106 protein-coding genes, 1 tRNA gene, 1 other RNA gene and 1 pseudogene (2 of these 109 running past the window's edge) are annotated in these 114568 nt (G+C 53.5%); 52 read left to right on the forward strand and 57 right to left on the reverse strand.

From position 1 onward, the window contains the following. On the reverse strand, positions 1-550 hold the 5' portion of the coding sequence (locus tag N5098_RS08570; RefSeq protein WP_267637364.1) for a S49 family peptidase. 494 nt of this gene lie to the left of the window's left edge; 550 of the gene's 1044 nt are visible here — the first part of the coding sequence; it begins with the start codon at positions 548-550; the stop codon falls past the left edge of the window. A gap of 122 nt (positions 551-672) precedes the next feature. On the opposite strand from N5098_RS08570, the gene N5098_RS08575 reads away from it, so the two are divergent. From N5098_RS08575 to N5098_RS08600, 6 genes are all read left to right on the forward strand, one after another. Further along, positions 673-1431: a prephenate dehydrogenase/arogenate dehydrogenase family protein gene (locus tag N5098_RS08575; protein WP_267637365.1), complete on the forward strand. Its 759-nt coding sequence runs from the start codon at positions 673-675 to the stop codon at positions 1429-1431. 11 nt (positions 1432-1442) lie between these two features. Continuing rightward, on the forward strand, positions 1443-2972 hold the full coding sequence (locus N5098_RS08580; RefSeq protein WP_267637366.1) for a DUF8157 domain-containing protein: 1530 nt from the start codon (positions 1443-1445) through the stop codon (positions 2970-2972). A 152-nt stretch (positions 2973-3124) separates the two neighbouring features. Next, on the forward strand, positions 3125-3694 hold the full coding sequence (gene hpt, locus N5098_RS08585; protein WP_267637368.1) for a hypoxanthine/guanine phosphoribosyltransferase: 570 nt from the start codon (positions 3125-3127) through the stop codon (positions 3692-3694). Then, positions 3694-3960, forward strand: a complete 267-nt coding sequence (locus tag N5098_RS08590) for a DUF8152 family protein (RefSeq protein WP_267637369.1) — start codon at positions 3694-3696, stop codon at positions 3958-3960. Before hpt ends, N5098_RS08590 begins: the two co-directional genes overlap by 1 nt. Before the next feature lie 193 nt (positions 3961-4153). Further along, positions 4154-5611 carry a DNA primase DnaG gene (gene dnaG, locus N5098_RS08595; RefSeq protein ID WP_267637370.1) on the forward strand — a complete coding sequence of 486 codons (1458 nt, stop codon included), beginning with the start codon at positions 4154-4156 and terminating at the stop codon, positions 5609-5611. A 38-nt stretch (positions 5612-5649) separates the two neighbouring features. Continuing rightward, entirely contained in the window at positions 5650-6423 is a 774-nt protein-coding gene (locus N5098_RS08600; RefSeq protein ID WP_267637371.1) for an MBL fold metallo-hydrolase, read from the forward strand. Position 6424: 1 nt separating this feature from the next. Here the strand turns inward: N5098_RS08600 and N5098_RS08605 are convergent, their stop codons facing one another. Then, positions 6425-7669 (reverse strand): sensor histidine kinase, encoded by a 1245-nt coding sequence (locus N5098_RS08605; RefSeq protein WP_267637372.1) that lies wholly within the window; start codon positions 7667-7669, stop codon positions 6425-6427. A 58-nt stretch (positions 7670-7727) separates the two neighbouring features. After that, positions 7728-8795 (reverse strand): mRNA surveillance protein pelota, encoded by a 1068-nt coding sequence (locus N5098_RS08610; RefSeq protein WP_267637373.1) that lies wholly within the window; start codon positions 8793-8795, stop codon positions 7728-7730. A 120-nt stretch (positions 8796-8915) separates the two neighbouring features. On the opposite strand from N5098_RS08610, the gene N5098_RS08615 reads away from it, so the two are divergent. Together N5098_RS08615 and N5098_RS08620 are read left to right on the forward strand one after the other, a co-directional pair. Next, positions 8916-9554, forward strand: a complete 639-nt coding sequence (locus N5098_RS08615) for a DNA-3-methyladenine glycosylase family protein (RefSeq protein WP_267637374.1) — start codon at positions 8916-8918, stop codon at positions 9552-9554. Between the two features lie 157 nt (positions 9555-9711). Next, entirely contained in the window at positions 9712-10059 is a 348-nt protein-coding gene (locus N5098_RS08620) for a hypothetical protein (protein ID WP_267637375.1), read from the forward strand. A 33-nt stretch (positions 10060-10092) separates the two neighbouring features. On the opposite strand, the gene tmk is transcribed toward N5098_RS08620, so the two are convergent. Then, positions 10093-10680, reverse strand: coding sequence for a dTMP kinase (gene tmk, locus N5098_RS08625; RefSeq protein WP_267637376.1), 588 nt, complete (start codon positions 10678-10680; stop codon positions 10093-10095). A gap of 95 nt (positions 10681-10775) precedes the next feature. Here tmk and N5098_RS08630 point away from each other — a divergent pair, with 95 nt between their 5' ends. Continuing rightward, a complete protein-coding gene (locus N5098_RS08630) occupies positions 10776-11558 on the forward strand; it encodes a VOC family protein (protein WP_267637378.1) in 783 nt (260 codons plus the stop codon). 12 nt (positions 11559-11570) lie between these two features. Here N5098_RS08630 and N5098_RS08635 read toward each other — a convergent pair whose 3' ends face one another. From N5098_RS08635 to btuC, 6 genes are all read right to left on the reverse strand, one after another. Then, positions 11571-12350 carry an ABC transporter permease gene (locus tag N5098_RS08635; protein WP_267637379.1) on the reverse strand — a complete coding sequence of 260 codons (780 nt, stop codon included), beginning with the start codon at positions 12348-12350 and terminating at the stop codon, positions 11571-11573. Next, positions 12350-13279 carry an ABC transporter ATP-binding protein gene (locus N5098_RS08640; protein ID WP_267637380.1) on the reverse strand — a complete coding sequence of 310 codons (930 nt, stop codon included), beginning with the start codon at positions 13277-13279 and terminating at the stop codon, positions 12350-12352. Before N5098_RS08640 ends, N5098_RS08635 begins: the two co-directional genes overlap by 1 nt. Positions 13280-13349: 70 nt before the next feature. Next, entirely contained in the window at positions 13350-13580 is a 231-nt protein-coding gene (locus N5098_RS08645) for a SelT/SelW/SelH family protein (RefSeq protein WP_267637381.1), read from the reverse strand. 128 nt (positions 13581-13708) lie between these two features. After that, positions 13709-15082, reverse strand: a complete 1374-nt coding sequence (locus N5098_RS08650; RefSeq protein ID WP_267637383.1) for a heme o synthase — start codon at positions 15080-15082, stop codon at positions 13709-13711. 121 nt (positions 15083-15203) lie between these two features. Continuing rightward, positions 15204-16385 (reverse strand): heme ABC transporter ATP-binding protein, encoded by a 1182-nt coding sequence (locus tag N5098_RS08655; protein ID WP_267637384.1) that lies wholly within the window; start codon positions 16383-16385, stop codon positions 15204-15206. After that, positions 16382-17476 carry a vitamin B12 ABC transporter permease BtuC gene (btuC, locus tag N5098_RS08660; RefSeq protein ID WP_267637385.1) on the reverse strand — a complete coding sequence of 365 codons (1095 nt, stop codon included), beginning with the start codon at positions 17474-17476 and terminating at the stop codon, positions 16382-16384. The genes N5098_RS08655 and btuC overlap by 4 nt, the downstream gene beginning before the upstream one ends. 59 nt (positions 17477-17535) lie before the next feature. Between btuC and N5098_RS08665 the strand changes: the two genes are divergently transcribed. The 4 genes from N5098_RS08665 to N5098_RS08680 all read left to right on the forward strand — a co-directional run bounded on the left by N5098_RS08665 (position 17536) and on the right by N5098_RS08680 (position 19731). Then, a complete protein-coding gene (locus N5098_RS08665) occupies positions 17536-18699 on the forward strand; it encodes a PGF-CTERM-anchored ABC transporter substrate-binding protein (RefSeq protein WP_267637386.1) in 1164 nt (387 codons plus the stop codon). 50 nt (positions 18700-18749) lie between these two features. After that, positions 18750-19178 (forward strand): MaoC/PaaZ C-terminal domain-containing protein, encoded by a 429-nt coding sequence (locus N5098_RS08670; RefSeq protein WP_267637387.1) that lies wholly within the window; start codon positions 18750-18752, stop codon positions 19176-19178. 99 nt (positions 19179-19277) lie between these two features. Then, positions 19278-19595: a 30S ribosomal protein S24e gene (locus N5098_RS08675; protein WP_267637389.1), complete on the forward strand. Its 318-nt coding sequence runs from the start codon at positions 19278-19280 to the stop codon at positions 19593-19595. 1 nt (position 19596) lies between these two features. Beyond that, complete coding sequence (locus tag N5098_RS08680; protein ID WP_267637390.1) at positions 19597-19731, forward strand: 30S ribosomal protein S27ae; 135 nt, start codon at positions 19597-19599, stop codon at positions 19729-19731. Positions 19732-19815: 84 nt separating this feature from the next. Here the strand turns inward: N5098_RS08680 and N5098_RS08685 are convergent, their stop codons facing one another. Continuing rightward, positions 19816-22197: an amino acid permease gene (locus N5098_RS08685; protein ID WP_267637391.1), complete on the reverse strand. Its 2382-nt coding sequence runs from the start codon at positions 22195-22197 to the stop codon at positions 19816-19818. A 164-nt stretch (positions 22198-22361) separates the two neighbouring features. Between N5098_RS08685 and N5098_RS08690 the strand changes: the two genes are divergently transcribed. Continuing rightward, positions 22362-23108: an Lrp/AsnC family transcriptional regulator gene (locus N5098_RS08690; RefSeq protein ID WP_267637392.1), complete on the forward strand. Its 747-nt coding sequence runs from the start codon at positions 22362-22364 to the stop codon at positions 23106-23108. 39 nt (positions 23109-23147) lie between these two features. Here N5098_RS08690 and N5098_RS08695 read toward each other — a convergent pair whose 3' ends face one another. The 5 genes from N5098_RS08695 to N5098_RS08715 all read right to left on the reverse strand — a co-directional run bounded on the left by N5098_RS08695 (position 23148) and on the right by N5098_RS08715 (position 29752). Continuing rightward, positions 23148-24803 carry a potassium channel family protein gene (locus N5098_RS08695; protein WP_267637393.1) on the reverse strand — a complete coding sequence of 552 codons (1656 nt, stop codon included), beginning with the start codon at positions 24801-24803 and terminating at the stop codon, positions 23148-23150. 146 nt (positions 24804-24949) lie between these two features. Beyond that, entirely contained in the window at positions 24950-26548 is a 1599-nt protein-coding gene (locus N5098_RS08700; protein WP_267637394.1) for a TrkH family potassium uptake protein, read from the reverse strand. A 107-nt stretch (positions 26549-26655) separates the two neighbouring features. Beyond that, positions 26656-27993 carry a Trk system potassium transporter TrkA gene (gene trkA, locus N5098_RS08705; protein ID WP_267637395.1) on the reverse strand — a complete coding sequence of 446 codons (1338 nt, stop codon included), beginning with the start codon at positions 27991-27993 and terminating at the stop codon, positions 26656-26658. 170 nt (positions 27994-28163) lie between these two features. Continuing rightward, positions 28164-28847 (reverse strand): DUF502 domain-containing protein, encoded by a 684-nt coding sequence (locus tag N5098_RS08710; RefSeq protein WP_267637396.1) that lies wholly within the window; start codon positions 28845-28847, stop codon positions 28164-28166. A 38-nt stretch (positions 28848-28885) separates the two neighbouring features. Further along, complete coding sequence (locus N5098_RS08715; protein WP_267637397.1) at positions 28886-29752, reverse strand: SAM-dependent methyltransferase; 867 nt, start codon at positions 29750-29752, stop codon at positions 28886-28888. Positions 29753-29859: 107 nt separating this feature from the next. Between N5098_RS08715 and N5098_RS08720 the strand changes: the two genes are divergently transcribed. Together N5098_RS08720 and N5098_RS08725 are read left to right on the forward strand one after the other, a co-directional pair. Continuing rightward, positions 29860-30219 carry a rhodanese-like domain-containing protein gene (locus N5098_RS08720; protein WP_267637398.1) on the forward strand — a complete coding sequence of 120 codons (360 nt, stop codon included), beginning with the start codon at positions 29860-29862 and terminating at the stop codon, positions 30217-30219. A 128-nt stretch (positions 30220-30347) separates the two neighbouring features. Then, entirely contained in the window at positions 30348-30842 is a 495-nt protein-coding gene (locus tag N5098_RS08725) for a hypothetical protein (RefSeq protein ID WP_267637399.1), read from the forward strand. 20 nt (positions 30843-30862) lie between these two features. Here N5098_RS08725 and N5098_RS08730 read toward each other — a convergent pair whose 3' ends face one another. Beyond that, on the reverse strand, positions 30863-31942 hold the full coding sequence (locus N5098_RS08730; RefSeq protein WP_267637400.1) for a DUF7260 family protein: 1080 nt from the start codon (positions 31940-31942) through the stop codon (positions 30863-30865). Positions 31943-32076: 134 nt separating this feature from the next. On the opposite strand from N5098_RS08730, the gene rqcH reads away from it, so the two are divergent. Then, positions 32077-34206 carry a ribosome rescue protein RqcH gene (gene rqcH / locus N5098_RS08735; protein ID WP_267637401.1) on the forward strand — a complete coding sequence of 710 codons (2130 nt, stop codon included), beginning with the start codon at positions 32077-32079 and terminating at the stop codon, positions 34204-34206. 224 nt (positions 34207-34430) lie between these two features. On the opposite strand, the gene N5098_RS08740 is transcribed toward rqcH, so the two are convergent. Further along, entirely contained in the window at positions 34431-35591 is a 1161-nt protein-coding gene (locus N5098_RS08740; RefSeq protein WP_267637403.1) for an acyl-CoA dehydrogenase family protein, read from the reverse strand. Between the two features lie 120 nt (positions 35592-35711). Here N5098_RS08740 and N5098_RS08745 point away from each other — a divergent pair, with 120 nt between their 5' ends. Next, complete coding sequence (locus N5098_RS08745; protein WP_267637404.1) at positions 35712-37679, forward strand: 3-hydroxyacyl-CoA dehydrogenase/enoyl-CoA hydratase family protein; 1968 nt, start codon at positions 35712-35714, stop codon at positions 37677-37679. A 98-nt stretch (positions 37680-37777) separates the two neighbouring features. Here the strand turns inward: N5098_RS08745 and N5098_RS08750 are convergent, their stop codons facing one another. Further along, a complete protein-coding gene (locus N5098_RS08750; RefSeq protein WP_267637406.1) occupies positions 37778-38509 on the reverse strand; it encodes an SIMPL domain-containing protein in 732 nt (243 codons plus the stop codon). Between the two features lie 376 nt (positions 38510-38885). Here N5098_RS08750 and N5098_RS08755 point away from each other — a divergent pair, with 376 nt between their 5' ends. Beyond that, a complete protein-coding gene (locus N5098_RS08755; RefSeq protein WP_267637407.1) occupies positions 38886-39962 on the forward strand; it encodes an AAA family ATPase in 1077 nt (358 codons plus the stop codon). A 93-nt stretch (positions 39963-40055) separates the two neighbouring features. Here the strand turns inward: N5098_RS08755 and N5098_RS08760 are convergent, their stop codons facing one another. The 6 genes from N5098_RS08760 to N5098_RS08785 form a co-directional block, all read right to left on the reverse strand. Next, positions 40056-40547 (reverse strand): hypothetical protein, encoded by a 492-nt coding sequence (locus N5098_RS08760; RefSeq protein WP_267637408.1) that lies wholly within the window; start codon positions 40545-40547, stop codon positions 40056-40058. A gap of 313 nt (positions 40548-40860) precedes the next feature. Next, a complete protein-coding gene (locus N5098_RS08765) occupies positions 40861-41634 on the reverse strand; it encodes a hypothetical protein (RefSeq protein ID WP_267637409.1) in 774 nt (257 codons plus the stop codon). 38 nt (positions 41635-41672) lie between these two features. Beyond that, positions 41673-41870 (reverse strand): hypothetical protein, encoded by a 198-nt coding sequence (locus N5098_RS08770; RefSeq protein WP_267637410.1) that lies wholly within the window; start codon positions 41868-41870, stop codon positions 41673-41675. After that, positions 41857-42066: a hypothetical protein gene (locus N5098_RS08775; protein ID WP_267637412.1), complete on the reverse strand. Its 210-nt coding sequence runs from the start codon at positions 42064-42066 to the stop codon at positions 41857-41859. The genes N5098_RS08770 and N5098_RS08775 overlap by 14 nt, the downstream gene beginning before the upstream one ends. A 51-nt stretch (positions 42067-42117) precedes the next feature. Then, positions 42118-42891: a hypothetical protein gene (locus N5098_RS08780; RefSeq protein WP_267637413.1), complete on the reverse strand. Its 774-nt coding sequence runs from the start codon at positions 42889-42891 to the stop codon at positions 42118-42120. A gap of 403 nt (positions 42892-43294) precedes the next feature. Next, entirely contained in the window at positions 43295-44722 is a 1428-nt protein-coding gene (locus N5098_RS08785; RefSeq protein ID WP_267637414.1) for a capsular polysaccharide export protein, LipB/KpsS family, read from the reverse strand. Positions 44723-44956: 234 nt separating this feature from the next. Between N5098_RS08785 and N5098_RS08790 the strand changes: the two are divergent. Continuing rightward, positions 44957-45484, forward strand: a pseudogene (locus N5098_RS08790) (transposase domain-containing protein). A 77-nt stretch (positions 45485-45561) separates the two neighbouring features. Beyond that, positions 45562-48717, forward strand: a complete 3156-nt coding sequence (locus tag N5098_RS08795; RefSeq protein WP_267637416.1) for a S8 family serine peptidase — start codon at positions 45562-45564, stop codon at positions 48715-48717. Between the two features lie 236 nt (positions 48718-48953). On the opposite strand, the gene N5098_RS08800 is transcribed toward N5098_RS08795, so the two are convergent. From N5098_RS08800 to N5098_RS08815, 4 genes are all read right to left on the reverse strand, one after another. Continuing rightward, positions 48954-50009 (reverse strand): zinc-dependent alcohol dehydrogenase family protein, encoded by a 1056-nt coding sequence (locus N5098_RS08800; protein ID WP_267637418.1) that lies wholly within the window; start codon positions 50007-50009, stop codon positions 48954-48956. An 80-nt stretch (positions 50010-50089) separates the two neighbouring features. Continuing rightward, entirely contained in the window at positions 50090-50782 is a 693-nt protein-coding gene (locus tag N5098_RS08805) for an endonuclease III domain-containing protein (protein ID WP_267637419.1), read from the reverse strand. A gap of 157 nt (positions 50783-50939) precedes the next feature. Further along, positions 50940-51806: a universal stress protein gene (locus tag N5098_RS08810; protein ID WP_267637420.1), complete on the reverse strand. Its 867-nt coding sequence runs from the start codon at positions 51804-51806 to the stop codon at positions 50940-50942. 86 nt (positions 51807-51892) lie between these two features. Then, positions 51893-53284, reverse strand: coding sequence for a hemolysin family protein (locus tag N5098_RS08815; protein ID WP_267637421.1), 1392 nt, complete (start codon positions 53282-53284; stop codon positions 51893-51895). Positions 53285-53839: 555 nt separating this feature from the next. Here N5098_RS08815 and N5098_RS08820 point away from each other — a divergent pair. Beyond that, positions 53840-53914: transfer RNA gene (locus N5098_RS08820), tRNA-Glu, on the forward strand. A gap of 75 nt (positions 53915-53989) precedes the next feature. Continuing rightward, positions 53990-54277, forward strand: a complete 288-nt coding sequence (locus tag N5098_RS08825) for an amphi-Trp domain-containing protein (protein WP_267637422.1) — start codon at positions 53990-53992, stop codon at positions 54275-54277. Between the two features lie 24 nt (positions 54278-54301). On the opposite strand, the gene N5098_RS08830 is transcribed toward N5098_RS08825, so the two are convergent. Beyond that, on the reverse strand, positions 54302-55354 hold the full coding sequence (locus N5098_RS08830) for a GAF domain-containing sensor histidine kinase (protein WP_267637423.1): 1053 nt from the start codon (positions 55352-55354) through the stop codon (positions 54302-54304). A 403-nt stretch (positions 55355-55757) separates the two neighbouring features. On the opposite strand from N5098_RS08830, the gene N5098_RS08835 reads away from it, so the two are divergent. Then, positions 55758-57125, forward strand: coding sequence for an MFS transporter (locus tag N5098_RS08835; protein WP_267637425.1), 1368 nt, complete (start codon positions 55758-55760; stop codon positions 57123-57125). Between the two features lie 18 nt (positions 57126-57143). Here N5098_RS08835 and N5098_RS08840 read toward each other — a convergent pair whose 3' ends face one another. Then, positions 57144-58523, reverse strand: a complete 1380-nt coding sequence (locus N5098_RS08840) for a geranylgeranyl reductase family protein (RefSeq protein WP_267637427.1) — start codon at positions 58521-58523, stop codon at positions 57144-57146. Positions 58524-58621: 98 nt separating this feature from the next. On the opposite strand from N5098_RS08840, the gene N5098_RS08845 reads away from it, so the two are divergent. Both N5098_RS08845 and N5098_RS08850 read left to right on the forward strand, forming a co-directional pair. Next, positions 58622-59680, forward strand: coding sequence for a hypothetical protein (locus tag N5098_RS08845; RefSeq protein WP_267637428.1), 1059 nt, complete (start codon positions 58622-58624; stop codon positions 59678-59680). 67 nt (positions 59681-59747) lie between these two features. Beyond that, positions 59748-61022 carry a geranylgeranylglyceryl/heptaprenylglyceryl phosphate synthase gene (locus N5098_RS08850; protein ID WP_267637429.1) on the forward strand — a complete coding sequence of 425 codons (1275 nt, stop codon included), beginning with the start codon at positions 59748-59750 and terminating at the stop codon, positions 61020-61022. Positions 61023-61088: 66 nt separating this feature from the next. Here N5098_RS08850 and crtID read toward each other — a convergent pair whose 3' ends face one another. Further along, entirely contained in the window at positions 61089-62573 is a 1485-nt protein-coding gene (gene crtID, locus N5098_RS08855; protein ID WP_267637430.1) for a bifunctional phytoene desaturase/3,4-desaturase, read from the reverse strand. A gap of 62 nt (positions 62574-62635) precedes the next feature. Then, on the reverse strand, positions 62636-63778 hold the full coding sequence (locus N5098_RS08860) for an acyl-CoA dehydrogenase (RefSeq protein ID WP_267637431.1): 1143 nt from the start codon (positions 63776-63778) through the stop codon (positions 62636-62638). Positions 63779-63983: 205 nt separating this feature from the next. Between N5098_RS08860 and N5098_RS08865 the strand changes: the two genes are divergently transcribed. Next, complete coding sequence (locus N5098_RS08865) at positions 63984-64781, forward strand: alpha/beta fold hydrolase (RefSeq protein ID WP_267637432.1); 798 nt, start codon at positions 63984-63986, stop codon at positions 64779-64781. Between the two features lie 29 nt (positions 64782-64810). On the opposite strand, the gene N5098_RS08870 is transcribed toward N5098_RS08865, so the two are convergent. Beyond that, positions 64811-65713, reverse strand: coding sequence for a M48 family metalloprotease (locus N5098_RS08870; protein WP_267637434.1), 903 nt, complete (start codon positions 65711-65713; stop codon positions 64811-64813). A 253-nt stretch (positions 65714-65966) separates the two neighbouring features. On the opposite strand from N5098_RS08870, the gene N5098_RS08875 reads away from it, so the two are divergent. Beyond that, positions 65967-68702 (forward strand): ATP-dependent helicase, encoded by a 2736-nt coding sequence (locus tag N5098_RS08875; RefSeq protein WP_382230848.1) that lies wholly within the window; start codon positions 65967-65969, stop codon positions 68700-68702. Between the two features lie 63 nt (positions 68703-68765). Continuing rightward, a complete protein-coding gene (locus tag N5098_RS08880; protein WP_267637437.1) occupies positions 68766-70883 on the forward strand; it encodes a thioredoxin domain-containing protein in 2118 nt (705 codons plus the stop codon). Between the two features lie 13 nt (positions 70884-70896). Here N5098_RS08880 and N5098_RS08885 read toward each other — a convergent pair whose 3' ends face one another. Beyond that, entirely contained in the window at positions 70897-71274 is a 378-nt protein-coding gene (locus N5098_RS08885; RefSeq protein ID WP_267637438.1) for a thioredoxin domain-containing protein, read from the reverse strand. Positions 71275-71357: 83 nt separating this feature from the next. Here N5098_RS08885 and N5098_RS08890 point away from each other — a divergent pair, with 83 nt between their 5' ends. Further along, positions 71358-72272: a PLP-dependent cysteine synthase family protein gene (locus tag N5098_RS08890; protein ID WP_267637440.1), complete on the forward strand. Its 915-nt coding sequence runs from the start codon at positions 71358-71360 to the stop codon at positions 72270-72272. Positions 72273-72459: 187 nt separating this feature from the next. Further along, a complete protein-coding gene (locus N5098_RS08895) occupies positions 72460-73281 on the forward strand; it encodes a DUF7839 domain-containing protein (RefSeq protein ID WP_267637441.1) in 822 nt (273 codons plus the stop codon). A gap of 24 nt (positions 73282-73305) precedes the next feature. Here the strand turns inward: N5098_RS08895 and N5098_RS08900 are convergent, their stop codons facing one another. After that, complete coding sequence (locus tag N5098_RS08900; protein ID WP_267637442.1) at positions 73306-73719, reverse strand: Lrp/AsnC family transcriptional regulator; 414 nt, start codon at positions 73717-73719, stop codon at positions 73306-73308. A gap of 102 nt (positions 73720-73821) precedes the next feature. Between N5098_RS08900 and carA the strand changes: the two genes are divergently transcribed. Further along, a complete protein-coding gene (carA, locus tag N5098_RS08905) occupies positions 73822-74868 on the forward strand; it encodes a glutamine-hydrolyzing carbamoyl-phosphate synthase small subunit (protein ID WP_267637444.1) in 1047 nt (348 codons plus the stop codon). A 300-nt stretch (positions 74869-75168) separates the two neighbouring features. Here carA and N5098_RS08910 read toward each other — a convergent pair whose 3' ends face one another. Further along, entirely contained in the window at positions 75169-75315 is a 147-nt protein-coding gene (locus N5098_RS08910) for a DUF8555 family protein (RefSeq protein WP_267637445.1), read from the reverse strand. Between the two features lie 109 nt (positions 75316-75424). Between N5098_RS08910 and N5098_RS08915 the strand changes: the two genes are divergently transcribed. Further along, on the forward strand, positions 75425-75880 hold the full coding sequence (locus N5098_RS08915; RefSeq protein ID WP_267637447.1) for a universal stress protein: 456 nt from the start codon (positions 75425-75427) through the stop codon (positions 75878-75880). Positions 75881-75980: 100 nt separating this feature from the next. After that, positions 75981-77180, forward strand: a complete 1200-nt coding sequence (locus N5098_RS08920) for an MFS transporter (RefSeq protein ID WP_267637448.1) — start codon at positions 75981-75983, stop codon at positions 77178-77180. Positions 77181-77195: 15 nt separating this feature from the next. On the opposite strand, the gene N5098_RS08925 is transcribed toward N5098_RS08920, so the two are convergent. After that, on the reverse strand, positions 77196-78296 hold the full coding sequence (locus N5098_RS08925) for an aminopeptidase (RefSeq protein WP_267637449.1): 1101 nt from the start codon (positions 78294-78296) through the stop codon (positions 77196-77198). Between the two features lie 57 nt (positions 78297-78353). Further along, positions 78354-78623: a hypothetical protein gene (locus tag N5098_RS08930; RefSeq protein WP_267637451.1), complete on the reverse strand. Its 270-nt coding sequence runs from the start codon at positions 78621-78623 to the stop codon at positions 78354-78356. 108 nt (positions 78624-78731) lie between these two features. Here N5098_RS08930 and hemL point away from each other — a divergent pair, with 108 nt between their 5' ends. From hemL to N5098_RS08945, 3 genes are all read left to right on the forward strand, one after another. After that, positions 78732-80069 (forward strand): glutamate-1-semialdehyde 2,1-aminomutase, encoded by a 1338-nt coding sequence (gene hemL, locus N5098_RS08935; RefSeq protein WP_267637452.1) that lies wholly within the window; start codon positions 78732-78734, stop codon positions 80067-80069. Further along, positions 80069-80959, forward strand: coding sequence for an HVO_0234 family beta-propeller protein (locus N5098_RS08940; RefSeq protein ID WP_267637453.1), 891 nt, complete (start codon positions 80069-80071; stop codon positions 80957-80959). Before hemL ends, N5098_RS08940 begins: the two co-directional genes overlap by 1 nt. A 121-nt stretch (positions 80960-81080) precedes the next feature. Beyond that, positions 81081-81923, forward strand: coding sequence for a ribose-phosphate diphosphokinase (locus N5098_RS08945; RefSeq protein WP_267637536.1), 843 nt, complete (start codon positions 81081-81083; stop codon positions 81921-81923). 73 nt (positions 81924-81996) lie between these two features. Here N5098_RS08945 and N5098_RS08950 read toward each other — a convergent pair whose 3' ends face one another. Further along, positions 81997-82722: a nucleoside phosphorylase gene (locus N5098_RS08950; protein WP_267637455.1), complete on the reverse strand. Its 726-nt coding sequence runs from the start codon at positions 82720-82722 to the stop codon at positions 81997-81999. Positions 82723-82849: 127 nt separating this feature from the next. On the opposite strand from N5098_RS08950, the gene N5098_RS08955 reads away from it, so the two are divergent. Next, on the forward strand, positions 82850-83473 hold the full coding sequence (locus N5098_RS08955) for a CheF family chemotaxis protein (protein WP_267637457.1): 624 nt from the start codon (positions 82850-82852) through the stop codon (positions 83471-83473). A 17-nt stretch (positions 83474-83490) separates the two neighbouring features. On the opposite strand, the gene N5098_RS08960 is transcribed toward N5098_RS08955, so the two are convergent. Further along, positions 83491-84345, reverse strand: a complete 855-nt coding sequence (locus tag N5098_RS08960; RefSeq protein WP_267637458.1) for a DUF63 family protein — start codon at positions 84343-84345, stop codon at positions 83491-83493. 80 nt (positions 84346-84425) lie between these two features. On the opposite strand from N5098_RS08960, the gene deoC reads away from it, so the two are divergent. Beyond that, positions 84426-85067 carry a deoxyribose-phosphate aldolase gene (deoC, locus tag N5098_RS08965; protein ID WP_267637459.1) on the forward strand — a complete coding sequence of 214 codons (642 nt, stop codon included), beginning with the start codon at positions 84426-84428 and terminating at the stop codon, positions 85065-85067. Positions 85068-85082: 15 nt separating this feature from the next. Here the strand turns inward: deoC and N5098_RS08970 are convergent, their stop codons facing one another. Beyond that, a complete protein-coding gene (locus N5098_RS08970) occupies positions 85083-86024 on the reverse strand; it encodes a hypothetical protein (protein ID WP_267637460.1) in 942 nt (313 codons plus the stop codon). A gap of 130 nt (positions 86025-86154) precedes the next feature. Here N5098_RS08970 and N5098_RS08975 point away from each other — a divergent pair, with 130 nt between their 5' ends. Further along, entirely contained in the window at positions 86155-87411 is a 1257-nt protein-coding gene (locus N5098_RS08975) for a tRNA (N(6)-L-threonylcarbamoyladenosine(37)-C(2))-methylthiotransferase (protein WP_267637461.1), read from the forward strand. Here N5098_RS08975 and N5098_RS08980 read toward each other — a convergent pair. Together N5098_RS08980 and N5098_RS08985 are read right to left on the reverse strand one after the other, a co-directional pair. Then, the gene (locus N5098_RS08980) at positions 87387-89138 is read right to left on the reverse strand and encodes a sensor histidine kinase (RefSeq protein ID WP_267637462.1); all 1752 of its coding nucleotides are present in this window, start codon (positions 89136-89138) and stop codon (positions 87387-87389) included. The two genes, N5098_RS08975 and N5098_RS08980, sit on opposite strands and share 25 nt — an antisense overlap. A gap of 66 nt (positions 89139-89204) precedes the next feature. Further along, positions 89205-90116: a cation diffusion facilitator family transporter gene (locus tag N5098_RS08985; RefSeq protein WP_267637464.1), complete on the reverse strand. Its 912-nt coding sequence runs from the start codon at positions 90114-90116 to the stop codon at positions 89205-89207. Between the two features lie 167 nt (positions 90117-90283). On the opposite strand from N5098_RS08985, the gene N5098_RS08990 reads away from it, so the two are divergent. Next, positions 90284-91339, forward strand: coding sequence for a S66 family peptidase (locus tag N5098_RS08990; protein ID WP_267637465.1), 1056 nt, complete (start codon positions 90284-90286; stop codon positions 91337-91339). A 9-nt stretch (positions 91340-91348) separates the two neighbouring features. Here N5098_RS08990 and N5098_RS08995 read toward each other — a convergent pair whose 3' ends face one another. Next, positions 91349-92554, reverse strand: coding sequence for a trans-sulfuration enzyme family protein (locus tag N5098_RS08995; RefSeq protein WP_267637466.1), 1206 nt, complete (start codon positions 92552-92554; stop codon positions 91349-91351). A gap of 487 nt (positions 92555-93041) precedes the next feature. Between N5098_RS08995 and N5098_RS09000 the strand changes: the two genes are divergently transcribed. The 3 genes from N5098_RS09000 (at position 93042) to radB (ending at position 94948) form a co-directional block, all read left to right on the forward strand. Then, complete coding sequence (locus tag N5098_RS09000; RefSeq protein WP_267637468.1) at positions 93042-93575, forward strand: GNAT family N-acetyltransferase; 534 nt, start codon at positions 93042-93044, stop codon at positions 93573-93575. 214 nt (positions 93576-93789) lie between these two features. Continuing rightward, positions 93790-94162: RNase P RNA component (rnpB, locus tag N5098_RS09005), an RNA gene on the forward strand. Between the two features lie 99 nt (positions 94163-94261). Next, positions 94262-94948 carry a DNA repair and recombination protein RadB gene (gene radB / locus N5098_RS09010; RefSeq protein WP_267637469.1) on the forward strand — a complete coding sequence of 229 codons (687 nt, stop codon included), beginning with the start codon at positions 94262-94264 and terminating at the stop codon, positions 94946-94948. Positions 94949-94967: 19 nt separating this feature from the next. Here the strand turns inward: radB and phoU are convergent, their stop codons facing one another. The 7 genes from phoU to N5098_RS09045 form a co-directional block, all read right to left on the reverse strand. Next, positions 94968-95642, reverse strand: coding sequence for a phosphate signaling complex protein PhoU (gene phoU, locus N5098_RS09015; protein WP_267637470.1), 675 nt, complete (start codon positions 95640-95642; stop codon positions 94968-94970). 83 nt (positions 95643-95725) lie between these two features. Beyond that, positions 95726-96208, reverse strand: coding sequence for an SRPBCC family protein (locus N5098_RS09020; protein WP_267637471.1), 483 nt, complete (start codon positions 96206-96208; stop codon positions 95726-95728). Between the two features lie 72 nt (positions 96209-96280). Further along, complete coding sequence (locus N5098_RS09025; RefSeq protein WP_267637472.1) at positions 96281-97537, reverse strand: Glu/Leu/Phe/Val family dehydrogenase; 1257 nt, start codon at positions 97535-97537, stop codon at positions 96281-96283. A gap of 92 nt (positions 97538-97629) precedes the next feature. Continuing rightward, entirely contained in the window at positions 97630-98487 is an 858-nt protein-coding gene (locus tag N5098_RS09030; protein ID WP_267637473.1) for an HpcH/HpaI aldolase/citrate lyase family protein, read from the reverse strand. A gap of 71 nt (positions 98488-98558) precedes the next feature. Continuing rightward, a complete protein-coding gene (gene mce / locus N5098_RS09035; protein ID WP_267637537.1) occupies positions 98559-98945 on the reverse strand; it encodes a methylmalonyl-CoA epimerase in 387 nt (128 codons plus the stop codon). 17 nt (positions 98946-98962) lie between these two features. After that, a complete protein-coding gene (locus tag N5098_RS09040; protein WP_267637474.1) occupies positions 98963-100645 on the reverse strand; it encodes an acyl-CoA mutase large subunit family protein in 1683 nt (560 codons plus the stop codon). A gap of 102 nt (positions 100646-100747) precedes the next feature. Beyond that, positions 100748-101329, reverse strand: coding sequence for a GNAT family N-acetyltransferase (locus N5098_RS09045; protein WP_267637475.1), 582 nt, complete (start codon positions 101327-101329; stop codon positions 100748-100750). A 113-nt stretch (positions 101330-101442) separates the two neighbouring features. On the opposite strand from N5098_RS09045, the gene N5098_RS09050 reads away from it, so the two are divergent. Continuing rightward, positions 101443-103491, forward strand: coding sequence for an AMP-binding protein (locus tag N5098_RS09050; protein ID WP_267637476.1), 2049 nt, complete (start codon positions 101443-101445; stop codon positions 103489-103491). A 6-nt stretch (positions 103492-103497) separates the two neighbouring features. Here the strand turns inward: N5098_RS09050 and N5098_RS09055 are convergent, their stop codons facing one another. Together N5098_RS09055 and N5098_RS09060 are read right to left on the reverse strand one after the other, a co-directional pair. After that, positions 103498-104724 carry an HD domain-containing protein gene (locus N5098_RS09055; protein ID WP_267637477.1) on the reverse strand — a complete coding sequence of 409 codons (1227 nt, stop codon included), beginning with the start codon at positions 104722-104724 and terminating at the stop codon, positions 103498-103500. 72 nt (positions 104725-104796) lie between these two features. After that, on the reverse strand, positions 104797-105357 hold the full coding sequence (locus N5098_RS09060; RefSeq protein ID WP_267637478.1) for a protein-tyrosine phosphatase family protein: 561 nt from the start codon (positions 105355-105357) through the stop codon (positions 104797-104799). Between the two features lie 190 nt (positions 105358-105547). On the opposite strand from N5098_RS09060, the gene cofD reads away from it, so the two are divergent. The 4 genes from cofD to N5098_RS09080 are packed head-to-tail and all read left to right on the forward strand — an operon-like array spanning position 105548 to position 108882. After that, positions 105548-106540 carry a 2-phospho-L-lactate transferase gene (gene cofD / locus N5098_RS09065; protein ID WP_267637480.1) on the forward strand — a complete coding sequence of 331 codons (993 nt, stop codon included), beginning with the start codon at positions 105548-105550 and terminating at the stop codon, positions 106538-106540. Further along, the gene (locus tag N5098_RS09070) at positions 106537-107382 is read left to right on the forward strand and encodes a tRNA-dihydrouridine synthase (RefSeq protein WP_267637482.1); all 846 of its coding nucleotides are present in this window, start codon (positions 106537-106539) and stop codon (positions 107380-107382) included. The genes cofD and N5098_RS09070 overlap by 4 nt, the downstream gene beginning before the upstream one ends. A gap of 31 nt (positions 107383-107413) precedes the next feature. Beyond that, the gene (locus N5098_RS09075; RefSeq protein ID WP_267637483.1) at positions 107414-108265 is read left to right on the forward strand and encodes a triphosphoribosyl-dephospho-CoA synthase; all 852 of its coding nucleotides are present in this window, start codon (positions 107414-107416) and stop codon (positions 108263-108265) included. Continuing rightward, a complete protein-coding gene (locus N5098_RS09080) occupies positions 108265-108882 on the forward strand; it encodes a DUF447 domain-containing protein (protein ID WP_267637485.1) in 618 nt (205 codons plus the stop codon). Before N5098_RS09075 ends, N5098_RS09080 begins: the two co-directional genes overlap by 1 nt. On the opposite strand, the gene N5098_RS09085 is transcribed toward N5098_RS09080, so the two are convergent. The 3 genes from N5098_RS09085 to pyrB are packed head-to-tail and all read right to left on the reverse strand — an operon-like array spanning position 108879 to position 111121. Further along, positions 108879-109691 carry an aldo/keto reductase gene (locus N5098_RS09085; protein ID WP_267637486.1) on the reverse strand — a complete coding sequence of 271 codons (813 nt, stop codon included), beginning with the start codon at positions 109689-109691 and terminating at the stop codon, positions 108879-108881. The two genes, N5098_RS09080 and N5098_RS09085, sit on opposite strands and share 4 nt — an antisense overlap. A gap of 60 nt (positions 109692-109751) precedes the next feature. Next, positions 109752-110210, reverse strand: a complete 459-nt coding sequence (pyrI, locus tag N5098_RS09090) for an aspartate carbamoyltransferase regulatory subunit (RefSeq protein WP_267637487.1) — start codon at positions 110208-110210, stop codon at positions 109752-109754. Next, on the reverse strand, positions 110207-111121 hold the full coding sequence (pyrB, locus tag N5098_RS09095) for an aspartate carbamoyltransferase (RefSeq protein ID WP_267637488.1): 915 nt from the start codon (positions 111119-111121) through the stop codon (positions 110207-110209). The genes pyrI and pyrB overlap by 4 nt, the downstream gene beginning before the upstream one ends. A 146-nt stretch (positions 111122-111267) precedes the next feature. Here pyrB and N5098_RS09100 point away from each other — a divergent pair, with 146 nt between their 5' ends. The 3 genes from N5098_RS09100 to N5098_RS09110 all read left to right on the forward strand — a co-directional run. Then, on the forward strand, positions 111268-111954 hold the full coding sequence (locus tag N5098_RS09100) for a MinD/ParA family ATP-binding protein (protein WP_267637489.1): 687 nt from the start codon (positions 111268-111270) through the stop codon (positions 111952-111954). A 68-nt stretch (positions 111955-112022) separates the two neighbouring features. Further along, a complete protein-coding gene (locus tag N5098_RS09105; protein ID WP_267637490.1) occupies positions 112023-112652 on the forward strand; it encodes an RAD55 family ATPase in 630 nt (209 codons plus the stop codon). A 180-nt stretch (positions 112653-112832) separates the two neighbouring features. Further along, positions 112833-114568, forward strand: the 5' portion of a protein-coding gene (locus N5098_RS09110; protein WP_267637491.1) for a PAS domain S-box protein. Its footprint extends 397 nt past the window's final position; the window shows 1736 of its 2133 coding nt (coding positions 1-1736); its start codon is at positions 112833-112835; its stop codon lies beyond the right edge, outside the window.

Raw genomic sequence — 114568 nt, forward strand, 5'->3', positions numbered from 1 at the left:
GAACAGGTGGGGTTGGTTGTGGGGCACTCGCGGCAAGGCCAACACTCCCAATCTGGGATGACGGGAGCGCATAGATGTCCTCGGCAGGCGTCATCATGTAGTACCCTGCGGAGGCACTCAGTCCCTGAACGCTCGCAAGAACAGGCATCTGCTTATTTGTTCGCTGTATCGAGAGATACATTCGTTCCGTGGGCGCAGGGGCACCACCGGGTGTGTTCATTTTCAGAACAACGGCGTCAATAGATTCGTTACCGCGAATCTCACGGAGTTCATCTTCCAAGTTTTCACCAATTGGTTCCATTATTGGGCCCTCTATCGAGACAACAGCGACCGTCCCGTCTGCATCAGAAGCCGCTGAGCTACCAGCAACACCAAACGCCAGCGATACAACGGCGACACCAGCAACGACCGCTGCGACCGCAGCCAGCAAGATTATCGCGTACCGCTGGCCGCTGGTAGTCTCGGAGGGAGTTCTCTGCCCAGTACTCGAAGAGCCGTTTACGCCTTCGCTACTCTCCGTAGCTGGACTGTCGGTTTCTTCGGAGCTCATTACATCGGTTGGTTTGACTGTACCGTATATATATGTTGATGGAGCGACTTTTTAGCTATTATTTATCGATCGTCTTGGGGGAGTCGAACCGTTTTTCAGTCGAACACCCTCACCTGAGGAGTATGGAGGTACTCGTCGTCGGAGCCGGTTCAATGGGTCGATGGCTCGGACAGGTGTTTGTGGCGGATGTTGGTCCCTCATTGCCAGCCACAGCACGCGACGAGTGCACTGTCACCTATTACGACCGCAGTAACGCAGCCGCAACGCAAGCCGCAAAAGCAACCGGCGGTCATACTGTAACATCGGTGACACAGGAGTATGATGTGGTTGCAATAGCAGTACCAATATCAGCAGCCCCTACGGCTATCGCGTCCCACGCAGGAAACGCAACCTGTGCAGTTGTCGACGTGACAGGGACAATGAAAAAGCCGGTCGAAGCGCTCAGGTCGAACGCCTCAGCGGTTGAACGGTGTAGTCTGCACCCACTCTTTGCCCCACCAAACGAGCCGGGGAACGTGCCTGTTGTCACCGACAAAGATGGACCAGTGACGACATTCATCCAGGAAACACTCGAAGCACGTGGTAACAACGTCTTCGAGACGACACCTGAAGAACACGATAGCGCGATGAAGACAGTACAGGCAAGCGCTCACGCAGCGATTATGGCGTACAGTCTTGCCGGTGAAAGCGTCCCTGACAGGTTCCAGACAGCCGTTTCAAAAGAGTTGTCAGCACTTGTCGAACAGGTCGGAGGCAACGAACCAAGCGTGTATGGCGAGATTCAGGCAGCCTTTGAGGGTGCAGAAGACGTAGCGGCAGCCGCAAACAAGCTCGCGGTGGCGAGTGAATCGGAGTTTGAGCAATTGTACGACAAAATCTAAGAGACAGACCAATGAACGAAACACAGCGCCAACAAGTGCGCGAGAACGCGAAGTATCTACGCGAGGTCCGGCCCATAGAGCCCGAAGAGATTAACGAATATATCGAAGGAACACCACATCCCGCCGCGGTAAGACAGGTGTTACAAGAGCAAGCCCCGGAGCTTGGAGTAATCGAACGAGAAGATGGGGCGTTTGAGCCGGTTGATGAAAGTCCAGTTTCCGTACGGTTTGACGGCGTCGACGAACTTCCGGAACAACTCAGCCGGAAAGTTGAGAATCTGGTTATCGACCGGTTTGGGCCCGGCTGGCCGGATGGCGAGTCTGGTGAGCAACTCCGGCGGCTTATCCGAGATTTTAAAGAGCGGTATCTCGCCGGTGCAACAGTTACCTACGATGAAGAGACGGCAGTTGGGTACATGCTGTATCATCTGTCGGCCTACTTCGCAGCAACGCAGTACGTTCTTGCTGACCTCCTCGAAGATAATCTCATTCCCGGACATCTTCGTGTCCTCGATGTGGGCGCGGGTGTTGGCGGGCCAGCCCTCGGGCTGGATGCGCTCTTACCGGGTGATGTCCTCGTCGAATACCACGCCGTGGAGCCAAGTGATGCGACGAGTGTTCTGACTGGCCTCCTCGAAACAACAGGCCGGAACTTCCATCCCACTGTTCACGCTACTGAGATTGAAGCGTTTGACCCTGATGGTGCGGTCAAATCACCAGCCGACGAGAGCGGCGTGTTTGACCTTGTGCTGTTTGGGAACGTGCTCTCTGAACTAGATGACCCGGCGTCAGTCGTCAAGGAGAGTCTCGGGTGGCTCACGTCGGATGGAACAGCAATGGTTCTCGCCCCAGCAGACAAGAATACAGCGGGACAACTTCGAGAGGTTGAACGAACGGTCGAGCGCGAAGTTGGAGCGAGCGTCTACGCACCAGGGGTTCGTCTCTGGCAAGACGAACAGCCCGAGAGTGAATCGTGGTCGTTCCGTCGCGATAATGACTTGATTACACCGAGTTTCCAACGCCAGTTGGATGATGGCAAACGCACAGTCGCCGAGCGGGAAGCTGTGACAAAAGGCTCCAGTAGCGAACAATCCAAAGCCACTGACCAGCACACAACGACTGACGGGAGAATCCAGCCGGCTGGCTCCGGAGAGTTCGTCAATGTGGATGTCCAGTACGCGTACTCTCTGTTGCGGCGAGACGGGCAAACGGCTGTCGATATTCGAGCGGACCGTTCCCGGGTAGCAAAACTCAAAGAAACAGAACGGCACGTCACTGACCGTGTGGACTGTCTCGTCCTCAAGTTGAGCCATGACCTGACGGAAGCAGGGAATCCGCTGTATCTCGTCGGCGATGGGAGTCAAAAGGTCGACCACTTCGCCGTCCTGACCAATGAGACGACCCTCAACAACGACATCGTGAGCGCGTCGTACGGCTCCCCACTCCTGATGGAGAATGTCCTTGTTCTCTGGAACGATGACGAACAGGCCTACAATCTGGTTATCGACGAAGAGACCATTATCGACCGGATACCTGAGTGAACCGTTCTCTGTAAGGAATCACTGTCACTGAGACGCAGCGTCCGAAACAGAACAGAGAACCGTCGACACACTACAGTTCATCGGTTGTACAACTCGGTGCAATACAATTGCTTAACAGCAGGTTTTTTGCACTCAGTTGGCCTACCCGTGACATGGACAAACTCAGCGAATCGTTGCTTGATGCGCCAATTATTGAGAAAGACGGCTACCACTATTTTGTACATCCGGTTAGCGACGGGGTGCCGATGCTCGAACCTGCACTCATGCGTGAGATTGTCGTCCGCATTGTTCGCAAAGCAGACCTCACGGACGTAGACAAGATTATCGCCCCTGAAGCAATGGGAATCCATATTTCGACGGCCGTCTCGCTTGCAACAGATATTCCCCTGGTCGTCGTTCGGAAACGCGAATACGGGCTTGAAGGTGAGGTCCCAATTTCGCAGGTGACGGGATACTCCGAAAACGAGATGTATATCAACCGTGTGTCAGACGGAGATCGCGTGCTGGTGTTAGACGACGTACTGTCGACAGGTGGAACGCTCTCGGCACTGCTCACCGCGCTTGAAGGACTGGGTGCTGAAGTTGCTGATACTGTTGCGGTCATCAAGAAAGTTGGGGGAGAGAACAAAGTCGAAGAGACCAGCTTCGACGTGAAGACACTGGTCAACGTTGATGTCATCGATGGTGAGGTCGTAATTGAGGATACGGAAGGGGATGGCTAATGGACGAAATCGAGCACTTGCTGTCATCACTACAGGACCATCTAGATGCCGCCGAGGCCAAATCACTCTCAGACGACGCCGAGTCCGACGTTGAAAAAGCACAGTCTATCGCCTCAGATATCACAGCCGACGGTGTTGACCACGAGAAAATAGACACACTGCTTGAGATCCTCGAAGAAATTAAAACGACAGGAACCGGGAACAGCGAGGCTGATAGTCATATTGATGCAGCCAAACGAGCTGGCGAGCGCGTTCTCAAACGATAGTCTTCTAGGCTTGGCTCTTGGGGTCAGTCAGTGAGTTGCTTGCTGTAAACGGCCATTCTCAGTGCTGGTCTGGCGAGAAATAACACGAGCCACCCATCAGGTATTTGCATGCTACGCGACTACATAGATGCATCCATGAGCACACTCATGGTTTCACATTCACCATTATCATCCTTCACAGGAGGATTTACCAATGCAAACTTCAGCGAAATACCTCATTCACGCTACGGTCAGAACGAGCGGGGTGGTCGAACGGAGTGATGTCGTCGGCGCTATCTTTGGCCAGACCGAAGGACTGCTCGGCGACGAACTTGATCTCCGGGAGTTACAAGACTCCTCGAAGCTCGGCCGCATCGATGTCAGTATCGAATCGGAAGCTGGTCGCTCAGTCGGCTCCATTACGATAGGGAGTTGCCTCGAACGGGCTGAAACAGCTGTCCTTGGAGCCGCACTCGAAACTATCGACCGGGTCGGTCCCTGTCGAGCCGACTGTACTGTCACAGATATCGAAGACGCAAGGGCTGCAAAGCGCAGAGAACTGGTCGAGCGCGCGACCGAACTGCTCAACGAGCTCGAATCGGATACTGTGACAAGCGAAGAAATCACCGACGAGGTTCGCAGACAAGCTCGTGTCGAAGAGATAACCGAGTACAAGGGACTCCCTGCAGGACCTCGCGTTGAGGCGACTGACGCTGTTATTGTCGTCGAGGGGAGAGCAGATGTTCGGCGACTGCTCAAGTTTGGCGTCAGAAATGCAATCGCTGTCGAAGGGACAGACGTGCCACCGGAGATTGCAGAGCTAACCTTCGAGCGCAATGCGACAGCATATCTTGACGGGGACCGCGGCGGTGACCTCATACTTCGTGAGCTACAACAGGTTGCTGACATCGATTACGTCGCCTTTGCACCGACTGACCAGTCAGTAGAAGACCTTGACAGAGCAGCAATCCTCTCGGGACTTCGGCGGAAAGTTCCGGCAGAGCAAGTAACTGACGGAGAGACTCCCAGAGAGGCGTTCAGCCCGGCAGAGACTATCGAAGCAGACGACAAAGCAGAGACAGACGAAAAGCCCGCAGAGGGCAGTGGTGACAACGCCAAACGACAGGTAACAGAGCAAGTACACGCGAGTCAGTCTGTTTCTCCGCCAGATAGCACAAGCGGCGACAGAGGCCCGAACCAATCAGCAGAGCAAGCTGACACCGGCACGGAGTCGACTCCCGGTTCGGTTGAGTCGACTGCCACAGAAGATGATGTCGAAAAAACACCAGAGAGTGACACCGCGGCTGCCACGCTACAAGAACACGCCTCAGATGACGGGAATAGCGAACCCGAACAACCGAAGGAACCACCACAGACGCTGGCAAGCCATACAGAGGCAATCATCGGTAGCAGTCAGAAGACAGCCCGGTTTCTCGATTCGGAGTTCAACACGATAGCGGAAGCTGGTGCTGGCGAGGCCTTCGAGACGCTCAACCAACTCGACTCAGTCCCTTCGTCGATAGTTCTCGATGACACGCTCACACAGCGGTTACTTGACCTAGGGGCACAGCTTGGGGTCAGACAGATAATTGCGACAGAGACAGACGAGTTTGTCAAACAGCCGACCGATATCAGAGTGAGGACAGCAAGAGACCTCGAAGCCACCGCGTAGTCCCGGAAGATAAGTACGAGCCAGCCGCCACTGTTTGTATGAAGCTCACCTTTCTTGGCACTGGAAGTGCGATGCCAACTGGCAACCGACTCCAGACTGGTCTGTTACTGGAGGCTGAGGACAAGTCGCTCCTTGTCGACTGTGGCAGCGGCGTTGTCCACGGGCTTGCAGCGACTGAGCACGGATACGAAGATATCGACACTGTCCTGCTCACACACCATCACCTCGACCACCTTTCAGACTTGCTCGTGTTGATTAAAGCTCAATGGCTCGCAGGGAAGGAGTCTCTAGAGATTGTCGGGCCGCCAGAGACTGAGGAAGTTGTCTCCGGACTGCTTGCTGTCCATGACTATATGCAAGGGCGGCTGGACCTGACAGTACGTGAGATAGAACCCGAAGAAACTCCGATAACAGTTGAGGGATTCGAGATTCAGGCGATGTTGACCAGGCATTCGATGGAGTGTCTCGCCTATCGCTTCGAGCAAGATGCCGAGCCGGCGTTTGTATTTAGTGGTGATAGCGAGGCGTTCGAAGAGCTGGTTGAGTTTGCTGACGGTGCAGCATTGCTCGTCCACGACTGTTCGTTCCCCGACGAGGTTGATGTCTCAAATCATCCAACCCCATCACAGCTCGGGACAGTACTGGCAGATGCTGCTGCAGATATCGGTCGAGTCTACCTGACACACCTGTATCCACACACCGAAGGGAACTATGAACAGATGCTAGAGTCGCTTGGAGACCATTACGACGGTGAGGTCCGGTTTGCACAGGATGGGATGACTGTCAACGTAAACGAACCCGAAAAACGCTGAGCTATGCCCGGTCGAGAGTGATATGGAACTCTGCCCCACCAAACTCGCTTTCGCCAACATCGATGTATCCACCGTATGATTCGACGAGGGACTTGGCCAACCCCAAACCGAACCCAGTTCCGTCACTGTCTGGCCCTTTTTTGCCCATCTCAAACAGGTCTTCAACTACCTCGTCGGCGATTCCAGTACCGTTGTCTGCCATAGAAATAACGATGGTCTCCTGTGTCGGTTTAACTGAGAGTCGTACAGTGACTGGTTTATCGTTGTGTACGGCTGCGTTGGAGAGAATATTTGCGAAGACGGACTCGATAAGTTCACCCATATACGCCCGGTATTCGAACTCAGCTGGGTCGTAATCGACAGTCAGCGAATCGTATTTTGTTTCGACGTTATCTATGGCTTCGGTGAGCACTGGCCGCAACTGCAGTGGCTTCGCCTTGCTTTGTTCCTGGATTGTCTTGACAGTATCCCCAACACTATCGATGAGCTCTGCCGCGCTTTTCGATGTCTCAAAAATCTTGTCGGTATACTCTTGGGCCTGTGGGGGAACGTTTTCTTCCTCAAGCAGGCGCCGAAGCGAGTCAGAAAAGCCGGTGATGACCTGTAAATCGTTGCCGAGATCATGCCGTAACAGTCGCTCGTAGACTTCTACCATCTCTTTTCGCTTTGCGAGATCGTTTCGCGCCCGCTCAAGCCGTTCGCGGGAGCGGATATTGACGATGGCTGTGGCGACATGCTCAGCGAGAAAGTCAATCGGTCTAAGATGATGCTTTTTGACTGTCTCGAGCGAGTCCCAGTGGACGACCAACACTGCACCAAAGTTACCACCTTTGTCGGTGTACACGCTCGGTGCAGCCAGTGTGACACCGCCACTGTGACTTGGAAATGCATCCGACTGCACTCGCGTGATATCGTCGCTCACGTATTCGATAGTCAGTTCGTCGTCAGCACAGAGTAAAATTTGATTGTCGTTGTACGCCCGGTCGACTAAGTCACTGGGCTCCTGACCGACAGCCTCGCCAGGTACTAAACTCTCGATTGTCCGAAGGGTATCGGGTCGAATTTCGATAACTGCCGGGTTTGGATGTCCATCGACGATATGTGGAACAGATTCCGCGGTGATCATCGCAACTTCCTCAACTGATTCGAGGTGATACATCTCTCGGCTGTACTTAACAATCTGACCAGCGGTCTTGATTGTTTGTTCCTCGGAGTCGGCCGTACTGCTTGGATCTCGCCTTGGCATTATTTTGTTGAGACGGCCACTATATCTATGTCAAACCCCAATCGGTAAACCATTTTGCCTATTCAACTCGGTAGCGGAGGAGAGCCGCGATGCCTCCGAGATTCGAAAGTTGCTGCCCAGGATCGAACTCATTCGAAAAGACGGTGACGTCACCCCCCTTTTGCTCGGTTGTCTCGATGACAGTGTTTACGTCGATATCCCAGTCGCCGTCACTCGTCCGTTCACGTCGTACGTCCGAGTCCAGAACAAGTAACTGGTCGATTGCCCCAAATTCTGCCGCCTCTGCCACGTTTTGTGGTCCGTATGAGACCTTTGCACCGTCCGAGATTCGTCCCATCAGTTCATCTATCAGCTCTGATTCTTCGGCAATCCGTGTCTGTTCTTGTACTTCCTCGACTGCGCCACGTTTGAGAACCTCGTGAACACCTCTGTCACCAACACTGCTTGTATCAACTGTCTGTATTTTCTCTGCGACATCGGGAGCGTTTTGTTCAATGTTGTCAAGTGCGTCGTTCTTTGTGAACCCCGGCCCAGCAAGGATTATCGCCTCGACATCCATCCGATGCAGAATAGCAGTCAGCTCTTCGAACAGTTCCGAACGCGACCGAGCGTACTCTCCCTTGCCGGTCGGGCCGGTAATGGAAGCACGCTCTTCTGTCCCGAACTGTTCGACACTGTGGACAAAGGCTGTCCCTTCGCTTACTGTGGCAATTGCGACATCTGGGTTATCAGTTGCCTCGACAGCCTCCTCTATTCGCTCGCGCTGGTCAGACTTCCATCGCTTTTCGATTTCAATTTCGTCGTGTTCCTCTACGTTTACCGTATGATGGAGGCCAAGCTGGTCTTCCCGCGAACACTCCTCGATGACGCCACCTACACGGAGCCGGTTTGCAAAGCGGGCAAACTCTACATCATCGACAGAGAGTCCAACCCAGAGGTGTTCTCGCTCGCCGCCTTTATCTCGAAGCTGATCGTCGTTGCGCTGGATGCGCCGTGTCGTATCTCCGGCTACCCGGTCTTCCGGTTCAATGACGTGAGAAATGTGCCAGAGGTCGTCGACGTTCTCGGGAACAAGCGTATACCGCTCTTTCCCGCCGTCAACCTGCTGCCTGTCGGCGATTCGCATACGCGACAGTCCGTGCCTCTCCGGTAAGTGAGTGCTGATATCGACTTTGATGGTCACAATTGTGGGAGTGCTGACCGCTAGCCGAACCCCTGAAGAGTCCAGCTACCGTGGCGTTAATCAATGGACGATGACCGCTCCACCGCACAGACCACCGCCAACGGAGCATCAACGACCGCTCAACAAGCAGCCGCATCTCTTCGGGAAGACGGTGCGCTCGAACCCCATATCGATCAGCACGGGACGCTACCGCTAAAGCCAGCCGACGACAGCTATCAGCGCCTTGTCGTCTCGCTCCTCCGCCAGCAGGTGTCTATCGCGTCCGCAGAAGCCGTCAGAGAACGGTTGTTCACACAGTTCGACGTTACTCCCGAGACAATGTTAGCTGCCGACCCGGACCGTCTCGCGTCGGTCGGTCTTTCTGCGGCAAAAGTCGAGTACATCAAATCGACCGCACGAGCATTTCAGGAGAACGGCTACTCCAGGGAGTCTTTCGGAGCGCTGGACGACGAGGCTGTTCGCGAGGAACTAACCGAAATCCGGGGCGTCGGTCCTTGGACCGCAAAGATGTTTCTCATCTACGCACTGGGGCGTCCAGACGTGTTCGCGGTCGAGGACCTCGGCATCCGTCGAGGCATAGAACTAGTCTGTGATAGAGAGATGACCAGAGGTGAGATGGTTGACCGAGCCAAAAAGTGGCGACCGTATCGCTCGTATGCTTCGCTGTACCTCTGGCGAGCGTACGAAGGTGACACACTGTGAACCGTTTCTTGGCCTCGTAACTTGAGACTCAGCAGTTCTCGTTATCACAGGAATCTTCGGTTGCCGAACAACCCCGGGAGGTTCGCCTTGCGTATTTGCAAGGACACAGACTCGGACAAACGTTGATACGAGGTCCGCACAAAGTAATGACTAGGTGATGGCCCGGTACGAGACGGTTGTCGAAGATAATACAATCTACGTCGGCTCACCCGACGGGCTAGTCAAAGTGGGGAGTCTTCCCATCGCGCTCGATGTGGTCGGTGGGCCATCTTGGGAGATTACGTACACCGAAGACCTCAAAGAGCGTCATCCGGAACTGGATACCTCCGATGAAGGGCTGATTGTAGACGTTGTAGACATCATGAATACAATGACACACTCAAAACGGTTTGTCAAAACACTCGCGGCACAGCCAGCCGAGCCAACGGATGAAGATAGGGTCTCGCCGCGTCTTGGGTTATTCGTCGGCAAGTTACTCGAAAATCTCGAAAGTGGTGTCTCCTAACGCGTTGACGCTACGTCTTCGAGTGAAAGTGGGCTACAATACTGTCTCGACAGCATCGAGAACCGCATCACGGACGTGTTCCTCAGACTGGGTGGCATCGATACGGATGAACCGTTCGGGCTCGGCTTCGATAAGTCGCTCATAGTTCGACTGGACGCGCTCTAGATACTCTGCTCGCTCGAATTTGTTTGTTGCACCGCTTCGCTTTGCTGCTGTCTCCGGATCAATATCGAGATACAGCGTTGCTTCCGGTGGTCGTGTCCATGGCTCGTGAATCTCCTTGACAAAGTTGACAGCGTCGTCGAACCGGTCGGAGAGTGTAACACCCTGATACGCGTACCGAGAGTCAGAGTATCGATCAGAGATAATAGGTGTTCCCGTCTCGATGGCTGGCTCGATTGTATTTGCGACGTGGTCTGCGTGGTCGGCAGTGTATAGAAACAACTCGGCAAGCGAGTCGGCGTCGTCGTCCTGTATCGACCGGCGTACGGCTTCACCATACCAGGAGGTTGTGGGCTCGCGTGTAAACACTGTCTCCGGGGGGACTGCGTCGGCAGACTGAAGTGCGTCCATGCAGGTTGTCTTGCCGCTTCCATCCAATCCTTCGAGCGTCACCAGCATACTCGGAGATAGAGGGGGGCACATGTAAACGCGCCGGATAGCGGTCGAACTCACAAGGCAAAGAGTTCATTTCTTGTCGGGCCGCACAAACTGACATGAGTGGAGTTCTCGACCACACGATGATGCGTGTCAGCGACCTCGAACAGTCCGTTGACTGGTACGCAACGAACCTCGAATACGAGCAAAAAGACCGGTACGACGGTGACGGATTCAGCATCGTCTATATGGGTCCCGAGGATATGCACGATGACGGTGCGATGCTTGAACTAACGGAGAATGAAGATGAGTCTGGCCTCGAACTGGGTGACGGGTGGGGCCACATTGCGGTTCGCGTTGAAGATGTCCACGACGCCTACTACGAACTAATCGAAAACGGTGTCGACGACTACCGACGGCCCGAAGATAATCCGGGATACGCGTTCGTCAAAGATCCCGACGGACACGAAATCGAGATTGTCGAACGTGACTTCGGCGCGCGCTGGAGTCTCGACCACACGATGATACGTGTCGAAGATGCCGACGAGGCACTTGGCTACTGGACCCGGAAATTTGGGTACGAAACGACCGGTCGCTGGGAGTCTGACACCTTCGCTAATTACTTCATGCGACCGGCTGGTGTGGCCCAGGAGGCAATGGCACTAGAGCTTACATATAACTACGACGGTCGGAGCTACACACTGGGTGATGCCTGGGGACACCTCTGTGTTAGAGCTGACGACCTAGCAGCGGACTGGGCACAACTCCAGACAAGAGAAGCCCCCGATTACCGCGACCCGGCGTCCTGTGACGACATGTACGCGTTCACCAAAGACCCTGATGGGCACGAAGTCGAACTCGTTGAGCGAGACCCCGAAGCCGACTCTCTTTTCCCCTTCTAATCACCGGCGCAGTCAATCTGTTTGTGGAAGCGATTTTGCCGCGACAACGAACACAACAGTGGTGAACAGACAGAGAATTAGCAGGTCAAGATACGGGCCAGGATTCCCGTAGATGACGTCGCTCTCGATACTACCCTCGTACGTGACTGCACGAATCCCACGTGTCAGGTACGTCATCGGCGAGAGTTCTAGTGGAAGCCAGCCGGGAAGCATCTCACTAGAGACAAACGCCTCCGAGAGGAACAACAACGGAACAGCCACACCGTTGCTCGCAGCAATGACGCCGTCCTGAGAACTGGTGAAGCTACCGAGCATCGCACCGATTGAACAGAACAGGGCAGTGCCAATGGCAACAAACGGGACGACAAGGGCCAATTCGGTCGTTACCGAGAGTGTCGCACCTGTTCCGAACACGAGCAAGGCAAGCAACAGTAGTGATGCAACACCGATTACCGATGTATTGACGAGCGTCTGAGCGAGCAGCCATTCCCACCGTCGAAGCGGTGTCGTCGCCAACTTTTCGAACTGGCTTGTATCTCGATGGCGGCTGACTTCACTGCCGACACGCGAAAGCGGCGTAAAGAGGACGACGACTCCGAGATAGCCAGCAATGTACCAGCCCGGCTCCTCGGCGAACAAGCCGCCGCCACTGGACTGTGTCTGGACAAGCACACCAAAGATGACGACGATTATCGCAGGGAAGAAAAATGTAAAGAACACCGCTGTCCGCCGCCGGAGAAAACTGTGTCTCCCGGCTGTTGCCGTTGCAAGAATTCGTGTGAGACGACCCATTACTCTTCACCCCCAGCAACAGCGATTCTGCCGTCTGCTGTCCGCTGTGTGACTGATTGTTCAGTCAATTCGAGATAAACATCTTCGAGGTCTGGGTCAGTCCATGTCAATGAGTCGACCGTCATCTCGCTTGCTTCAAGTGTCGTCACAACCGAACCGATTTCGTTTGGCGGGACATTTCTGAGTGTGAGTTGTCCATTGCCAAGCGACCCTTCGTAATCGAACAGTTCGGCTACAGATTCCTCAAGCTCTCCACCGACGTATAGCAAGCTGTCTCCACCGTAGCTTTCGATGAGGGTTTCGGGACTGTCGAGTGCCACAATTGCACCGTCAGCAAGCAATCCAACTCGGTCAGACAACTCCTCTGCTTCTTCCATATAGTGTGTCGTGATGAAGATTGTCGTTCCCTCAGCAGCCAGTCCCTCTAAAAGTTGCCAGAGTTGTCGTCGGCCAGCCGGGTCAATTCCAGTTGTCGGTTCGTCAAGGACGAGCATATCTGGGTCGTTGACCAGTGCACTCGCCACGCATGTACGCCGTTTTTGTCCACCTGAGAGGTTCTCGTAGTAGGTTTCGGCGTCGTCGTCCATTCCGACAGCTTCCAGCAAATCGTCGGTCGGCTCGGGGTCCTCGTAAAGACCACTGTAGTAATCCAGTATCTCTCTCGCAGTCAGGCGCTCTGGTGGGTCAAAGTTCTGGGGCAGCAATCCAATTCGTTCACCCTCCACGGATTGTGGTGGTTCGCCAAACAACTCGACCGAGCCAGTTACCTCAGTCGTCCCAGTCAGTGCTCTGACAAGCGTTGTTTTGCCCGCGCCGTTTGGGCCGACAAGTGCAAAAATTTCTCCGCTCTCAACCGAGAGCGAAACATCATCAAGCGCCACGGTGTCACCGTACTGTCTGGAGACCTCGTCTGCGACGAGAACAGCCATACGTGAACCGACGGAACGACTAAAGAAAGGTAGTTCGATTGTCTGCCGCTATCGACCGAGCGAGCAGGCGTTACAGTGCCCCGCGAACCGCTCGAGTAATCTCGTCAACATCAAACTCGTCTTCTTCTTTGTCGAAAACCGTCGTGCCGTCGACACTGACTGTGAATACGCCGTGGTCACCCATTACCAGCGATAGCTCGGTCAGTTCCGCTTCTACACCGTTAAGAATAGCTGCCTGTACGTCCAGTGCTCGGTCTTTGAATCCACAGGGAACGCAGTACTCGATTTCTACGTTTGACATACATTGAGTCGGTACAGTCCCATAGTGCAACAATGTTGTGCCCACACACTCGCCAACGAGTGTCCCGGAAGACACAGCAAAAAGAACAACGAGAAGCGTTGTTCGAAGACAGCACAGTCAGTACGTTCCTACAGCGCCATTGCGTCAATCACAATCGCAACGAGGAATAGCCCAAGGTAGGCGTTTGAGGCGTGAAACGCACGGAATGCAGCTGATTCAGTCTGTTCTCGGTGGAGGACGACAACCGCAGCCAGAAAGATAGCACCAAGTGAGACTGTCACACCAGCAGTCAACCAGCCGAGGTCAGTAACCCAGATAAGCCCGCTTCCACACGCTAGTGTAGCACCCAACCAGAAGAGGATGTGTTTACGCGTTGTTGTCTCACCACGGACCACCGGCATCATCGGGAACCCACCGCGCTCATAATCGTCCTGGTATGCCAGGGCAAGGTTATAGAAGTGTGCAGGCGTCCAAACAAAAATGAACGCGGCAAGTAACAATGCTGCAACGTCAATACGACCCGTCACAGCGGTCCAGCCGATGAGTGCGGGAAGCGAGCCGGCAGCGCCACCAAGAACCGTATTTTGGACCGTGTTTGGCTTGAGCACCAGCGTGTAGATGATGCTATAGAATAGAATCGCGACGACTCCTAGTGCTGCAGCCACGAGAGTTGTCTGTAAGAAGAGCAGAACAGATAGCCCAGTCAGGGCGAATCCGAAGACGAGTGCGTTCCGTTTTGGCACCTCGTGGGTTGCAAGCGGGCGGTCGTTCGTCCGGGACATCCGCTTATCTCTGTCGCGTTCGAGAACGTGATTGAACGTACCACTCGCACCGATAGAGAGCACCCCGCCGCCAAGTGTGTAGAGAATCGTGCCAACGTCAACGGCCCAGCCGTTAGCTGCTGCAAGTGCCATCGCTGCCGCCGCAACTAGACTGAGCAGCCACATCAGGCGTGGCTTCATTAGACGAAAGTAAGCAAAGCCTCGTGCACGGATACGGACACCAAGTGGTTGGTCTGCAAGCGGTGTTGGACTGTCGTCCGCTGTCGAGTTGTTCTCTACTTCATCGAGCGGGGCTGGCTCGAGTTCGTTGGTTGGCGTTCTGGTATCCTGTCCGCCAGTTTCAAATTCGAGATGCCATGCGAGCGAGAGCAACAGGACGCCAAAGAGACTCACGCCAGCCAGAAGATGGATTCCGGGAACGGCCGTGATACCGGTTGCCATAAACGCGCCTATCGCAATTTGTACGGGATACAAGAACAGCGCCAGAACGATAGCAAACTTTGCGCGTTGTGCAGTTCCAGATTTAAGCAGACTAATCCCTGCAACCAGTACCACAAGACCAACAGCGCCGGCGAGCAGCCGGTGACCAATGGCGACGACGACTGCAGGGTTCGTTAGGTCTCCCGTACACGCCGGCCAGCTCGAACAGGCCTCGGCTGCTTCGGTGAGAGAGGCTGTCGCACCCACGACGACAAGAACATAGACACCGATGACAGCCATCGACAGCCACCCGGTCGGCGTTGGTCGGGAGAGCCGCGATGAAAACCCACTAAACATATCTATATTCTTGGAGAGGAGCTATTTATGTAGCACGCTTCTTTCCAGTTTCCGAGATCGGGTGTCAGACGTCAACAACCGTCGAAACCCGCTTAATGAGGGCGGCTTCAGTTCGGACAGCAGTGGTGTTTCCACCGTCGACGCGAGCGACTTCCGTGCCGGCGCTGCCAAGGTTCGTTTCAACAGTTTTTGTGGTCTCAACCGCCCCAGCAACCAGTTTACTTCCCGGCCCTTCAGTTATGACCACTGCATCCGCCTCGCGTGCGGTGTCGATTGCAGCCCGTCTTGTCGTTTCGTCAGGCTTTGAGAACGCCGGTGCCGTTACCGTTTTAATGTCGAGTTCTCGAGCCAGATCTGTCACAACATCACCGTTGGGTGCAGGTCCAACCGTAACATCATATCCGTCCTGCCAGAGCGACCGGACCGCCACAGCTGCTCCTTCGCCGCCACCAGCAATGTGAACGTGCTTGCTTCGGTCATCACGACCGGTGACTGCTGCCACTGTCGGCGTTCCAGTGACCGGATTCTGTGTGACAGCTGTCTCTGTTTCGAACGCCGCGGCGAGCATTGGGTCACGGAGGACCGACTCGGGCGTGCCACGGGCAGCGATGCTTCCGTTATGGAGCAAAAAAAGCCGGTCACAGTACCGAGCCGCCAAGTCGAGATCATGAATGGCTGCGAGTGCCGCCCTGCCTTCTTTGACTAACTCCTCGACGAGGCTCAACACGCGCACTTGGTGGTTGATATCGAGACTTGCGGTCGGCTCGTCGAGCAGCAATGCTTTAGGCTCCTGTGCAAGCGCACGAGCAAGGAGTATCCGCTGTCGTTCCCCGCCACTAAGATCATCGACGTTACGCTCACGGAGATGTGTCGTCTCAGTTCGCTCAAGCGCTTCAGTCACGGGATCGCCATCATCAGACCAGTCAAGCCGTGAGCGATGTGGCGTACGTCCCATCTCGACAACATCCTCAGCACAGAACGAAAAGCCGATGTGCGTATCCTGTGGGACTGTCGCAAGTTTTCGACTCACCTCCTTTGAACCGGTGTCTCGAATCCGTTTTGTGTCCAACAGAACTTCGCCCCGATCTGGCTTGAGAATCCCGTTTATCGTTCGAAGAAGCGTAGTTTTGCCAGCTCCATTTGGGCCGACAATAGCAACGAGCTCACCGGGCTCGATTTGCATATTGATTCCATTAAGTACCTGTACGTCACCGTATGCAAGTTCGACACCGTCAACTCGAATCATAGTGAGTGTACCTCCCGTTTTCGGAGTAACAACAGGAAGAATGGCGCACCGACGGCTGACGTAACAATACCGACAGGCACCTCAGCAGGACCTGCCCGGGCGAGCGTGTCAGCGAGGACGAGAAACGTTGCGCCAGAAAGCGCGCTTGTCGGTATCAGTATGCGGTGGTCTGGCCCAACGACCAGCCGCATCATGTGCGGGACAATAAGGCCGACAAACCCGATTACGCCTGCTACTGCGACGCCAGCAGCGGTAATAACGGCTGAGCCGCCAAGAAGCAACCGTTTGGTTCGTTCGACATTGATACCTAATGATTGTGCGTCTTCCTCTCCAAGAAGCATGACGTTCAGATCACGAGCGTAGGCAAGTAGCGCAATAAACAGGATGATAGCGAATGGGAGCGTAATTTCGACCTCACTCCAGCGGCTGTTTGAGAGGTGTCCCATCATCCAGTACACGGCCTGCTCTAGACTCTCGCCAGACTGAAGCAGCATATACGAAATGATAGATCCAAGGAACGTCTGGACTGCAACCCCCGAAAGCAAGAGAGTTGCAACCGGTGTGCGTCCGTTGTTCGTCGCGATAATATACACAGCAAACGCGGTCACAAGTGAACTGATGAACGCAGCAACCTGTAGTGGTATCGTCAACGAAAACGCGATAACAGCCACTGCACCAACCGCAGCTCCCGAAGATACCCCGATAATCGACGGGTCAGCCATCGGGTTTCGAAAGAACCCTTGCATGACTGTCCCTGCCGTCGCAAGAACAAAGCCGACGATAGCCCCAAGTAGAATCCGTGGGAGGCGGATATCGCTCACGATTATCTGTGCAGTGGTCGGCACATCAAACGTGAAAAATCCCGTATAGGCAATATCAAGCGTCGGGAACGGGATGTCAACCCCTGCCGTTGTGGCCGTATCGAACCCGACGGAGATTCCAGAGGGTACCGCCAGTGTATTGAGTGTTGCTCGAGCGACTGTAAGTATATCAATTCTAACCGGCCCCAACGCTGCACTCACAAGGACTGTCGCACACAAGAGAACAAAGAGTCCACCCGACCAGAGCAGCGTTCGGGTCGCTGTACGCATTAATCTCAACTCGATTTGCTTTAGGTAAATATTTGTTGCATAAGCTCCGAGCGGGTGGTATGAAGCGAACAGTTATTGTTATGTTGGTAGTTGCTCTCCTCGGTAGTGTTGTAGCTGGGGGCGTAGCTGCTACTGAAAGTGGAACAGCGACGACACAAGCATCATGTGAGTTCCCCGTTGAACTCGAAGACAACAGCGGACAGGCAATAACCCTCGAAGAGGAACCGCAAGAAGTTGTGGTCCTCGCACCGAATAACGCACAGCACATGTGGGAGATTGGTGCACAAGAGAAAGTCATCGGGATGCCGGTGAATCCGTATACGTCGTATCTCGACGGCAGTGAGGAGCGGACACACGTTGTCGACCAGCAGGGCATTCCAGTTCAAGAAGAAGTCGTCTCACTGGAGCCGGACCTCGTTATTGCAGCCAGCATTACGCCTGAAGACTCCATCCAACAGCTGCGTGATGCAGGTCTGACGGTCTACCAGACACCGCTGATGGGCTCGGTCGATGACATGCTGACCGAAGTCGAACGTATGGGACAGCTCGTCGGTGCCTGTGAGGGCGCGACCGAGACGGTCGAAGAGACGCGGCAGCGAATAACTGAAATCGAGCAGGCCGTCTCTGACGAAGAGAATCCGTCTGTGTACTACGACCTCGGATTCCCATTCACCGTTGGTGAGGGGACACTCGAAAACGAGCTCATCACAATGGCAGGCGGAGACAACATCGCACTGGAAGCTGACAAACCGAGTTACTTCCAGATCAGTGAGGAAGTTATCATCAATAACGACCCAGAATGGCTCATTCTCTCCGAAGGAGCTTCAATTCCTGATGTGACCGCGATTCAGGAGTCGACTGCAGTCAAAGAAGACCAGATTATCAGAGTTAACCCGAACTACATCAGTCAGCACGGCCCACGGAACGTTATCGCACTAGAGACAATGGCCGAAGCGCTCCACCCGGACGCAATGGCTGAACTCGACGCTACACCGACACCGACACCATCACCGACACCGACAGCAACGTCGACCTCAGACGGGACGGCAACAGCGACGCCGACCTCAACAGAGACACCGATGGACGAGACCACCCCCGCACCGACCGAAACGATGACTCCGGAGGGTGAAGATAGCTCGGACGACGACGGAGCAGGCTTTGCAGTTGGCGCAGCCGTCGCCGCACTTGCCGTGTTTGGGCTTGTCGGGCGCTACCGGCGGTAACTCCTTTCCGGAGCGGTGTCTACTTGTCTTTTGCTCCCGGAGCTACTGCTATGCATACCTTCGAGGACGTGACGCCGGGTGAGACTCGTGAGTTTGGCACCTATCAAATGAGTCGTGACGAGATACTTGAATTCGCCACGCAGTACGACCCACAGCCATTCCATCTAGGCGACGACCATCACGCGCCATACGAGACGGTCATCGCCAGTGGCTGGCACACTGCGGCTGTGACAATGCGAATGCTCGTTAAGGAGTACCTACAGGACGCCGAGACGCTTGGCTCACCGGGTCTCAACGGGCTCCGGTGGGAAACACCAGTAACGCCGGGAGATACACTCTCGGTCCGTCTTACGTTTGGCGAGACAGAGCCATGGGACGAGCACAGAGGAATCGTCACTCAGGAGATAGAGACACAGAACGGAGACGATGAAACTGTGATGTGGATGGAAGCCGAAGTTCTGTACAGTCGAGACTCGTAAAATCGGCTGCTCATCTGGATAACCGGGGAGACTCGCCGACATCGGGCCCGGCGCTTCGAAATCCTTTTAGGGTAAATAGTGCGAACGTAAGGTAAGACTATGGACATCACGATACTCGACGAAGACGAGAATCCGATGTTGCACAGGAAAGACGTGAGCTTCGAGATGACCCACGAAGAGGCGACACCCGAGCGGTTGTCCGTCCGAGACTCCCTCGCAGCAAAGCTAAACAAGGACTCGAAAGAAGTTGTGGTCCGTGAGCTAAACACGAAGTTCGGAATGCGCAAGACCATGGGTCAGGCGAAAGTCTATGAAGCACCGGAAATCGCCCGAGACGTCGAGCAGGACCACATGCTCAACCGGAATAAGATTGACCTTGAGGAAGGAGCAGAAGCCGAAGAAGCGGAGGAAGCATAAGATGGCACACTACGAGCTATACGACGACAATGGGTCGACAGAAAACGAACAGTGTCAGCGATGCGGTGACTCGTTCCTTGCAGACCACGGCGACCGACTCCACTGTGGCAAGTGCGGTTATATGGAGTGGGCATAAACCGCGTACAACCACATATTCTCTCAGTTACAGACGCTAATCGAGAGCTGTTTCTAAACCAGGCAGAGTAACTTTGCCTCTGTGTTAGTCGTCGGTCGTCGATTCTTCGGAATTCATTTCCACGGACATGTCTGTTCGGTTATCTGAGCGACGCCCCAAGAGACGCTCCCGAAGCGAGCGGTTGGTGGGTCGCTCTGAAAGCATCACCGAACACTCAACATCATCAACAACATCAAAGACCAGTGAGTTACTGACGAGACGGGTAAGCAATCCTCGACTCGTTGCCCCAATCAAGACCATGCTGTGGTCGCTTGCGTGTCGTTCGATAGCGGCTTCGGTCTCTCCGTCGGTCTCGACTAACAGATTCGCGTCGTCAAGTCCGTGGTCCGTGGCCCAGTCGCCGATGAAGTCAGTTGCCTTGTCACGTTCGGCTTCCGCTCCGACAACATGGAGAATAGACACCGTTGAATCGTGGGTTTCACGCATCGCTTTCGCCACTTCTGCACTTAGTCCGGAGTCCGGGCCACCGGCGGTCGGTAACAGAATGTTCGCTGGGTCGAACCCACGGTCTTTGAACACGAGGAAATCACAGGGAAGGTCCATCGTGAGTTCTTCCAGTCCGCCACCAGTCCGTCCGCTTGTCCAAGGTCTGTTCGGCGACCAGCCAAGAACGACGGTACTTGCATCAAGGCGTTTTGCCGACGAGAAAATCTCGTCAAACGGGCGGTGTGAGAACACAGTATGTGTCTCGACCGAAGCATCGTAGCTTTCAGCAGTCTGTCTGGCGTTTTCAAGTAACTCCTCGGATTCGTCGCCAAGTTCTTGCAACCGGTCAGATGCGTAATCGAGCGCCGTCTGGTCTGGTACATCAACAACATGGACTGCGTGGACGACGCCGTCGTTTTGGTTTGCCAGTGTACAGGCAATGGCTAGGAGCTCATCTTCTGTCTCAGGGTTTGAAACCGGGACCATGATGTTGTCTGTAGCGGCCGACTGCGGTGACACTGCTTTGGCGGCCGAGACAGCCAAATCCGGCATCTCATCGGAACGGTCCCGGATATACTGTCCGGCAACACCTTCGACTTCTGTTTTCCCGCGTGCATAGAGGAAATACCACGCAACGGCACCGGCAACGAACAGCCCACTCAACAGTTGGGCTTCCCACTGGATAAAGTAGATTAGCCCAAACGAGAACAGCGCCCCAAGAATCGGTGTCACAGGGTACAGTGGAACCCGGAAATCGGGGTCGTAATCTGAGACGTTCCCCTCGCGAAACGCGATGAGAGCGAGATTCATCAACGTGTAGACGATAAGGTGAAGCACGCTTGCCGCTGTCGAGAGTACCTTGAGGTCACTGCCAAGGAAGATAATAAACACCAGTATCATCACACCCGTTACCAGAATTGAGCGGTACGGCGTGGCAAAGTTTGGATGTATCCTGTTGAGCCAGTTTGGCACAATCTCGTCTCGCCCCATTGCGAAGTTAATCCGTGCAGAAGAGAGAATCGACGCATTTGCCGACGACGCAGTCGCAAGCATCGCTGCGAATGTCATGAGAGTAACACCGACGACAGACAACACAGGCCACCCTTCGAACGTTACTTCTGCAACCTGAGAGACAGGAACTGTCTGGTCCAGTGTATCCCAAGGAACAACACCAATCATAATACCGACCAGAATCGCGTATATCGCAGTAACAATACCGACGCTACCGACGACAGCAATGGGTAAATTCCGACCGGGATTTTTCAACTCTTCAGCAACTGTCGCTATTTTTGCATACCCGAGAAACGAGACAAACACGACGCCCGTTGCCGGAAGGACTGCACCGTAACCCCCTGCCTCGTCGGGAGCCAGCCCATCCTGCGTGAGAGTTCCCCAGTCAAAGGAAAACCATCCCGTGATAGCGAAGACTGTGAGTATCGAAAGCAACGTGAGAACAATGACTGTCTGAATCCCCCCAGTCTCTTTTGCCCCGAGATAGTTGACACCGACGAAAATAACACCTGCTATCACCGCCCCAACTTGTGTCTGTGAAATTTCAAGGAAAACAAGGTCAAATGTCGGAATCAGGTACACCGACCCAACTGCAGGAAGAGAGAATGTTATATCACCGAGAAGGTCCGCGAGATACCCGCCAAAACCGATGCAATAAAACGCCGATGCAAAAGCGAGCCCCATCCAGTCACCCATCCCAGAAATCGATCCAAACAGTGGGCCGAGACCACGGTTGACGTAGTAGTAGCCACCACCGGCTTTTGGCATCGCAGTACCGAGTTCGGATACGGAAAGTGCATTAATCATCGCAATTACGCCGCCGATAACAAAAGAGAGAATAACCATCGGGCCAGCTTCCTGCGAAGCAACGCCTGGCAGGACGAAGATACCAGCGCCGATCATCGTCCCGATTCCGATCATCATCGCCGATAGTAGCCCAAGGTCTTTGGCTAACTCCTCTTCGCTCATGTTCCTCAATATCCGTGGATTAATGAAAATACTTCCGGATAGATTTCCGATTCAACAATAGAGAGTGGTTTAATTTTTGTTTAGGGAATCGCATTGCAGTATACTCAATGAAAGCGAGATATCTATAACGATTGTATAATGTAGTAGTTATAAGAAATACCGGTATGGCTCACCATCTAGATGACATCGACAAACACATTCTCTACACGCTCATGACAGATGCTCGGAGTCCATCTGCTCCCGCAATTGCAGAGGAGATGAATGTCTCGCCCGCGACAATCCGGAATCGGATTGCTCAGCTAGAGGAACAAGGTATCATTCGAGGGTACACAGCACAAATTGATTTTGAGCAGGCAAATGGACGCCTGACTAACCTATATATCTGTACGGTCCCTGTCGATGAACGAGAGACATTGGCCCACGAAACACGTGCCATACCCGGCGTCGTGAACGTGCGGGAGCTAATGACTGGTCGGCGAAATCTTCACGTGTTGGCGGTCGGCAACGACACAGACGACCTACGGAGAATCTCTGGAACTGTTTCGAAACTCGGTATTGATATCGAAGACGAACATCTAGTCCAGAACGAATCAGACAGTCCGTACGCGCCGTTTGGCCCCGACGACCAGCAGGTAACCAGAGATGCGACGAACTTTATCAGTCTGACTGGCAACGCCAATGTAATCGAGATTACTGTAAGAAATGAAGCCCCAGTAAACGGACGCACCATCGAAGAACTTGCTCGGGTGGACGTTTTGCCGAGTGAGGCCCTTGTCATTGCTATCGAACGCGACGACCAGGTACTCACACCACACGGTGAGACAACAATCGAAACCGACGATATCGTGACGGTCCTTTCACGTGGTGGCGAAGTTGACAGAGTCCTTGAAGCATTCGCGGGAAAATCCTAGCGTGTCGAGCAGTAAGGCGTATTACAAAACCCCACGCGATCAGGTATACTGCTCGATAAATACGTTCGTCCCCTCGTCTGTCCCGGCAATGACCAGCGTATCACTCGATTCAAACTGGAATTGTGGCTCCAGTTCTGTTATTACTGTCTCACTCCGTTCCACGGCGACGACAGTACAGCCGGTTTGTTCGCGAACATCTGCAGTAGCCAGTGTCTCACCCGAGAGTACGGGTGCCGTTGTTTTGAGTATCTGTACAGCCTGCCCTTGAGAAAGAGTTTCACTCCCTTCGAGAAGTACCGAGGCGATAGCACGTCCACTCACAGTTGAAAGCGAGAGCACGTAGTCTGCACCAGCGCGATACGTCTTTCTGACCGCTTCGGTGCTGTTTGACCGAGCGGCAACCTCGGCGGCCTCGTTTAGGTCCCGTGCGACAAGTGTGGCGAACTCAGTCGTCGTATCATCGGGCAGTGTCAGTACAACTGACTGTGCATTTGGTACACCTGCTTCTATCATTACGTCGGGGTCAGTCGCATCACCGACGATATCGACAGCGTTGCCTGGCTCTTGGTCAACTACAGTATAGGGAACGTTTGTCCTGTCAAGTGCATTCGTGACAGTCTTACCTACTTCGCCGTGTCCGATCACCACAACGTCGCTCCGAGAGTGGCTTCGGACGGGTGCGTGCAGCTCCCGTTCAAGCGTTTCAATCTGGGTTTGGTTGCCAGAAACCAACAGTACCGTCCCGCCGTCCAGTGTACGGCTGGGTGGTGGTGGCGACTCGAACGTACCACGAAACCAGGCACCGATAACGGAGACACCAAATCGCTCCCGGATATTACTTTCTGCAAGCGTTGTGCCCGCAAGGGGACTGCCATGATGAATTGGGACCTCCATAACGTCGAAATCGTCGCCGATTTCGAGGCTGTCACCGAGGTCTGTATCCAGCGCAGTAGTGAGTTTGCCAGCGAGCCCTTCTCCGAGGAGTTTGCGGGGCATGACAACCTCGTCGGCACCAGCGAGGGAGTGATAACTCTCGTGACCCGGTTCGTCGACGACACTGAGCACGGTACAGCTTTCAGCAGCCTCCTTTGTTGCCAGAACGATGCTAGCATCGATACGGTCTGACACATCTGCAACGAGCGCGCGAGCACTGCCGATGTTTGCGCGCCTCAAATCTGAGACGGATTGTGGTTCAGCGTGAACGACCGTGTGGCCCTGCTCCTGTAACTCGAGTGCGCGCTGGTCGTCAGGTTCGACGAGGACATACGGGACTTCATTAGACTGGAGTTCTTCGACCAAGACTTCTGCACGAGCGGTGTACGTACAGATAACGATATGGTCTGAGAGTCCATCATCGACAGCAGTCGGAGCGGAAGGCGAGAGTGTATTCTGGAACAGTGGGACCAAAATCGCCGGTAGCGCGAGGAAAAATAACGCGACGCCTGTGAGGTCCAAAAGAACGATCAGGATATTCATCTCAGTACTGATCCATGGCGAGTCAGAGCCATATCCTGTTGCAGTGAACGTCTCAACGACAACTTGCATTGAATGGGCAAGTGACCACTCGACACCGGCAGGCGGGTACGGGCCGGGCTCAAACGTTTTCATTCCGACATCGTACACAACAGAGACAACAAGTATTAAGATAGATACAGAAAACAGGTAGTAGGCTGCTCTCCGCCGAAGCTTCTTCATGCAGCTATACTGTTGGGAGAGCCACTTTACTTTCTCGGTACTTCCTTCTTTGTCGCATCACATCCGACTTTGGGGGCCGGGTGTAGGCACCTGTCCGGACCCCATTGCTAAGCCCAACTGTCGAAAAAAGAACAGTAAAAGAGTAATCAACTGGAGTCTGAGACTCCAACCACAAACAGCGAAAGCACAGGGACGATTTCGAGTCGTCCAAACCACATGAGCCCGACCATCAGTAGTTTTGATGCGTCCGAGAAGAAGAGATAGTTCCCGAATGGGCCAAGCTTGCCAAAGCCCGGCCCGATGTTCCCAATTGTAGCGAGTGAAGCACTGACTGACTCAAGCACAGTTAAATTGACGCCGATGCGGGCGGAGTCGAGCATAATGAATACGGCTGCAAAAAGAAACAAAGCGAGATAGAGGAGTGTGAACACCAGAATGCCCCGTATTGCATCTTCGTCGACGACATCGCCTCCAAGCCGAACGGGCTGGACAACATCAGGTCGGGCACTCGTGTACAGCTCGCGACGGATAGCTTTCATCACGACGAGCCAGCGGATAACCTTGACACCGCCACCTGTCGACCCTGCTGAACCACCGACGAACATCGCAAACAACAGGACAAACTGGGCTTCAGTCCCACCCTCAGCCCACTCTGCGAAGTCGGCAGTCGCGTATCCGGTCGAGTTCATCAACGACCCAATCTGGAACGCTGCCTGCCGGAGTGCGTTCTCGGTGGCCCCATTTGTTACACCACCGGGGTCAGTCTTCGGAACGGCACCGCCAAAGAGCAAGAATGCAAGCACTGCAAACAACGCAGCAAGAAGTCCCGCGTACGTTCGGAACTCACTGTTTTTGTACAGCAACTCGGCCTCACCCCGGATAACGTGCCAGAAGAGCGCAAAGTTTACCCCGGCAATAACCATGAATGGGATGATTACCCACTGCACAATTGCCGAGAAGGCTGCAATGCTGTCAGCCTTTGGTGAGAAACCACCAGTTGGGAGCGTCGTAAAGGCGTGTGCAACTGCATTGTAGAGGTTCATATTGGGGGCTAACTCTATGCCCAACGCCAAACCTGCTACGTGAAGTCCATAGAGAATGACAACAAGCAACACAGTAAATCCAAAGTAGATAATCCACAGCGCTCGGGCGGTCTCAGCAATTTTCGGCGTCAACTTCTGTAGCTCCGGGCCGGGCGCTTCCGAACGCATCAACTCGGCACCGTTGACAGCCACTTCAGGAAGAATCGCAATCATCAACACGATAATTCCCATCCCGCCCAGCCACTGAGTGAGCTGTCGCCACATTAACACCGCATGCGAGTGTTGTTCGAGACTAATATCGCCAAGAACTGTGGCCCCTGTCGTCGTGAACCCACTCGTCGATTCGAACAATGCGTTGACAACCGATGTAGTCAAAGCGTTGAACGACCCTGTCTGCAATCCAATCGTCGAATCCGTCCCGATGCCTGCAAGCAAAAATGGAATTGTTCCCACAATTGGAGCAGCTATCCAAGCGAGAGAGACCAACAATAGTGCTTCCTGTGGCCCGAGGTCTGGATCAGGGTCAAGACGTTTGAGTCCGAGACCAATGAACACGGTAATGATAATAGAGAGAATAAAAACCCAGATATCTTCCATATATACGACCGAAACCATCAGCGGAACCAGCATCGTCAAGGCGAGATATGTGAGAATCGTCCCAAGCACGCCAAAGCTCGCTCGCCAATCAATTCGCCATGTCATAATCGTCGGTAACTGTAGGAATTGACCAATGGGAAGGGCTTGAGTATTACGATAGACGAGTTCTTCGCTAAGCCGGCGTCTTGTTCGGATAACCCAGACTGTGCCAGTCAGGCCAAGCAGGTGAGATCGCTCACGTACTCTGTCTCGACGAAAACGACAATGTGGTCGCCTTCACGAAGTTTTGTCTCACCTCGGGGCGGAATGAGCCTGTTGTTACGCGTGACAGCGCCAATGACAAAAGGGAAAGAAATCTCGGCATCCAACTCCCGAATCGGAGTCTCGTCTAGTTCGCTGTCGGCGTCTAGTTCAAATTCGAGGACCTCTGCCTGGTCGTGTTCGAGAACCGAAAGATTCTCAGCGACGCTTTCGAAACTAAATCGGATTATCTCTTCGGCTGTCACCTCGCGTGGATTGATAGCGACATCGATGCCGATTTCTTCGAAAAGGTCGACGTACTGCAAGTTGTCCACCGTCGCGACGACGCGGTCAACGCCAAGACGTTTGGCAAGAACCGCAACGAGCAGGTCACGCTCGTCGGCATCGATTGCTGCGAGTAATACGTCGGCCTCGTCGATGTGCTCTCGCATCAGGAACTCCGTATCTGCCGGGTCGTGTTGCATCACGAGTGTCTCAGGTAACTCCTCGGCAAGATGACGAGCGCGGTCTTTATCCTCTTCGATGAGTGTCGGTTCGAGCCCACGTTCTTCAAGCAATCTAGCGGCGTGATAGCCGATGTCGCTTCCCCCGACGATAACAATCTCGTCTGCACTGCCTGGAGTCTTGTCTGATGCAAGGTCCATGGCAAACGACTGGACACTCTCAGGGCTTCCAATGACGACGGCTCTGTCGCCCGCCTTGATACGCGTCTCCCCGCTGGGAATCAAGATATTGTCACCGCGAAATAGGCCAGCAAAGGTGAGCGATTCGAACCGGTCTGCTTTTGCAATAGTTTGGCCGGTGATTGGGCTTTCCTCACAGATTTCGAACTCCGCCATCTGGACGATTCCTCCTGCGAACGGATCGATGTCAATGGCTTCGGGTAACCCGATAACCCGGACAATATCCTCGGCGGTGAGCACGTCTGAACACACCATGAAATCGACGCCAAAGGCAGACCGGTTCTGTTCCCATGTCTTGAGATACTCGTTGCTTTTTGTCCGGGCTATCGTGAACGGGCTTCCGAGTGTCTTCGCGGTGCCACACGCGATAAGATTTGCTCTGTCGTCGTCAGTACAGGCAATAAAGAGATCTGCGTCTTCGGTTTCTGCGGTCTGTAATGTTTGCATTGACGTTCCATCGCCGCTCATCGTCAGCACATCGAGTTGGTATTTCAGGTCTTCAGCTCGGTCGGGGTCCTTGTCGACAATAGTAACATCATGGCTGGGAGCTAAATCCTCGGCTATCGCGGTTCCGACTTCCCCAGCGCCAATAATGACGATATCCATTGCTCAGAACGTATCGGTGAGCAAACTAAGTGGTTTCCCATTAGAATACTACGACGGGGAACAGTTACGGGCCTCTATGCCTCACAAGCACGAAACCAACGCATTGAACTCAGACAGCAGGCAAGTGGGTTGGTGCTGCTCAACCGACACTTGGGTGACTAGATTATCAGTTACGTATCAGAGAGGTCTGTACCGCCTACGTCACGGTACAATCCGGAAACGGGTGGCTCAGACAACTCGTCTCCACCTGCGCCGACAGTTGCTAAGATTGTTAGGGCGTCGGGAACCGACATAGTTGTTTCAGTGACCTGTCCCTGCCGTACTGCGAGCAAGTGCCCACCAATGGTGGGATTCGGTGCGAGTGGAACAAACACCGTCACACGTTCATCGTCATCTGTCCAGTTAGCTCCGCTTTGTCGACCAACGACGAACGCGAGAACATCGACACCATCTGTGAGTTCAATCGAGACTACGTCCCGAAATCCACTACCGTCTTCGAGCACGACTCGCCGTGACCGCCGGAGACTATTGTAGATTGGTCCGACTCCGGGAGCGCGAGTAATGAGCCTATCCACGGTGTCACCGAGTTGTCCCCCGTATCTGTGCCGTAATCCTGCCCCACAGACGACAAAGACGAGTGGTACCACGACGAGAGAGAGACCGATAGCAATGCTAGAGTGAACAGGGCCTTCGACACCTGCAATGTTCAAAAGCCCATACAGCTGTGAGCCAACGCCACGCAACAGTCCCGCAAGCCCATAGAGAACTACCGTGAGCAACAGAAGTGGCAAGAAAAATGCGAGTCCGGCTAGCATGTCCTGACTGATACGACCCCAGAACGACTGTGCTGTCATACCAACTGGTATCAGGGGTTGTTTGTTAGCGTTCCGTCTCAGTCGGATGCCTCGGCAGTAATGAGGTAGTAGCCGATAACTCCGTTTTTGACAAAGTTGTGTATGTTTGAGTGTGCCTCGAACGCTTCGACCTGCACCGGTGACTCTTTTCCAAGTGTGTCAAGAACGCGCCCGACTGGGCTTGCTACCTTCGAAAAGCGACTGCGGCGCTTTGTCGACTGTAGAACTCCCCCAGACATATTCCTGATTTCGATGTTTCCATACCCAGTCGTTTCTAGCGCTTTCTCAAACAGTGTAATCGGCCCAACTCTGATACCTAGTGCGTCGTTTATCTGTTTTAGCTGACTTTTTTGTTCATCCGAGAGAGGGCCTGCGTTTGGGCGCAAGAAGATATCGGTAAACGCCACACGCCCGTCATCAACGAGTACCCGCTGTGCTTGCGCCAGTGCTTTCTGTCGGTCGGACGAGTGTGAAAGCGCTTCTAACCCCCAGACGACATCTATCGAAGTATCTGCAATTGTCTCAAGTTTATGGAAGTCATCGTAGCGAAACTCTGTTTCCTCCTCGACGCCGTGGTTGCTTGCGTGCTCACGGGCCAACTCAAGTTGTGCCTCGGAGATATTGATACCAACAACAGTCGCATCATGGGCACGGGCGTTCCAGACGGAGTCCTCACCAGCACCACAACCGATGTTGAGAACCCGGTCCCCGTTGGAGATGTCCGCAGCGTCAGAGAGGATTCGCATCGTGTTCATCGCTGCTGGACCGGGCTCGTCGTGGTCGTCGTCGTAGTAGCCGAGATGGAGACTGCGATGACCCTGATACTCCCACTGCTTTTCGTAGGTTTTCAGCAACTCGTCGTAAATCGCGGCAACTTCATCGGTATCGAGCGCGTTGTCACCCATTCATCACGGCGTAGTACTGTCACGAGAATAAGCGTTTGCACTGGACAAACAGTGGGACAAACACCTAAAACGTCAGTTGTTTACTAGCACAAAAATAAAGGATAGCCATGGTTGACGAGATACGCCCGTCGGAACTCGAACCCCTGCTAGAAACAGATGAGGAACCGGTCATCGTCGATATTCGAAACCAAATGTCGTTTAGACAGCATCACATCCCCGGAAGCCAGAACATCCCCTTTCAGCAGTTACCCCAAGAAGTCGAGGCAGTTCGGGGCGAAGACCACGTTGTCACAGTCTGTCCCCACGGGAAAGCGAGTATCAAGGCAGCACGCCTCATCGCGTCGTTCGAGGGGTTCGATGGAGATGTTGAGAGTCTCGAAACTGGTATCACCGGTTGGGACGGGCCACTGGCGAGTGATAGTGGGCAAACCGATGAACCTGACGAGTCCTCAGCTGCACCGTTTTAACCCATATCGGCTCTGATGAATCACCATACATTGAGGGTGTCATAGAAGAGTCCCACACCGTGATTACGCTGTGACCAGAGTTCGCTGAGCCCCTTATTTTACCATAATTGAATAACATAATTGTCAATGTGGAACGAGAGATCCCTGAAAAGTGGGTTGGTAACCCTGGCCCCCCATCGGGAGCACTGATCCAGAACCAGATTCTCAAACCACCCTATGGCTACGTAATTGGTATTATAATCTGGCCAATCTTTCTATCGATCATATCAGTGTCAATTGCGATGTCTTTGCAGATCGGCTTTTTCTTAATCACCAGTCTTATTGTAGTTGTAGGTGGGCCATTGACGATCATAAGTTCGGCATGTGTACTGAGCATCACTGCTTGGAACACACCGGACAAGCAAATTCAGCAGTATGTCGCCGTCTTAACTGCGCTATTTTTTCTGTCAGTACCGCTGTTCTATTTGTGGGCTACTACCGGAACGGTTTTCCTACAGGATAGAGGGTTGAGTGCCTTTGCAGCACACGAATTAATAAGGATTGTATTTCTCGGTCCGGCGATTGGTTTCGTGTTTGTGGTTTTTTCGCTGATGATTTTCGCTTCCCGGTATCGACGCAACTGAATGTCCAGTCAAACGGTATCTCAACCCCGCTGAGAGAGTGTTCGTGCGAGGAGTGTCCGACGTTCATCGAGTTGTTCGATATGCGTAATTCCAGTACAAAGCGCCGGGAACGTAAACGGAGCATCCTTGTAGAGATACTCCTGTAAAAACCCTTCCTGACAGCTAAACCGATTGTTTGCAGCATGAATATCCTGCTGTCGTGTTTCGAGTACGGATTCACACTGCTCCTGTGCGTCTCGAAGTGTACTCTCTGTCTCAACGAGGGTATCGAAAGAGTACGCACGGAGGTCGGCCTTGCTGTGTGACCTGAGACAAGACCGTGTTGAGTCAAGTTTCGAGCGACTTCTTCGAAGTGAACGCTGTTCGGACCGAACTGAGTCGATGAGATTCTGGCGTTGTTTGGCTGACTGTCTCGCTTGCTCGACGAGCAACTGCTTGACTGGGTCACTGAACTGATGTCCGCTTATGATAACGCTCGCCACGTCAGACCCGAATTCGGCAGAGATGTGCTCGAAGAGCGTCTCGTCGTACTCCCTCTGAAAATCGGGCAAAGCCAGAATCGTGTTGTGATATGTCTCTTTGACCTGTTCAAGCTGTTGCCGACCCTGACGTGTTTTCGAGACCCTGGCTGTTGTCGTCCCGTAGGTCGGTTGGTTCGCAGTAGACATCGACGCGACGGCGTCAGCAAACTCAATGAATGCGTCACGTTCGGCAGCCAGACTAGTCTGTTCTTCGTTGAGTTCGTCTTCTGCTGTCGATAGATAGCCACCAGCGACCGCTAGCCCCGCAAGCACGTCCGTATCGACTTTCAACCCAACCGCGTACGAGGCGAGACTCGTCGCGATGCTATGTAATGTAATCAATGGCAACAACATCGGGACCAACAGCAAAACGAAGAGTGCGCCGCCAGTAGACACAGCTACGACCCGTCGTTCAGCGGCGAGATAGGTGATTAGCTGACCGGCCCATCCCGAGTAAGACATTCGTTTGGCAGCATTATCTCGGTCAACTGGGCAAAAAGAGCGAACGGTCGTTAGTTTCTCATTATCTGCTGTGTTACCCTGACTCTTGTTCACAAATGCCCCGACAAGTAAACTCATACCGCAAAGACTAGAACGCGTTGACATTAATCCTTTCGTATGAACCAACAGGTTCAGCCATAATCAGTAGTTGATGGCACTGTCAATCAGGGGTCGAGTGACACCTTTATCAGTCCCGTCGCGGAAAAACGGTTATGGAAGCTAAGCGGGAAATGACGAGCGTCGACATTGCGGCGTTCGTCGGGGAGTTCGCCGCCTACGAGGGCGCACGCCTCGACAAGGCGTACCTCTATGAGGATGGCATGGTTCGGTTGAAGCTCCGCCACTACGACCGCGGGCGAGTGGAGTTGCTTATCGATATCGGTGAGACAAAACACGTCCGCGTGGCAGACCCCGACCGTGTGCCACCGGCCCCGGAGCGACCACCGAACTTTGCGATGATGCTCCGGAACCGACTGCAAGGTGCCGAACTCGTCGGGATTAATCAGTTTGAGTTCGACCGTATCATCGAGATAGAGTTCGACCGCGAAGATGGTCGGACCACAATCGTTGCGGAGTTATTCGGTGATGGAAACATCGCTGTCCTCGACGAAACGAGAACAGTAGTCGACTGTCTCGATACGGTCAGGCTGAAATCACGGACTGTTGCGCCGGGTTCACAGTACGATTTTCCCGACGCCAGATTCAACCCACTTGCTATCGAGGAAGATGGGTTTATCACGCGGATGGACCAGTCAGACACTGATGTCGTTCGGACTCTCGCGACACAGTTGAATTTTGGTGGGCTGTGGGCAGAAGAAATCTGCACCCGAGCCGGCGTCGAGAAGACACTCGATATCAAAGAAGCCACCACAGATGACTACGGTCAATTGTACGACACTGTCCAGCATTTGAGTGCCCGTCTCAGCCGTGGTGACCTCGATGCCAGAATCTACTTCGACGGTGAGAGCGAAGATGACGACGAAGACACAGATTGCGTCGATGTGACACCAGTCTCACTGAAAGAACACCAAGCGCTGAAACGAGAACAGTACGATCAGTTCACCGAAGCACTCGATTCGTACTTCACGACGCTGGACGAGGAAGACGAGACACCGTCGAAAAGCACTCCGGACAGACCGGATTTTGAGGGAGAAATCGAGAAAAACGAACGGATTATCGAACAGCAGAAAGGCGCTATCGACAACTTCGACAGACAGGCAGAAACAGAACGAGAGAAAGCCGAAGCGCTGTACGCAGAGTATGACCTCGTAGATGCGATTCTGACGACGGTCCGAGAGGCGCGTGCCGAGAGTACCCCTTGGGACGATATCGAAGCACGGTTCGACGAAGGCAAAGAACGCGATATTGAGGAGGCCAAAGCAGTCAACTCTCTTGACGGAAGTGAGGGAACAGTAACCATCTCAGTTGGCGACCACAACGTAACGCTCCGAGTCCGAGACGGCGTGGAGAAAAATGCTGACCGGCTATACAAAGAGGCGAAACGAATCGAAGGGAAAAAGGAGGGTGCACAGGAGGCAATTGCGAATACACGAGAGGAGCTAGAAGCGGTCAAAAAACGACGGGAGGAGTGGGAAGTCGATGACCACGAATCAACATCTGAACCGGACGAAGAGTCCGAAAATGTCGATTGGCTCACGCGCGACTCGATTCCAATCAGGTCTTCCGAGAAGTGGTACGAGGCGTACCGGTGGTTCCATACCAGCGACGGGTACCTCGTCATTGGGGGACGAAACGCCGACCAGAACGAAGAGCTTGTCAAGAAATATCTCGACCGTGGGGACCTGTTTTTCCACACGCAAGCACACGGAGGTCCAGCGACGATACTGAAAGCGACAGGACCGAGCGAATCCTACGACGAGAGTATCGAAGTGTCCGACCAGGCAAAACAGGAAGCCGCGGAGTTTGCGGTATCGTACTCCTCTATCTGGAAAGGCGGAAAGTTTGCAGCCGATGTCTACATGGTCAACCACGACCAAGTCTCGAAAACGCCCGAAAGTGGTGAGTACCTAGAGAAAGGCGGATTTGCGATACGTGGAGACCGAACGTATTTCGAGGATACTGCTGTTGGGGTAGCAGTCGGATTGACTTGTGAACCTGAGACGCGAGTCATCGGTGGACCACCCGCTGTAATCACCGAGAGAGCAGAGGCAGCCATCGAAGTTGAGCCCGGAAAATACGCCCAAAACGACATTGCAAAGCGCCTCTACAGAGAGTTCAAGCAGAAATTTGTCGATAACTCCTTTGTCAGGAAGATAGCGAGTCCGGACCTCATTCAGGAGTTTCTCCCACCGGGGCAGAGTTCGATGACACACACCGACTGAGTTTAGAAGAACACATAAAAGGTGACACCAGTCTGGACCGCTGGTGGCACGGCGGACAAGTCGGAGCCCGCAGCTAGCCGGGCATGTGTAAGCAGGGAACTACCCGGCAACCTAATATAGCAAGCCTAGGCGAATGAACGATTCCCCGGACGTCTGTGGCCACTTAAAAAGAGAGGAGCGACTGAGTAGCTACCGGTGTGGATAAAAAAAAAGAGAGAGCCGAGTTAGACCATACCTTTGCCCTGCAGTTCGCGGGCGATGATGTTTTTCTGGATTTCTGTCGTCCCTTCGTAAATCTGGGTGATTTTCGCGTCGCGATAGAGTCGTTCGATATCGAAGTCATCGACAAAGCCAGCGCCGCCGTGAATCTGGAGTGCTTCGTCGACAACGTCAACAGCAATACGGGAACCGTACTCTTTTGCCATCGACGCAAGCATCGTTAGGTTCTCGTCGTTATCGTGTTCTTGCCCCCAGGCTGCCTTATGCGTGAGCGTCCGGGCAGCCTCAATTTTCGTGAACATGTCGGCAATTTTGTGCTGGATTGCCTGAAACTCGCCGATAGAGCGACCAAATTGCTCGCGCTCCTCAGCATAATCGAGGGCGCGCTCTGCTGCCCCTCGCGCAATGCCAACACCCTGTGCCGCCACAGCGGTCCGGGTCTCGTCGAAAAACTGCATCTGTTGCAGGAAGCCTGCACCGCGGGTGCCCACAAGATTTTCCTCGGGAACACGGACATCGTCTAAGATGAGTTCTGCGGTGTCGGAAGCTCTAATACCTAGCTTTCCAGTGATTTTCTCCGCTGAAAAGCCATCACGATCCGTCTCAATAATAAGCTGTGAGAAGCCGTTGTAACGACCCTCTGCGTCGGGGTCTGTCTCACAGAGGGCAACAACGTAATCTGCGACTGTGCCGTTGGTAATCCACATCTTGTTCCCATTGATGACCCACTCGTCACCATCTTTCTCTGCGCGCGTCGAGATCGAAGAGACATCAGACCCAGCGTGTGGCTCACTGATTGCAGCGCCAGTGATTGCCTCCCCTTTTGCGACTGGTGGGAGATACTCTTCTTTTTGCTCTTCAGTGCCGAACTCGATGATATTCTCCATCCCGAATGATGTTGAGATAATACAGAGGGCAATCCCCGGGTCCGCGGCGAACAACTCTTCTGTTACAAGCATCGTTTCGAGCGGTGAGTAGCCCGCACCGCCGTACTCCAATGGGATGTTCGACCCTGTCAATCCCATGTCAGCCGCCTTGTCGACGACCTCGTGTGGGTATTTCTCTTCGCGGTCGTACTCGCCGGCAACCGGAATAACCTCGTTTTCGGCAAACTCTCGGACCGTCTTCTGTACTTGCTGTTGTTCTTGTGTCAGACCAAAGTCCATGTAACACAGTTACAAACACTGAGCATTAACTATTTGCATACTTAAATAAACTTCATAAAAGTTTCTTACTTGGCAAACGGAAACGTTGATGACCTGTGCGTGTGAGTAACTAGGTGAACTATGCAACTGGAGGATATCGAGATCATAACGGTTCTGGGCGCAGGAACGATGGGTCATGGCATCGCCGAGGTTGCCGCACTTGCAGGGTATGAAGTCCGGCTTCGTGATATAAACGAGGAGCTGGTTGAAGACGGATACGAACAGATTGCGTGGAGTCTGGACAAGCTAGCAGAGAAAGACCGCATTAGCGAAGAGACGCGTGACGAGGCAAAAGAGAGTGTCACACCCGTTGTCGATGTAGAATCGGCAGTCGATGAGGCTGATATCGTTATCGAAGCAATTGTCGAGAATATGGATATCAAACAGGACGTGTACGAAGAGGTATCCGAGCATGCTCCTGAGCAGACAATTTTCGCTTCAAATACGTCGAGCCTCTCAATCTCTGATCTGTCGGAGGCAACCGACCGCCCAGAGCAGTTCTGTGGCATGCACTTTTTCAACCCGCCTGTTCGGATGGATCTCATTGAAGTTATTCGAGGCGACCACACATCTGACGAGACGATGGATGTAATCGAGGCGCTTGCGGAGGACTTCGACAAGTCACCCGTTCGCGTTCGCAAGGACGTTCCAGGGTTCATCGTCAACCGGATTCTTGTCCCGCTGATGAACGAAGCGTGCTGGATTGTCGAAAACGGTGACGCGACAGTCGCCGAAGTCGACTCGACGACAAAGTACGACCTCGGACTCCCGATGGGTGCATTCGAACTTGGCGATCAAGTTGGTATCGACGTTACCTACCACGTTCTCGAATATATGCATGAGGTGCTCGGTGAACCGTACGAGCCGTGCCCGCTACTTGAAGAGAAAGTTGACAACGAGAACCTAGGCCAGAAAACTGGGAAAGGGTTCTATGATTACGAGGATGACGGTGCAAATGTCCCCGCAGATGCGGGTCGTGACGACGTTCAGGACCGCCTCAACGCCGTCTTGGCCAACGAAACCGGAAAGCTTCTCGGTGGCGACGTTGCCCCAATCGAAGATATCGACGAAGCGGTCAAGCTCGGCGGCCGCTGGCCCGACGGCCCCGGTAAGCTCTGTGACGACGCTGGTCTTGGTACGCTCGTCGAAACGCTCGAAGCACACAACGAGAAAACCGGACACGGTCGCTACGAGGTCTCCGATGGACTGCGTGCTGCTGCCGAGGATGGCGGGTTCTACGGTGAAGACGACGAGGATGAGGGTGTCGACTTCGAGAACATTCGAATCGAGTACCCCGGAGAGATGGTCGGCCATATCGTTCTTGACCGTCCCCATCAGCTGAACACAGTCAGCCTAGAGATGATCGAAGAGTTCAGTACGGCAGTAGACCTGCTGGAAGATGACGAGGATATCCGTGCTATTCTTGTAACCGGTGCAGGCGACCGTGCGTTCAGTGCCGGTGCTGATGCGATGGGCATGGCAAGTAAGGCCAACCCGATCGACGCAGTAGATCTCTCTCGCGCGGGGCAGGAAGCGTGGGGGAAACTTGAGTCTTGCTCGATGCCGACAGTCGCAGCAATTGACGGATTCTGTCTCGGTGGTGGCATGGAGCTTGCGACGTGTGCAGACATGCGAGTGGCAACCGAACGGTCGACCTTCGGCCAGCCCGAATTTAATCTCGGACTTCTGCCCGGCTGGGGCGGGACCCAACGGCTGAAACATCTTATTGGTGAAAGCCGTGCGAAAGAGATTATTTTCACAGCAGACCACTACGACGCCGAGACGTTGCAGGACTGGGGATTCGTCAACCGGCTTGTTGACAACGACGAACTGGAGGAAGCGGCGCTTGATCTTGCCTCGGACCTCGCTGCCGGGCCGCCTCTGGCAATGGAGTACGCAAAGAAAGCGATGCTCGCTGGTCGCGATGATACAGAGTCCGGACTCGAAACCGAAGCGTTCGCCTTCGGTCACCTCATTGCGACTGAAGACGTAATGGAAGGCGTCTCGAAGATTCAAAGCGACGAGGATCCGGAGTTCAAAGGGAAGTAAGCGATTCCCAGCCCGGAGAAGTTTTTTACCCAACAGAAACGCGTCGAAACGCAGGTATGTGCTAATTTGCTTGCGATTCAGTGATTCGTTGAGTCTGGTCAGGATGTGGCGTCAAAGGTAACCTGAACGCTGTATGATACAGAGACCTCGCCGGTCTGAATGCTCGTTTTCGAAGTACCTGCACCGTCCTCTCCAACAGGTGCCGAAGAGAAGCTGACGGGCTGATAATGACGCTGAGCGGCATCAACATTGGTGACGCCAGTAATAACGAGGTCGCTAGTGCTTGCGATGGTATCCGCTTGGTCGCGTGCGTCATCCATCGCTGTCTCGATAGCTTCATCGCGGAGATCTTGGCGCGTCTCTTCGGAAAGAGTCATTCTAAGATTGGTTACTTCTGCTCCGGCACCGGTTGCGACACTGACAATATTCTCGACCTCATCCGGGTTGTCGACCGTAATTTCGAAGCCGTGCACTCCGACAAGCTCGGGTCCGTCGGACTTCTCTCTGTATGGCTTGCGAATCTCATAGCTTGTCGTCTTGTACTCCGCATTCGTTTCGTCCAAAGCGTCTTCGAGTTCAGCACTCTGTCCAGCAATCTTATCACGGATTGCTGCAGCCTCTTCACCCTCAGCTCGCAGGGCAATGTTGATTATCGCTTTGTCAGGTTGTGCCTGAGAGTCTCCAACTGCATCGACCGATATCTGCTGGTTTTCGTTTGATTCCTGTACCGAGTCGGCACCCACAGCACCCGAAACAGCCATCGCTCCGGTGAGCGCGACTGCAAGCACTGTCAGACCGACGAGCAGGGCAGCAAGGTAGTTCTGTTTCATACACTGTCTGCTTGAACAGGCAGGGGGTTATAAACACGGCAGGCACAAACAGCCATTTGAACGAACCTACTACAACTCAACCGTCTCGAGGTCACTGGTTTTACAGAGTTTGTCTCTCGTCATCACAGAAATCAGAGCTTTCGGTACGCCTGCGAGACTCGCCAGTAGACGGGTGTTCTACCCGACTAACTTGGTAGCCGTGTTATCGCCGTTCACTCTATACCCACAACCCACCCAGTCGAACTGCTTGTCGTCGCGGTTGTTCTCGTATCTAAATTCACAGCGAATCGACCGTGAATTCGCCGGACTATTTGTTAACATTTCAAGGAATCTGTTGTGGAAAAATAATTAAGCAGTACTGCATAACGTACACGAGATGGACGGGGACAAGAACGGGATGAAATCCACTAACGTCGACGGGTTTCAGGGGAAAGACAAGAACGGGGGTTCTAAGACCGACGAACGACCGAACCGGTTCGTCGAGATGATGGCGGGCGACTACGAGAAAGAGGGTGTCTTCAGCAGCCGGTTCGCTGAAATTAAACCAATTCTGTTATCATTCGGTCGTGCTCTCGGTGGCCAACCAGAACATCTCGACGACCTGCCGTTCACCGAGGAATCGGGGACTGAAAAAATGCCAGAGCCGTTGTACGTCCGTCACGACGAAGAGATGCTGACACAGCTGACGAGTTGGCTCTTGCAGGGACAACATATCGGGCTTGTCAGTCCGTATGGAACGGGCAAGACCGCACTCCGAGAAATTGCAGCTCGTGACCTCGGTGACCGAGACGATTTTGTCGTCGCAAACGTGAAAAACCCAAACGCGACGACTGAACGTGGTCTCTACGAGGGCGTTATCAAGGCTGCCCGCGACGCCGGCTACAAAATCGACCCAGAGAATTACTGGCAGGTTCGCAACGGGATTCCATGGGCAACTGCTGAGACACGGGATGCAGTCCGAGAGACCAGTCAAAAGGCAAGAAAAGACGACACGACAGTGCTTCTTATCGTCGACGAAATCGAAGACCTTCCTACAAAACTACTCTCTCCGCTCCAGACAACGGGTGACCTCGGCGTGCGGCTTTTTCTCTCTGGCACGCCGGAAGGCAAAGAGCGACTACATGAGTTCCGTGAGACACTTGATTCACGGGTCCGCTACTATGAAGAAATCAATCCATTCTCGCCAGCAGACATTGCCGAGTACATCGCACGGTCGTTTGCATACTTCTGTGATGAATCGTACGATGGACAGCAGCCACCGCTATTCACTGCTGAAGCCATCAAGTGGATTCACGACCAAACAGATGGGAATCCTCGGGAGGTGCGGCTAGAGTGTATGGACCTCTTTGCGCGTGCTGCTTTCGTCTGGCATCGTTCCGGTCATGATATCGGACGCATCAATATTACACCGGCGCTGCGTCATAGAAATATCTCGATGGCCCCGCCGGACTGAAATATAAAATCGCTATTAAATAGCCGCCCTGACTCCAGCGTCAGGTACGTATCAATTTCTACTGGCTAGGTGTGGTTACCGCTTAGAATATTGCTATACTTTCTCAAGGAACGGAAACATCGCACCGAGGACGAGTCCATACAACGCGTGCCACCCAACCAGTGATGTCGTCACATATGGCATCGATTCAATTGTCGAAACGCCGACAAAATCGACCCAAACAGGCATAATAAACCCTGTAGCAACCAGCGAGAGTACCAGACCGTAGACAACACCAGCAAGTGCCGTCTTCCAGAGTGAGTTTGTTACTTTAGCCAGACTTGGGTCTGTGAGTACGAGCGCAAATATAGCCCCGAATACTGTTCCGTGGACTAAGTGTGTGGCCAGACCAATTGCCAGCGCGTTCTGAAACCCGTACATCCCAGCGATTGTATCACTCAACATTGAGATATCGACTGCCACAATTGCGATGCTTGTTAGCAACGTGGCTATGAATCCAGCTACTGTCCCTCCACGAACTGCTGGGCCATCTTCAAACGGCGATATCTCGTCAGGCTCTGCTCCGTAGTAGTCTGAGATTGCCATGTTAAATAATAACACCCACAGCACAAAATAGCTATCTCTACTTCATATCAGTTCGACAATTCTGCACAAAGCCAACTGAAACTGTGTGAGTGTCTATATCGGCCAACTTCGTTACGTCTCTTTTTTCGGTCGGGGTAGTCAGACACAGTCTGACGCGCAGCAAAATTGTACGAGATTTTGTGACGGCGTGGAACGTTTTTTCGCGGACTCACTAAACTAGGAGTAGGTCACTCCGAAGGAACGTCCTGGAAGTAGGAAATCTCTGCCTCAAGAAACAATCGGGTCTCGTCGCGGGTGAGTAGATAGAAGAAGTCTACGTGAGCGTATCAATTAGATCAGGATGATCTGCCGACTGCTGGTCACCAGATTGAATTGTCTCTCTGGTCTGTTGCCATTCTGTGTGCCGAACTGCAACTCGCACCGGAATTTTATCGAGGTTCAATACCTTTGCAATTGCCAGTCTGTTTTGACCAACCCGTCGCCAAAGCAGTTGCCCATCCCGACCAATGTCCACATTTACTTCGTGTATGTTTGGATGAAGTCCATCATTATTTTTTGCGTGGGCACGGCTTCGATTTTGCCGATATACCTCTCTGTTGGTCAAATAGCCATCAGTTGCTATCGAATTATATAAATTTTCAATTTCTTCACATCTCTTTTCGAAGTCGCTCATAGACTTATATCCCCATGCGTCTCCCCTCGTATTCAGTTCCTGTTGAAATACGCTATACAATGGCGTCTCACGCCAAGGTACGCTGTTTTCAAAATGCAGCTTGATAGATTGTGCGACAGGGTTTTCTTCGATGAATTTTTTTGTCGATTGGTCCCAATCCCCTGACCGAACTTCACCGCTATGTCCAAAGTCGAGTCCCGAGATATTCTCAATCTTGTCCGGGTTAACCTGGATTATTTTGAAAGGATCTGCATCGGTATGTGTCCCCCATATTTTCAAGCGATACTTGGTATAGATGTTCGTACCTTCTCGAAAGAGGTAGAAAATAATATCATTGAATATGGGCTTTTGATTAATTCGTTTTCCTACGATGCTGAAAAATAGCAGGTGCCGAATTGCTCGCCAAAAGATCATCTGTTTGTCTCGTTAGGGGTTTTCAGCCATATGAATATTCACAAATTTTTCTCTTCTCTGAGTTGCAATAGAGCGTCTTCGGTGGCATCTGCGAACTCTTGAAACTCTTTTTCGGAACACTCAATGCGAAGAGGGCCAGCATGGATATGAATTATATCGCCTTCGTTATACTCGACCGTATACTCGGTACCATCAGAAAGTTCAAATTCCGACAGAGCCGATTCAACAATTCCCATTGTTTAATTCCTCCGATGCTTTTATAATTTCAGTCGCAAACAGTTCATAATCGTCAACAGTCATTTCGAGGCGTAGGTTTCGCCAGTGGATATGAATCGACTCCCCGATGTTATCTTCTATAGCCAGCTTGGTGCTTGCCAAATCCGGCTCAGAGTCAATCTGTGTCTGTTTGAGATCCCGGACAAATACATTCATTAGCGGCATTAGCATTCCAAGAGTAGATTAGTGTTTTGATCGTCAGAATGGCTAGTAACCAGAAAACGAAATCAGCGCTGGTTTGATTTGATTGTATCGACTATCTTCAATATGGCTGAGGACAGTATCATCGGCTTCGAAGAACAGGAGAGAGAGTAGTTGCGTAAACGCTTGGTGCGACTCCGGGTTCGAGAGTACATCTTGCTTCAACTTGTCGCACTGATTGATATAATAATCCGGAAACTTTCCTTCGTATTTGAACACTCCGCGACAAACGAGATGTGCTAATTCATCTGGCGGAGCAGGGATTGGAACACCTTCGACGTATTCCGATCGTTTGTACAACAGATCCTCAACAAGAGGGTTAACGCGGACTTTTCTACCATTCTTTGGTGATTTGTATGCAAGATGGTTCATAAAGTGGAATATAACATTGCCCTGCTCTCGTTTTTTTTCGGAGTATTCGGCTGCAAGTTCATCGAAATCGTCTCTATCGGGAAGCAGTGCATCCTTAATAGATGAATAAACAATTGTTGGGTCTGAGCGGATTAATCGAATAGTTTCTTGTGGGTACTCCAGTACCCTTCGTGCAAGCCCTTTTATACGACTGACTGCCGTCGATCGCCGCTCGAACCCATATCTCTCGGAAATCTCTACTGCAGCGCCCAAGTCGTCAGGCCGGATTACAATATCAATATCACCGCCATCAACGCGTTCTGGAAGTTGTTGATAATTGCGTGGAATAACAAAATCAACACCAGCGTCTTTGAAATCTGAAAAGATAGATCGAATTATCTGCTGTTCGGTCTCAGAATACTCAACCATTTATATAATACTATCGTGTCCAACATTCATATAAACATTTGTTTTTATACGCATCAACCCGGATATCGGCAGGCCCTTCGCAGATTGATTGGTTCGAGTCCTGACCGAGTTCCTGATTTGAACTTATTTTGAGATGAAATATCACTCTAAGTGCCAATTTTAGCTGTCGCCAGCAGTCCCCTGTTAGGTTGAACGTCGCTGCTCCTGTTGTGAGCTACTAGTGCCTATTTGAGTCTTTGCCGCCATAGAAACGTCGCATGAATATTCTGTGCGGTGATTTATCTGATGACGAGTTTATTGAATATGAAGAAGATCATTCTACCAGTTAAGTGTGTGAAGAATCGAAATTTGTCATAAGAGACTGATATTTTCACAGTCGATGTTCTGGGGAATATAGAAGCGGTTAACGGAAGAGTTCCTGCTCAAGTACCGAGCACTGCTTTTGTATCGCGTCTTGTAATCTTTCGCCTGATTTATTATTCAGACTTGGATAACTCTCATGGAAGATTGCAGTGAGATACTTGATTAGTTCAGACTCGTACTCATCGGTATGTCTGTGCTCTGAAAGGGCGTCATAGAGTACAGCAGGTAAGCCTTTGGGATCACCTGCTTCATATACCTGTGGAAGTTTGCTATAATTTGGTTCCCCGAAAGTGAGAACAGGCTTCTTATAAAACACACCTTCTAGACCAGCCGTTCCTGTGACAGTAGTGACTGCATCAGAACTTTTGATTAGCTCATGAGAGTCAACATGTGGGTGAATCAGGACAGTGTTTGGGAGTTTATCAATCTCTTTGTAGTACCTTGGCCGTCGGATTTTGTATTTATACAACGCAGGATGTTCTTTCACGTACAGGTTGTAATCGACAGGCAAGCTCTTAGATAGATCTCGAATCACGTCTGGCAACTCAACATACATCGGTGCTTTAACCATTGTAGACGCCTCCGGTTGCAAATGAAGCGGGAAATAAACGTAGTTGCTGTTGTAGTTTGGCCGTTGGAACAGATCACGGTAGTCGACGTATTTTCTCCATAAGAGCTGTTTGACTGACTCTTTGATTCGACGCTGTGTGCTGTCGTGATAGAAATCGTCATTATAGTATCCCAACTTCTTCTGATACCAGTAGTTTACCAGCTCATAGAGTTTAGATGGATCTCCTGTTTGCGAGGAGTCACTGTCCGTATATTCTGGAGTGACACCTTCTTTACGGAATTTTCTCAGAAAGGTCGTCGCTTCCTGATAAGATTCAGAATACACGGTTTCGACATCAGATCCCATCTTCTCGTATCGGTCCCAGATTGTGTTGAACCGACCAGCCACTGTTTTTTGCAGCACTTCCCTATCAAGTACTCTCGTGTGCGCTCTTTGTACGGCAGTTCCGTACTCTTCATTCACAATCCGGAATGGTATCCAGGTATAGGCTGAATCTACCGCAGAAGTTAGATATATATCCGGATTGAAACTATCGAACAGTTCAATGAAAAAGTCAAACCATCCTTGAACTAGCCGTTTTTGTTTCTCCGGTGTATACTCAATGTACTTCCGATCTGCCCAGAGTGCGGGCCATAAGTTGGGAGCCCCATATCGGTTCTCAAGCTCGCTAATTCTTTCTGGGTCGTATTGGTTTTCAACGATATTCTGATGAACGTCTTGTACACAGTACAGTGGATCGTAATTGATATTGTTTTGTTCTTTGAGGAATTTGTAGGGTTTCCGTCCGACAACAGTGGCTCCAATAGTATCTATACTGGTCTGTTTAAGTAACTCACAGGTTACACGATGGTAGATTTCTGTTGAATTCCAATTGTAGTTTAAAAAGAGATCGGTCATGATTTATCGATTTTTGGGCACGAATATTTTCTGTTGAGTTGATTGGTGGGTGCGCCGTCGGTTTTTGTGAACAGATGTGCCGTCATATCAATGAAGAGCAGCTGTACACCTATTAGCTAGTATCAAAAGACTATACATAATTGTCACGGTTTGAGCAGTCTACATTTTATACAGGGTGCCATAGATTCCTTCTCAAACTGTGGCGGAGAATATTTCTTGGAGTCTATATCATAAATTGCCCGCGTCGGTAGAGATAGCCACGGGGTTGGTTTGGATGTTGTGAAGCACCAGCGGACACCCAAGCAGGTAATGAAGCTTGGTGTTTGGATCCACATAGCTGGCCTATCTTTCTCAAAGACCATCTCTATCCTTGAGAAGTTGGATGCCTAGTGATGTCGGAATGCTGTCCACGCTTGGGGCTGATTTACAACCGACCAGCGGCAAGACTGTGAATAGATTACGGTTGACGAAACTGTGATTCGAGTCGACGACTAGTAGTACTGCCTGTACGCCGCTGCTGATCTGGAATCGACCAAATTACGTCATTTCCGGCTGTTTTCCACGACAACAACCGCTCTCACAGATTACTTTCTTAAAGAACTCCGGAATGCTGTCGAGCATATCTCTAGAGAAGTAAAACACCGACTCTCTTCGTTCTTAAACTGTTTTGGTCACGTTGAACGGGCGACCGCTGAAGATTACCCGCAGAGAATGCTTTTTCGATACAATATGACAAGAATAAAAACTACAACGAAGCCGTAAAACGAGATAACTGGCTCAGTTCCATCTGTGATAATGACTGACAGAGGTTTATATAATTCAAATACTGTGTCTTGTTCGTGGACCGACATACACATTCGCCGAACCGGCGGGAGTTCATCGCCGGCACGGTTGGGGTCGGTGTAGCAGGATGGGGGATTGAGTCTGGTGTTGGCACGGCATTTGCTGAGTATCCAGAAACCGAAGACACAGCCGGCACAGCCCAAGTTGTCGTCCGGTTTGAACCGGCAGAAGGTGCCGGAAAGGCGATGCTACAACGTCACGCACGCACAACTCAGCGTCCTTTCAAACAGTTCGTCGCTGAACAGTCAGGTGTCAGTATCGAGCGAACATTCTGGGCGGCAAACGCCGCACTGGTGTCTGTCAACCCCAAGAGGGTCAGCCGGAACGCAATCCTAGCAATCGAGCACGTCACCACAGTACACACGAACGCTGCTGTCGGGGTACACGGCACCGCCAACGGGACAGACACGGCGGCGACTGGCCTGGGCCCCAGCCAGAGCGAGGAGAGCGGCGTTGCATACCACTTGGAAGAAATGGACGTACCACAGGCGTGGGATGTATACGGAACCCAAGGTGAGGGCGTAGATGTTGCAGTTATCGACACTGGGATTGATACCACCGGGCACGAGGAACTGGCAGCCTCCCTGGAGCGTGGCGGATGGGCGGAGTTCGACGAGAGTGGTAACCGGATTGACTCAGAGCCAAATGCCAAAACAGAGTTCCCACAGGCTGGCCACGGAACGGCCGTCAGCGGAGCCATCGCGGGCGGTGCCACTGATGATGGAACCAAGTACGGCGTCGCACCCGGGGTAAATCTCTACAAGGCCCAGATGGTCAGCCAACCACCCGAGGGAATTCGGACCCTCGCGGTGTTCGCGGGCATCGAATGGGCTATCGAACAGGATGTCGATATCATCTCGATGAGTCTCGGACTTCCAATTTACAATCAGGCAATCGTGGAGCCAATCCGAAACGCCATCGAGAGCGGACTTCTTGTCGTCAGCGCCGTCGGGAACTCCGGACAATACACGGGTTTTTCGCCAGCGAATATTCCGGGCGTGCTCTCGGTCGGTGGTATCGACGACAATCGGGAACTGTATGAAAATACTAGCGGTGAACGTATCGACACCGACCGGTACTGGGGAGACACTACGGCCGACTGGTGGCCGGAGGAGTTCACCGTTCCTGACGTGACTGCTCCCGCCGTCGATACGCTGGGGCCGGTACTCGACGGCCAGTTCGACCGTAATTCTGGCACAAGTTTTGCAGCACCCTGTGTCGCCGGCGTCGCTGCGCTCGCCATGGCTGTGACCGACGCCGACAACGACGCTATTAAAAATGCGATTACCGAAACAGCTCGCCATCCAGCCGCCGAGGACGCGTTCGACATCGACCCCGGGCACGACGACAGATACGGGCAAGGCATCGTCTCAGCACTTTCGGCTATCAGTCAACTCGAAGCCAGTGAGACTGTTTCTGGAACGGTCACAGATGCGTCCGGTCGCCCACTCGACAGTGTGACAGTCGCTTCGGAAGTTGGACTCACAACCGAGACAGACACTCAGGGCAGGTACGAACTCACAGTCCCACCGGGGACGCAGCCAATCGGCGCTATTGGTCCCGGTTTCGACACGACAGCGACGCGTATCGACCCAGCGGATACTGACACCCAAGCGTTCCAGCTCAATCAGACAGATGACCTCGATGTCAAGATGGCTGACCGGATGTCGACACGGATAGACACAGGAGAAGAGGTGACGGCGACGTTCGACGTTGCGAACGCCCAAACGGTTGTCATCGAGATGAGAGCCGATGGGCCGTTCGATCCCAAAGAGTTAGAACTCAGCGTCGCCGGTACTGCGGCGGCGCTTGGAGAACCGGTCAGTATCGACCCGGACCAGACACAGCTTACGGTTGGCATCAACGTCGCTGAATCAGTCTTGGTCGCACAGTTCCAACTCTCTTATGAGTTCACGGGCGGCGGTAAGTCAGTCAGCGGCAAGGGTCATCTGGTGTACGCACACCCTGACCCATTTGTCATCTCTCCGGGTGACCCACCGACACTGCAGGTCCCAATCGACTTGGTTGCGCCTCGAACGACAATTGAACTCATGGACGGACAAGGGGACGCAGTCGCCACGTCAGATGACGGTGCCGGAATTGTTATTGATAAACCACTGACCTTGACAGCCACAGACGGAGCCACACCCGAGGTTCAGTTCTCTAACGAGGGAGCCCAGAAGCCTGCAGCCGTGTTGGTCAACGCTAACGACGTGACTATCTCGGGGCTTGTCGTCGACGGGACAGGTGCCAGAACGGGTGTTCAGGTAGCCCGTACGGGGGCCATCGCGAAGGGGTTACCACAGCCGTCCGGTGTGACGGTCCACGACCTTGCCGTAGCCGGAGCAGACACAGCCGTCCGTGCGGGCCAAGCCCCGGCACTCCGAATCGTGGACAACGAGTTGACCGCGAACACAACAGCCGTCGGCGTCGGTCGCCAGGTGGATTTCCAGAACACGACTACCGTCACCAGCCGGGCAAAGACGACGGTCCGAGGGAATGCAATCACCGACGTTGAGACGGGTATCGACGTAGCCGGTCAGGTGGGGGCTATCGAAGGAAATTCGCTCTCGAACATCGACACTGTGGGAATCCATCTCGGGACACCGCGGTTCCTGAGTCGCCACTGGGGGCAGGATGTTGGCCCTATCCGCTCAAACACGATTACGGGTGCGAACCGCGGGATTGTGGTCTCGGGGAGTATGACTCGCCCGGTCGAGTCGAACACGCTATCTGACATCACGGAAACAGCATTCGTCGTCGACGGGGCCATTCTCGCCCCGATTCGGGCCAACAGTGTTGATGGCGCACAGAGGGGGCTCGACATTGCTAACGATGCAGAGGTTGCGAAGGTGACCGACAACGAGTTTGTGAACATTCAGCAACCGGGCGACGAGGAAGGTTCGGAGGATGCAGACGAAGCCGAAACGAGTGAGCAAGACAACACAGACGAGGAGACAATGTCTGGAGACGACACCGAATCGACGGCTGACCCGGAAGACGACATGGCAACCAAGACAGACGAAGCCGGCGAATCAGAGTCAGATGCTTCTGGTCCCGGGTTTGGCATCGGCAGCGCGCTTGTCAGCCTCGGTGGCGTAGGCTACCTACTGCAACGGCGATTGTCAGATGAAGACACAGAATCAGGGTAGCACACCTACGCGGAGTCTTTTCGCGGTAGTGACGAAAACCAGTGGCACTAACCGAATTTCTCATACGGGTTACAATAACACCAGCATGTCAACTACCTCGGGGTCAAGCCCCGTAGCATCCGCCTTGATTCTTCTGTGAATATTGTTTTTAGATGACTATTTTATAAAATACGCAAGGGATTGCAGAGAGACCGAAAATAGCACCATAGACAACTGGTCCTCTCACCCTGTGGGCCTCACTCAGAGTGGTCGTCGATTCGAACGAGCACCTTGATTTCCTCGCGTTCGTCCATCGCCCGGTACCCCTCAGACACACCGTCGAGGTCTACTGTCTTTGTGAATATCGGCGACGGGTCAAGTGTGCCGTCGAGGACATCTGCGAGCAAGTCATCAGCGTACGCCCGCACTGGTGCGACCCCACCACAGAGAGAGATATTATCACTAAACAGGGAGAATACGTCGAGCCCTGCCTCCTCTACGCCATGAGGAACGCCAACATATCCGACAGTTCCGCCGGGTCGACAGATGTCGATTGCCGTCTCCATGGCTGAGGCTGCACCGACACATTCGAGGACATGGTCAGTGCCTCCTCCGGTCAGTTCACGTGCCCGTTTGACGCCTGCCTCACCGCGTTCGGCCACCGTTTCTGTCGCGCCGAACTCGGCGGCAAGTGAGAGTCGGTCCTCGTGGTGGCCCATCGCGACAATTTGCTTTGCGCCGAGACGGCGGGCCGCGAGTACACCACAGAGCCCGACAGCCCCATCACCGACGACGACACAGGTGTCGCCCTCTCCGACACCGGCATTGACTGCCGCGTGGTGCCCGGTACCCATCACGTCGGTCAGCGGAAGTATTGACTTCAATGTCTCCTCGTCGTTAGCGTACCTATCGGGCACACGCACAAGTGTCCCGTCTGCTTCGGGTACTCGGACGTACTCGCCCTGTCCGCCACCGTTTTCGCCGCCCCAAGAGCCGCCATTCGTACAGGATGTGTGCAGGCCGCGCCGGCAGAACTCACACCGGCCACAGCTGATGACAAACGGCGCGAACACGCGGTCGCCGGGCTTGAGGCTGGTAACATCTGTCCCGGTTTCTTCGACGATTCCCATCGGCTCGTGTCCGACCGCCGAACCCGTCTCGCGGTCACTCTCGCCGCGGTAGAACCACAGGTCGGAGCCACAGATAGCAGTATGTGTGACCCGAATCAGCGCACCGCGAGGGGAGTCAAGCGCCGGCTTTGGTACCTCCTCAACTGCAATCTCGCCCGGGCCGTTGTACATTGCTGCGCGCATACCGGTCAATTGGGTTCGGTACTCAAAACGGTTCTCGCCTAGAGACACAGATTACGACTGTGGCGACCATACAGGAGGGGTCAACAGCCTGAACACGTACAGTACGCGTCACAGACAGGGTTGTCACAGTCTGGGTTCCGGGCTGTACAATAGGTGCGACCGTGACGGATTAGTAGTACGTGCAGCGGGTAGGTCAGTTCGTCCGGAACAAGATTTCCGAGTTGGTCGTGTGCATGCTCGTTTGTGGCGGAGTCCGAGACAAGTCCAAACCGCTTAGAGACGCGCTCGACGTGCGTATCGACAGCCATGGTTGGCTTACCGAAATGGAAGTTCAACACCACACTCGCCGTCTTTGGCCCGACGCCTTTGATATCTGTCAGCCAGCCTTTTGCGTCGTCTGTCGACATAGCGTCGAGAAATGCTAGCGAATATGCGCCACCGGTCTCGTCGCGGATAGCCGCGAGTGCCCGCTGAATTCGCGCCGACTTCTGTGTGGGCAGGCCAGCGACCCGAATCGTCTCTTCGAGTTCCGCTTGTTCGGCGGCTTCGATGTCAGCAAAGGTGTCGTACCGCTCAAACAGGCTGTCTGCAGCCCGCCGGGTGTTCTGGTCGGCGACGTTCTGTGAAAGGATTGTGGTCAACAACTGCCGAACCCCAGCGCCAGGGTTCGCATCTGGATCAGCGCCGTGTGCTTCCTCGCGGTCGACCGGTTCGTACAGTGTGACGAGATCATCGTGTAGGTCTCGAACGCGTGATTGTGTCCACTCAGTCATGCCCGAGTCTTTGACTCGACGGATATGAATGCGGTGACAGCTTCGTCTCCATGGCGTCGCCGGCCAACAGCAACCACCCGTCAGCGGTTACGGCAACAAACTCACACAGTTCCTGCCAGACCGTGTTGCGGTCACTGTTTGAGCGAGTTCTGTATTACTATGGCTCCCCAATAGTCACGACAGGAACTGGCGCCGAGCGCACAGTTTTTTCAGCAACACTACCAAACAGAATCCGGTCCGTTCCCTGTCTCCCTGTCGTTCCCATCCCGACTGCATGGATATCGTTCGATTCGATACAGTCAAGCAGTGTCTCGATTGGTGTCCCGTGTTCGACGTGACGGGTGATATCGGTAATCCCACGCGCGTTTGCCTCCGAGGCAATAGCTTCGACAGCTTCGGTCGCGGCCTGTTCGCTTTCGTTGCTGTCAACTGTCGACCGGACATCTAACCCGAGTGCAGCATCGTCGACAACAGAGAGGATATGCACAGTTGCATCACTCGACGCCGCAAGTGAGAGCGTGTGTTTGGCAGCGCGTGTCGCTGCGTCACTTCCATCAGTCGGGATGAGGATATGTTCATACGGGAACTGAAGCGTCTCATCTGGCTGCATGCGGACCGTCAGAACAGGGACCGAGGAGAGACGGACGACCTTCTCGGAGACACTTCCGAGAAGGTGGCGTGGAAGTCCTGTACGCCCATGCGTTGGCATTACGACCAAGTCTTGGTCGTATCGTTCAGCGTAATCGACGATTGTCGGTGCTGGATTCCCTTGAACGACATCGGTTTCGTATGAAAGGCCAACTGTATCCAGCGTTTTTGCAGCTTCCTCAACGATGTCGTAGCCCTTCTCAACAAGCACGTCGATAGTGTCATTCTCGACAACAGTGACACTGTCACGCGCTGTATCAGCAACGTACAGCACATGAATGGTCGCGTCAGACCAATGAGCGACCTCGCTTGCGTGGTGGAGGATTTCTGTTGAACCATCGCTACCGTCGAAGGGGAGAAGGATATTCTCGTACATGGCTGGATAGGCAGTCCTAGAACTGTCGAGACCCTAATAACCCTGCCACGTTCTCAAAGTACGACAGCCGACTGTGATACTGTCCGTTAGTTTGTTTCACCGTCGCCAGTTGAAGATGTCTCGGGATCAGAACCAACAGTCTCAGCGTCGATGGTAACTCTGACCTTTTGTATGCGAGTATCATCTACTTGTTCGGCTCGCAACGTCATATTCTCGTAGTCGAACTCCTCACCCTGCTTGACGAGGCGGCCAGCGCGGTTGAAAATGAAGCCTGCAATAGTCTCGAACTCTTCACCTTCAGGGAGATAGATATCGAGTACTTCATTGACCTCATCAATGTTCACGTCGCCACGAACGAGCATTTCAGTGTCGTCGATGTACTCGATTGGATGGGCTTCGTCATCCATCAGTATCTCGCCAACAATCTCTTCGACAATATCTTCAATCGTAATAAGCCCCTCAGTTGCGCCGAATTCGTCGACAACAATGACCATATGTAGTCGGTTTTCGCGCATCTCCACGAGCAAATCATCGACATTCTTTGATTCGGGTATCTGGCGTGTCGGAGTGACCACGTCACCCACAGCCCGGTCTGCAGTGGTATCGTAATCTGCGTCCCGATCTAGGTCACGGATATCAAAGACACCGACGATGTTGTCAAGCGAACCCTCGTAGACAGGGAGACGAGCATGTCCCGACTGCATACATTCCTCAATGCCTTCTTCGACTGTCGTCTCCTTGGAGATGCCCTTAACATCGAGACGTGGCGTCATTGCTTCTTTGGCAACAGTATTCCTGAATCGCAGGGTGCGATGAATCATCTGACGCTCCTCTTCGTCAAGAATACCTTCGCGCTCGCCCGTCTTGATCATGTTTCGAATTTCGTCACGGCTGACGTACGATGATTCCATAGCAGAGTTCCCAGGAGTGACTTTGTTGACGAGTCTCGTCAAGTAATAAAAGAGTGTGATAAGTGGCCAGAGCAGTTTTCCAACGACTTTCAGGAGGGGTGCAACGGTTCGTGCCCACGTGTCGGTGTTGTCGACAGCGTAGGATTTAGGCGCGCTCTCACCGAATAACAGGACCATCGACGTGATACCAAACGACGAGACGAGCACTGCCGTGCCTGCATCGAGGTAGAACCCGACAATGGTCGTCGAAATAGATGACATCGTAATATTGACCAGGTTGTTTCCGACCAGAATCGTTACGAGCAATCGATGTGGGTCCGATTTAAGCGACTTAATCGCCCGCGCACCGCGTTTCCCCTCCTCAACCATCGCGTCAATCTGGTGGGGCGACAGTGAAAACATCGCGATTTCCGACGAGGAAAAGAACCCAGACCCCATGATGAGTAGCAGAATCATCACAACACCGGTTGCGGTGATAGCCGTCTGCCCTAGTTCAAAACCGATAACCGAGAAAGTGGACAGGGTTGTACTGACCTCAGCTACTGCTGTGAGCACGGAGAACATCATCAACACCTCTGATTATGAGGGTGGCACAGTAACCCTTGGGGAACCGAGAGTGAGTGCATGTTGGGTCAACAGTCTCTGTATTAGCTGAGACATGATACGTTTGTTTCTGTGACTGTGTTCTTTGTCTTCGTGTCTGTTCTGGACGTATAGTCAAAACCCGCAGGACAGAGCGTTTCAACGATATCCCGCGACGAAAAGCGACCGTACGCTCAACAAGACCAGCACACGCAGCATTCACACGAAGACTTCAGTCCGTGGCTGGTCTTGATGTGCGTGTTTGTCGATTGACGACTCGTCTTTGAGTACGACAGTCAAAATCAAGCAAACACACAAAAAACTCACCGATATATCGACCACGTCGCCAGCACATCTTGCGTGGTAGCTACTGCATTATGCGACAAAAACAGTTCAAAACTCAAAACAAAGCTACAGTATTTTGCTCGTCGAATGAGTCGTGAGATCGAGTATCACGCTATAGTATGGCGAATTTGGACCAAAACATCGATCCAAATGACAGGGTTTATTACCAACAGATTCCCAGTGTCTAATGCGTTCGCTCGGTTGGTGTAGTCCGGCCAATCATTTTGGCCTTTCGAGCCGAAGACCAGGGTTCAAATCCCTGACCGAGCATTTTGTTGAATAACATACTGAGCCTAAGCTCAAGAGGAGTGCACTTATCGTTGCACGGCGTGTAGTAGGTCATGCATGCCTGAAGAAGTCTTGTTCAAATCAGAAAGCGACCAGAGTCGAGAAGATATCGCAGCGTACCTGCGCCGTATCGCCGAGAAGCTTGACCAAGGCGACGGGATAACGCTGAAGTCGGGCTCTGAATCTGTGACGATGGAACCGCCAGCCCATCCAACGTTTGAGGTCAAGGCTGAACGTGAGGGGCCAACCGACGGGCCAAATGAGTTGAGTCTCGAATTCGAGCTTGAGTGGGATGCAAACGCCAGTGAACAGAGTGACGAGACTGGCCAGTTGAAAATAGAGTGAGGCTGTGAGACATTCAGTGAGGCATTAATCAAGGAATTCGACGCCAGTTACGTCGAATCGTGCCCCGCCCATCTTGCTTTCAGTTACCGACACATCCCACCCATGTGCAGCCGCGAATTCTTGGACAATATTGAGGCCAAACCCTGTGCCGTCGGTTGCTGTTGAGTGTCCTCGGTCGAAGACTCGGTTTTGTTTCGCCGACGGAATACCGGGACCGTCGTCTGCGACGAAAAATCCATCTGCTGTCGTTCCGACTGTGACTTCGACAGAACCGTCACTGTGTACAACAGCATTCGTCAGGAGATTTTCGAATATCTGCCGGAGGAACCGACGGTCTGCACGGACCAGCCGGTCAGTCTGCTCCGAGAGAGTTGCGGTCTCGGAGTCGAGATGCGTCCAGCAGTGGTCAATCATCTGCCCGAGGCTCACCGGCTCCATTTCGGGGTTTGTTGTATCACTGCGAATCATGGCGAGCAGGTCGTCGACGAGTGCTTCCATCTGGTCGGTTGCATCTTGAATCGCATCCAGATGGGGGTCCGGGTCCTCACGCGCAAGCTTTGCTCGTGCTTTGACAACCTGGAGTGGATTCCTCAGGTCGTGGGAAAGAGCTCCGGCAAGCTGTGTAATACGCTCGTTTTGGGACCGGAGTCTCTCTTCGCGCTGGTGGCGTTCAAGCACTGTTCCCAATGACATACAGAGCAACTCTGCCCAGTTAATATCGCGGCTGTCGAACGTATTTGTCTCGGCCGACATAGCATGAAACACACCCCAGTCACCGACAGCAATCGTTAGAGCCGACTTGATTGTGTTATCTGTGGGCTTTGCCCGGTCAGAACCAGTTACGTCGTCGATACAGCGCGTCTCCTTCGTTCGATACACGTATCCAGCAACTCCTTTCTCAACACCAAACACACGCTCACCGGGTTCAGCTGTTCCTGCCTCCGAGATTGCTTTTATCTCGAAAACGTCTGCTTCGTCTGATGGCGCGACGAGCGAACACCAATCCATGCCGATTACATCGACTGCTGCATTAATCGTTATCTCGTAGCAGTCTTCGATAGAATCTGCTCCGTACATTCGGTTGGCAGCACGATGTAGTTCTTTGAGTCCACTACTCATTCTTACGTTCTTAGCTAGAGGATAACACGCACAGGCTTTGTAAACCTAGGTTCAGACACCAGTACGAATAACAGAGGTCCGAACACATCAAACGCAAATTAGGACGAAGACAGCCATGAATCACAACGAAACGTGGCCTGAAAAACAACCTTCAAGAAGTGATTATCTACGGTCCAGAGAAGTCAGACCGAGTCATATCCATGCAAAAGACACATAGCGTGACAATCTGAATGCGTGGGTAACCTGTAATATTTCGTTAGTCAGAAAACGAGTCATTGTGTTGGTGAACAAGACAGCAACGCAATCTATTAGAGCCCCTTGGGAGACACCCAATGTAAGGTATTTCGACAACAAAAAGACAATGAAAAAACAGGAACAAGCGCAACCCACAGAAGAGACCCCAGACCTATTTGACCCATTCAGGCAGTTCTTCTCGTTTCGTCGAGACGTTTTGGTTCTTTCAGCCGCAATGTTTGCGTTTAGTCTTGGCTTCCAAATGACTAGTCGGTACATCCCCCGGTACCTAGAAGTTCTCGGTGCAGGTGGACTGACTATCGGGCTGTTTGGAACGGTCCAAAACGTTATCAGTGCAACGTATCCGTATCCGGGTGGAATTATCTCTGACCGTATTGGGTCCAGATACGCACTCACGCTCTTTGGGTTACTTTCGAGTCTGGGTTTTCTTTTCTGGGTTGTTGCTCCCGAGATTGGAACACTCTCTATTATTGGTGTTAGTATCGAACCGTGGTTTTGGATTTTTGTTGGGCTCTTTCTTGCACAGGCGTGGAAATCATTCGGTCTGGGGGCTTCTTTCGCTATTATCAAACAGTCTGTCCCTCCCTCCCAACTGGCTCGTGGCTTCGCGAGCACCGAAGTGTTCCGCCGGACGGCATTTCTGTTCGGACCACTGGTAGCAGCGGTCATTCTGTTTGTATTTGCTGATTTCCGTCTCGGATTTCAGGTAATCCTCGCTGTCGCAATGGTATTCGGTGTCGTCGCCACACTGATACAGCATTATCTCTACAAACCAGAGGATACCTCACTCGGAAAAGAATTTCAGGGAATACAATCAATTCGAGACGACTTGCGGACACTCCCTGCAGAACTCAAGCCGCTTTTGATTGCTGATACGCTCGTCCGTTTTGCTAACGGGATGGTCTATGTTTTCTTTGTGATTGTCGTGACTGATTTTCTGGAGGTCAGTCTTTCCCTTGGCTCTGTGACACTCAGTCCAGATGTCTTCTTTGGCGTGTTGCTCGCTGTTGAGATGGTTGTCGCGCTCGTTTCAATGCCCATAGCAGCCAAGGTCTCAGAGCAGGTGGGGTTGAAACCTGTCGTCACATTCGGGTTTTTCATCTATGCAATATTCCCAATCTTGCTGATTTCAGTTCCGGAAGAAACTCCTGTCACAGCAGCCCTTGTTATCGTTTTATTTGCCTTTTCGGGCCTTCGGTTTGCAGGACTGCCAGCTCATAAGGCCCTTATCGTCGGGCCAGCACAAAAGGAAACCGGCGGGCGCGTCTCTGGGTCGTACTACCTTGCAAGGAACACAGTTGTCATTCCAAGTGCAGCGCTTGGCGGCGTGATATACGGTGGGATAACCGTTCCGGGTATTCAACTTGAATTTACTGGAAGTCCACCACTGACATTCGCAGTAGCCTCGATGATTGGCCTCGTCGGCGTTGGGTATTTCGTCGTGTACGGAAAGGAGTTCACTGCTTACGAGTAGGCAAAAAATACGTGGTGGTCAATACTTGCGCTCTGCGCCCGTAACATCGTAAACGTCGTCCATCAACCCATCACGACGAGTTTGCCAGGATTCGAACCCGTCGGGAGTCGTTGGATACTCGTTATAAATTTCTTTCAGGTCAGCAGCAAAATGATTGACTGTGTAGGCTTCTCGGAGCGTTCTCCAGTTGCCTCGCGTTTCGATTGCAGTAACAATTGCTGCCTTGATTTTTTCTGTAAATGACATCGAGACTGCGCCCTTTTTCCCCATTAGGTCGACAAGCATTTCGCCGGGTAATGCCGTCACAATATTAGTCAAGACTTCGACACTATGTGCTCCACCGAAGATATTGTAGAGGTCCATCGCGGCGAATTTTTTGCCAAATCCTGTCTGGACCAAATGGTTGTACTCCCACAGTGCTGCTTCGCTGACGGTCCCATCGCTGATAGCTTCTGTCGCAACTTCGGCAGCCCAGTGGCCAGCCTTGGCAGCACCGGGAATCCCGCCACCTGTTGTGGGGTTAACGTGTGCTGCAGCGTCTCCGACAGACATGAACCCGGGTGCAACCGCTGAATCGTATGGACGGCGAGTCGGAAGTGCTGCACCCAACTTATCTTTCACTTCAGCGCCTCGGAACTCCGGTTGGTTTTCGAGGTCATCTTTGAGTACCGAGACCAGTTCAATCGGCGGTTTGTTCATCTGAAACCCGAGTCCGGCGTTAATTTCCGTTTTTGTCCGGGGGAAATACCAGAGATATCCTAGTTCAGCAGTGGGCTTGAACACGATAGCGTCGTCGTACTCCACTGGCTCAGGAACCTCAATAACCTCACGGTAGGCCGAGCAAAACTGTTGGTAGTTGACGTTCGTATCGTACCTGCTTCCATCGAAGTCAACCTTATCCTGTAGCAATGAGAGCGTTCCTGCTGCGTCAATGACGATATCTGCTCTATATTCAACAGGGTCGTCGTTCCGGATGGCCTTGACTCCCTCAACGCTGCCGTTTTGTATCACATCCTGAACAACAGTGTTATACTCAATCTCGGCACCGACGCGGTCAGCTTCCTCAAGCAATATCTCGCCGTACCGCTTCCTGTCGACGACCGCCCCACTTTCGCCTTCAAAGGGGATGGTATAGTCGTCTCCCCGCGGATTCATGAAGAGGGCGCGCTGAATATTCTCGTTTGTGAACGATTCTTCCCGAAGATAGTCACGGTCAATAACGTCCGGAAACGTACTCGTTCCTTTGATAGCGTCACCACAAGCAATGTGCCCACCGTCTTCCTCGCTTTTTCGCTCAAGGAGAGTCACATCGAGTCCCTTCTGGGCGGCTGTCGCCGCCGCAAAACACCCCGCTGTTCCACCACCTACAATGATTATGTCGCGGGTTATTGTTGTCATCGACAAAAGGGTACACCCGGGTTAATTAAAAAACCTCATATTGATTTGCGGGTTGAGACCGACAAGATAAACACGCTAGGTTGCTCACTATCACCAGAATGTTCGCACGGAGTGCACGATGGCTCGCTCGCCGCCGGACTCTCCCAACGTCAGCCCGTGCAGTCTTTGGCTACTACGCCGATTCGGGAGAGTTCGATATCGGAAGTCTTCGGCTCAAACGACGGGTCGACGAATTCGTTGAGCAGGTCGTGCGAGATGCGTTCAGCGAAGTCGAACAGGCAATAGCCTCGGAATTTGGGTATCAATATGTCTCCTTCGAGTACGATACGAAACTGCTTTTACCGGCAAATCTGACGCTTGGTTATCTCTATCGTCATGCTGAGGAGGCTGACCACAGGAAGGCTGAAGAGGTGACTCGCTTGGCTGTCGAAGCCCTCCTCGATGGCGATATGCGGGATGCGATTAACGATGGCGAGTACGAAGACTTTTCGGTCGATTTTGCCGCTGATAGGGAAGACTGTAAACGAGTTGCAAAGATCGCACAGGGAGTCCTCGAAAAACGGGTCGAAACGGAGTTCGCAAATCACCCTGACCAAGTCAAGGAGGCGTACGACTGGGCAGTCGGTATCTCCGAGCAACATCAGTCAGAAGACCCCCACTTTCGGGACCTCATGCAGCGAGCACGGACCGGCGAGGAAACCGCTCTTAGTGCGGTTCAACGCGAGTATAAGTACGCAACATTTGATGATGAGCCCGCTCTGTTCACAGATGAAGAGCTATCGCTTCCCTACCTCAAGACGCAGTACGACCGGGTAGGTGTTATCTACGACGCGATGATAGAGATGTACGAACACGAAGGGCTCCCGGTCGAAGACGAGTTCCGCCGGTCGATTGTCCTTTCGATAATCGGTGCGCAAGTCTGGCTGGACGACGTTGATGATTACCCTGCCGATAGAACGGAGGGCCAACTAACACCAGTTACAGCGGAATATCTCTTGAATGACTCTGACAGCGAGGCCAAACAGGCAACCATAGATATCAGCTACGAGTACCTCAACCGGGCAAAAAAGCAAGCAAAAGCAGCAGACTCGACACTGACGGGAATCGCAACAGAGTATATTGCTCGCGATGGGGACCCGAGCGTATTACGCAGTTGACATTGGTGCCCAGTGGGTCCGAGAAGATACTTTTATCCATTCCAACAGAGTCGTGTAGTATACTAGGATGTCGCTACCGGACATCGCGAGCAAGTTGGAACGCGTCTCGTCGACTGTGTCGATTGCTGGCCGGTCGCTGCTGGGTCTAGATACGAACCCCGTTTCTGACGACTGGTCGCATATCACCAAAGTCGACCCAGAAGGAGAAAAACAGCTACCGCTTTGCTTCCCGCTATATCTCTCACAGACAAGCGCTATCTCCGTCGGCGGGTCGCGTGACGTTACCGGCCCACGAACCGAGGAAGCGTTCGAGCTTCTTGAATACGCCCCTGTGCCTGCGTTTCACGAACCGAGCGCGGCACAGCATGTTACTGAAAAAACACGAGACCATGCTGAGTTTCTCGCAATTCCCGAAGTTCTCAACGGCGATAGCGAGGCACTTGTGGGCACACTTGGGCAGGGAATCGAGTATATTCAAGAGGACCTGGGACCCTCGATGATAGAGGAAAAGCTCGGCTTCTCGCTCGATGGCGGCGTCGGCAAGCGACTGACCGCGTTCGGAGCAGGCTACATGTTGCAAGATGCAGTGTTCGAGGCATACATCATCATGAACCCTGACAGCGCTGCTGCACGAGAGGCTTCTGTTACTGAAGATGACCTCCTGACGCCACAGGAGGCAAAACAGCGCGCCCTTGCAGCCGAGTACCACCTCGAAAGCGAGGTAATCTATCTGGAATACTCCGGCACATACGGCGGTGAAGAAGCCACCGACATACTGGAGACCATCAGTGACAGTGTCACGTGGTCACGACTCTGGTATGGCGGTGGACTTGACAACCGCAACCATGCCAAAGAAGTGCTTGAGGCAGGGGCAGATGCTGTCATCGTTGGAGACATATTCCACGAGATTGCAAACGAGGAAGCCGATCTGGTCGAGCAGGCACGCGGTGAGTTTGATTCTATCCCCAGCAGAGACGAGTTAGCAGACTGGATTGAACAAACAGTGGCTATTAATGAAACAAGCGCGGCGCGGTTCCTCTCGACGATTGTTACCGTTCCTGACCCGCAGGCCCGCGCGCTTAGTTACCTTGCGGCGGGCGTCGAGATGGCGCTCGAATTGGACGCGTTAGCCGAGACAGCCGACGAGCCAACTACAGATGAGGTGGCGCACATGGTTCAAGATGAGACGCTCTCTATCGAAGCAGACTTTGGAGACGTTCTCGACGGACGAGATGCAACCGCCGCGGCCGAGGCAATTTCAGAGGCCCTCCTTGCAGAGCGATACGAATTAGGCGAGGAAACAATAGTTTCGGCTCGGCAGGTTGGTCTCTCACTGTCGTAAGTCGTTATCGACCCTGTAGAGGTTTGAGAGGGGCTCAAAGCGCTCCGTTCGGCACAGCACCGTCGCCTACCGCTTTTCGTTAATCAACGCCTCAGCGGTATTTTCGCCGCTGATAAGACACATCGGGACGCCGATACCCGGCGTTGTGAACGACCCAGTATAGTAAAGACCGTCTACTTCACTAGAGCGGTTGGACGGCCGCAATAACGAAGTCTGTCGGAGTGTGTGTGCGAGTCCAAGCGCCGTTCCGCGAGTTGCATTGTACCGTTCGGCAAAGTCTCGGACACAGAAATGTTCCTCAACGACGATACGATCCCGCAATTCGACGCCGGTGTTTTCGGCGATATCATCGAGTAACGTCTCTCGATATCGCTCGCGAAGTGCGTCCGTATCAGGAAGCCCCGGTGCGAGGGGGACCAGCACGAAGAGATTGCTGTGTCCTTCGGGCGCGACGGTATCGTCAGTTCTGGACGGAACGCAGATATAATACGCTGGATTGTCAGGCCAAGACGGCAACTCGAAAATCTGCTCGAAGTGTTCGTCCCAGTCTTCGGGGAGCACGAGCGTGTGATGTTCGAGTGGCTCAACATCACCTTCGACGCCAAGATACATCAGGAACGCAGACGGTGCATACGTCCGTGAATCCCAGTATTCGTCGTCGTACTCCTGTTCGTGCTCAGGTAAAAGTTCCCGCTCAACGTGTGCGTAGTCAGCGTTTGCTACGACTCGGTCCGGACGATATTTACCTGTTTCCGAATCAACAATAAACCCATCACGACCCCGGGTGAGGCTGTTGACCTCGCTATCAGTAACGTACTCGACCCCAAGTTCCTCACCGAGCTCGACAAGCCCGTCGACGACGCTACTCATGCCGCCATCAGGATACCACACGCCGAGGTTGAAATCAACGTGACTCATGATGTTGTACAGTGCGGGCGTGTTCTTTGGCGAGCCACCGAGGAAAACGAGGGTGTACTGGAGTAACTGCTGTAGTTTCGGGTGGTCGACGTATTTTCCCACGTGACTGTCCATCGAGCCAAGCAGTTGGAGACCAATCGGTGCCTCAGTCATTACGTCTGTATCAACCCAGTCCCGAACACGAGTACGGTCTTCGTAGACGAATTTCTCCATTGCCGTCTCGTAATGGTTTTTGCTGGTGTCGAGGTACTCCTCAAAGGCCTCTCCTGCACCCGGTTCGTACGACTCGAAGACCTCCTTCATCGCTTCGGGGTCGCCGCGAGCGTCTACCCTATCACCGTCCTTGAAGAAGACGCGGTAATGTGGGTCCAACTGTTCAAGTTCGTAGTAGTCAGCTTGATTTCTGTCGAAATGGTCAAAGAAACGCTCAAACACATCCGGCATCATGTACCAAGACGGACCCATATCGAATTTGAAGCCGTCCTGTTTAAGAACAGAGGCGCGACCGCCGAGCCCCTCATTCTTTTCGAGGACACGAACATCAGCTCCTGCGTCAGCGAGATAACAGGCGGTCGACAGCCCGCCGAATCCACTGCCGACAACAGTCACGTCTGTGTCTGCGAGTTTTGACATTATACGGGAGTAACCACGGAACAGATATAAAATGGATGCCTACGTTATCCGGTTTTGTTCACTTATTCTAATAGTTCGTCGGCGATGGTGTTTCGGAGTATCTCGCTTGTCCCTTCGTAGATTTCGTTGAGCTTGGCGTCTCGGTAGAATCGTTCGGCTGGGAAATCTTTCGTGTAGCCGTAGCCGCCATGAATCTGGATACCTTCGTTTGCAACTTCACGAGAGACTTCCGAGGCGTGTAGTTTGGCCTGTGCCGCGTCTTTGACGAATTTCTCGCCGCGCATCTTTTTGTCCGCGGCTTTATGCATTAGCATGCGCGCGGCCTGAATTTTTGTATCCATGTCAGCGAGCTTGTGCTGGATAGACTGGAAGTCACTGACTGGCTTATCGAACTGCTCGCGGTCTTGTGAATACGAGAGAGCCTCGTCAAGCGCGGCCTGTGCGATGCCGACCCCACGAGCCGCGATAGTAATGCGACCTCCATTAAGCGTTTTAAGTGCATGAACGAGGCCGCGATTTTCCTCGCCAAGTCGCCTGTCTTCGTGAATCCGCAACCCATCAAAACGAAGCTCTGCGGTTGGACATCCTTTATCTCCAAGTTTGTGTTCGGTCCCTTCGACGATGAACCCATCATCTTCTTGTGGTCGTACAATGAACGAGGAGATACCTTTTCCACCTGCATCGGGGTCGGTCTTTGCGAAGACAACGACGGTGTCTGCGACCGAACCGTTGGAAATCCAGAGTTTGTTACCGTCGATGACGTATTCGTCGCCATCTTTCTCAGCGGTTGTTTCCATTGAGGGGACGTCACTCCCTGCCCCAGCCTCAGAAAGCCCAAACGCACCGACTTCCTCGCCTTCTGCAAGCGGTGTCAGGAACTCCGACTTCTGTTTTTCGTCACCGAAGTCATAAATCATGTTACATGCCAGTGAGATATGAGCGGCGACGATAGTTCCCAGACCGCCGCTGCCGCGTGAAATCTCTTCGAGTGCCATCGCATAGGAGTGGTAATCCAATCCTGCACCGCCGTACTCCTCGGGAATCGGCATCCCCATCAGTCCGAGGTCGGCCATTTTATCGACAAGGTCCCACGGGAAGTCGTCAGTCTCGTCGATTTCGCTGGCGCGTGGTTTAATCTCCTCATCGGCAAACTCCGCAACCATCTCCTGTATTTGGCGTTGCTCGGTCGTGCGGCTGAAGTCCATACGTCATTGTTGGTGTTCCGTCGTAATAATGACTGTCTTGTGTTGTTGAACGACAAACCCGTGAAACAGTACCGCGTGCTCACTAACGGATGGCACGCCGATTGAACTATAAGCATATTAGCAACAACTGGGGCAACGAGTGACATAGCCAAGCGAATGAGCAATCACAAAGCTAACCTGACGGCGGGTGAAATCGAAGTAATCCATGGACATACCTGAACAGTGGTCAGCTGACACAGTTTCGACGAACGGTATCGACATCCAGTACTACCGAGTGGGGTCTGGCCAGCCGATTGTCATGGCGCATGGGATGTACGATAGCGGACAGCGATGGATTCCTCTCGGTGAGGAGCTTACCGACGACTACGAAGTTATCACGTACGACGCTCGAGGGCACGGCCATACCGACGCACCGGAGACTGGCTATGACCTCGACAGTCGCGTCGCCGACCTTCTGGGCCTCATCGAAGCACTCGATATCTCGGACCCAATTCTACTTGGCCACTCGATGGGTGCGGCAACAGTAGCGTGGGCTGGCGCTACCACTCCCGAGTTGCCCCGGGGTATCGTCCTCGCAGATCCGTCACGTTTCCACGATAATCCTGATATTGACCCTGACGAGATAGCTGCGTTGACACGAAAGAAACTCGAAGAGAGCCAGTCTCGGCCAATTGAAGAGCGTGTCACCGAGCAGGTCGAAGAAGCGGAGGTTTCGTCTGAACACGCTCGACGCCTCGTCGCCAGTACAGACCAGTGTAGCCCCCACATTGGCCAGATTGGGCAAGAACACACCCCGGTTGCAGAAGCGTTCGACGATATTACCTGCCCGACACTCGTGTTACGCCATGATGCGGATGTGTCCGACCGCGTGACAGATCTTCGGGCGGCCAAGCGATTAGCGACTGGTCGCCTCGTTCACCTCTCTGGAGCCGGTCATTACGTCTTTCGCGACGAGTACGAAGCTGCGTACACAGAACTGCAAACGTTTTTGCAAAGGCTGTAAGAACTATTTCGGGCAACCTGAAATCGACGTTAGGACTCCATGTCAACCGAAAGCGACTGAAGTTTCTCAACCCGGTCCTCGACAGCTGGGTGTGTTCGGAACAGTCGCCCAAGCCGAGTTTCGCGGACTTCGGCAGCCAGTAACGCGTTTGCACGCTCGGCCTCCCGGAGGTCGTCTTCTGGGACCGAATCAAGCTCATCAGAAATCGTTTCGAGTGCGCTGACCATCGCTGTTGGGTCGCCAGTCAGCGTTGCAGCGCCGCGGTCTGCGGCATACTCTCGATACCGCGAGATGAGTCTGCCGACGACGAATGCACCAACCCAGACAAACAGCGCAGCGACATACCCGGCAAACAGCTGTGCGCCACCACCCTCGCTGCCACCCCCGTCACCGAACAGGAACCCCCAGCGAACAATCCATCCGGCCATAATCGACAGCGCCGTAATACCTGTCATCAGCTGGAAATCCCGGTTGACAATGTGAGAGAGTTCGTGTGCAAGCACCGCGTCAAGTTCGTCGTTGTCAAGTTCCGAGAGCAGTCCAGTGGTGACACAGATGACTGCATCGCTCTGTTTGCGCCCGGCTGCAAACGCATTTGGCGTCTCATTCTCGGCTACAGCGACACGCGGTTTCGAAACGTTCGCTTGCTGTGCAAGCGAGGTGACCCGGCTGTGCAACTCGGGATACTCTTCGCGCTCAACGATACGCCCGCCGAGTGTCCGCAAAGCCAGATTTGCACCGTAGTAGTACTGGCCGCCAACGAGTAACAGGACTGCAGTGGCGATTCCAATGAAGTGGCCCAGACCAGCCGGCCCAAGGAAGAAGCCAAACAGCATCGCCACACCGTATCCCAGGCCGAGATACAGTCCGCCCAAAGCGAGCAGCGTCAGAACCATCCTGACACCAAGCCCAAAGCTATACCGTTGTTTCATATTAGCGACTATGGATTCCAGACAAATAATTACTTGACCCAGTCGCTATCTGAGAAGCAACGAAGTGTTGCCACAGTGAGTTGTGTAGGCAGTTGCCAGTTAACGAGACACCGATGCAATCGTTACAGAACGGCAGTCCCCCAACAACCAAGCCACTCCAGTCCTACCTCTCGGACAGAGGATGGGGCCAGCAGAGCACTTGAGTGACAATGAGTCGTTCGACCCGGAGACTGTTGCTGTCGATTTTACAGAGATGGCCGTCGACCCAACAGCAACAGCTATCGACGATGGGCACGTCCTTTCGTTGCTTGACCCTGTTGTTCAGGAGTGGTGGGTTGAGCAGTTCGGCGAGTTCATTCCCCAAAACCAGGGGTTCTTTACGCCGCCACAGAAAGAAGCCATTCCGCTCATTAACGATGGAGCGAATGCGCTCATCTGCTCGCCGACTGGTAGCGGAAAGACGCTTTCGGCGTTTACTGGCATTTTCAACGAGCTCTTCGGTCGTGACCGGACCGATGACGGCCTCGATAATAGCGTCTACTGTCTGTACATCTCTCCGCTCAAATCACTCGCCAACGACATTCACCGAAATCTGGAGGTCCCGCTGAGCGAGATAACCGAAAGGCTTGAAGCGCGCGGCGAAACTGTCGACATCCGCCACGCAATTCGGCACGGCGACACCAGTGACAGCGAACGTCAGGCGATGCTTCGGGAGACGCCACACATCCTGAACACGACCCCTGAAACACTTGCAATCCTCCTCAACTCCCCGAAATTTCGGGAGAAACTCCGAACTGTCGAGTATGTTATTGTCGACGAGATTCACAGCCTCGCCGAGAACAAGCGGGGAACCCACCTCTCGGTCTCGCTCGAACGACTCGAATCCCTCGCAAACGGCTCCCCAACTCGAATCGGCTGCTCGGCCACTGTCGAGCCGTTAGACAAAATGGGCGAGTTTCTTGTCGGCTCGAAACACGACCACAACGTGGGGCCAGACGAACCGAACGCCGAATCTCGAAGCGACTGGAAGCCCCGAGAGTACGAACTCGTCGACACGCGTTTTGTCAGAGATTTCGATATCGAACTGACCTGTCCGACCGATGACCTGATACATACCCCCGGCGGAGAGGTCCACGAACGATTCTACCGTGAGCTTCACGACCTGATTCAAGACCACACGAATACACTTGTCTTTACGAACACCCGCTCGGGTGCCGAACGGGTGTTGCACAACCTTCGGGAGCGATTCGACGAGTACGACACAACAAACGCCGGCTGTCACCATGGGAGCCTCTCAAAAGAGCGCCGGCAAGATATTGAGGAGTCACTAAAGTCCGGGACGCTCGACGTAGTGACGACATCGACATCACTTGAACTAGGTATTGACATGCCACATCTCGACCTTGTTGTGCAAGTTGGCTCCCCGAAATCAGTTGCCTCATTGCTCCAGCGCGTCGGTCGAGCCGGCCACCAGCTTGGTGAGACAGTGACAGGACGGGTCGTCGCTCTTGACCGGGATGAACTTGTCGAGTGTGCAGTGATGCTCAAGCGTGCCAAAGAGGGATTTGTCGACCGCGTGTTCATCCCCGATAATCCACAGGATGTCGCGACACAGCACGTCTACGGAATGGCTATTAACGGGCCACGCCCCGAATCGGAGATTCGTCGTATCCTCCAGTCGGCATATCCGTACAGAGAGTACGGAGACGCCGATTGGGAGCAGCTACTTCGGTATCTTACGGCTGACTACGAGGGTATGGAGGATAAGAACGTCTACGCAAAAGTCTGGCGTGACACTAATGACCCGCCTGAGGGAGAGCATCATTACGATGAGTATCCCGTTGGCGAACCACTCATCGGGAAACGGGGCAGACTGGCGCGTGTTATCTATATGACTAATATTGGGACGATTCCTGATTCATTCACCTGTGACGTGATAACCCGTTCAAGCGACCAGTGGGTCGGAAACCTCGACGAGGAGTATCTCGACACACTCGAATCGGGCGATGTGTTCGTATTGGGCGGTGATAGATTCGAGTACCAGTACCGACGAGGGTCGAAGGTGTACGTTGATAGGACGAGCTCGCGCCCAACTGTCCCGTCGTGGTTTTCCGAGCGTCTGCCTCTGTCGTATGACCTCGGTCAGGAGATACTGACGTTCCAACGTGAGCTGCTGGAACGCCTTGAGGGCGGTGGGCGATCAGAAACTCGACTGTGGCTCCGGCAGTTTCCACTCGACGAAAACAGCATCCGTGCTATCGTCAGAATCTTTGACGAACAGCGTAAGTATACTGGAGCAGAGAGCATCAGCACAGACCACAGACTCATTATCGAAGAAGAGATGGACCGCGAGGAGTACGAGCGCCGCTACTATGTCCACTCGAACTACGGTCGGCGATTCAATGATGGGTTCTCTCGTCTGCTTGCCTACGAGTGTGCCCAACAGGTCAACGCTAACGTGAAAGTGGCCGTCGCTGACCACGGCTTCTCACTGTCACTGCCGTTGAACCGGAAAGTCGATCTCACTGGATTACTGGAGAACATCGACCCGACAGACGCTCGAAAAAAGCTACGGGATAGCCTCGATGGGACTGACCTACTCCAGCGGTATTTCCGTATCAATGCGACGCGAGCGTTGATGATTCTGAAACGGTACAAGGGGTACGAAAAATCAGCAAGCGAGCAGCAAGTCAACAGCGAGATGTTACTGAGCTTTGCCGAGGAACTGGGCGAGTTTGCGGTAATCGAAGAAACGTACCGCGAGATTCTCGAAGACAAACTCAACGTCGCAGGTATCGAGACAGCGTTGCACGAACTCGCTGATGGCGACCTGAAGATTGTTTCGAGACGGGTTGACTCACCATCACCGAAGGCGTTTGGACTGGCGACACTGATGGCGTCAGACGTGGTACTCGCGAAAGACGAGTCAGAGATGCTTCAGGAGTTCCACCAGCGGGTAATGGCCGAAATCGACGATGCCAGAGGATAGACAACGAGACGGCCTGTGGGAGAGATTCCAAGCTTTACCTGTTCGTGGCTGCTAAGCAGAGACATGACAGACACTGCTGGAGGGAACCGTCTCGATGAAGAAGAGAGTCCGTACCTCCTCGACCACGCAGATAACCCGGTAAACTGGCAACCGTGGGATGAGCAGGCACTGGCAGAAGCCAAAGAACGCGATGTCCCAATCTTTCTCTCGGTGGGGTATTCGGCCTGTCACTGGTGTCATGTGATGGCCGACGAGAGCTTTGAGGACGAAACTGTCGCGGAGGTCCTCAACGAGAACTTTGTTCCTATCAAAGTCGACCGTGAGGAGCGACCTGATGTCGACCGCATCTACCAGACGACGTGCCAGCAGGTCAGCGGGCGCGGCGGCTGGCCGCTGTCGGCGTGGTTGACACCTAACCAGAAGCCGTTCTACATTGGGACCTACTTCCCCAAGGAGCCACGGCGCGGGATGCCAGGATTTGGTGAGTTGCTCAACGATATCAGCAACTCTTGGAATGACCCATCGGAACGTAAGGAGATGGAACAGCGTGCAGAGAAGTGGACTGATGGCGTCGAAGACGAACTAGAATCGGTGCCCGACCAAACCCACGAACCTGACAAAGAACTCGTTGAGCAGGCCGCAAAGGCGGCAGTTAGGGCCGCAGACCGCGAGCACGGTGGGTGGGCATCGGGACCGAAGTTCCCACAAACTGGACGGATCCACCTCCTCTTACGAGCCTACAGCGTAACTGAACGTGACGTATATCTCGACGTCGTTGAGGAAACACTCGATGCGATGGCAAACGGTGGAATGTACGACCACATCGGCGGTGGCTTCCACCGATACGCGACTGACCGTGATTGGACTGTCCCGCACTTCGAGAAGATGTTGTACGATAACGCAGAGTTACCGGTTGCGTACCTAGCAGGGTATCAAGTGACAGGAAACGACCGATACGCGACTGTTGCCGGTGAAACACTCGATTTCGTCCAGCGAGAACTCACGCACGAGGATGGTGGCTTTTTCAGCACGCTCGACGCACAGAGCGCAACAGCAGACGGCGAGCGCGAGGAAGGGACATACTACGTCTGGACGCCTGAGGAAGTCCACGAGGCCATCGAAGACGAGGACGATGCAACCCTATTCTGTGAGCGGTACGGGGTCACAGAACGAGGGAATTTTGAAGGCGAGACAGTGTTAACGTTCGACCGCCCGCTCGATTCGTTCACGTCGGAGGATGGCCGCGATATGGATGAAGTCAAGGATGCACTCGACCGGGCGCGCCAGCAGGTCGCAGCATCCCGCAACGAGCGACCGCGGCCGCCACGGGACGAAAAGGTACTTGCAGGCTGGAACGGTCTCATGATACGAGCATTCGCCAACGCCGCCATCGTGCTCGACGAAGAGTACGCGACGCCGGCTATCGAGGCCACCGAGTTTGTTCTTGACAACCTCTGGGACGAAGAAACAAACCGGCTTCAGCGGCGGTACAAGGATGGCGTGGCAAAAGTCGACGGCTATCTCGACGACTACGCGTTCCTCGCGCGGGGAACGTTCGAACTGTATCAGGCGACCAGCGACGTGCGGTGGCTCGAAGTGACAATGGACCTCGCAGAAGCAATCGTCGAGCAGTTCCACGATGATACTGCCGACACTCTGTACTACACCCCGGTAGACGGAGATTCCCTAATCACGCGGCCACAGGAGTTGACCGACCAGTCGACACCATCAAGCATCGGCGTCGCCACCGAGTTGCTCGACCAACTCAATCACTTCCGTAACGACGATACGTTCGGGACCATTGCTGCGTCTGTCGTCGAAACCCACGGGAACCGAACGAAGGCAAACCCTCTCCAGCACGCGTCTCTCTCTTTGGCAAGCGATACCGTTACTGCGGGAACACTTGAGGTGGCACTTGTGACAGATGACCCACCAGAACGCTGGAATGTCGAACTCAAAGACACCTATCTCGGGTCCCGAATCCTTGCGTGGCGTCCCCCAGAAGAACAAGCGCTAGAAGAGTGGCTCGACACGCTCGGTTTCGAGCACGCGCCGCCGATATGGGCTGACCGCAACCAGCCGACAGACAGAGCGACGGTCTACGTCTGTCAAAACAAGACGTGCTCACCGCCACGGAACCAACTCTCGACGGCGCTTGCCTGGGCAGACCGGATGGTCTAGAGCGTCCTCAGCGTTACTCTGGCATTCCGAGTTCTGCCTGTGCCTTCTCGGCGACAAAGACAGCTATCGGAACATTCTCGCTTTCGACGAATCGACAGAGTTCCTCGCCGTTCTGTTCGACCACCACAGTCGGAATGAACTCGATGCCGTACTCGTCGACTCCGGGACCGTTCTTTTCAGCATCCACCTCATAGTGTTCGATTCGTTCTGCAGGGACCTCTGCTGCGTCGAGTGCTGCACCGAAGTCAGGAAGCTGTGACCGGCAGTCAGAACACCAGTCTCCACCCCAGACTTTGTATACGAGGTCATCAAATGCTTCCAGTGTGTCGACAGTTTCTTCATATGCCCCAGCAGCCCATGCAGGATTCGGTTCGAGTGTTTTCAGTTCCATATTAAAACGATGATACCGACTCACCTTACACTACCGGTCCAAAGCCACCGCATATTTAACACCGAACGCCTGATTTCGAGAGTGTGAAGGGTTCGATACTGGAGACGCTTGGATCGCCGCTTGTCAGTGTCGACAGCCCGCAAGGAACAACGATAGCGGCGAAAGTCGAATCGTTCAATCCAAGCGGGTCGGCAAAAGCGCGACCAGCCGTTGCGATGGTTAAGCGGGCCCAAGAGTGTGGCGACCTCAAGCCCGGCGACACAATCGTAGAACCAACGAGTGGTAATACAGGTATCGGGCTGGCAATGGTCGGCGCTGCAAAAGGATACGATGTGTGCCTTATCATGCCACGTTCACGCTCGCCCGAACGCCGCCGACTGATGGCTGCGTACGGGGCTGAAATCGAACTCGTCGACGGTGACATCTCAGTTGCTCGGGAACGTGCCGACGAGTATGAACAGCAGGACGGGTATTTTTGTGTCCATCAGTTCGAGAACCCCGCTAACCCGGAGAGTCATTATCAAACGACTGGCACGGAGATACGTGAACAGGTTGATGGGCCAGTCAACGCCCTTGTGGCTGGCGTTGGGACTGGTGGCACTATCAGCGGTGTCAGCCGGCGGCTGACCGAAGCGTTCCCCAAAATGGAGACAGTTGCTGTCGAGCCCGTCAAGAACGCGGTCCTATCAGACGACAACGAAAGTGACGGTGAAGACGAGTTTCAGGGGATGGGTCCCGGATTCGTGGCTGACAACCTCGACACGGAACTGCTGGACGATGTTGAAACAGTATCACTCGATGACGCAGAAGCCGAGTGTCGCCGTCTTGCACAGAACGAGGGCATTCTTGTTGGACAGTCCTCAGGAGCCTCACTATGTGGGGCAAAGCGAGTCGCCCGACGGCTCAGAGAAGAGACAGACAACCCACGGGTTGTGACTGTATTCTGGGATTCCGGTGAGCGGTATCTGACGACTGGCATGTTCGATGCGTCTGAGTGAGGAATGTGCACAAATAACCCAGCAACGTAACAAAGGCGCGTCTCGTCGACAGTAATACAACCAGAGTAGCATTTATGAGCAACATTATTTTTTCATTCGAAACTCTGCTTGACTGATTCGTATGCAGACGCGGATACAGTGAGAACAAGAAAAACCTACTTGTGTAAGTGGACTGAATATACTGGTAATGGACGACGAGACCCCTCCCGAACGACGCTCTGGAGTTCTCCGTAGCAAGCGAGACGCAACCAAATACCAGATTCTCGTCGAGATAGCCGAACGCCAGCCTGCAGTCAGTCAACAGGAGATTGCCGATACAATCGGCGTGACATCACAGGCAGTGAGCAACTACTTACAGGAGTTAGTTGAGGAAGACGCCGTCAACAAGCTCGGGCGCGGTCGATACAAGGTGACAAAAGAGGGGGTTGACTGGCTCATCTCCGAAACCGACGCGCTTGAAGCGTTCGCCACACACGTCTCCGAGGAGGTCATCGGGCCAGCAGATATTGGGAGTGCACTGGCGAGTGGCGATATCGCGGAGGGTGACCGCGTTTCCTTGACGATGCGCGACGGCTACTCCTACGCAACGCCAGGGAGTGCAGGTGATGCGACTGGGGTTGCCGTCACCAGTGCCAAGGCTGGGCAGGATGTCGGCGTCACCGATTTTGAAGGTGTCGTAGACCACGAACTCGGGGCAGTCACAGTCATGTCAGTCCCGTTGGTACAGGATGGCGGAAGCCAAGAAGTTGATAACGCCGTCGTTTCCGAGCAAGCGGCTGACCACGACCGTCTGGCAACTGCTGGCCCCGAAGCCGTAGCAACGGTCAGAGATGTCGACCTCTCACCAGATATCCAGTTCGGAACTGCCGAAGCTGTCCGTGAGGCTGCAGTCAAAGGGCTCGATGTATTTCTCGTCGTCGTTGCTAACCAGCTCTCGGTCCATACTGATAAGCTCCGAGATAGTAACATTGCCTACGAGGTTATCGACGGTGCAAGCCACGAGATGTAGCAAATCTGTTTGCCGGTGGCGTGTTCACCCAAGCCACTCATCCAGAATCAGTCTCGTCGTCGTGCTCACAACATCATCCATCTCACGGGCGCGAGCAATTAGCTCGTTGAGGCTGCGTGTGTCAGTCGTATCGACGACAAGCACAATATCTTCGTCACCAGAAACTTGCCAGACAAAGTCGACCTGCTCCCACTCGGCCATCTGTTCAGTTAGACCGCCAGTGTGGACGTTGACATCGACGGTAATCTCTACCATCGCTTTCACATTGCCAGTCCGTGTTGCGACGGTAAAGCGCTCAATGACACCAGATTCGACCATCCCCTCTACTCGGTTTCGGATGGTCCCTTCCGATGTCCCGACCTCTTTGGCAATTTCGGTGTAGGGTGTCCGCGCATCTCGGCGGAGAATCTCAAGTATTTCGCGGTCCAGTTCGTCCATCGGGATACGAATGTATCTGCTGACACTACTTGAACGCTACGAATTTCGTAACTCAACTTCGAAAGCAACGCTTATGAGCGGGTGTTTCGTACGCATCTCGTAATGAACGATGCATACATCGCCGTTGAAGGCGACCGTATAATCGAAGCACGGGCGCGGTCTCAGGGGACCACACGTGGCGAGTTAGTGTTTACAACAGCATACACAGGATACGAGGAAAGTCTGACCGATCCGAGTTATGAGGAACAGCTATTGACCTTTTCGTATCCTCTCATCGGAAACTACGGCGTTCGCAAAGAACGGTTTGAGTCCGATCGCGTTCATCCACGTGGTGTACTTGCTCGTGAGATGACTGAAGACGTTGCCCAGTGGCTCCAGAGTCAAGATGTCCCCGCTGTCGACCATCTTGACACCCGTGATATCGTCACGGAAATCCGTGATGAGGGGGCGATGAAAGCCGGTATTGCCGCCGGACCGGACGCCACAGAAGCGGACGCACTTGCAGAGCTCGACGAGTGTAGTCATATGTCGAGTCATACCGATATCGGTGCACAGGTCTCTGTCGACGAACCAACCATCCACAATCCGGACGGAGACGGAACACGTGTTGCACTGCTTGACTGTGGTGCAAAAGGGTCGATTATCGACTCACTTGTCGCGCGCGACGCAACTGTCCACTCGCTCCCGTATGATGCGTCGGTGAGCGATGTCGAGTCAACAGAGCCGGATGTGCTATTTGTCTCGAACGGTCCAGGCGACCCAGAAAACTTCGAACAAGCTGGTGAGGTTGTCAGTGCGCTTGTCGGAGACGTCCCACTCGCCGGTATCTGTCTTGGACAGCAGGTCGTCGCGAACGCCCTCGGTGGTCGGACAGAGAAAATGGAGTTCGGCCATCGTGGAGTAAACCAGCCTGTCCGTGACCTCCGTAGCGACCAAGTCATCATGACTACGCAAAACCATGGTTATACCGTCGCTGACCCTGGTGACAAGCTCAACGTCACGCAGGTGAATGTTAACGACGAAACGCCCGAGGGACTAGATAATGACAGTCTCAATATCATAACCAGACAGTACCACCCTGAAGCAAATCCCGGCCCCAACGACTCGCTATCGTTCTTCGACGATGTCGTTGCGATGGCCGAAAAGTAACGGCTTTTCAGCGACAGATATCTTCGACAGCACAGACCAGCGACAGGCATAACGTCCGTTTAGTACGACGTTTTCTGGAACCGTGTCTCTTCTCTGAGACACGTTTCTTTATCATGTCTCAATTATGCCGACCGAAGCATCTACAGTATCATTCAAAAACGGAAATGGAAAGCGTCCGTGCGTGAAAAAGCGCACGGACGCTTGCCGCCCTGAATTGGTCCCCGCTGACGCTTCGGCCCTCCAGACGAAGCGTCAACTGATACTATTTGGGTACAGTGTTATAAATGTATTGGCTTCGGCTTACATATGCTCTTCTTCAAGCACCCATCCAAGCGCACGTTTGTAGTAAGTAAACATCTGTTTGACACCTTCGTGGTTCATATCTTCCGATTCTAGTTCCTCTGTAAGGAACTCGTATTGCTCCCGTATTTCTTCCTCGTCTCGCATAGATGGTAGTTGGACTCGATAGGCCAAAGCGTTTCGTCGTCGTGTGAACAGCTCTCTAGTCTGTGTGATATTCGTAGATACTTTTAGAGATGCCTGTAAACAAAGCGGTATGGATCGAGCACTTGCTGTTGTCGAAGCCAAAGAAGCGACAAAAGACCTCGTAGCTGAAGCCGGAAAGCTGGCTGCGGGAGTGGACGCGGAGCTGGTTCTTTTACACGTAACAACCGAAGAAGAGTTTCAGGGACGTCGGAGCACACTGGAAAATGTTGCGGGTCTAGATACTGAGTACAATGTCGATAACGCGAGGGCAGGTGCCCAGCGGTTTGCCGAAAAGGTCGGCATTCAGGTCCTCGATGACGGCATTGAGTACTCAGCACTCGGTCGCATCGGCAACCCTCAGGAACTGATACTCGATACGGCTGAGCAAGAAGAGATTGACCATATCTTCGTCCACGGGAAACAGCGATCGCCAACCGGGAAAGCTGTCTTTGGCGACACGGCCCAAGCGATTATCTTGAATTTTGACGGCCCCGTAACTGTCACAACGAGCAAAGAAGAAGAGTAAGGCCCATGCAGTAAGCAACGATAGCTCAGAACGTTTAGATGGTTGTCAGGCTGGGTGAAAGTTCGATTACTTCTTGAGGGTACGCACAAACCACGATGTAGTGTCACGACGCGAACTGTTTGGGTCGCTCTGTTCGATGGTGTTTTTGGTCAATCTTGCACGCCTTATTTTTGCACCGCTTGTGCAGCCAGCCGCTGCAGATTTCAACAACGTGTCAGCAACTGAGCTTGGTATTGTCGCTACCGCCGCCTGGCTCGGCAGTGCGTCACCACGGCTCCCGACTGGGTATCTGCTTACCTGGCTTCCTCGTCATTACATTATCGCGACGACCGGGGGTCTGCTTGTTGGGACCTCCTTCTTTACAGCGCTGTCTCAATCGGTGACTCATCTCACGGTCGGTGCGTTCCTGATGGGACTCTCCAGTGGGATGTACTTCATCGCGGCAAATCCGCTCGTCAGCGAACTGTTTCCAACAAAAGTCGGAACTGCACTGGGTGTCCACGGGACGATGAGTCAGGTCGCGGCCGTTCTCGCTCCACTCTTTGTCAGTGCAATTCTGATAGTGGACAACTGGCGGACCACGTTCTACCTGATTGCTGTCGTCGCTGCGGTAGCGACTGTTGGCCTACTCGTCGCAACTCGACGAACAGAGCTTCCCACAGCAGGAACTGAAGACCGTAGCCTCATGTCTGCCGGAAAGGCCCAATGGAAACTCATCATTACTGGTGTCGTGTTCGTTGGGGTGACCGGTTTCCTTTGGAACGGGTTGTTCAACCTCTATGGAACTTATCTCGACACATCGAAAGGAGTCGATGCCGGGACAGGCCGATTACTTCTCTCGCTCATGTTCGCGGCAGGCGTCCCTGCTTTCTTCATTACCGGCCGCCTTGCTGACCGTATCCCGAATGTCCCACTCATCATCAGTATCATCTCTAGTTTTTCGGTGCTGGTGCTCGTGTTGACATTCGTTGAGGGTATTGTTACCATCGCTGTTGTAAGCGTAGTCATGGGGTACGTGATTCACTCGATGTTTCCGGCAGTGGATACGTATATGCTGTCGTCGCTTCCAGACCACCATCGAGGCAGCGCGTACGCACTCTTTTCAGCAACGATGATGCTCATTCAGGCCTGGGGTGCAGGTGCTATTGGCACTGCAGTCTCTCAAGGAATTAGCTACGATGCTGTCTTTCGTGCACTCGCGGTACTTGTCGCAGCAATCGTGTTTGGAATGTTCCTTCTCTACCGGGGTGGCCGTCTCCCGACCGGCGGCAACCCGGGGACGACACCCGGTGAGACCTGACAGCCGAAGGCTGAGTCAAAACTTGTCTTCCCACCGGAAGAAACCATTGCGCTGTATTAGGTCACCGTCGACAGTAAGCTCAGTTCCTGCCTCACGCATATCGGTAATAAGGTCAACGTGGACCGCGCTGTTGTTACCCGACTCACCATCTGGAAGGTTCGCATCGTACGCACGGCCCAATGCGAGATGTACTGTCCCACCCATTTTCTCGTCGAAGAGAATCTGGTCAGTCACGCGGTCGATACCGTGATTCATCCCGATACCGAGTTCGCCAAGGCGACTCGCTCCGTCGTCTGTCTCGATAATACTAGAAAGAACGTCTGTGCCCTGTGAAGCCTTCCAGTCAACGACCTCACCATCCTCGAAGGCCAGCCACGCGTCCCGAAGCTGTGTGCCACGAACAGTCATCGGAACGTCGAACGTAACCTCGCCCTCAGTCGCACATGGCGCTGTGAACACCTCACCACTCGGAAGGTTATGAGAATTATAGGCGACGCTAGCGGCGCTATTGACTGCAGTGCGATTGTCAATTGACATGGTGAGTTCTGTCCCATCGCTTTCTTTCCGGATGGTAACCTCACGCCCGTCGTCAAGAATCGATTTCAATTTCGCCATCTCGTCGGCAAGAGTGGACCAATCTCGGAGAATTGCGTCATAGACAAAATTACAGTACGTCTCATAGCTCATCCCCGCCTGCTGGGCGAGTGCCCGCGTTGGGTGGACTGTCGAAACCCAGTCGGTGTCCATGCGAGCCTCCCTGAGTTCCCCACGTGCCTTTCCGTAGGCTTGCTGTGTGTCCTCAGAGACATCAGCGGCAGCGCTCGTGTTTCGTGTCCCGCGGAGCGAGAGGACGCTGTCGGCCTGTTTGTACAGTGAGTGCTTGAACGCTGGACTCTCGTCAAATTCCCCATCGTGAGCACGAAGGTAGGCACGGTTCATCTCCGAAGAGCTGTATACAGCGTGATAATTTGCACCAACATCTCCCAGTTTCTCGGCGACTGCCACGCCGAGAGCATGTGCTCCTTCGCCGACGCTGACAACCACGTCGTCACCGGGTTCGATTCGTGCACTCCACTCGACTAACGTCTGGGCGTGTTCTCTGACACGTGGGTCCATGCCCGGACGCTTGGACTGGTGGAACAAAGAGGTTGTTCACTTACGGGAGAAGATAGCTTATGACTCCAGGACAGCGATTCCACAACCAGTCATCGACTCGTATTTTTTCGGCCACTCGATGTCGACCCGGTGCCGGGAACGCGCACTATCGGTTGATGGAAGTTCTGTTAATCCTTCTAGTTCTGTCCATGAGCCGCCACCATCTGTCAAGCAGTACACAGCGAGACAGTCCACGCTGTATCCGACCAGCTGTTCACAGGCAGTCGGTGCTTCCTGAAGACTCGTAACGACAAGCACCCCGTCGTTGAGTGCTGCGAACGCGTCCATCCGTTCGTTTCGTCCGTTGCTACACAAAGATAGCGAGGCAAGTGGTGATGAGTTACCCGAACGGCGTGAGGCAGTACATTCTTTCTGTCCCACTGCAAAGGAACGAGTATGAACCACGAGCAGTCACGGTCGCTGTACGACAGAGCGCTGTCAGTTATGCCTGGCGGCGTCAACTCTTCGGTCCGAGCCACCCGTCCCTACCCGTTTTTTGTTGACAGCGGTGACGGCGGGCACGTCGTCGACGCCGACGGGAACAAATATCTTGATTTCGTCATGGGGTACGGGCCGCTGTTGCTTGGTCACGACCTCCCAAAGCAGGTCCAATCTGCCATCCAGCAACGGGCAAGCGAGGGGCCGATGTACGGCGCACCAACAGAAGTCGAAGTAGAACTGGCAGAGTTTGTCTCCCGTCACGTTCCAAGCGTGGAGATGACCCGCTTCGTTAACAGTGGAACTGAAGCAACAGTTTCGGCTGTCAGGCTTGCACGGGGGTACACCGGACGAGAGAAAATAGTCGTTATGCAATGTGGGTATCACGGCGCACAGGAGTCGACACTTGTTGAGGGGAAAGGAGACGACACCAGCCCCTCTAGCCCGGGTATTCCCTCGTCGTTTGCCGAGCACACCCTCACAGTCCCGTTCAACGACAAAGCGGCTGTTCACAGCGTCTTCGAAGAGCATGGCGACGATATCGCGGCTGTCCTCACCGAGCCAATCCTAGGGAACTACGGTATCGTCCACCCGGTTGAAGGGTTCCACGAGACACTCCGAGACGTGACTGAAGAACACGGTGCATTGCTCATCTTTGACGAGGTTATTACAGGCTTTCGTGTCGGCGGCCTCAAATGTGCACAGGGAAAATTCGATATTGACCCTGATATAACGACCTTTGGGAAAATTGTGGGTGGTGGCTTCCCCGTCGGCGCTATCGGTGGCAAAGCTGAGATTATCGAACAGTTCACTCCAGCCGGCGATGTATTCCAGTCCGGAACCTTCTCGGGCCACCCAGTAACGATGGCAGCGGGACTCGAAACGCTGCGCTACGCGGCCGAGCACGACGTGTACGACCACGTGAACACGCTGGGCGAACAGCTCAGGGCAGGCCTCACAGATATCGTGGCCGACCAGGCACCCGAATACACTGTGGCAGGCACAGACAGTATGTTCAAGGTGTTGTTCACGCGCGAGGGGCCAGATGATCAGACGGGCCACTGTGAGGCTGGCTGTAAACAGCGTCCGGACTGTCCCAGATACGAGTACTGTCCGAAAAATGGGAGTGATGTCAAGCAGACCGAGACCGAGCGATGGGAGCGGCTGTTCTGGCCAGCAATGAAAGAACAGGGAATCTTCCTCACGGCGAACCAGTTCGAATCACAGTTTATCTGCAATGCACATACGGAGGAAGATATCGAGAAAGCTCTAGACGCATACAAGGAGGCACTGTGATGGCAGGACCGGATACTGAAGATGAGACAGACGGCGACAATGCCACAGACGAGCGGTCGCTGTTCGAAGAGCGGTACGGAGAGACAATCATCTACGTTGCAAGTGAGATTGGTGTTGTCCGCGTTGCGGTGTCGCGTGCCCGGGTCGGGGAATATGGACTCATCAAGCGCTGTACTGCGACCGATATCGCAACAGATGACGGAGGTGTTGTCGTTGGGTCTGAAGAGGATATCTTCGCAGGGACTGTCGAAGCAGACTCATTCACAGCGCTTGGATTCGGCTCCAAGGCGGCAGTCGGTTTCGACGACGACACGGTCTATGCTGCGAGAGCAGACGGTCGAGTCAGCCGGCTTGAAGATGTTTCGTTGGGTGAGTCACTGGAAAAGACCGACTGGGAGCAAAGCGGAGCTGTAGCAGGACCCAGTGAGTTCGATGGGTCCCTGCTGGCTGCCGACGATGGTGTCTTTCGTGTCGGTTTGGAAGCCAAGCAGGTTGGCGACCTCTCTGACGTAACTACTGTCGCTCGTGGTCCAGAAGAGGGCTGCCAACTTTTGGCGGGAACAACGAATGGTCTGTACGAGTATGTTGATGACTGGAAGCAAGTGCGAAGCTGTCCAGTTAGAACGGTTCTCACCGACGGTAACAGAAGCTGGGTACTAACCGAAAGCAGCGAGATACTCCGGCGTGACGGGCAAATGTGGACGGAACTCGACACACCGAACACCGAACATATCGTCGACATTGCTCGGGGAGAGAGTCTTTATGCGGTCACAGAGGCTGGTGAATTGCTCGTCGCTGCGAGTGCCGATATGACGAGCGATGGTCACGAAGGGTGGCACTCACAGCGGATTGGCGCTCGCGGTATCCGGGCACTGAGTACACTGGCCTAAAAGCAGGCAACGAGAGATGACAGACAGACCAGCTGGACCCGAAGCGCCGTTTTCAACAACTAGCTGTCTGTGGAGAGTTACAATCGAAAAGGCATTCAATGCGGACAGCGAGTCCTCACACATGATTATTACTGGATCAGCCAGCCAAACGCTCGCCGCGTCACTGGCAAGCGAGACAGAGCACGAACTCGCATCGGTGGCGTTTGAGCGGTTTCCAGATGGCGAACAGAAAGTCCAGATTGAAGACACTGTGGACCACGCAATCGTCGTTGCTTCGACGCTCTCAGACAGCAGCCACGTCGAACTCCTCCAGCTTCAGGACGCCGCTCGGGAGGCGGGTGCAACAGAAGTGACAACCGTTATCCCCTACATGGGATACGCAAGACAGGACAAATCATTCCAAACAGGAGACCCAGTCTCAGCGCGGGCGATGGCACGAGCACTCTCGACTGGGACAGACAGGGTGCTTACCGTTAACCCTCATGAGCGAGCGGTGTGTGACTTTTTCGACGTGCCAGCTACGCCGGTAGATGCCGCCTCACATCTTGCGACACCGCTTGACTCGCTCACTGACCCGCTGTTTCTTGCGCCAGACCACGGTGCAGTCGACCTAGCACAAACTGTGCGTGATGCCTACGGCAGTGGCGAGGCTGACCACTTTGAGAAGACACGGCACTCCGGCACTGACGTAGATATCGAACCAAGCGACGCTGCCGTTTCGGGACGGGATGTTGTTCTTGTCGACGATATCGTGGCTACTGGGGCCACAATGAGCGAATCTGTTGCTGTTCTCAATAAACGAGGGGCGAACCGGGTCACTGTTACCTGTGTACACCCACTTCTTGCCGGGACAGCCCAGCTACAACTCTTCCAAGCAGGTGTCGAAGCAATATATGCAACGGACACAATTGAACGGACTGTCAGTGCAGTAAGCGCCGCACCTGCTATCGCCCAAAAGCTATAGACGAGCAGTTAGTCTGGATTGTATCCGTTCTATTAGGACCTAGCACCCGACAGCTAGCTGTTGGGTATCCTGTTCAGAGATTGCTTGTGGCTTCAAGCGAGAGTTCGATTGCACGTTCGACATTGTTCTTTGCTTTTGGTGGGAGTTCCTCGTCTTCAGTTTCTCCTTTCTGTGTGCCTTCGACAAGGTTGCCGTCGACGGTACAGATAGCACCAGCTCGCATGTCTTTCCGACGAGCAAGCGTGAACAGTGCAGCCGCTTCCATCTCGACGGCGAGCATTCCAGCCTCTTCCCAGCTTTTGACATACTCTTCGGTCTCGGCATAGAAGGCATCGTCAGTCGCGACTGGACCGACGTGGACAGTTTCGTCACGTGTCTTGGAGACCGAAACAAGCTCCGAGAGTACGTCGTGGTGAGGGACTGCAGGGAGTGTTGCGCGTTCGTACCGTTTTGTTGTCCCTTCATCTTTGGCTGCACCAGAGGCGACAATCATATCACCAATTTCGATTCCATGCTGCAGTGCGCCACAGGTCCCGACACGGATGACAGTCTCGACGCCAACCTGGTCAAGCTCTTCTATTGCAATAGCAGCCGAGGGTGCACCGATACCTGTCGAGCAAATTGTCAGTGGCCGTCCATCGTAAGAGGCGTTGACAACTTTGTACTCTCGGTTCTCAGCAATAGTCTCAACATCTGAGCAGTGGCTTGCGATGCGGTCGACACGCCCGGGGTCACCGGGGACAAGTGCGATATCGGTCAGGTCTCCATCTTCAACGAGCAGATGTGGCTGTTTTCCCATATCAGTAGCTTTCTGGTCGGATACTAAAAAACCGTCTTGTCCGGGGTAACGACACCTCGCATAAGCCCTAACAGATAAGGCATACGTCTCATTTTTTCGTATCTGTTAAACAGAAGTAGAACAGCTTATGGCCGCAAACCCAATCAGTGGCCTGCCTACCTATGTAGATACAGAAACGGGGCCACAAGAAAATGGAACCGAAGGCAGTGTTTCGGTGACTGAGCAGAAAATAATACTTTCTAGCTCGGACGGAGAGACTACGTTCCCGTTATCTGCCGTGGCTGACATACGTGTTGGGCACGTACCGGATATTCTTGGACCGGTGCCATCAGAAAAAGTACCTGTCACAATTGCGTTTTCAAGCGACAGTACGTTGTCAGTTGCACTCATTGCAAATCAGGAGGCTGTGGCAGAAAAATTTGCACTCCGTCTAATAAAAGAGATACTGGACGGCACTACGATCCGGGTCAAACATCCGGCCCGGGTTGGCGATTCGGACCCCAAAAGCTCGTTTGAACAGGGCGTTGTCAGTGTATACCCGGATAGGTTACATTTTGACACAGGACAAGATGCACAGATTGAGACAGACAATGTACGAGGGTTTAAACAGACACGAAAAACGGTTCAGGGAGCTCAAAAACCGTTGGTAGCGATTGACTTCGTTCGAGACGGCACCCTGTTTCGGTCGTTACTGCAAGCACATGACCCACAAATAACCTCAGTTCTTGGAAGATTCCTTCAGTACACCTGATGTGATGATGTCCTCACTCACGGTGAGAGAATAAACAAAAAGAAATTGTGAGTGGCTGGACCGAACCCAAGCGCCGCCACGAATGCAAACAGCAAGTTAGTTGATGTCTCGTTGTCCTTGATACCTCTCGAAAAGTAGATAACGATGGCCGAAGCCAGAAACGTCTTGAAGATAACAAACAGCCACCCACTTCCGAGTAAGTCTGCTGTCGGAAGGCCACTGGAGAAGTCAAGAATAGCTCTTGGGATTGCCGACCGTTCGCCAGCATCAAGCACGTCCACTCCAATCGCTGTCGTAACGGCGTCAAACATATGTGCAAAGATAACGAGTCCGCCAACGTACTTGGCTCGTGCGAGGATATAGGTTCGCCAGGCACCGATGCCAAAGTAGACGACGGCTGTAAAGACAAGAGAGAGAAGAAGGCCTAACATCGGCCAAAGCGGCTCCATTGGTGAAACCGCCGGGTCTAGACCCTGCCAGAAGACGAGAGCCACGAGTGGTATAGCGACACCAAGACCAGTCGCACTGAGATACTGTGGGACTCGCTTCCGAAGTTGGCTACTCGGGACAATTATGGTCGACATAATCCAAACGATACCCATCCCAACAAATGTTGTCAGGTAGACCGCAGGTGCTCCAAACAGCGGTGCGACATCAGGCGGATATATCCGAACCTGAAATATTTCCCCAATCTGATAAAAAACGTGAAGAACGCTACCAGCAATCATCCACGGTAAAAACGAGAGTACTAATCGTTGATTAATCGGTGGTCTAATAGCAAAGAGGAAAGCAACAATAAACCCGCTACTAACGAGCAGAGCTGCCGATTGAACAAGTGAAGGTAAAGCGAAGTCTGCAAACGGTGCTGTCATATCAAATTCATCTCTGCCGTCGGGTCAAAACTGTTCCGAATCTCGAAGGGAACTTTAACCCTGGCGAGTTTGCAACCGGTATGGAAGCGATTGCAGATAAAATTGAGCACACAGTCCTCGGTCCGGAGACAACCTGGACCGATGTCAAAACGGTCCTCGAAGAAGCGTCTCAGTACGAGATGCGGGCCTGTATTCCGCCATGTTATCTGGAACAAGCCAACGAATACGAACCATCGGTCGATCTGACAACAGTTGTCGGGTTTCCACACGGTCAGCACCTGACCGAAACAAAATGTCAAGAGGCAAGTCACGCATGGGCCGCCGGAGCAGCTGAAATCGACGTGGTTGCCAATATCGGATACATCAAGTCCGGTCACTTTGACACACTCAAATCTGAGCTTGGAGAAGTAGTAGCTGCAGTGCCTGTTCCCGTCAAAGTAATTCTCGAAGCTCCGCTACTCACCGACGAGGAACTCAAAAATGCTTCTCGTGTGGCAGCTGAGGCAGATGTGGACTACCTGAAGACAGCGACAGGTTTCAGCGAAGGCGGCGCAACGGTTCACGATGTCGAGCTAATGAGCCGACACAAACCAGTTAAAGCAAGCGGCGGCGTTGGCTCTTGGTCGTTTGCCAAGGAACTGTTCAACGCAGGAGCAACGCGTATCGGCGCATCAAGCGGGGTAGCAATTGTCGAAGGGTACCGAGAGAAGCATCGGGACTGACTCTCCTCGTGTGTCTCAGGCCAGGTCCGCTGTGAAGCGCTCGCCATCAGCGTGTGTAACCACCACTTTCTCGGGGTCAAAGTCGCCAAGGTTGACTGTCGCTTCGTACTGAATTGTACCGGTACATTGTTGACAGACGCCATCTTCTGATTTTGTCGCCACGACAATCTCAAGGTCCCGGTCTTCAGTAGTCAGCTCTGAAACAGTGGCTGTATGACACGGGTCGGCAGCGTTGATAGCTCCGTTGACCCGGAGCGTTGTCTCGTTGTGCATTGTATCGACAGTTTCATCGCCAGTCGCACAGCCGGTTTCAACCGTTTTTATCTCTTGTAGCCGTGGCTCAGCGCCGTCTGAAGAGTGACTGGTTTGGTCTTGTGTTTTACCCCCATTAGTAGCGTTGCCTCCTGTATTGGGTTGGTCAGGCAAGACGTCTGGGGCTTCATCAGCATCAACCGACGTCGTTGGGCCTCCATCAGCGTGTGAGGCTGTGATAGTTTCAACAGCATCGCTCGACAGCTTGACCGTAGACTCGTATTCAATCGCACCAGTACACTGGATACACTCGGCATCACTATTATCCGGTTGGGCAGTGACAGTAATCGACAGTTCTGTATCCGATACCGATGTGTCAACAGCTACTTTGTGACATGGTGTGGGCGCTTTTTTCACGCCGGTCACCGAAACGACGTTGTCCGACACTGCAACTGTTATTGGGTTTCTATTTGGATTCAAGCAATTTGCCTCGATAGTCGTTGCTGAGACGTCTGTAACCGAAAGCTCCGCAGAATCGTCGGTGCCGGAACCGTCGGTGCCAGAATCGTCGCTATCGGAGCCGTCAGTCTCCTCATCAGATTCAGTACTGTCGTTTTCCGACAGTACGGCAAGACACCCAGCCAGGCCAGCGAAGCCTGCAGTTGTCAATGAACCGAGAGCCTTGCGTCGTGATAGTTCAGGCATATTCTAACCAACGGGTAGCACTGATAAACCACTCTTGAACACTCAAATCACTGTTTAACCGTCAGAACGAATAGAGTGCACTGGGTCGAAGCGTCGGGTTTTAGTCGATGGTTCTCTGATAAACTGGTAGATGGCCCGGTATCACATCGAGACATATGGGTGTACATCGAATCGCGGGGAAAGCCGCCAGATAGAGCGGCAGTTACGCGACGGGGGACACCACCCGGTCGACGGTCCCGAGAACGCTGACGTTGCAATCCTTAACACCTGTACTGTCATCGAAAAAACCGAACGAAACATGCTCACACGGGCCAAGGAGCTTGACGAGGAGACGCCAGGTGATCTCGTTATCACAGGCTGTATGGCACTCGCACAAGGCGAGGAGTTCGAACAGGCAGGTATCGACGCCGAGGTGCTCCACTGGGATGACGTCCCCGAGCACGTCAGAAACGGCGAGTGTCCGACAACGACGCCAGATGCAGATCCGATACTTGATGGTGTTATCGGCATCCTCCCGATTGCCCGTGGCTGTATGAGCGACTGTTCGTACTGTATCACGAAACGCGCGACGGGGAAAATCGACTCACCACCTGTCGAGGAAAACCTGAAAAAGGCACGGGCATTGGTGCATGCGGGTGCCCGAGAAATTCGCATCACAGGGCAGGATACTGGCGTGTATGGCTGGGACGACGGTGAACGAAAGCTGCACGTGTTGCTCGAACGAATCTGTGAAGAGATTGATGGGACGTTTCGTGTTCGTGTCGGAATGGCGAACCCGAAAGGTGTCCACGGAATCCGAGAAGAGCTTGCAGCGGTGTTCGCCGAGCAAGAGAAAGTCTACAATTTCCTCCATGCTCCTGTCCAATCAGGAAGCAACGACGTGCTCGGCGACATGCGTCGCCAACACAACGTCGAGGAGTTCGTCGAGGTAGTCGACACGTTCGATGACCATCTTGATGAGTGGACACTGGCGACCGATTTCATTGTTGGATTCCCATCCGAAACCGAAGACGACTACCAACAGACTCTCGAGTTACTCGAAGAGACACGGCCCGAAAAAATCAATATTACACGGTTCTCTAAGCGCCCCGGAACAGATGCGGCAGAGATGAAAGGCCATGGCGGCCAGATAAAAAAGGACCGCTCGTCCGAGATGACGGACCGAAAGATGTCCGTTGTTGGTGCAGTGTACGAATCGATGGTCGGAACTGAACGCGAGATTCTTATCGTCGAGAACGGAACCGACGATTCGATGGTCGGCTACGACCAGTGCCACCGGAAAGTCGCGATTCCCGGTGCAGAATCCGACGGTGTTGAACGTGGTGACTTCGTTACCTGCCGGATTACTGGCCACAACACGGTCTACGCACTCGCAGAACTTGCCTGAACGACGGGAGGACTTGCTTCTTTCGGGAGTGTGATTGACACCGTTGTGCCACTTTCGCCTATTTCGAAATTGACAGAGCCGCCGATCCGTGTCGTTCCCCATTTGACCAGCCAGAGTCCGAATCCACTACCGTGGTCGAGACTTGTTTCTTGTCCTTCCCGAAGTGACTGAACTTCGTGGTTAGGAATGCCCGGTCCGTCATCGACCACCTCGATAAGAAACTGGGAGTCACGTTCGGTCACGGACAGAGCAATGGCTGTGGATTCGCTGTCGTCGTGGTATGCTGCGTTATCAAGTAACTGCCAGAGAACCGACCGAAGAATGTCTGGATTCGTCTGGACTGTACTGCCAGTCTGATCAGTAGATACCTCCGCGTTTGGATACTCATCGACGAGCTTTTCTTCCAGTTCGTTGAACATCTTCCCAAGACTCACGGACCGGGAGTAATCTTCGGGCTCCGCAATCACTTTTTCAAACTCGCGAGCCATCTCACCCGTTTCGATGAGGTCGTTGACAGTCATCGACGCTTTATCGAGCATTCCCGCAACCGTTTCATCATCGGTGCGTTCGTCAGCGGCCGAGACGTAGCCAGCGACAACCGACAGGTCATTCCGGAGATTGTGACGGAGAATACGGTTCAAGACTGAAAGTCGTTCCTCCCGTCGAATCTCCTCAGTAATGTCCTGAAAGAGGAGTGTATAGCCGACCCGCTCACCAACGCCAGCGGTGAGAGGAGAAGACTGGACGACATATTCGGCAGTGTTTTGTCCTTTTTGAACAGTGATGTGCCAGTCCGTATTATTCCCCAGAGACTGTTCAACCATTTTTGTTCCGTCGGTCTCGTCGGCACTAATGCGTTCAAAAATTAGTGACAGTGGCTGCATGAGTGTCGCTGTCCGGTCAAGTTCAAGTTGTGTTTCAGCAGCAGCGTTTAGCTCGACGATTCGCCCTTCCTCTTCGATAACAATAACAGGCGCACGGAAGTCAGATATTGCAGACTGCTTGGCAGCCCGGTTTGTCGCTGGCGAAACTTCGAACATGTCACTGCCAACAAACGCATAGAGGTCAAACATGACATGTGCGATGAGCAACGGTGCCGCCCAGTTAAGTGGTGTTTCCGGAGTGAGCTGAAACAGCCACACAAGTAATCCAACAACGGGTAATGCGGGACTGAGTGCAACCGCCAATGCCTCCGACCGGAACAGGGAGCCGTAGTCCCAGACAGTATCGACGAGCAACAAGACACCGGCCATAGACCAGCCAAGCGCCCCGACCAGTGTAATATAAAATAGAACGTTAAACTCGTAAGTTGCAACAGCGGTCCCAAAGACAGATACAACCGAGAAATTATTCCAGAACAACTCGTGCCAGAAATTAAGAGGCAAGAGAAGGGTCACACTAAGTGGAAAGACAAAGAGAATCCGGAAGTACCACGACCGACGGATACTCCGCCGACCAGTGTACTCTAAGGCAAACCCCAGAAACGGCACACCGAGCCAATGGAACGCAACCAGTCCAAATATCTCTATTGCCCATCGAATCTCTTGGTTGAAAACCGTGAGTCCAATGGCGTACGCGAAGACAAAAAGCGTCTGTGCAAATAATGCACCGGCAAGCCATAATGCACCGGGCTTGCCTCTATACCCGATGAGATACCGAATGAGATACAGTCCACCGAAGCCCGCTACGAGACACAGGATAACAGGCCAGCTAACGAGGGCACTCACAATCCCATCACAGTTTGACGTTTTTTCGCCTCGATACTATTGAATGTTCCCCACAAGACGGGGGGATCAGTTCTCTCCCGGCGGTTCACTTGCGTCTTTCCACTCTCCAAGCCCACCAGGGTCGAGATGGAGATGAGCATCTCCAACATCTTCGATACTCTCGACAGATTGGACGAGAGTGCTCTCGATATCGTGGGCTTCTCTCAGCGTGAGATGGCCGTCGACTTCGATGTGGGCCTCGACTTCCAACATCGGCCCGTCGTAGAACACTGCGAGGTCGTGAACGCCGTGTGTTTTCGGGTGAGTGATTATCCTCTGGCGAATCTCGTCTCTTCGTGCTTCAGGGGCCGCCTCCCCAGCAAGGTACGACAGATTTTCGCGGCCGATTTCGACGCCTTGGTAAATAACGAGCACGCTGACCGCCAGTCCGGCTACCGCATCGAACACCGGGTAACCCAGCGCGATTCCGACGACACCGACGACCGCTGCCACTGTCGTATACATATCGTTGAGACAGTCGACAGCAAGCGCCTTGAGAGCTGTTGACCCTACGCCATCATTCATTCGTATCGTATACCAGTAGACTAGATACATATCCACCATCGAGAACAAAAGCGCCCCGAGAAGGAGGTAACTGAACTCAACGTGGCCACCGTCTAAAAGCCCCTGGCCGGATTCATAGAGTAGGTTCGCTCCGAGTACTACGATAACAGCCCCGACAAACAGTGCCGTCAGCGGTTCGATTCTGGCGTGGCCGTGGGGATGGTCAGCATCGGCACTCTCGAAGCGGCTGTCACCCCAGGCTAACACGACAATGCTGGCAACCAAGTCACCAAGGGAATGAGCAGCGTCTGCCAGTAATGCAACACTCCCGAACAGAAATCCAGCGATTCCTTCAGCGACAATCTTGGCGAGGTTACCGAGGACATTTGCCCACGAAGCAAGAACAAACCGGCGACGCTCCGTGGCGGTTTCCATACCGACCATTGCGCGACACTGTTCTTGAACATTGGCATTAGGGACGTCGAATTTCTTTCTTTCAGACACCACAAGCCGGTGTGAGATGAACTGAGATTGTTGTCTTTCGTGTGAGCGAGAGTCATACCCACAAAACAGTTAACTGGAATCTGCGGAAACAGTCTGCCATGATCGAGTTTGTTACGCCGCCAAAATTGCATTCGGGGGAACAGCTTGCAATTATTGCCCCATCGAGCGGTGGTGCTGCAGAGGCACCACATATTTTGGAGCTGGGCAAAGAGCGCCTCGAATCGCGGTTTGGAATCGATGTCACGGTTCATCCGACTGCCAGACAGTCAGATAGTTACCTACGAGAGCATCCAAAAGCGCGCGCCGCGGCGATTCACGAGGTCTTCAAGGACTCAGATATTGGGGCAGTGATGGCGACAATCGGTGGAGATGACCAACTTCGTGTTCTGGATTATTTGGACCCGGAGATACTGCGCTCGAATCCAACGCGGTTTTTCGGCCTCAGCGACAACACGAATCTCTCGCTGTATCTCTGGAACTGCGGGATTGTCTCGTACAACGGTCTCTCTGTGCTGAGCGACATTGCAACGCCTGGCCCGTTCCCGGAGTACACCGAGCAGTATCTCGAACGGGCGCTTTTTGAGGAATCACTCGGTGAACTCGAAGCCTCCGATTATTGGTTCGACATGACTGAGGGCTGGGACCAGTCGAAAGCAAAGTTCAGCAGCGCCGAACCCGAGTATCATGAAAACAAGGGGTGGCGGTGGGCCGGAGCCGAGGACGCTGTGACTGGTCGGCTCTGGGGTGGTTGCCTCGCAATCGTCCGGTGGCACCTGATGAGCGACCGATATCTCCAAGATCCGGAGCGACTCGATGGTGCAGTACTCGCACTAGAAACTGCCGAGACACTTCCTGATGCCGACAGAGTACGATGGTTTTTGATGGCGATGGGTGAACGTGGCCTGCTACAGCGATTCGACGGGGTAATGGTTGGTCGCCCGGCAACTGAAGCCTGGTTCAACCGCCGAGACGAGAGTGACCGAAAGCGGTTCCGGCAGGAACAACGCGAGGCAATTCTATCACAGGTAAACCGGTATAACCCGAATGCGACAGTCGTCTTAGATGTGGATTTCGGACACACCAATCCAGGGGTTGCAATTCCAATCGGAGGGAAAGTCACTCTCGAACCGGGCAAGCGAATTGTGTTCAAATAATGTGACGACTCAGGGGGTCGTCGCGGTTTCGAGTGCCTGGAAACCACGTTCGAAATCGTCTTTCAGGTCCCTGATGTCCTCGATACCGACAGAGATACGCAACAAGGAGTCAGTAATACCTAGTTCAGCACGACGCTTTTCGCCGAGGGGTTCGTGTGTCATAGTTGCCGGGTGGTTGACCAGTGTTTCGACGCCACCGAGGCTGACCGCGAGGTTCATTGTCTCAATCGTGTTGAGGAACCGTTGAGCCGCCTCGATATCACCGGTCAGCTCAAACGAGAGGACGCCGCTGTATCCATCCATTTGCTCGCTGGCCAACTCGGACTGTGGGTGGCTCTCAAGGCCAGGATAGTACACATCTGTAACACAGTCATGGTCGTCGAGATACTGCGCGAGTTCCATCGTGTTTTCTTGATGCTGGCGCATCCGAACCCCCATTGTTTTTAGGCCCCGTGAGAGGAGATACGCATCAAACGGCGGCATCTGGTTACCCAGTCCGACCTGTTGGTTGAACTCGATAGATTCGGCCATATGTGGGTCATCAGTGACGAGTGCCCCACCGACGCCGTCGCTGTGTCCGTTCATGTACTTTGTTGTGCTGTGGGCCACAACGTCAGCACCGAGTTCGAGCGGTTTCTGAAAGTACGGTGTTGCAAACGTGTTATCGACACCAAGAATGGCATCATTCTCGGCTGCAATCTGACTGATTGCTCCGATATCACAGAGATGAATCATCGGATTTGTCGGTGTTTCCATCCAGAGAAGGCTTGTATCGTCGGTGATAGCCTCAGCAACGTGCGCTGGCTCTCTGGCATCAACGAATGTGACGTCGAATCCGAGACGTGCCTCAAACAACTGCTCTAGCATCCGGCGCGTGCCTGCATAGAGGTCGTCGAAAGCAATGATATGGTCACCCTCTTCGACTACCGCAAATATCGCAGTTGCTATTGCCGCCGTCCCAGATGCGAATGCGAACCCCATTTCGCCGTTTTCGAGGTCGGCAAGTTGTTTCTCAACGGCATGGCGCGTCGGGTTAGAAAGCCTCCCGTACAAAAATTCGCCTGCGTCCGGGTCGACATCCTCCAGACTCATTTCTGGGTCTATTCCGGGCATCCTGTACGTCGACGAGAGATGAATCGGCGTCACCACATCCCCCTGCTCCCAATCACTGTATTCTTCGACAGCTCTCGTATCGAACCGTTCACCTGAAGCCATATATAGTGGTACATACCACCAAAGTAAATAAATTACCACTCAGCGTTCATTTTCTGCCACGAGATTATACACAAAGGTTATAGAACGAGAGAAACCGACGAATAAACACGGTTGACAGTATTGTATGATTTCTCAAAATATATAAACAATTATATCTTTCATGATGGGAACAGTACAGGGAAGATGTCTGTTGTCTTGATACTTATCAAGAAAGTAGAAATTACGGCTCGAAGCGAGAACACCATCTGAGAGACCGAACAGCACAGTTATGACCCATTACTGATTAGTATTCGAGATGGAATTCGCGGTTACACCAACTGAAACCACCAATATTATGACAGTAAGGACTATGTTTGCCGTGTAATCTCTGTCTCTGGCAGAATCAGTCGCACACACCACCGGATGACGGCACGTATCCCTGTTTTGAAGGCCGGGTGTTAGGCCTGTTCAGAATAATCTTTATTTCAACGCCACGCCGAGAGGGGGCATGTATATTCGTCGCGTTCGAAACGAGGCGGAGTCGATGCGTCGATTCGTCGAGGAGTTGTGGTTGCCATACCAGCATGACCTTGAAAAATCAGTCGAGTCACATGAGATGGCCGAGGAGATTGATGTCGATGAAATTGTTGAGTTTCGCACTGACTGGTTTGACGACCCGACAAAACGACTCTGGGTCGCACTCGATGGTGTCGATAATCCAACTGGAGCAATCACTGATATCGATGCGACGTTCGCTGGCTTTCTGGGTACATCGCTCCAGACACCAGCTTCAAAGTTCGAAACGGCAGACAAGCTCATTCTTGGAAATTTCTACGTTGACCCTGACTACCGCGGCACTGCTCTTGCGGACGACCTGGTTGCCCGTGGGGTCCAGCAAGCGTACGAAGACGGTGCTGAAGAACTCACGTTGCAGGTCCACGCCGACAACGACCGCGCGCTTGCCTACTACGAGAAACTCGGCTTCGACGTTGCTCGATACAAGATGGAACTTCCGCTCGAAGAGATACAACTCGATGTGTAACGTGATCTCGACAGATACTGATGGCTGTAAGTACGTGAAGATTCGAACTTGGTATTTTCTAACAGCGAGGCTCTTGCCTGGCGAATCAGGAACTAGCGATTCAAAGAATTACAGCCACCAGTATGAACACCAATCCACTCTACTGTTGGATACGTCCCTTGTATTTTCACATAACACCGAACGCCTTACTTAGCTTGGGCAGATAGATTGGACTGGCAGAGGGAGATCGGTTCCCGTGTCCCGGCTCGTGGTTTCCACGCAAGGGACATGAGGAAAGTCCCCCCACCCTCAGGGCAGGTGACCGAGTGCAAACTCGGGGCGGGAGACCACCGGCTCTGGAACAGAAACGAGACCACTCACCTTGACCGATGAAGTGTGCGAACCCGGCGCGAGTTGGGTCACAGACCCGAAAGCAACGGGAAGTTAACCCACAGAGGGCTACAGGCAATTGTGCCTGCTGACGGGTGAGAACGGATGGAACGGCGAACCCTCACTGGTGCAAGTCCGGACCACAAGGTAGCCCTGAGATTGGTTCGGACGCGAAGCTGAATACCGAGAGAACAGAAGGGGGCTTACTCCCCTCAGCCACTCTTATTATGCTGAGTGTCATCCATCAGTTGCTTTACGCGGGTTGCGTGGTTACTGAATACGAGAACTTAACTGAGAAGCTGCCCCAATCTTTACCAGTGACCGAGCCAGTTCCGACCGGCTGTGACGGTATCGACGATCTGCTTGGCGGCGGTTTCAAACGCAAGGCAGTAACACAGGTGTACGGCTCACCAGCAGCGGGAAAGACGAACGTGATACTCTCGGCAGCAGTCCAGACCGCAGCCAACGGGAACACTGCATTGCTCATCGACACCGAAGGGCTCTCTATCGATAGACTTGAGCAGATTGCGGCAGCACATCCCGATGCCGAGGTCGAGGATGTAGCCTCTCGTATCATCATCTCGGAGGTGTACGACTTCGAAGAGCAACGCGAAGCAGTCGAAGATGTCTCCGAATTCGCCTCACAGGTCTCGTTTGTCGCAGTGGACAGCGCGACCGGCTTCTACCGTCTCCAGCGGACCGAACAGGAGGACGGTGAAGCGCTTCGCGATGTTGCGCGACAGGTTACTCATCTCCTTTCGTTGGCCCGCAAACACGAGTTTGCTGTGGGCGTGACAAATCAAGTGTACACTGACCCAGAAACTGATAAATCGAGCGCGCTTGGAGGACATACGCTGAACCACTGGTCTGCGGTCGTCCTCAGACTCGACAGATTCCGTGGTGGCAACCGCCGTGCGACGCTCGAAAAACACGACTCGAAGGCTGCGGGGAATACGTCGAAGTTCCAGATAACCGAAGGGGGTCTCGAAGCAACCGACCGCTAAGCAACCAGAATGGGGACACTCAATACAGCAGTTCGTCGTCTGATTCGACCATATACAACGTCCGGGCCGCAATGTTTACAGCGTGGTCACCGACACGTTCAAGATCTCTAATTGTGAGCAACAGCCGATGAACGTCCTGCATAAGTGCTTTTGTTTTCTCCTCGGTTTCGACGCTTTCACGTTCGATGAGGTCACGTGCAACTAGCTCCGACGCACCTTCACACATCTCATCTACCTCGTCGTCATGGTCGGAGATATTGTAACAGTTCTCGATATCCTCTTGCCCGTATCCTTCCATTGCGGTTTTGACCATCTCGATGACAGCTTCACCAATGGCCTGTATGTCGACATCTGGGGCAAGGTTCTTTTTTGCTTCGAGCGTATAATCTCCAAGGTTCGTTGCCAAGTCGGCAATCCGTTCCAGGTCTGTGATAATCTTGAATGACGCCGCAATGAATCGCAGATCGCCTGCAACGGGCTGTTGAAGTGCAATGAGGTCCGTACACTCTTTTTCGAGTTCGAGATAGAGTTCGTTTACTTCATGGTCACCGTCGATAACATTCCAGGCCAACTCTTCGTCTTTCTGTTCGAGTGCAGAAAGCCCCATTTGGAGACGGTCAAGCACCAGCTCGCTCATATAGAGAACATCTTCACGGAGTTGATTTAGCTCGTCTTGATACTCTTCACGTGGCATGCGTAGGGGTGAACGGCGGTGAAGTATGTACTTTATGCTCCTGTCGATACCAAATAGTCAAATCTGTTTGGCTAATCCGTATTTTACTCCTCGAGAAGTAATCGAGTGCGCTTGTGACGGTATCGGAACATCGGTTCGAACCCAACGAAAGCCAGCGGACCGAATACTCGATCAAGCGGCCCGAGGGGTAATTCGTATTCGATGTGGTCCCGAATTAGTGTCCCACCGTCATCGGCATAGAATAGATGCGTATGCGTCCATTCCCTGAATGGTCCATCAGACATCGTATCACGAAAGAAGCCAGCACCTTCGGAACGGTTTCGGTCGTCGATTACCGAGGTCCACTGCTGTCGCGGGCCGACTCCGAGCGGACGAACTGCTGCATCGATACTTGAGCCTTCTTCGAGTTGTTCAGGGTTCAGCTCTCCGTCCGGACCAGTAACCGATTCCACCTCCATCCCCATCCAGTCCGGGGTCAGTTCTTCCAGTCCCTTCTCAGTTGAATGAAACGCCCAGACATCCTCAAAGGAAGCGGCCACACGAACGCTTCGCTCGTAGGTGTGCATACAAAGCGTAGGAGCCGACGAGTCAACATTCTTCTGCCCTACCCGGAGAGACACCAGAGACTATCCCGGCATTCAGGGCCAGTGTCCGCCTTTCTCCATTGCGTCGACAACACGTTGAATAGCAACGATATACATCGCCTCGCGGTATGTCCGGACATCGAAGTTCTCGAAGGCATCAACCATCTCACCGAACGCATCGACGACATGGTTCTCAAGTTCGTCGTTTACGCGTCCCTCACTCCAATAGAACTGCTGGCGGTTCTGGACCCACTCGAAATACGATACCGTGACACCCCCAGCATTGGCGAGGATATCTGGAATGACGATAGTCTCGCGCCCGGCCAGTACCTCGTCGGCCCCAGCAGTTAGTGGCCCGTTCGCTGCTTCAACAATAACATCTGCCGAGACGCCTTTGGCAATTTTCCCGGTAATCGCATTTTCTAGGGCGGCAGGAACAAGCAGGTCTACATCCATCGTCAGCAATGCCTCATTAGACATCTCCTCGGTTGTATCGGGGTATTCCGATACGGAGCCTGTTTCTTTCTTGTGATTTTTCACGTCGCGTGTGTCGAACCCATCTGAGTTGTGTATCGCTCCGGAGGAATCGGAGACGGCAACCACGCGTGCGCCAGCGTCATCTAATAGTTTCGCAGCGACACTCCCAGCGTTACCATATCCTTGAACTGCGACCGTGGCATCTTCGAGCCGATGGTCGAGATACTTGAACGCCTCGCGTGCTGCAAGCATCACCGACCGACCCGTTGCCTCAACGCGACCCCGACTCCCCCCGCTTTCGAGGCCTTTTCCGGTTACAACGCCCGGTTCTGTCGTTCCTTCCAGCGTCTCATAGGTGTCTTTTATCCAGTTCATTTCACGCTGTCCGGTGTTTACATCCGGTGCTGGAATATCTCGGTCAACGCCAATAATCGGGCGAATTGCTGTCGCGTAGGCTCTGGTGATGCGTTCGACTTCGGCGTCTGAGTACTCTGCTGGGTCGAACGAAATCCCACCTTTGCCGCCACCGTATGGAACATTTATTGCCGCACATTTGAATGTCATCCAGCCAGACAGTGCTTTCACCTCGTCGGCATCGACTTGCGGATGGTATCTAATTCCGCCTTTGAACGGACCACGGTCGTCGTTGAACTGTGACCGAAATGACTGGAACGTCTTCAGTGAGCCATCCGTAAGCTCGACCGTTAAATTCGACTCCTGTACCCGTTGTGGAGATATCAAATATTCGATAACACCTTCGTCGAGGCCAAGTGTTTCTGCGGCTCTTCTAACCTGTGTCTGAAAGTTTTCCAACGGACCTGAGTTATCCGACATAACTGGTCGTTTGTAGAGAGTATTTAAAAAACCATACGTGAGTTCGTAACAAGCGGGCACTTCGATTAACCGTCCGTCCCACGAAATGAGATCTATTCTGTGTCCTCTATCACACCTGCTGCACTGGCACGGTCAAGAACGTCTCGTGCTTGTGCGATGAGCGGTGCGTCTATCATTTCACCATCGACAGAAAAGACGCCGCGTCCATCTTTGTCGGCCTGTTGTTTCGCGTTGAGGATACTCTGTGCCCATTCGACGCGGTCTTCATCAGGTGTGAACGCGTCATTGATGACTGGGACCTGTGCTGGATGAATTGCCATCTTCCCGTCGAAGCCAAGGTCCACTGCAAAGTTCGTGTCTGTTGTTAGTCCTTCAGTGTCCTCGAAGTCGGTGTGTAATGTGTCGATAGCGTCGATGTTCTCACTGCTTGCAGCTAGGACAACCTGCTGTCGTGCATGAAGGATTTCGGTCCCGTCTGTGCTCCGAGTCAACCCCACGTCTGCCGAAAGGTCTTCAGCTCCAAGTAGGAGTGCATCTACGGCATCGACAGCGCTGATTTCGGGAGCAGACAGAACTCCCGTTGCAGTTTCGAGTAGTGCAAGAATTGGGAGCTCAGTCCCGTCGGCATCCACTCTATCCACGAGTCGTGAAACAGCCGCCCCAGATGAGACTTTGGGGAGCATGAGGCTGTCTACCGCCGAAAGCGCCGAGCCAAGCACCTCCAAGTCTTGTCTCCCACCATCTGCAAGTGGATTGAGACGGACGCATAACTCACAGTTTGCATCGAGTTCGGAGACGACAGCGGCGACTGTCTCACGTGCCTCGGCTTTCGCTGTCGGTGCGACAGCATCTTCCAAATCGAAGACGACCACATCGGCGCCCGAATCGGGTGCGTTTCTGAGCAGACTGGGCTGGTCACCGGGAGAAAACAGCACTGTTCGTCGGACCATACCAAATTATGCACCGAGTGGCCTGTTAGGCGTTTTGGGACGTGAGACACCACAAAAAGGAGTTGTATCAATCAGTGCTCGACGAACTCTAAAAGGATACCGCCAGTCGACTGTGGATGCATGAATGCGACATCGTGGCCCCACGCTCCCTGTCGGGGCTGTTCATCGATGAGGTCCACTCCACACTCAACAGCAGTCTCTAGTGCCGCCTCGATATCGTCAGTAGCTACGGCGACGTGGTGGATGCCGGGGCCGTTGCTCTCAAGATATCGAGAAAGTGTCCCGCCTGATTCGGACGGCTCAAGCAACTCGAAATAGCTGTTTCCAAACTCCAGAAAGCAGACGTCCATTCCATCGAACACCTCCGTATGCGCCAGTGAACAGCCAAAGAGATCGACATACAGGTTACCGAGTGTATCGAGGTCGTCAGTCGCGATACCGACGTGGTCTACTGTCATGCCAACGTGTCTGTCTGTCATAGGGCAGCCCCCGGTTGATACTCGCCAAACACGTCTCGGAGCTTGTGACAGACTTCACCTGTCGTGGCGTATGCTTTTACCGCGTCGACGATGTACGGCATCAGGTTTTCATCGCTCTGGGCGGCGTCTTCTAGAGCTGCAAGTTTCTTCTCAACCTGCGCGCCATCGCGTTCTTTCTTGACAGATTCTAGCCGGTCAATCTGTTTGCGCTGTTCGGCGTCTGAAACCTCTTCGATGTCAACGTGTTCCTCCTCCTCGACGGTGAATTCGTTGACACCAACAATGACGCGCTCACCGTCCTCGATTTCTTGCTGGCGCTCGAAGGCAGTATCTTGGATCTGTCGCTGGACCCATTGGTTCTCGATTGCTTTGCGCATCCCGCCGCGGTCGTCGACCCGGTCAAGCAGGTCGAATGCTTCCGATTCAAGTTCGTCCGTCAGTGACTCCACGTAGTAACTCCCCGCAAGTGGGTCAATTGTGTCTGCAGCGCCGGATTCATGTGCAAGAATCTGCTGTGTTCGCAGGGCTGTCCGGACGGACTGCTCGGTCGGAATCGAGAGAGCTTCGTCTTTGCCGTTCGTGTGTAGGCTTTGGGTTCCCCCAAGAACGGCAGCAAGGGCCTGATAGGCCACCCTGACGATGTTGTTCTCGACTTGTTGTGCTGTCAGCGTCGAACCGGCCGTCTGCGTGTGGAACTTGAGTTGTTTTGATTTGGGGTTCTCCGTGTCGAACCGCTCTTCCATAATCTTCGCCCACATCCGTCTGGCGGCACGGAACTTGGCAGCCTCCTCGAAAATATTGTTGTGGGCATTGAAAAAGAACGAAAGTTGTGGCGCAAACGAGTCCACATCCAGACCCGCCTCGATAGCCGTCTCGACGTACTCGATGCCGTTGCCGAGTGTGAACGCGAGTTCTTGTGCCGCCGTCGAGCCGGCCTCCCGAATGTGGTAGCCTGAAATCGAGATTGTGTTAAATTTTGGCGTCTCTTGGGCACAGAAATCAAAGATGTCTGTGATGATCCGCATTGATGGTTCTGGCGGATAAATATAGGTGTTCCGAGCGATATACTCCTTGAGAATATCGTTTTGGATAGTTCCACGTAGCTCCGAGCGGTCGACGCCTTGTTGGTCACCTACCGCGATATACATCGCGAGCAAGACACTTGCAGGCGCGTTGATAGTCATGCTCGTGCTGACCTCATCGAGCGGGATACCGTCGAACACAGTTTCCATATCCCGCAACGAGTCGATTGCCACCCCTGCTTTCCCAACCTCGCCGGAGGCCATATCATCGTCGGAGTCGTACCCCATCTGTGTCGGGAGGTCAAACGCCATCGAAAGCCCCGTCTGTCCTTCGTCGAGTAGGTACTGGAACCGTTCGTTGGTCTCTACTGATGTGCCCATGCCGGCGTATTGACGCATCGTCCACAGCCGTCCGCGGTAGCCGGTCGAGTAGACACCGCGCGTATATGGTTCCTCGCCGGGGAAACCAAGGTCTTCCTCGTATTCGTGATTAGCTGTGTCGGCAGGCGTGTAAAGCCGGTCGACAGGCTGGCCGCCGGTATCGGTTTCGAACGTGTCTTTGCGCTCACCGAACCGGTCGAGGACGGGCTCGACCTCGTCTCGTTCCCAGTCCTCTCTGGCCGACTGTATCTCATCGAGTTCGTCGGCGTCGAACATATCTTTTGAGTCGGCTCCGGTGACCCTTAACAGTTGAGTGTTTCTCCCGAAAAAGAGAACCAATCAAGCTCCTCGGAAAACACGCTACGTGTCGCGACGGCGCTATCCTGTATCGTATTTGTATGTCGCCTCATCTGGGTCGATACCGAAATCCTCGGGTCCTTCTTCAGGCTCTTGTTCAGATTCGTCTTCGGGGCGTGCTTTCTTGAACGCTTCACGGAGCTGTCGGGGCATGCGAAACCGTGCAGTTTCGATACGCATTGGCGTTGCCTCCGGGTCGAGGCTTTCCTGTTTTTGCTCCAGGCGACGCTGGAGCACGTCTGGAAGTTTGGCCGGCTCAATTGGCTCAAAGCCAAACTGTGCAAGGTAGTCAGTTGCACCGCTGAGTGCGAACACGACCTCGAAATCCTTGTCTGCTGCCGTCTTGACCAGACGTTCGACAACGTGAGCACCGACGCCCTGCTCGCGCCACTCCATAACAACACCGATGCTCGTCAGCTCACAGACCTCCCCGTCGTCGGGCTTGTGAATGCGAATCCGACCAAAGCCAGCTCGCTCGTTGTCATATTCGTCCATCGCGATGACATAATCACGGGACCGAAACGCTGTCTCATCCAAGCCCATCGCTTCGATATGGTCGAGTAGCCAGGCTTCATCTCGATTTTTCGCGTCCCGAACGTACATACAAACTGTTAGTCAGTCCAAGCAAAAATGCGTTGCGAGAGCGGTAATCGCTTGGAGCTTTGCAATATCAAATAGCTTTTTGATGGTACTGGTCATCTGTTGGAAACGAGACAATGACTGATTCACTCGAAGAAATCGACGAGGTAGTGTACGAGCCACCTGCGGAGTTACTTGAAGAGAGTAACGTCGCCGAGTTTATGAGAGAACACGGCATCGATGACTTCGAGACACTTCACCGGCGGTCAGTCACCGACATCGAGGGTGTCGATGCCTCGGGGCTGGACTGGTTCTGGGGCGAAGTTGTCGACCACCTCGGCCTCGAATTCGACGAACCATACGACGCGGTACGCAACGCGAGCGACGGCCCGCAGTTCACTGACTGGTATCCCGGTGGAACACTGAATATCGCCCATAACGTAGTCGACCGCCACGCCGCCCCGGACTCACCGAACCGGAACAGTGTCGCTACTATCTGGGAGGGTGAGGACGGTGACGTTCGAGAGATAACGTATCACGACCTCCACCGACAGGCAAATCAGGTCGCAAACGCACTCGATGAGCGCGGTATCGGCGTCGGTGATACTGTGGGACTGTACATGCCAATGGTCCCTGAAGTTGCGTCGATACTCTATGGCTGTTTCAAAGTCGGCGCAATCGCGGTTCCTATCTTCTCTGGGTTCGGTGTCGACGCGACCGCAACCCGTATCGAAGACGCCGAGTGTGAGATTCTGTTTACCGGCGACGGATTCTACCGACGCGGTGACAAGATAACCCTCAAAGGAGCCGCCGACGAGGCTATTGAAGAGGCTGGCTACGTCGAGCAGACTATCGTCTACGAGCGGCTTGGAAGTGTACGACCAAACAGTTCGGGAACGCAGTCGGGAGACAAAACGACAGACCAACCGGTCGAAATCCCATGGGACGGCGACCGCGACGAGTGGTGGAGCGAGGCTGTTGAGACACAGGATGATACGTTCGAAACCCGCTCGCTGCCATCGAGCCAGGAATCGATGTTGCTGTACTCGTCGGGAACAACAGGCAAACCAAAAGGTATCGTCCACACGCATGCAGGCGGTCTTGTCCAGCCCGCCAAAGAGTTGTATTTCTCTTTTGACCACCAACCTTCGGACCGATTTTTTTGGGTGTCAGATATCGGCTGGATGATGGGACCATGGACACTGATTGGCAACCACGCCTTTGGCGGCACCATCTTCATGTACGAGGGTGCACCCGACCATCCTGAACCCGACCGATTCTGGGACATGATTGACCGCCACGGGCTGACGGTGTTTGGCATCTCTCCGACTGCGATTCGTGCACTGCAAAAACACGGCGATGAGTGGCTTGAGGGCCACGACCTCTCGACGCTCCGGCTGCTTGGTTCGACTGGGGAACCGTGGGACTCCGAGTCCTGGCACTGGTTCTATGAGAACATTGGTAACGGCGAGACACCAATCATGAATATCTCCGGCGGAACCGAAATATTTGGCTGCTTCCTTCAACCACTGCCAACCCATTCACTCAAGCCAGGGACACTCGGGGGGCCTGCACTGGGGATGGATGTGGATATCGTCGACGCTTCGGGAGATTCAATTCAAGAGACCAACGACCAGGGTTATCTCGTGACAAACTCTTCGGCTCCATCGATGACAAAATCGCTCTGGAGCGGTGACGAGCGATATCTTGAGGAGTACTGGAGTCGATTTGAGGATATGTGGGACCACGGCGACTGGGCACAGAAAGACGAAGACGGCTTCTGGTTCCTCCATGGCCGGTCAGACGACGTTCTCAACGTTGCCGGCCGGAAGGTCGGTCCTGCAGAAGTTGAGGGTGCACTCATTGACCACGAATCAGTCAATGCTGCCGCAGCAATCGGTGCCGACGACGACACCAAGGGCACAGCTGTCATCTCGTATGTCATCCTCGAATCGGGCTATGAAGAAACTGAGGCCCTTCGGTCGGACCTCCGCTCTCAGGTCGGTGATGAACTCGGGAAGCCGTTTATGCCCCGCGAAGTGCTATTCGTCGACGAGTTCCCCAAGACTCAGAGCGGGAAAATTGTTCGGCGACTTATTCAATCAGTGTACGAGGGCGAAGAGATGGGCGACCTCTCCAGCATCGAGAACCCAGATGCACTCGATAAGATTGGCGACCCACGGTAGCTTCGTTTAGTCCATAAACTCATCCAAGGTTGCGTTGATACCGGGCCGAATATCGCGAATCCGCGTCCCATCAATATCAAGATCGAGCGTCCGAACAGCAGCTTCACCGACGCGTTCGCTCTTGGCTTCCGGTGCGTACACACCGAGTCGCCACTGGTCACGCTGTGCGACCTGTAACGCTCGGACCAGAGTCGACTGTTTGTCTAGCCGGCGAATATTGCCATTGACGAGGACCCGTGACGAAGACTCTTTCATCGAGGGTTTCGAAGGAATATCCAAGATGACCGACGAGGGGTCGACCCCGGCGTCATCTGCGATATCGGCTTCGAGACTCTGTCGGTCGTCGTAATCATTCTGGAGAGCTTCCTCGGGAACTGCATCGAGTTCAGCCCAGACTGAACGCTTGTAGAGCCGTCGTTCGTCAAGCATCTGCGCGTACTTGGCACTCTCATCACACTCGCGGAGGAGAGCGTGAAAGCCGTGGTCGTCCATCCGGCGAAGCGTATCGGCATCAGCTGCACCGGCCTCCAGCGCGCGCTCGGTCGCACGCCGTAACATCGCCTTTGCGATGCGGGCAACGTGGTGTTGATACACCGTCGGATTCATGAGCGCCCTCGCCAGCAACAGACTTTCGGCACTCTGGACGTTTCCTTCGCCAAGAACAAGTTGTTCGTCGACGAACCGGAGTTCGCGTATCAACCGCTCGTGGTCAATTGTCCCATACGGTACGCCGGTATGGTGGGCATCCCGAATCAAATAATCCATCCGGTCCACATCGAGTTCGCCTGAGACGAGTTGGCCCAGCTCGCCCTCGCCAGCAATCAGGTCTGCAATCTTGTCCGGGTTCAGTCCTTCCTCACTCAGAATCTCCGCAACAGAACCACTCCCGATGAGGTCGTGTACTTCGTCGTGATAAATGCCAGTTTCGCGGTAGATGACAGGCTCGATATTGTGGCTGTAGGGACTATGCCCGATATCGTGCAACAGGGCTGCAGCCCGGACCCGCTCGGCTTGCTGGCCTTCGATTGAGAGGTGTTCGAGTGCTCTATCGGCGAGATGGAAGACGCCGAGGCTGTGCTCAAAGCGCGTATGGTTCGCAGAAGGATAGACCATCCGAACAGTTCCAAGCTGGTTGATACGACGGAGACGCTGAACGGGTGGTGTATCAAGTAACTTCTCTGCTACGCCGTGTACTTCGATATGGTCGTGAACACTGTCTTTGATTGTTGCCATTATCTCGGGATTAGGCGGCTTCGCCTAAAAGTGTCGGCTCCCAACCCTACAAGATAGCTACCTAAACGGCCCTTATAAATGAACGTCTTGCATCGACTCAAGCAGTTCGAACAACTCCTCTTCGGTGGCGTTCCCTTGCTCTACAGTTGCGAGCGGATCACGGCCTCTCTCTTGGACGGTTTCGATTGCATCCTCAGGAGAATATCCTCTGGTTGCGACGAGCCATGCAGTCAGAACTTGCCCAGTCCGGCCAATACCGGAGAGACACTGTACGACAACGGGCGACTTCATCGCGACGGAGGTTTTCAGAAACGGAAGAATTGTTTCGATCAACGGTTCGCGACCGACAAGGTGTCGGTCTGATACCGGGACGTGACAGACGTTCTCTTCACCGAACGTCTCATAATACGAACCTAATGCTGTACTACGAATTTCATCGGAACTCCCCGCAAGCAGACAACAAACACGTTCGATACCTTGAGACTGGACAGACGAAATCCATTGGTCGACAGCGAGGGCGTTGTCAGCGACAGTATGCCAGCCGGGAAGGCACGAGCCATAGACGTACTGTGTGGCGGGGGCGGCGGGGCTGAACCGATGGGCGTCGTGTATTACCATTCCAAAGTTTCCCATCAACAGAGGGGAGGTTTCGTACACCCTTGAGTCTATGTCTCTATTTTTCAAAAGATGAAATCTAAACTCACAGAGGAGCATTGAGGTGAAAAACAGCGCCCCTGTCGGTAATAAATCGCCTCGCTGGGTGACTGTACCTGAGCTGTCAAGGACGGTCCGTTTAATAACCCCGAATATACTAGCTATAGGCATGGTTACGTTTCTCTCCGGTGGGACAGGGACACCGAAGCTTCTGTCTGGGAGCGAGGGAGTATTCCCACCAGCAGAGACAACGGTGGTCGCGAACACAGGCGACGACGTAGAGCTCGGTGGGTTTCTTGTCTGTCCAGATGTCGATACAGTGCTCTTTCTTGGCGGGGATAAACTGAACCGAGACACGTGGTGGGGTATCGCAGAGGATACAGCCCAGACCCACCAAGAGATTCAGCGGCTGGCGACCGAAGCCGACCTCGGTACCGGGCCGCGGTATCTTGACCCAGAGAAACAGACACAGGGGCGAGAAATCGCACGCTGGCGACGGTTCTCAGGAGTAGGTGAGTTCATGCATATCGGCGACCAAGATAGAGCAGTGCACCTCACACGAACAGGGTTGCTCGACGAGGGCCAGCCTTTGACCGAGGTGACAGGCACGCTGTGTGAAGTCTTTGATGTCCCGTTCGAGGTGCTCCCGATGAGTGATGACCCGGTCTCGACGCTTATTGAGACGCCCGACAGGACAATGCACTTTCAAGAGTTCTGGGTTGCCCGGGGTGGCGACCCAACAATAACTGGCGTCGAATTCCGTGGGGCAGAACACGCTCAGCCGACCTCAGCCGTTCGGGATGCTCTCGATAATCCAGTGATTATTGGGCCATCAAATCCGGTGACAAGTATCGGACCGATGCTCGCTCTGGATGGATTCGAGGAAGCGCTCGAATCGACACCCGTTGTTGCTGTCTCTCCGTTCGTCGAAGACGAGGTGTTCTCGGGGCCTGCTGGGAAACTGATGGATGCTCTGGGATACGACTCCTCGACTGCAGGAATGGCCGAGGCGTACCCCTTTGCTGATGGGTTTGTTCTCGACACCGAAGACAGCACCAATTTAGACCGGCCGGTTGTCCGAACAGATACACATATCGAGAGCAAAACCGACGCCTCCCGTGTCAGCCATGCCGTCCAAGAGATGCTCTACGAGATACGATGAACAACCAGAATACTGCCCCGGAATCGAACCAACCGTTCAAACCACCTGTCGCGCTCGCGAGTCTCAGCGGTCAATCGGACGCAGAGTGGGCCAAATCTGGGTCGACATACGCTGGGATCGCATTTTTGGGCGGTCTCGCTATTGACGAGGCCACCAGAGAGGCTGCACGCACGATGGCTGAGCGCGAGCGAAATGAGTTCTTGCCGGCCGACCCGGTGTCGTTCGTCGACAGTCAGTTGGACGCTCTTGGAGACGTCCCAATTCAGGCAGGATTTAATATTCGGACAACACGTCTGGAGCCGCTTGCCGATGTTGCCGATGTCTGTCGGAAATATAGTGCTCTTCTCGAAATCAACGCACACTGCCGGCAAGACGAAATCTGTTCGGTCGGTGGTGGTGAGAGCTTGCTTGCAGACCGCGAGCGACTTTGTAAGCAGGTCAGCGTCGCCAATGAGAGAGGTGTCGACGTGAGTGTAAAGGTTCGTACGGAGGTTTCCGGAGTGGCTCTCCCATCCCTGTGTGAATCCCTCGAAACAGCGGGCGCATCTGTCATTCATGTCGACGCAATGGATTCAGAGCACGTCGTCGCAGATATCGCAGCGCGTACATCACTGACGATTATCGCCAATAATGGTGTCCGTAATCGAGAGACAGTCTTCGAGTATCTAAACCACGGAGCTGATGCAGTGAGCGTCGGTCGCCCAAGCGACCAGCCAACTGTCTTATCGCGTGTCAACCACGCTGTCAACGACTGGTACAGTGCCAAACACAACAGAGAACCAATCCGTGTTGTGAGAAACACCGAAGAAGACCCCGTACGAAACCAGTGTGAGAGACCATGATACAACCGAGCGCAAACTGGAGCAAGTTACAATGACAGCACCCGACATGACACGGTCGACGGCACAGAACGCACAGTTAGCACTCATGTTAGAAGTCTCCGGAACACCAAAGCCTGGAAACGTTGACCGGGAACGAGAGTACGACGACCTAAAATTCGAGCAGTTTCTGGCCGGCGCTGTCGGTGCATTCGACGGACTCTCGTTGGCAGCCGACGGCGAGCCGGTTGGGCGCGCTTTCGAACGCGCAGTCGCGGGGATGAGTCAGCAACAGGGCGGAAACACGCAGTTCGGTGCACTCCTCCTCACGACGCCGTTAGTCGCCGCTGCTGGAGAGGGTGCACTCACCAGAGACAATGCAGAGGCGGTAGTCACCGACACGACAGTCGAGGATGCGGTCAATTTCTATCGCGCGTTTGAGCACGTCGATGTGGCTGTCAACGACCCGCCCGAGGGGATGGAAGCGCTGGATGTTCGGCGTGGAAGTGATGCAGCACCAGCTATTCGTGAGCGGGGGTTGACACTTGGTGAACTAATGGAAGAGAGTGCTGTAAATGACGGAATCGCCGCCGAATGGAGTGACGGGTTCTCGCGGACGTTTGAGGCGGCAACTGGGTTACAAGAAAGCGACGGCGCGGTCTCTAACCGTGCATCTGCACTCTTTTTGGCGTTGCTTGCAAGTGAGGTCGATACGTTCGTTGTCACACAACACGACACGGAAACTGCGCTCGAAGTCCGAGACAGGGCACAGGACGTCCTTGCAGGAGACGAAAACCCCTACGAGTTGGCCCAAGAGCTTGTCGAACGGGAAATCAATCCCGGAACGACTGCAGATATTGTCGCCGGCGCGCTATTTATCGCACTTGAACGGGGATTATCAGTGTAATGGCCGAGATGGAGTGGCCGGTCCCAATTCATGGTGTAACGGAATCGATCGTTGCGACACTGGGTCCAAACAACCTGTACAACTTCGCCGCACTCGGTGTGCAGGCACCTGACAGGAGGGGGTCCGCCGACAGCGACGGTTCGACCGTGACTGCACGAACCTGGGGACGGACGCGGACCTGGCGGAATTTCACTGAACGAGGCCAGGGAGTTATTCAGTTTAGCATGGACCCTGTGCTGTTTGTCAAGGCTGCCATGGATATTTACGAGCAGGCTGACCCGGTCCACGATTCCGCTGATGCATGGGTTCGTGTTACTGTTGAAAAGCAGGCAACCGGCGACGACTCGGGAACACAGTGGGTCGACTGGGAGCTGACACCCACAGAAACCACAGTCTGTCAGGAAACGGTTCCGACGTTTAATCGCGGCTACGCCGCGGTCGTCGAAGCAACGGTTGCAGCCTCTCGGCTTGACGTAGCCGCATACGACTCAGAGATACTCTGGGACCGAATCGACTACTGTGGTTCCGTGACCAAGCGGTGTGGCGGGCCACGAGAGCAAAAAGCGTTCGACCGGATACGGGAGTTGCTACCCGACAGAGAGCAGGATAGCACCTAGATGCTTCCCTGTATCATTCCAAGGCCTGTTTTGAGATACGAGGGTCGCGTCACGTTTTCGTGTTGCTCTTCGGTCAGCATGAAATCGAAGATGTCGATGTTTTGTGCCTGATGGTCTCTGGAGGTAGACATTGGGATTGTGATGACGTTTTTGTGCTGTGTCGCCCAGCGTAACGCAGTCTGTGGTCCCGTTTTGCCGTGTTTCTCACCAATTTCCCAGAGCAAGTCATCGTCGATAGCCGCCCCATTAGCCAGAGGGCTGTAGCCAGTAAGGGCGATGTCTTGAGATTGACAATATGAGAGCAGTTCTCGCTGGGGCCACCATGGATGAAAGAGAACTTGATCGGTAAAGATTGGGGCCTCAGAATGTTCACGAGCGGTCTCCAGTCGGTCTTTCCCGAAGTTACTGACACCGATATGTCGCGTAAGGCCTTGGTCTCGTGCAGCGTTCAGGCCAGCCATTACTGTCTCAACAGAGGCGAGTGGGTGTGGCCAGTGAATGAGCAGGAGGTCGACAGCGTCGACACCCAGTTTTGCGACACTCTCTTCAGTCGAGGTGACAATCTCGTCAACTGTGCGGTTTGTTGGAAACACTTTGGTTGTGAGAAAAATGTCCTCCCGGTCGACGTCAGACTCAGTAATTGCCCGGCCAACGCCATCTTCGTTATCGTACGCCTGTGCCGTATCGATATGACGGTAACCCAGATCGAGGGCGGTCGCAACCGAATCATGAGCAGTTTCGGAACTCATCTGCCATGTTCCGAACCCTATTTTGGGGACCGCGTCCCCACAGCGTGTGACAAATTCCATATCTTCTGTTAGGGGGGTGTTCAAATATGCCTTCTCCCAATCAAACAACGACGCGACTCCTTATGCAAGAATGTGTGCCGGTATATTCTCGCGGATGAGTGTATCACAGTAGATACACCTGATGCCGTCTTCGAGGACTTCAAACTCGGTGTCGACCGGCTCGCCCTCTGTCGTGATACAGTTGTGGTTAGAACACTGCAAGACGCCGGAGACACGGTCAGGACTTTCGACCCGGTGCTTTTCGACGACGTCAAAGTTTTTGATAATATTGATACTGGCCTCTGGAGCAATAAGCGAGAGGACATCGACCTCCGACTGGCTGAGTTCTCGGTCTTCAACCTTAACAACATCTTTTCGGCCGAGACGGTCAGACGGAACGTTCATTCCGATTGAGACAACGTCTCCTTGGGTTCCGTCTATCCCGAGGATTGCAAGCACGTTCAGTGCCTGTCCACTGGGAATATGGTCGAGAACTGTGCCACCTTCGATTTTGCTGACGCGGAGTTCTTCGTCTGTCATTGTTCACCTCCGAGCAGAAGGTCAAGCAGCGCCATTCGAACAGGGACACCGTTGTGAGCCTGGTCGAAGTAGTTCGCATAGTCGGTACCGTCTACGTCATAGGCAATCTCGTCGACGCGCGGAAGCGGGTGCATAACGGTCAGTTCATCAGCCGCATCGTCGAGCAAGCCTGCATCAATCTGATACTCGCCGGCGACCTCCCGGTACTCACTCTCGTCGGGGAACCGCTCGCGCTGGATACGGGTGACATACAGCACGTCTAACGACGGCAGGATTGCGTCGAGGTCCGTATGTTCTTTGACAGCAGACCCTTGTTGATGGAGGTCGTATCGGACCTTACGTGGGAGTTTGAGGCTCTCTGGGCTAATGAAGTGCTGACTCACATCGAAGTTTGTCAGCGCGTGAGCGAGCGAGTGGACAGTTCGCCCATACTTCAAGTCACCCATAATACCGATAGAAACATCGTCTAGCCCAGCGTTCTCCCGAATTGTATAGAGGTCGAGTAGCGTCTGTGTCGGGTGTTGTCCAGCCCCGTCACCCGCGTTGATGAGTGGGATATCGACGAACTCACTGGCCATCTCTGCAGCCCCTTCACTCGGATGGCGCAAGACGAGCGCGTCGGCATATCCTTCAACGACTCGTACCGTATCCGCAAGACTCTCGCCTTTCTTTACACTCGATGAATCGACCGGACCCATGTCGACGATATCACCGCCCAAGCGTTTGATTGCGGCCGAGAAACTCATTTTTGTCCGCGTACTCGGCTCGAAAAAGAGCAACCCAAGCAACGACCCGGCGTGCCGGTCAGCTACGGCACTTGGGTCCTCGGCAATCTCCGCCGCACGGTCGAGGACGAGTTCGATGTCCTCGCGTGAGAGGTGTTTCGCACTCGTGATGTGGTCGTGACGCATCGCTCGAATCACCGAGGCGAACACTATTTAATTCACCGACACGGCCCGCGAGTGCGATGTGGCTACATGGCGTACTTCTCGCAACGTATCGTTCGGTCTGGTCCCAGCAGGCGACGATTCATATGTGATGAAGAACCAGAGGCCCTATGCTTGCAATCGCCGGTGGCAAGGGTGGCTGTGGGAAGACCACAACTACGCTCGGCCTCGCAGCGGCACTCACGAGACGCGGTTTTGACCCCCTCGTTATTGATGGAGACTGTGATATGCCCGATGTGCATCACCGTTTGGGGTTACCTCGTCGAAATGGTGTCGACTTACTTGCTGATGGCGCACGGATACAGAACACAGCAGTCTACTCCGAGCAAATCCCTGGCGTCGCGTTTGTTACTGGCGGTCGCAGGGACTCGCTCGACACGGCGCTTAGACGGACTGGGTCGTGGAACGGGCCAGTGCTCGTCGACTGTAGTGCTGGGTCAAACCGTGATTCTTTGCGGCCATTGCGGTATGCCGATCAAGCTATTGTCGTCTCGACTGAGACCCCCCAATGCCTCGAGGATGCTGCGCTAACTCGCACTATCGCAGCCAGACTCTCGACACCACCTGCTGGGACGCTGATTCGAGAGTCACCAACAGAGCAACGCGGAGGGGCCAATAATACGATGACTGGCCGCTGGAATATTCTTGGGCACCTACCATACGTCGAGAAGCCACTTGAGAATCCAAAGTCTCGTGCCTGTTTCGAGAGAGTTGCCACCAGTCTCGTCGAGTCCCAGCAATCGACGCGTTCACAAGCGCCCGCAAACACGGAAACTCATTCGATGCATAATCTGTAATCGCCAAGATCTGTAAATCAAAGTACGTGCGGAATATTTAACAGGAGATAGATAATAGTATGAACCGAATGAGCAATCGGTTGCGGACGGGCATCGATGTTCTCGATCGAAAACTCGACGGAGGCATCCCAGCCGGGAGTATGGTAGCACTTTCGGCACAACCTGGGAGCCAGGCAGAGCTGTTTCTCTACGAATTGACCGCGACTCGTGGAACACTCTGGTTGTCACTGAACAGAACTGGGGAGGCAGTCAGAGACAGCATCGAGAACACTCCGGCCGAGACGGGCGACCCGACGGTGCGCCACATCTCGGGCGAAGCCCCGCTCGACAACGCCGGAAAACTGGTGAGTGCACTCCCAGAAACCTCAAACCTGATTGTTGACCCACTCGACGTGCTGGAGTCTCAGGAGCCGCCGTCGCGCTTTCGGAGCTTCATGAACGACCTGCAAAACCATATCTTCAACACCAACAGTCTTGCAATTCTCCACTGTCTCGAAGGGCGGTCAGTCCCACCACTCAGGGATACGACCGAACATTTTGCCGACGTGATCTTCCACCTCGATACCGATATCAACGGCGACGAGGTTGAAAACCGACTATCAATTCCGAAGTTCCGTGGCGGCCGGGCACCGTCAGATACAATCAAGCTCAATCTCGTCGAAGAAGTCTCTATCGATACAAGCCGCGACATCGCCTGATTAGACGCTGTTTCAGGGTTAGACTGTGGAGCTATTCGAGAAATCGAGTTGCCAGCGTTCTCTGTTCTGGTAAACGACAGACACGAGAGATACCGAAGATATATTGTTTCCTGATAGACACATATTGTGTATCGGGTACGACCGAGCGGGTGTGTCTGCTTTCGACTCGGTGGGAAAACAATGCTAGGAAACGACTCTATTCGTATTCTCCACGTGGATGATAACATCTCATTCACAGAGATTGTCGCAGAGTTTCTCGAACGAGAGGGCAATGATTTCGTCGTGGAGACAGCCACCAACACCGACGAGGGACTTGAGCGAATTAAGACAGAGACATATGATTGTGTGGTATCTGACTACGAGATGCCCGGAGAAAACGGAATCAGGTTTCTTGAAACGGTACGAGACATATACTCAGACCTCCCGTTTATTCTCTATACAGGGAAAGGAGACGAAGCAGTCGCCAGTGAAGCAATTTCTGCTGGCGTCACAGATTATCTTCAGAAAGGCACTGGCACAAAACAGTACAAACTGCTCGCCAACCGCATCGAAAACGCGGTTGCACAGTTCCGTACGAATCACCGGGCTACCAAAATCCAACGCCGGTTGCAAGAGCTAAGCGAAGTTACCCACGATGTTCTCTGGATGGCAAAAGCTGACTGGAGCGAGATGTTGTTCGTCAACTCGGCATATGAAGACATCTGGGGGCGGTCAAAAGAGATGTTATTGGATGACCCCCTAGACTTCATGCAAGGGGTTCATCCGGATGATAAAACGCAGGTTACGACATCGATAGAACGCGCTTCAGAAGGGAAGCCGGTTGACTTCGAGTTCCGCGTCAATGCTGATGAAGACTTCCGGCGATGGATCTGGATGCAGGCTGAACCGATTTGTAATGACGCGGGCGAACCCGTTCGAATCGCTGGATTCGCTCGGGATATCACCGAGCGTAAGCAACAGCGCGAACGATTTCAGGCGTTCATCGAACAGTCAACAGATGTCATTTCTGTTCTAAACCCGGATGGAACCTATCAGTACCAAAGCCCATCGAGTAAACGTGTTCTCGGATATGAACCCGACGAACTGATTGGTGAGACTAGTTTTAATTACGTCCATCCAGAAGACAAAGAGCAGCTGCTGGCAACGTTTAGTGAAGGCGTAAACAACCCCGAAACGACGCCAATTGCGGAGTACCGGTTCAAACATAAAGACGGGTCGTGGCGCTGGATTGAATCGGTCGGATATAACCAGTTAGACAATCCCGCCATTGAGGGGGGTGTCGTCAACAGCCGTGATATAACCGAGCGCAAACAGAAAGAACAAAAGCTCCAGCAAACCCGGAAGCGTATGGAGTTTGCACTCAACGCCACTGACGCCGTTATCTGGGACTGGAACGTTGACGCCGAGCAAATAACGTTTTACCCCACAGAAGAAGAGTTATTTGGCACGGCAATCGAAACGGGTTCCGATTTACTTGGGGTTGCGCATCCAGACGACGAACAGCAGATTCGCGACGCGGTCGAGCACTCGCTTGAGACAGGTAATCCAGAAGACATGGAAGTGCGAATTCGCCACGGGGACAGTATTCGCTGGATCAAATCTCAGGGAAAGCCAATCCACGACGATGAAACGACTCGAATGATAGGGCTGGCACGCGATGTAACTGACCGAAAGCAGAGAGAACAAAGATTGGAGCGGCAAAACGAACGGATGGAAAAGTTCGTCAATATTGTGAGCCATGACCTGCGCAACCCACTAAACGTTGCAGGCTTGCGCCTCGATATGGCGCGACAGGAGTGTGATAGCGAATATCTAGACGATATTGACCACGCGCTCTACCGGATGGAACAGTTGATAACGAATCTGCTGTCTCTTGCCCGGAAAGGTCAACAAGTTCAAGAGAAAGAACTTGTCGA

Source organism: Halovenus rubra, from assembly GCF_026586665.1.
Lineage (GTDB): Archaea > Halobacteriota > Halobacteria > Halobacteriales > Haloarculaceae > Halovenus > Halovenus rubra.

Excerpts from the sequence above, each read along its gene's own strand:
- N5098_RS08575 (WP_267637365.1), top strand. The coding sequence starts at position 673 with ATGGAGGTACTCGTCGTCGGAGCCGGTTCAATGGGTCGATGGCTCGGA.
- N5098_RS08580 (WP_267637366.1), top strand. The coding sequence starts at position 1,443 with ATGAACGAAACACAGCGCCAACAAGTGCGCGAGAACGCGAAGTATCTA.
- hpt (WP_267637368.1), top strand. The coding sequence starts at position 3,125 with ATGGACAAACTCAGCGAATCGTTGCTTGATGCGCCAATTATTGAGAAA.
- N5098_RS08590 (WP_267637369.1), top strand. The coding sequence starts at position 3,694 with ATGGACGAAATCGAGCACTTGCTGTCATCACTACAGGACCATCTAGAT.
- dnaG (WP_267637370.1), top strand. The coding sequence starts at position 4,154 with ATGCAAACTTCAGCGAAATACCTCATTCACGCTACGGTCAGAACGAGC.
- N5098_RS08600 (WP_267637371.1), top strand. The coding sequence starts at position 5,650 with ATGAAGCTCACCTTTCTTGGCACTGGAAGTGCGATGCCAACTGGCAAC.
- N5098_RS08605 (WP_267637372.1), bottom strand. The coding sequence starts at position 7,669 with ATGCCAAGGCGAGATCCAAGCAGTACGGCCGACTCCGAGGAACAAACA.
- N5098_RS08610 (WP_267637373.1), bottom strand. The coding sequence starts at position 8,795 with ATGCGAATCGCCGACAGGCAGCAGGTTGACGGCGGGAAAGAGCGGTAT.
- N5098_RS08615 (WP_267637374.1), top strand. The coding sequence starts at position 8,916 with ATGGACGATGACCGCTCCACCGCACAGACCACCGCCAACGGAGCATCA.
- N5098_RS08620 (WP_267637375.1), top strand. The coding sequence starts at position 9,712 with ATGGCCCGGTACGAGACGGTTGTCGAAGATAATACAATCTACGTCGGC.
- tmk (WP_267637376.1), bottom strand. The coding sequence starts at position 10,680 with ATGCTGGTGACGCTCGAAGGATTGGATGGAAGCGGCAAGACAACCTGC.
- N5098_RS08630 (WP_267637378.1), top strand. The coding sequence starts at position 10,776 with ATGAGTGGAGTTCTCGACCACACGATGATGCGTGTCAGCGACCTCGAA.
- N5098_RS08635 (WP_267637379.1), bottom strand. The coding sequence starts at position 12,350 with ATGGGTCGTCTCACACGAATTCTTGCAACGGCAACAGCCGGGAGACAC.
- N5098_RS08640 (WP_267637380.1), bottom strand. The coding sequence starts at position 13,279 with ATGGCTGTTCTCGTCGCAGACGAGGTCTCCAGACAGTACGGTGACACC.
- N5098_RS08645 (WP_267637381.1), bottom strand. The coding sequence starts at position 13,580 with ATGTCAAACGTAGAAATCGAGTACTGCGTTCCCTGTGGATTCAAAGAC.
- N5098_RS08650 (WP_267637383.1), bottom strand. The coding sequence starts at position 15,082 with ATGGCTGTCATCGGTGTCTATGTTCTTGTCGTCGTGGGTGCGACAGCC.
- N5098_RS08655 (WP_267637384.1), bottom strand. The coding sequence starts at position 16,385 with ATGATTCGAGTTGACGGTGTCGAACTTGCATACGGTGACGTACAGGTA.
- btuC (WP_267637385.1), bottom strand. The coding sequence starts at position 17,476 with ATGCGTACAGCGACCCGAACGCTGCTCTGGTCGGGTGGACTCTTTGTT.
- N5098_RS08665 (WP_267637386.1), top strand. The coding sequence starts at position 17,536 with ATGAAGCGAACAGTTATTGTTATGTTGGTAGTTGCTCTCCTCGGTAGT.
- N5098_RS08670 (WP_267637387.1), top strand. The coding sequence starts at position 18,750 with ATGCATACCTTCGAGGACGTGACGCCGGGTGAGACTCGTGAGTTTGGC.
- N5098_RS08675 (WP_267637389.1), top strand. The coding sequence starts at position 19,278 with ATGGACATCACGATACTCGACGAAGACGAGAATCCGATGTTGCACAGG.
- N5098_RS08680 (WP_267637390.1), top strand. The coding sequence starts at position 19,597 with ATGGCACACTACGAGCTATACGACGACAATGGGTCGACAGAAAACGAA.
- N5098_RS08685 (WP_267637391.1), bottom strand. The coding sequence starts at position 22,197 with ATGAGCGAAGAGGAGTTAGCCAAAGACCTTGGGCTACTATCGGCGATG.
- N5098_RS08690 (WP_267637392.1), top strand. The coding sequence starts at position 22,362 with ATGGCTCACCATCTAGATGACATCGACAAACACATTCTCTACACGCTC.
- N5098_RS08695 (WP_267637393.1), bottom strand. The coding sequence starts at position 24,803 with ATGAAGAAGCTTCGGCGGAGAGCAGCCTACTACCTGTTTTCTGTATCT.
- N5098_RS08700 (WP_267637394.1), bottom strand. The coding sequence starts at position 26,548 with ATGACATGGCGAATTGATTGGCGAGCGAGCTTTGGCGTGCTTGGGACG.
- trkA (WP_267637395.1), bottom strand. The coding sequence starts at position 27,993 with ATGGATATCGTCATTATTGGCGCTGGGGAAGTCGGAACCGCGATAGCC.
- N5098_RS08710 (WP_267637396.1), bottom strand. The coding sequence starts at position 28,847 with ATGACAGCACAGTCGTTCTGGGGTCGTATCAGTCAGGACATGCTAGCC.
- N5098_RS08715 (WP_267637397.1), bottom strand. The coding sequence starts at position 29,752 with ATGGGTGACAACGCGCTCGATACCGATGAAGTTGCCGCGATTTACGAC.
- N5098_RS08720 (WP_267637398.1), top strand. The coding sequence starts at position 29,860 with ATGGTTGACGAGATACGCCCGTCGGAACTCGAACCCCTGCTAGAAACA.
- N5098_RS08730 (WP_267637400.1), bottom strand. The coding sequence starts at position 31,942 with ATGAGTTTACTTGTCGGGGCATTTGTGAACAAGAGTCAGGGTAACACA.
- rqcH (WP_267637401.1), top strand. The coding sequence starts at position 32,077 with ATGGAAGCTAAGCGGGAAATGACGAGCGTCGACATTGCGGCGTTCGTC.
- N5098_RS08740 (WP_267637403.1), bottom strand. The coding sequence starts at position 35,591 with ATGGACTTTGGTCTGACACAAGAACAACAGCAAGTACAGAAGACGGTC.
- N5098_RS08745 (WP_267637404.1), top strand. The coding sequence starts at position 35,712 with ATGCAACTGGAGGATATCGAGATCATAACGGTTCTGGGCGCAGGAACG.
- N5098_RS08750 (WP_267637406.1), bottom strand. The coding sequence starts at position 38,509 with ATGAAACAGAACTACCTTGCTGCCCTGCTCGTCGGTCTGACAGTGCTT.
- N5098_RS08755 (WP_267637407.1), top strand. The coding sequence starts at position 38,886 with ATGGACGGGGACAAGAACGGGATGAAATCCACTAACGTCGACGGGTTT.
- N5098_RS08760 (WP_267637408.1), bottom strand. The coding sequence starts at position 40,547 with ATGGCAATCTCAGACTACTACGGAGCAGAGCCTGACGAGATATCGCCG.
- N5098_RS08765 (WP_267637409.1), bottom strand. The coding sequence starts at position 41,634 with ATGATCTTTTGGCGAGCAATTCGGCACCTGCTATTTTTCAGCATCGTA.
- N5098_RS08770 (WP_267637410.1), bottom strand. The coding sequence starts at position 41,870 with ATGGGAATTGTTGAATCGGCTCTGTCGGAATTTGAACTTTCTGATGGT.
- N5098_RS08775 (WP_267637412.1), bottom strand. The coding sequence starts at position 42,066 with ATGAATGTATTTGTCCGGGATCTCAAACAGACACAGATTGACTCTGAG.
- N5098_RS08780 (WP_267637413.1), bottom strand. The coding sequence starts at position 42,891 with ATGGTTGAGTATTCTGAGACCGAACAGCAGATAATTCGATCTATCTTT.
- N5098_RS08785 (WP_267637414.1), bottom strand. The coding sequence starts at position 44,722 with ATGACCGATCTCTTTTTAAACTACAATTGGAATTCAACAGAAATCTAC.
- N5098_RS08800 (WP_267637418.1), bottom strand. The coding sequence starts at position 50,009 with ATGCGCGCAGCAATGTACAACGGCCCGGGCGAGATTGCAGTTGAGGAG.
- N5098_RS08805 (WP_267637419.1), bottom strand. The coding sequence starts at position 50,782 with ATGACTGAGTGGACACAATCACGCGTTCGAGACCTACACGATGATCTC.
- N5098_RS08810 (WP_267637420.1), bottom strand. The coding sequence starts at position 51,806 with ATGTACGAGAATATCCTTCTCCCCTTCGACGGTAGCGATGGTTCAACA.
- N5098_RS08815 (WP_267637421.1), bottom strand. The coding sequence starts at position 53,284 with ATGATGTTCTCCGTGCTCACAGCAGTAGCTGAGGTCAGTACAACCCTG.
- N5098_RS08825 (WP_267637422.1), top strand. The coding sequence starts at position 53,990 with ATGCCTGAAGAAGTCTTGTTCAAATCAGAAAGCGACCAGAGTCGAGAA.
- N5098_RS08830 (WP_267637423.1), bottom strand. The coding sequence starts at position 55,354 with ATGTACGGAGCAGATTCTATCGAAGACTGCTACGAGATAACGATTAAT.
- N5098_RS08835 (WP_267637425.1), top strand. The coding sequence starts at position 55,758 with ATGAAAAAACAGGAACAAGCGCAACCCACAGAAGAGACCCCAGACCTA.
- N5098_RS08840 (WP_267637427.1), bottom strand. The coding sequence starts at position 58,523 with ATGACAACAATAACCCGCGACATAATCATTGTAGGTGGTGGAACAGCG.
- N5098_RS08845 (WP_267637428.1), top strand. The coding sequence starts at position 58,622 with ATGTTCGCACGGAGTGCACGATGGCTCGCTCGCCGCCGGACTCTCCCA.
- N5098_RS08850 (WP_267637429.1), top strand. The coding sequence starts at position 59,748 with ATGTCGCTACCGGACATCGCGAGCAAGTTGGAACGCGTCTCGTCGACT.
- crtID (WP_267637430.1), bottom strand. The coding sequence starts at position 62,573 with ATGTCAAAACTCGCAGACACAGACGTGACTGTTGTCGGCAGTGGATTC.
- N5098_RS08860 (WP_267637431.1), bottom strand. The coding sequence starts at position 63,778 with ATGGACTTCAGCCGCACGACCGAGCAACGCCAAATACAGGAGATGGTT.
- N5098_RS08865 (WP_267637432.1), top strand. The coding sequence starts at position 63,984 with ATGGACATACCTGAACAGTGGTCAGCTGACACAGTTTCGACGAACGGT.
- N5098_RS08870 (WP_267637434.1), bottom strand. The coding sequence starts at position 65,713 with ATGAAACAACGGTATAGCTTTGGGCTTGGTGTCAGGATGGTTCTGACG.
- N5098_RS08875 (WP_382230848.1), top strand. The coding sequence starts at position 65,967 with ATGGCCGTCGACCCAACAGCAACAGCTATCGACGATGGGCACGTCCTT.
- N5098_RS08880 (WP_267637437.1), top strand. The coding sequence starts at position 68,766 with ATGACAGACACTGCTGGAGGGAACCGTCTCGATGAAGAAGAGAGTCCG.
- N5098_RS08885 (WP_267637438.1), bottom strand. The coding sequence starts at position 71,274 with ATGGAACTGAAAACACTCGAACCGAATCCTGCATGGGCTGCTGGGGCA.
- N5098_RS08895 (WP_267637441.1), top strand. The coding sequence starts at position 72,460 with ATGGACGACGAGACCCCTCCCGAACGACGCTCTGGAGTTCTCCGTAGC.
- N5098_RS08900 (WP_267637442.1), bottom strand. The coding sequence starts at position 73,719 with ATGGACGAACTGGACCGCGAAATACTTGAGATTCTCCGCCGAGATGCG.
- carA (WP_267637444.1), top strand. The coding sequence starts at position 73,822 with ATGAACGATGCATACATCGCCGTTGAAGGCGACCGTATAATCGAAGCA.
- N5098_RS08910 (WP_267637445.1), bottom strand. The coding sequence starts at position 75,315 with ATGCGAGACGAGGAAGAAATACGGGAGCAATACGAGTTCCTTACAGAG.
- N5098_RS08915 (WP_267637447.1), top strand. The coding sequence starts at position 75,425 with ATGGATCGAGCACTTGCTGTTGTCGAAGCCAAAGAAGCGACAAAAGAC.
- N5098_RS08925 (WP_267637449.1), bottom strand. The coding sequence starts at position 78,296 with ATGGACCCACGTGTCAGAGAACACGCCCAGACGTTAGTCGAGTGGAGT.
- N5098_RS08930 (WP_267637451.1), bottom strand. The coding sequence starts at position 78,623 with ATGGACGCGTTCGCAGCACTCAACGACGGGGTGCTTGTCGTTACGAGT.
- hemL (WP_267637452.1), top strand. The coding sequence starts at position 78,732 with ATGAACCACGAGCAGTCACGGTCGCTGTACGACAGAGCGCTGTCAGTT.
- N5098_RS08940 (WP_267637453.1), top strand. The coding sequence starts at position 80,069 with ATGGCAGGACCGGATACTGAAGATGAGACAGACGGCGACAATGCCACA.
- N5098_RS08945 (WP_267637536.1), top strand. The coding sequence starts at position 81,081 with ATGATTATTACTGGATCAGCCAGCCAAACGCTCGCCGCGTCACTGGCA.
- N5098_RS08950 (WP_267637455.1), bottom strand. The coding sequence starts at position 82,722 with ATGGGAAAACAGCCACATCTGCTCGTTGAAGATGGAGACCTGACCGAT.
- N5098_RS08955 (WP_267637457.1), top strand. The coding sequence starts at position 82,850 with ATGGCCGCAAACCCAATCAGTGGCCTGCCTACCTATGTAGATACAGAA.
- N5098_RS08960 (WP_267637458.1), bottom strand. The coding sequence starts at position 84,345 with ATGACAGCACCGTTTGCAGACTTCGCTTTACCTTCACTTGTTCAATCG.
- deoC (WP_267637459.1), top strand. The coding sequence starts at position 84,426 with ATGGAAGCGATTGCAGATAAAATTGAGCACACAGTCCTCGGTCCGGAG.
- N5098_RS08970 (WP_267637460.1), bottom strand. The coding sequence starts at position 86,024 with ATGCCTGAACTATCACGACGCAAGGCTCTCGGTTCATTGACAACTGCA.
- N5098_RS08975 (WP_267637461.1), top strand. The coding sequence starts at position 86,155 with ATGGCCCGGTATCACATCGAGACATATGGGTGTACATCGAATCGCGGG.
- N5098_RS08985 (WP_267637464.1), bottom strand. The coding sequence starts at position 90,116 with ATGGAAACCGCCACGGAGCGTCGCCGGTTTGTTCTTGCTTCGTGGGCA.
- N5098_RS08990 (WP_267637465.1), top strand. The coding sequence starts at position 90,284 with ATGATCGAGTTTGTTACGCCGCCAAAATTGCATTCGGGGGAACAGCTT.
- N5098_RS08995 (WP_267637466.1), bottom strand. The coding sequence starts at position 92,554 with ATGGCTTCAGGTGAACGGTTCGATACGAGAGCTGTCGAAGAATACAGT.
- N5098_RS09000 (WP_267637468.1), top strand. The coding sequence starts at position 93,042 with ATGTATATTCGTCGCGTTCGAAACGAGGCGGAGTCGATGCGTCGATTC.
- phoU (WP_267637470.1), bottom strand. The coding sequence starts at position 95,642 with ATGCCACGTGAAGAGTATCAAGACGAGCTAAATCAACTCCGTGAAGAT.
- N5098_RS09020 (WP_267637471.1), bottom strand. The coding sequence starts at position 96,208 with ATGCACACCTACGAGCGAAGCGTTCGTGTGGCCGCTTCCTTTGAGGAT.
- N5098_RS09025 (WP_267637472.1), bottom strand. The coding sequence starts at position 97,537 with ATGTCGGATAACTCAGGTCCGTTGGAAAACTTTCAGACACAGGTTAGA.
- N5098_RS09030 (WP_267637473.1), bottom strand. The coding sequence starts at position 98,487 with ATGGTCCGACGAACAGTGCTGTTTTCTCCCGGTGACCAGCCCAGTCTG.
- mce (WP_267637537.1), bottom strand. The coding sequence starts at position 98,945 with ATGACAGTAGACCACGTCGGTATCGCGACTGACGACCTCGATACACTC.
- N5098_RS09040 (WP_267637474.1), bottom strand. The coding sequence starts at position 100,645 with ATGTTCGACGCCGACGAACTCGATGAGATACAGTCGGCCAGAGAGGAC.
- N5098_RS09045 (WP_267637475.1), bottom strand. The coding sequence starts at position 101,329 with ATGTACGTTCGGGACGCGAAAAATCGAGATGAAGCCTGGCTACTCGAC.
- N5098_RS09050 (WP_267637476.1), top strand. The coding sequence starts at position 101,443 with ATGACTGATTCACTCGAAGAAATCGACGAGGTAGTGTACGAGCCACCT.
- N5098_RS09055 (WP_267637477.1), bottom strand. The coding sequence starts at position 104,724 with ATGGCAACAATCAAAGACAGTGTTCACGACCATATCGAAGTACACGGC.
- N5098_RS09060 (WP_267637478.1), bottom strand. The coding sequence starts at position 105,357 with ATGGGAAACTTTGGAATGGTAATACACGACGCCCATCGGTTCAGCCCC.
- cofD (WP_267637480.1), top strand. The coding sequence starts at position 105,548 with ATGGTTACGTTTCTCTCCGGTGGGACAGGGACACCGAAGCTTCTGTCT.
- N5098_RS09070 (WP_267637482.1), top strand. The coding sequence starts at position 106,537 with ATGAACAACCAGAATACTGCCCCGGAATCGAACCAACCGTTCAAACCA.
- N5098_RS09075 (WP_267637483.1), top strand. The coding sequence starts at position 107,414 with ATGACAGCACCCGACATGACACGGTCGACGGCACAGAACGCACAGTTA.
- N5098_RS09080 (WP_267637485.1), top strand. The coding sequence starts at position 108,265 with ATGGCCGAGATGGAGTGGCCGGTCCCAATTCATGGTGTAACGGAATCG.
- N5098_RS09085 (WP_267637486.1), bottom strand. The coding sequence starts at position 109,691 with ATGGAATTTGTCACACGCTGTGGGGACGCGGTCCCCAAAATAGGGTTC.
- pyrI (WP_267637487.1), bottom strand. The coding sequence starts at position 110,210 with ATGACAGACGAAGAACTCCGCGTCAGCAAAATCGAAGGTGGCACAGTT.
- pyrB (WP_267637488.1), bottom strand. The coding sequence starts at position 111,121 with ATGCGTCACGACCACATCACGAGTGCGAAACACCTCTCACGCGAGGAC.
- N5098_RS09100 (WP_267637489.1), top strand. The coding sequence starts at position 111,268 with ATGCTTGCAATCGCCGGTGGCAAGGGTGGCTGTGGGAAGACCACAACT.
- N5098_RS09105 (WP_267637490.1), top strand. The coding sequence starts at position 112,023 with ATGAGCAATCGGTTGCGGACGGGCATCGATGTTCTCGATCGAAAACTC.